This is a genomic window from Plantibacter sp. Leaf1, assembly GCF_001421315.1.
Lineage (GTDB): Bacteria > Actinomycetota > Actinomycetes > Actinomycetales > Microbacteriaceae > Plantibacter.
On sequence record NZ_LMJX01000002.1, the window covers coordinates 2,201,021 to 2,312,497 of the forward strand.

Here is a 111,477-nt window from a genome sequence, read left to right on the forward strand (position 1 = left end):
GTTCTACACGAAGACCGGTGTCGGCACCCCCGTCGCGGAGGGCAAGCCGACGGAGGTGTTCGACGGCGAGACCTACGTGCTCGAACGGGGCATCGTCGCCGACGTGGCACTCGTGCACGCCTTCCGGGCCGATCGCGAGGGCAACCTCGTCTTCCGGCACACGGCGCGGAACTTCAACCCCATCGTCGCGACCGCCGGACGCCTGACGATCGCGGAGGCGGAGGAGGTGCTCGAGGACGGCTACCTCGACCCGAACACCGTCGTCACCCCCGGCATCTACGTCCAGCGCCTCGTGACGGCGACCCCACGGGTGAAGGACATCGAACAACGGACCGTGCGACCCGCCGTCGCGACGAGCGAAGCAGCGAGGAGCTGATCATCATGTGGACGAGAGACGACATGGCCGCCATCGCGGCGACCGAACTCCACGACGGCGAGTACGTGAACCTCGGCATCGGCATCCCGACGCTCGTCGCGAACCACGTCCCGCCCGGGGTGCACGTCACCCTGCAGAGCGAGAACGGCCTGCTCGGCATGGGTCCGTTCCCGATCGAGGGCGAGGAGGACGCCGACCTCATCAACGCCGGGAAGCAGACCGTCACGCTCCTCGACGGCGGCAGCTACTTCGACTCGGCGACCTCGTTCGGCATGATCCGCGGCGGACACGTGCAGCTGGCGATCCTCGGAGCACTGCAGGTCTCCGGCGCCGGCGACCTCGCGAACTGGACCATCCCGGGCAAGCTCGTCAAGGGCATGGGCGGCGCGATGGACCTCGTCGCCGGGACGCCGCGGGTCGTCGTCGTGACCGAGCACGTCGCGAAGGACGGCAGTCCGAAGATCGTCGCGGCGTGCGACCTGCCCCTGACCGGCGTCGGCGTCGTCGACCGGATCATCAGCGACCGGGCCGTGTTCGATATCGTCGAGGGGGCGCTCGTGCTGCGAGCGTTCGCCCCCGACACGAGCGTCGACGAACTGCGCTCGCTGACGGGTGCGGAGTTCACCGTCGAGCTCGATCCGACCACCACCGGCGGCGTGCCGACCGCACCCGCCACGCCTCAGGAGGCACGCGCATGAGCACCGTCATCGTCGGGTACGCCCGCACCCCGTTCGTGAAGTTCAACGGGGCGTTCGCCGCCGTCCCCGCGACCGAGCTCGGCGCCCACGCCATCCGTGCCGCGCTGTCCCGTGCGGGTGTCGACGCCGCCGAGGTGCAGCAGGTCATCGGCGGGCAGGTCCTCCAGGGCGCCGCGGGCCAGAACCCCGCACGGCAGTCCGCCGTCGGTGCGGACATCCCCTTCACCGTTCCCGCCATCACCGTCAACGCCGTGTGCCTCTCCGGCATGGAGGCGATCGTCACGGGCACGCGCCTCATCGACGCCGGCGAGGTCGACGTCGTCGTCGCCCTCGGCCAGGAGTCCATGAGCCTCGCGCCACACGCCTGGTCGGGGTCGCGCGCCGGCAAGCGGTACGGCGCGATCGAGCTCATCGACACCCTCGACCACGACGGGTTGACCGACGCCTTCGAGCACCGGTCCATGGGGTCGTCGACCGAGGAGCGCAACGGCTCGCTCGGTATCGCGCGCGCCGAGCAGGACGCATGGGCGGCGGGGTCGCACCAGCGCTTGGCGGCCGCCGCAGACATCCAGGCCGAGGAGATCGAACCGTTCTCCGTGCCTGGCCGGAAGGGTCCGACGGTCGTGAGCGCCGATGACGGCCTCCGTGCCGACACCACCGCCAAATCGCTCGCTGGACTCCGGCCGGCGTTCGGTGGCGAAGGCACCATCACCGCGGGCAACTCCTCGCAGATCACCGACGGTGCCGCCGCGGTCGTCCTCATGAGCGAGGAGGCGGCCGCCGCCCGCGGGCTCACCCCGATCGCCCGGGTCGTCGCGCACGCGCTCGTCGCCGGTCCCGACGTGGGGCTGCACGCTCAGCCGTCCAACGCGATCCTCGCGGCCCTCGCCAAGACCTCGCTCACAGCGAAGGACCTCGCCGCGGTCGAGATCAACGAGGCGTTCGCCGCGGTGTCGGTCCACTCCACGTCGGAGCTCGGCGTGGACCCGGCGATCGTGAACGCGAACGGCGGCGCGATCGCCCTCGGTCACCCCATCGGTGCGTCCGGCACGCGGATCGTCGGTCACCTCGCCCGCCGTCTCGCGGCCGTCGGGCCGGGTGCCGTGGGTGCGGCCGGCATCTGCGGCGGTGGCGGCCAGGGTTCCGCGATCGTCCTCGAGGCCGTCTAGCCGGAGCGTGCGGCCGGCTCGGTCTCCTCAGACGGGTTCGCCGGTGACGGTGTAGCGGAGGTGGACGACCCCGGCCGCGAACCGTCGTTCGTCGACGAGTTCCAGACGCCGCCGGAGGTTGGCCGGCAGCGCATGCAGGCCGCCGCCGACGATCACCGGCGTGAGGAAGAGCTGCACCTCGTCGACGAGCCCGGCGGCCATCGCCTCCGCCGCGAGGTTGGGGCCGCCGACGCTGAGGTCGCGGTCCGACTCCGCCTTCCAGCGACGCACGGCCTCGGGGTCGAACGACCGCTCGAGGCGGGTCCTGCTCGTGGAGACCGCGTCGAGCGTCGTCGAGTAGACGACCTTGTCCGCGGCCAGCCACATCGCGGCGAAGTCGGTGATCTCGGCTGGTTCGTCCGGGAGTTCGTCCGCGGTCTCCCAGAACGTCATGATCTCGTACATGCGGCGACCGAAGAGGTAGGTGCCGATGGGCCGCGAGAGGTCGTTGACGAAGGCGTGCACCTCGGCGTCGGGCGCGCTCCAGTCGAAGCGACCCTCCTCATCGGCGAGGTAACCGTCGAGCGAGGTGATCGCCGAGTAGATGAGTCTGCCCATGAGTCCTCCGTCGCCGATGCCGGTACGCCAGAGGCTAGGCCGCCGTCACGACCGAGCACAAGGGACGGCCCGAGAGGCCGTCGCGTGTCCAGCAGAGAAAGGGTACGATAAAACGTGTTTTAGATCTCTAAAACCTCATAAATGGAGTTCCGATGCCGAAACGTGTCATACCCCCGCGGCCGGTGGTCCGCGATGGGCTCATCATTTTGGGGCAGCTCGTCAAGGAGGGTCGTCTCGGGCGGAGATGGACCCGCAACGAACTCGCCCAACGCGCCGGCATCTCCGTCGCGACGATCGCCAACATCGAGAACGGTGCATCGAGCACCGCTGTCGGCACCGTGTTCGACGTGGCCGATCTCGTCGGTGTCCCGATCTTCGGAATCGACGACCGCGTCGAACTCGCTCGCCTGCGCAGACGGGGGGAGGATCGGCTGGAGCTGCTCCCCGCCCGCGTGCGCCACGGTCGGCAGGAAGAACTGAGCGATGACTTCTGAACGCGTGTTCGTGTGGACCTGGCTACCCGGCTCCGAGGTGCCCATCGTCGCGGGCGCGGTCGAGATCAGGGGCGACACGATGCCCTTCGTCTACGCAGCGACGTATCGGAATCGTCCCGAGGCGATCAGTCTCTACGCACCGGAACTTCCCTTACGGTCCGGAACGATCGAACCGCTCCCAGGCCTCACGATCGCAGGTGCTCTGCGTGATGGCAGCCCGGACGCGTGGGGGCGAGCCGTCATCGACGACCGTCAGGCGCCTGGTGACCGCGAGCTCACCGAGATCGACTACATGTTGGCGTCAGGAAGCAACCGGTTCGGCGCGATCGACTTCCAGCAGAGTCCGACCGAGTACGTGCCTCGCGAGAGCACGGCGACGTTGGCCGAACTTCAGGAGGCGTCCGCGACGCTCCAGGCTGGCCGGAAGCTCCCTCCATCACTCGAGGACGTGCTCATCAGGGGCACCAGCATCGGCGGGGCCAGACCGAAGGCGACCATCGTCGACGACGGCGTGGCGTACATCGCGAAGTTCTCCTCCAGTTCGGACCGCGTCTTCAGCGTCGTCAACGCCGAAGGGACGGCGATGGAACTCGCTCGCCGCGCGGGCATCAGAACCTCGATGACCGAGGTCATCACGGTGGATTCCAAGGAAGTACTGCTCGTTCGAAGGTTCGACCGTGACGGCCTGAAGCGGAAGCATGTCGTGTCGGCCCTGACGATGAGTGCGCGCGACGAGTGGTCGGGGACTCGCGCGAACTACCCCGAACTCCTCGACTCACTCCGCAAGCACGGGTCGGCGACCTTCGAACCGGGTCGGGAACTGTTCGAGCGCATCGCCTTCAACATGGCGATCTCGAATTCCGACGACCATGCGCGGAATCACGCCGCGTTCTGGGACGGCGCTCATCTCACCCTCACGCCCGCGTACGATCTGGCTCCGAATGCGCGATCCGGAGACACCGCGACGCAGGCCATGGCCTACGGGCGATCAGGGGAGAAACGCTCGAACTTCGCCGAGCTCGTGAAGGCGTCGGCGATCTACGGCCTCTCCCCCGAAGATGCGCGCGCGATCATCGACCACATCATCGAGACCATCCGGGATCAGTTCGATGATGCGGCGGACCTCGCGCGGGTGCCGCTCCGAGACATCGAACTCCTCAAGAAGCACCTCTTCCTCAACCCAGGTGTTCTCCACGACTACGCACCATGAGTCGGCGAGCCACCCACCCCGACCGATCAGGCCGGCGGGATGACGAGGGTCGCGAAGGAGTCGGCCGGCAGCGTCGGGGTGATGACGTCGTCGCCGATCACGATCTGGACGGGCAGCGGTTCGGCGAGGTCGTTCTGCATCACGAGTACGACCCCGCCGTCCGGGTTGCGGAACGCGAGCAGGTTCTCGTGCCCGGTCCAACTCATCGTCCCGAGACGCTGCGCGCCCGGCTGCAGGAAGTGCCCCAGGTGCCGCATGAGGAAGTACTCGTGCGTGTACCGGAACGTGCCCTGCTCGGGGTCGACGACGACGAGCGAGTTCTGCGCCCACCCCCACCGACTGACGCCTCCCTCGGTGAGCGCCAGGTTCCAGTAGGTGTACGCCTCCGCGCCGTGCGTGAAGAAGTGGCGCATGAGCCCCCAGGTGTACCGGGCGAACCGCCAGTCGTTGCGACCATCGCCGCACTCCTGCTCGGTCTGGTACAGCGACAACTCGGGATGCGCGTGGTGCACGGCGGCGATCGCACCCTTGCCGGCCCATTGGAACCCGACCCCCTGCACCCAGGGTCCGGCTGCGGGGTCGGCGAGCACGGTCTCGATCTGCGCGTCGTGCGGTCGCTCCTCGGTGCCGAGGAACACACGCACCCCCTGCCGGTCCATCTCCGGCCCGAGCACGGCGATGAAGCGGGCGAGTCCCTCGGCCGTCCAGACGCAGCTCGGGAACACCTGTGCCGAGTTGAACTCGTTCTGCGGCATCACCATCTCCACCCGGATGCCCTCCTCGCCGTAGGCCTCGACGAATCGGGCGAAGTAGCGGGCGTAGGCCTCGAGGTACCGGTCTTCGAGAATGAACATGTCCGTCCCCTCGGCACCCAGCTGGTCGTCGCGGACGCCGTTGTCGACGTCGGACCCGTCCCAGGGGCGCGCGGCGGCGTAGTGACCGTTCGTCTTCATCCACGTCGGCGGGCTCCACGGCGACGCCCAGAGCCGCAGGTCGCCGCGGTACCGCTGTGCCGCCTGGATGAACGGCACGAGCGTCGCCCGGTCGTGGTCGATGCTGAAGTGCTCGAGCCCGAAGTCGCCGTCGACCTCGTCGTAGGAGTACCAGTCGGTGGAGAAGTCGTTGGCGCCGACGGGCATGCGGCAGAGCGAGAGGTTGAGCCCGGCGCCAGGGGTGAAGAGGTCCGACAGGATGCCTTCGCGATCCTCCTCGGACAGGAGCCCGAGCGCCGTCCAGCCGAGCTCGTTGAAGCATCCGCCGATGCCGTCGATCGTCTGCTGGGGCGAGGCGGTGTCGACGATGACGTTCGGCATGCCCGTCACCCGGCCGAAGGCGAGCGGCGGCTGCTCCTGCCAGGGCGCGTCCTGGGTGGTGACGACCCACGAGACCGCCCGCGCGTCAGTGGCCGCGGTTCCAGGGTTGGCGGGGCTGCTGCTCGTCATCGAGTGCCTTTCGACGGGGGTCCTCCGTGGACCACGACCGGTGCTCCCACCAGTATGTTGCAGAACCCGCGAAAACCGAAGAGTGTTCATCATTGGCTTGCCGTAGGCGCAGCACACTCGGGCCGAGCGCCCGTGGAACGGCTCGCGGAACCGCCCTAGGCTCGGATCATGCCCGACTCCTCCGCGCCCCGCCCGCCGCAACCCGGAGCCGAGCTCCCCGACGCCCGCGGGCGCACCGGCCTGCACCGCACCGGCCTCGACCTCACCGGCAACCCGCGGGTCCAGGTGACCGATGTCGAGCTGCTCGCCACCGCCTGGCACGTGCTCCGCCGGACCACCCTCCGGGTGCAGGACCGCTCAGGCGCCTGGTCCGTCCAACAGCGGGAGACCTATGACCGCGGCAACGGCGCCACCATCCTGCTCTACCACGGCGACTCACGGAAGGTCCTCCTCACCAGGCAGTTCCGGTACCCGGCGTACGTCAACGGCCACCCGACCGGCGAACTCATCGAGACCGCAGCCGGCCTCCTCGACGACGACGACCCCGAGACCGCCGTCGCCCGCGAGGCACTGGAGGAGACCGGGTTCGCCGTCGAGGCCGTCGAGCACGTGTTCGACGCCTTCATGAGCCCGGGCTCCGTCACCGAACGACTCCACTTCTACGCCGCGGAGTACGACCCGGCCGCCCGCTCAGGTGACTGGGGTGGGCTCGCGGAGGAGGGAGAGGAGATCGAACTCCTCGAACTCGACATCGACGATGCCGTCGCGCGGATCGGGGTCGACATCATCGACGCCAAGACGATCATGCTGCTCCAGTGGGCGAGGCTGACCGGGCCCTTCGCCGGGCCGGCCCCGCGCGTCGACCGCTGAGCAGCGGTGCCCCGGCCCCGGAGCGCCACCACCCGGTCCCTGAGCTTGTCGAAGGGCCCCGTCCCCAAACGTCACCACGCGGTCCCTGAGCCTGTCGAAGGGCAACCAACGGCTCCGCCCTTCGACAAGCTCAGGGACCGGAATGGGGACCGCCCTTCGACAAGCTCAGGGACCGAGATGGGCCCAGCGGGCCGTCAGGCCGAGCGGATGATGTCCGTGAGCACCGCGCAGCCGAAGTCCAGCGCGTCGAGCGGCACGCGCTCGTCGACCCCGTGGAACATCCCGGGGAAGTCGAAGTCCGCGGGCAGCCGGAGTGGGATGAACCCGTATCCGATGATGCCGAGGCGACTGAGCGCCTTCGCGTCGGTGCCGCCGGGGATGAGGTGCGGGAGCACGGTCGCGCCGGGGTCGTGGCGTTCGATGGCGGCCTCGATGACGGACACGAGCTCCCCGTCGTTTGGCGACTCCATCGCGATGAGTTCCAACTCGACCTCGATCTCGACCTCGGCCCCGGCGGCCTCCCGGAGACGCGCGAGGACCTCGTCGCGTTGCCCGGGCAGGAACCGTGCGTCGACCGTCGCCGTCGCGGACTCGGGGATCACGTTCTCCTTGTAGCCGCCGGAGATCATCGTGACGTTCGCCACGTTCTGCAGGCCGGCCCGGAGCCGGGAAGCGCTGGGGCCGACGAGCGCGGCGAGGTCGAACGGCGACAGCTCTGGGGCGGCACCGGTCAGTTCTCGGAGTCGCTGGAACAGGTGCGACGTCGTCTCGGTGAAGGACACCGGCCAGTCGAGCGCACCGATGCGTCCGACCGCGGCGGCGAGCTTCACGATCGCGGAGTCGCGGCTCGCGAGGGACGCGTGACCGGCAGCGCCGTGCGCCGTCAACCGCAGCCACAACACGCCCTTCTCGCCGGTGTTCAGGAGGTAGGCGCGACTGTCGGCCCGTGCTCCGAGCGCGACGCTGTACCCGCCGCCTTCGCTGATCGCGTGACCGACCCCCGCGAACTGCTCGGGGTGCTGCTCGACCATCCACTGCGAGCCGAGCACGCATCCGGCCTCCTCGTCGGCGAAGAACGCGAGGACGACGTCCCGTTCGGGTTGTTCGCCGGCGGTGACCATGCGTCGCACCGCGGCGACGATCATCGCCACCATGTTTTTCATGTCGACGGCGCCTCGGCCCCAGAGCATGCCGTCGGCGATCTCGCCGCCGAACGGGTCGACGGTCCACGCCGCAGCGTCAACGGGCACGACGTCGAGGTGTCCGTGGAGCAGCAGGCCGGGGAGGCTGCGGTCCCGGCCGGGCCAGCGGGCGATGAGGTTGGTCCGGCCCGGTTCCGCCTCGAAGCGTTCGCAGACGATCCCGACCTCACCGAGCAGGCGTTCGACGAGGTCGGCGGCGCGGGACTCGCCGACCGCGCGCCCGCCACCGTAGTTGGAGGTGTCGATCCTGATGAGGTCGCGGGTGATCGACACGACCTCCGACAGGGCGGCAGGGTCGGCGACGCGCACGTCCGGGCTCATTCCGCGGTCCGCGGGACCACGGTGAACCGGCGGTTGGCGAGCGAGGGCACTCGCGCCCGGACGTCGTCGAGTCTGGCCGGGTCGAGCTCGGCGAAGATCACGCCGGGTGCCTCGCCGGCTGACGCGATGACGACGCCCGCAGGATCGACGACGATCGAGTTGCCCGTCGCGAGCGGCCCCGTCTGGTTGGCGCTGACGACGTAGGCGGTGTTCTCGATCGCCCGGGCACGGATGAGCGTGGTCCACGTGTCCTCCTTGCCCGGGCCGACGATCCACATGGCGGGCAGGAGGATGACGTCGGCCCCCGCGTCGACCAGACGTCTGGCGCTCTCGGGGAAGCGGAGGTCGTAGCAGGTGAAGGCGCCGAAGCGGAGGCCGCCCAGCTCGAGGACGAAGGGCTCGGTGATCTCGCCGGCGGCGATGCCGTCGCTCTCGGCGTACCCGAAGGCGTCGTAGAGGTGCACCTTGCGGTACGTCGCGACGATCTCGCCCTCGGCGTCGATGGCGACGAGCGTGTTGTAGGGCAGGCCGTCCGGGTTCGCCTCGATGGTGCCGACGACGGTCGGGAGCGAGCGCGCGGCGGCTGCCGCGGCGACGCCCGTGATGAACGGCCCGTCGAGGGGTTGGGCGATCGCGGCGAGCGCGCTCGGCGGCTCGGAGGTCGCGTACCCGCTCATCTCCGGGAGCACGAGCAGCTCGGCTCCACCGGCGGCGGCTTCGCCGAGGAGTGCGACCACGCTGACGAGGTTCTCGTCGGTGTCCGTTCCGGCGGAGAACTGCCCGGATGCGATGCGCATGTGAATCCTCGTTCCGTGGTGGGGACGCCGACCGGCGGGATGGGGCCGTCCAGCCACCCTATGCCGAGATCGGTGCGGGACGCCGCCTGAACCGGAGCCTGCCCTGGCTCACGAGGATGCCGAGGACGACGATCACGCCACCGACGGGTTCGTTCCAGTGGAGGACCTCCCCGAGCACGAGGATGCCGAGCACGACCCCGACGAGCGGCGTGAGGTAGGTGACGGTCGAGGCCGCGGTCGCGCCCCAGGAGTCGACGATCATCGTCATCCAGATGTACGCGACACCGGTGCCGAGGGCGCCCAGCGCGACCATGCTGGCGACGACCGGGAGGTCGAGCGACACGGGCTGCATCGCGATGAACGGTGAGAGGACGAGCATGATGACGGCGGCGAGCGAGATCTCCATCGCTGAGATGACGACGGCGTCGTAGCTGTGGGTGCCGAGGACGAACTTGCGCAGGTAGACGAAGGCGGTGCCGTAGCAGAGGGTCGCCCCGAGGCAGGCGAGCTGCGCGGGGACGGACTGCAGGATCGCCGGGTCGCCGAGCACCCGCCAGGGACCGACGACCATGGCGACGCCGAGCGCTCCGACGAAGATCCCGAACACCTGCAAGCCGTTCAGCCGCTCCTTCGGGAGGAACAGGGCGCCGACGGCGAGCGTCATGATGGGCGTCGTCGCGTTGAGGATGCTCGAGAGCCCGGACGGCAGGAACTGCCCGGCCCAGGAGAACAGGAGGAAGGGGGCGACGCAGAGGAACACCGAGACGACCGCGAGGTGTGCCCACAGTCGTCGCTCGCGCGGCCAGCGTCGACGGGTGACGGTCATGATGATGCAGAGCGTGATGGCGCCGAGCAGCACTCGGGACAGCGCCACCTGCGACGGCGAGAGGCCGGTCAGCCCCGTCTTCATGAAGAGGAAGCTGGACCCCCAGATGAGCGCGGCGCCGAGGTAGGCGAACAGCACCCTGCGGGATCCCGATGCGACGAGCGCGGTGACGCGGGTGGTCGGTGCTGCGGCGCTCATCGTGCTCCCTCGTGTCGGACGCCCCAGCTTGGCACGAGCCGCCGACGCCCTGTGGCGCTAGCGTGGGCGGATGAGCCGTTCCCCCTCCCCCAGTTCCACCCTGGTCGCCCTCGCCGAGCACTGGGCGGCCGAGCGGCCGGCCATGCAGCCGGGGAGCCCCACCATCACGATGCTCGGGGAGGGCACCGCGAACGAGGTGGCCGCCGTGGAACTCGACGGTGGCGAGCGCGCCATCGTGAAGCTCTCACCCGCGGCGGCCGAGGGCCTCACCTACGAGCGGAAGCTCATGCACACGGAGGCCCTCGCGCTCCGCATCCTCGGCCGCGCTGATGTCCCGCAACCGGAGATCGTCCTCGCAACCGACCTCGACGGCCGCGACGCCCTCATCATGACCGAGCTCACCGGCCGCCCGGCGAACAGCACCGAGACCGTCCCACTCGCGCGCGACGTGATGGGACGGACCCTCGCCCACCTCCACGCCGCCGGTCGCACGCCGTTCCACGTGGAACCAGGCGACGACGAGGACGCAGCGCTCTCCCCCGCCACCGGGCTCGACGACGGGAACCGGTTCGGGTATCCGTTCCGCCCCGAGCTGCAGGCGACCACGGCGGGCGAGGCGTACCGGGTGCTCCTCGACGCGGTGCTCGCTGATGCCGCGCGCTTCGAGGTGGACCTGCCGGTCGACGCCGCTCGGCTCCTCGGGCTCGTCGACGAGGCACTCCCGGCGTTCGACGCCGTGACCGAGGCGACCCTCGTGCACTTCGACCTCTGGGACGGCAACCTCCTGATCATGCCCGAGCACGGCGCTGAGGCCGCCCAGCTCACCGGGGTCATCGACCACGAGCGTGCGCACTGGGCGGACCCGACCGCCGACCTCGTCTCGCTCGCCCTGTTCACCGACGTCCCCGCGACGATCGCCGACGACGCCGAGCTGCTCCGCACCTACCGGGAGGAGTCCGGCCACGAGCTCCTCGCCGACGAGTCGGCGTGGACCCGCGCCCGCCTCTGGTCGCTGTACCTCGCGTTGATCATGGTGGTGGAGGGCGTCCCCCGCGGCTACGAGGGCGACTGGTTCGTCGAGCACGACGCGACCGTCCGCACCTGGATCACCGACATCGCCGCTGCGCTCGCTTGAACCACTCGACCGCCGGACGGGCGTCCGGCTAGACTGGTCGGCTCGCCAGGCGGTGGGCGGCTCCGCACTTCGGCGCGGGGTCCGTTCGGGAGCGACCGGCTCCCCGGGGAGTGCACACCATGGGCTACATCGACGTCAGCGATCTCAGCTACACGCTGAGCGACGGACGGACCCTACTGGACGAGGTGTCGTTCCGCGTCGGCGAAGGCGCGATCGCCGCGCTCATCGGGGCGAACGGTGCCGGCAAGACGACGCTCCTCCGGATCATCCGTGGCGAACTGCAGCCCGATTCCGGCGTCGTGTCCATCGACGGCGGGCTCGGGGTCATGGACCAGTTCGTCGGGCGGGGCGACGACGATCGCACGGTGCGCGACCTCCTCGTGCAGGTCGCACCGCCGCGGGTCCGGGCGGCGGCCGAGGCGGTGGACCGCGCCGAGCTCGCGCTCATGGAGGACGACGTCGAGGCCACACAGATGGCGTACGCCACGACGCTCGCCGAGTACGCCGACGCCGGCGGCTACGACCAGGAGGTGCTCTGGGACAGCTGCAGCGAGGCCGCGCTCGGCGTCCCGTACGACCGCGCGCAGTGGCGGACGCTCGGCACGCTCTCGGGAGGCGAGCAGAAACGGCTCGTCCTCGAGGCGCTGTTCCGCGGTCCGGAACAGGTGCTGCTCCTCGACGAGCCCGACAACTCCCTCGACGTCCCGACGAAGCGTTGGCTGGAGGGCATGCTCGCCGAGACCCGCAAGACCGTCCTCCTCGTCTCCCACGACCGCGAACTCCTGGCGCAGGCCGCTACCCGGATCATCACGCTCGAGGTCGGTGCCGCGGGGAGCACGACGTGGACGCACGGCGCGAGCTTCCGCAGCTATCACGAGGCCCGCGAGGCACGGCTCGACCGGCTGGACGAGCTCCGCCGACGCTGGGACGAGGATCGCGTGAAGCTGCGCGCACTCGTCCTGCGGCTCCGCGAGCAGGCCAAGTTCAACGACTCGATGGCCTCCCGTTACCGGGCCGCGCAGACCCGACTCGCGAAGTTCGAGGAGGTCGGTCCGCCGGAGGAGCGCCCGAAGGACCAGCAGGTCACGATGCGACTGCGCGGCGCCCGCACCGGCCGACGTGCGCTCGTGTGCTCCTCGCTCGAACTCACCGGACTCATGCAGCCCTTCGACGCGGAGATCTGGTTCGGCGAGCGCATCGGCGTGCTGGGGTCGAACGGTTCGGGCAAGTCCCATTTCCTCCGGCTGCTCGCCGGCGGTGGGACCGATCCGGATCCGGGCGCGGGTCATCTGGCGGCGGCCGGTGGCACCCTCGAGCCGGTGCTGCACCACGGTGTCGCGAAGCTGGGCGCCCGCGTGCAGCCGGGGTGGTTCGCGCAGTCGCATCGGCATCCGGAGCTCCTCGGCCGGACGCTGCTCGACATCCTGCATCGGGGTGACGAGCACCGGACGGGCCTGCCGCGGGAGGCCGCGAGCCGGGTGCTCGACCGCTACGGCCTCGCCGCCGCCGCGGAGCAGTCGTTCGAGTCGCTCTCCGGTGGCCAGCAGGCACGACTGCAGATCCTGCTCCTCGAGCTGTCGGGCGCGACGCTGCTCCTCCTCGACGAACCGACCGACAACCTCGACCTCGTCTCGGCGGAGGCGCTCGAGCAGGGGTTGGAAGGGTTCGAGGGCACGGTGATCGCCGTGACCCACGATCGCTGGTTCGCGAGAGGCTTCGACCGGTTCCTCGTCTTCGGCTCCGACGGTCGCGTCCAGACCTCCGACGAGCCCGTCTGGGAGGAGACGCGGGTCGACCGCGCCCGGTAGCCGGCGACTCGTGCAGGACCCCCCTGCATGAGTCGCGGGGTTGGTCAACCCACCGTCGTCCCAGGGTGCGTTGCCTACGCTTACCAGGACGAACCGATCCCGGAGGTGATGGTCCTGCAGTACAGCATCGCCATCGGGCGCGCTTCATACGACATCGATCCTGCCGTCGACGTGCAGGAGCTCATGACCGAGATCGAATCGGCCGTCCAGGCGGGCGGCCGCTTCGTGCGGGTTCCGCTCACCTCCGACCGCACGGTCAACGTCCTCGTCAGCCCAGGCCTCCTCATCAGCGTCGAGTCGTTCGCGCATCGGGCGCTCGAGATCGTGCCGTCCCTCGAGGCCGAGCCGCTGTCGGGTCTCGACGAATACGACGAGTTCGACGAGTTCTGAGTCGGCGCGAGCCGGCGGTCAGGAGCCGAGCGTCGTGCTCGGATACTCGCCGAAGCGGTTCGTGTACGAGGCGGAGAACCGTCCGAGGTGGGCGAAGCCCCACCGCTGCGCGATCTCAGCGACGGTGGCACGACCGGGATCGGACCTGCGGAGTTCCTCCTGCACGCGGTCGAGTCGCACGCGTCGCAGGTAGTCGATCGCGGTGATGTCGTGCTCGCGGCGGAATGCCGTCTGCAGACTCCGTTGGCTCATCCCGACTGCATCGGCCACGTCCTCGGTGCGGATGGGCAGGTGCGCGTTGGCGATCATGTACTCGACGGCGGCGCGGGTCTTGCCGCCCGACGGCAGTCCGATCTCGACCGGTGCGTGCAGCGCGGTGTGCGGGAACGTCTCCAAGAGGGCGATCGCCGCAGCACGGTTCGCCTCCGCGCGGAGGAGCGCCGGGCTGGCGTCGTCGTACACGACGCTCGCGACGGTGGTGACCGAGGCCGCCCAGCGTCGGAGCTGCTCGCCGCTCGGTCGCGCCGTCGTGTCGAACAGGATCGGACCGCTCGTGCCCTCGACCTCTCCCGCGACCCGTTCCAGGAACGACCCGTCGAAGTGCATGAGGTTCTGGCGGTAGTCGGTGAAGTCGAACTCGGCGAGCCGATCGTTCGCGAACATCGCGGGCCGGCCGTACTCGAGCTTGACCGGTGCGCCGGCCAGGTCGGTCGCACCCTCCCCGGCCGTCAACCACGACACGATGTACTCGCCCTGCGTGAGCACCGTCCCGGTGACGCGACCGGCGAACTGGGTGGCGCGCAGCGTCAGCTCGTCATCGCCGATCGCCGTGTACCGGAAGGTGAAGGCGGATGCCGTGGGTTCGATGACCATCTCGCCGGCGTTGTACGCGTCGGAGAACAGGTCTCGAGCCTCATCGACATCGCGACCTGCGACCTCGGACCGCTCAGCGGGCCCACCGTGTTCGCTCATCGTTCATAGAATCTCACGCCGTTCCCGAACTGTCACCTTCAGCGAGGCGTCCGGCGGCAGAGCAGTCCACAGCTTGTCAGGCGGTCCCTTGCAGGAAGCCGTGTTCGGCCCCGAGGACACCGGTCAGCGCGGACGACGCCATCGGCGCGAAGCGTGGCAGCATCGTCGTCTCGTGCACGGCGGTCGGGCGCTCCGACCAGATCGTCAGCACCGTCAGCCCACCCTCGGCGCGAAGTGACCAGGCGACGATGTATCTCGTCAGGACGCGGACGGTATCGCCGCCGACATCGAGTGCGATGGCGGACCGGCTGAGGGACAGACCACCCGCGACGTCGGCGCCGGAGTGGGAGGTCTCGAAGACGACGTCGGTGCGGTCGAGCAGTCGCCCGACGGTGCGCGCATCGTCCAACTCGAAGAAGTCGGGCGCGCCAGGGATCGAGATCGGCATGGTCCCACCCCCAACTGGTGTGTCATGGACGCCCGACGGCCGGAGCTCGTCGTGGCGGTGTTCGATCCGCGGTCGCGGAGCCGCGTGCCTAGGCTGCGGACTCGACGCGCTTGGTGGCGCCGGCGGCAGGCTCGGGTACGACGCGCATGCCCTTCGCGCTGTTGGCCTGCTCGAGGAGCGCGGCGAGCCATTCCCGGTTGAGCTCCGGTGCACGGCTGCCGTAGAAGGAGAACTGGAGGGGGATCATCGGGTTCAGCCACAGCGACTGACGACCCGTCCCACGACCGGGGACGGCTTCAAGGTGGAAGGCGAAGCTCTCGTTGCGGCGGAACTTCGTGAAGATCACCGTCTGCAGGTGCGCGAGGAGCCGGTCTTCGATCTCGTGCGGAGTCGGAGGGGTTCCGTAGAGGAGGTTTCCCATGAGCGCGCCATCCCTTCTGTTTCGGGACCGAGGTGATTCCCGGTGCCGGGGATAACGCTAGATGTTCTAGTAATACCGCGCTCGGAACTATCCGAATTGCGCCAGGGGCATTCGGATAGCCGTCCGCCGCTCAGCCGACACCTAGCTGCCGAAGGCCCAGGCCTCGCGGTCTCCGCGCAGTCTGGCGGCGAGCGCCGTCGCCTGTTCATCGGTGAGTGAGGCGACGTAGTCGAGGATCCCGCGGGCCCGGCCGAGGCGTCCGAGGGCGCTCGGCTCGGCCAGTGGGCGTCCGGTCTCCGGGTCGTCGGGCAGCCAGTCCGGGTTGTCGGCTCGCAGGCGGAAGTAGCCGTCGGTGGCCAGTTCGACGAAGTCGAGGAGCTTCTGCGGCGCACGCGGGCCGTCGCGGGGATCGTCGAGCCAGCGGTCGAGTTCACTGACGAGGACGTCGAGGACGCGCGACTGTCCTCGCTGGTAGGTGGCGAAGTCGGGTCGGTCGATGACGAAGCGCGTGTGGACGAACTTGAGCACGGTGACGTCGTGCCAGGCCTCGGGCAGGAGCGCCACGTGACCGGAGCGCACGTTGGGCTCCTCGACGACGAGGACGGACCGTTGCAGGCGGCCGATCCAGGAGGAGACGAACGACTCGATGGCGCGCTCGGTGCGGCTCGAACCGTCGAAGGGGACGGCGAGGAGCCCTTCGACGAGTTCGGTCGCGACCCGCTGCACGGAGGCGCGGAAGTGCTCGTCGCTCGCGATCCACGGGTCGCGGGAGACGATCCGCCGTCGCAACAGTTCGAGCGAGTGGCCGGGTGCCCGGTTCCACAGCTCGTCGGCGTCGAGTGCTGCGAGGGCGCGCTGATCCCGGAGGAAGGTGCGGAACTCGACGGCGACGGCCGCCTGCTGGAGCACGCCGGCCCGGTAGAAGTCGTCGAGGTCGTGCAGGGAGTAGGCGATGTCGTCGGCCACGTCCATCACGGAGCATTCGACGGTCTGCTGCCAGGGCGTGATCGCCGTGAACGCACCGCGGGCGTCGAGCATGTCGTCGAGGTCGAGCGTGTACGCGGAGAACTTCGGTGGCGCCGTCTCCCAGCGACTCGCGGTCGAGCCGCGCGGCATCCGGGTGGGGTCCGCCGGGTCGAGGTCGGGGCGGTGGACGGTGCGGCCCCACGGGTACTTGAGCACGGCGGCGCGGGAGGCGGCGGTGAGGTTGAGGCCCTCCTTCACCGTCTCGCACACGTCGAGCGCGGAGAGGATGCGGAACGACTGCGCGTTGCCCTCGAAGCCCTCGGCGAGCCCGAGGCGCTCCCGTGCGAGGCGGTCGAGGACCTGCTCGCCGAGGTGGCCGAACGGCGGGTGGCCGAGGTCGTGGGCGCTGGCGGCTGCCTGCACGACGACGGGGTCGCAGCCGCCGAGGCGCTCGACGATCGCGGCCTGCGCCGGGTCCGTCGTCGTCAGTTGCATCGCGATGGCCCGGGCGACGGCGGTGACCTTGATCGAGTGCGTGAGCCGGTTGTGGACCACCTGGCCGACGCCGGACGGCGACACGACCTGCGTCACGGCCGACAGCCGGGCGAAGTACGGGGAGAAGCGGATCCGTTCGAGGTCGACCCGGTACTCCGGGTACTCCTCGCCGGTCGCGAACCGGTCCACAGGCTCGGGGATGAGGCGCCGTCGCCGCTGGTCGTCGTCCATCCCCTCACCCTATTGCGCACTCGATGGAAGACTGCAGGGATGCATCCGATCGATCGTCTCCGTGCCGAGGTCGCCACCCACGCGTCGAACACTTGGGCGAGGGAGCTCGGGTGGGAGCCGCTCTTCGTCGCGTCCCCCGAGGCTCGGGTGCTCATCATCAGTCAGGCGCCGGGACGGCTGGCGCAGGAGTCCGGCATCCCCTGGAACGACCCGAGTGGTGTCCTGCTCCGCTCATGGATGGGTGTGACGCCCGAGGAGTTCTACGACCCGGCGAACGTGGCGATCGTGCCGATGGACTTCTACTTCCCGGGCAAGGGGACGAGTGGCGACCTGCCGCCGCGCCGCGACTTCGCGGCTCGCTGGCATCCGCGGGTGCTCGAGCAATTGACCGAGGTGCGCCTCACGATCCTCATCGGCGCCTACGCGCAGCGCGCCTACCTCGGTCCGCGGGCCGGGCGCACCCTCACGGAGAACGTCCGGGCAGCGGAGTCGCACCTCCCGTTCTTCCCGATCGTGCACCCGTCGCCGCTCGCGCGCGGTTGGCGTACGAAGAACCCGTGGTTCCAGGAGGAGACGGTGCCGCTGCTCTCCGCGCAGGTGCGGAAGGCGCTGGCGGGGTGAGGCGGCATAGGCTGACGAGGATGCCGGGACGCCGGCGTCCGACCGACTGACGAGGGGTGAGCCGTGAGTGATGACCAGCGTGCGGGCGACGAAGAGCGGCCGACCGTGCAACCGCCGTCGGGGTCGAGCTCCGGCGAAACGCCTGCCAAGCCGGATGATGCTTCCTGGCTCACCGAGCAGGAGGGACCGGTCACCGGTCGAGCGGCCGGCATCGGGATCACCCTGCTCCTGTTCGCGCTGCTGGTGGTGAGCTGGTTCGTCCAACTGTCGTTCGCCCTGCAGGGCGAGTTCGGGCCATCCGAGGACCGACTGAGCGGTGGCGGGATGCTCGGCGGGTTCATCCTCGGCGCGGTGATCGCGATCGCTCCGCCCGTCGTCACGCTCGTCCTCCAGGCGAAGGTCCACAAGCGGACCCCTCGGTACTCGATCATCGCCGCCATCGGCGCGATCTCCGTGCTCGTCATCGCCGTGCCGGTCAACGCCGTGGTCGTGGGCCTCCAAGCCGTCAGCCTCGCGAGCGGCCGGTAGCCGGCACGCGCCCCCGCCGTCGCTTACGCTCCTCACATGTCGATCGCCAGCAGACGGAGCCTCGCGAGCGGAGCGGCGGTCGCCCTCGTCCTCGCCCTGGTCGGCTGCACTCCGACCGGCTCCCCCTCCGAGCGGGAGACGGTCATCGACCTCCTGGAGCACGATTGGCAGCACGTGCCCGGCATCGTCGCAGACGGCGATGAGCTGCGGGTGACCGCGACGGGACGGACCATCGTCGAACAGGACGGCGGTGGAGGCCAACCGAACCCGCCGGTCAATCTCGCGGGCGTGCACCTCGATGCCCCGGACGACTTCACCCTCAGGACGTCGTTCACGGACGTGACCGCGGACGCCACCCTGGCCGTCCTCGCCCGCCCGCCCATCGTCGCCGACGAGTTCCTGATCCAGCCCGCGGGGCTCACGCTCACGCTCCGCGGCGACGATCTCCGCATCGCGGTCTTCGACGGCTCCGCACCGGAGGACGTGACCGACCCTGCGCCGGTGGAGGACGAGGAGGTGACGCTCGCCGACCCCGGGGCGGAACTCTCCGTACATCGTTCCGGCGACCGACTCGAGATCGCGAGCGACGGTGAGACGCTGTCGTCGTTCCCCCTCGGCGGGGTCTTCGACTCCGGCGGACTCTGGTTGGGGTTCTCGAGCGAGGAGGGGTCCTTCACGGTCGGTTCGCTGACCGCCACGGCACCGGCCGGTGCCGCACTGGTCGCCGCAGGTCCTGCCGTGGGCGAGGCGGAACGATCTCCGGAGGGGCTGCAGGCGCTCGCCTCCCGCGCTCGACCGGGCTTCCTGATCGGCGCGGCGGCGGCACTCGGTCCGCTCGTCTCGGACGCGGCGTACGCGGAGAACCTCGTGGGGAACGTCGGCCTCATCACCCCGGAGAACGCGATGAAGCCGCAAGCACTCTCCCCCAGGCAGGGTGAGTACCACTTCGAGGAGGCCGACGCGCTCCTCGACCTCGCAGCGAAGTCCGGGATCGCGGTGCACGGCCACACCATCGCGTTCACCGAGGCGATGCCCGGCTGGATGCGCGACCTGCCCGCCGACTCCGAGTCGCAGCGTCAGGCGAGCGCCGCGGTCCTGCTCGACTACGTGCACACCGTGGTCTCGCACTTCCGCGGCCGGCTCGATTCGCTCGACGTCGTGAACGAACCGTTCGACGTCGATCAGGGCACGAGCTTGCAGGAGAACGTCTGGTACCGCGTCTTCGGGCCGTCGTATCCGGTGGTGGTCTCGACCGCGGTCTACGACGCGGACCCGGACGTCGAGCAGTTCATCAACGAGAACGGCGCCGATGTGCCGGGTCCCCGGCAGGACGCCCTGCTGCAGCTCGCCCTCGACACGAACGCGCAGGGTGGCCATATTGACGGCGTCGGCCTGCAAGCCCACGTCTACGACCTCGACACCGATGCACTCTCAGCGGAGGACCTCGCGACGACGTTCGACACCTTCGCGGATGCGGGGCTCGTCGTCCGCATCTCCGAGAACGACGTCCCGGACGACGAGGGTGAGGACGTCCAGGCGGAGCAGTACGCCACCGTCCTCGCGGCGTGCCTCGGCTCGGACGCCTGCGTGTCGTACACGAGCTGGGGCGTGGACGACGCCTACGACTGGTTCATCGACGACGACGGCGCTCTGCAGCAGGGCCACGACCTCCTGTTCGACGACGGCGAGCCGACGCCAGCCTACGACGCGCTACGGCGCTTCCTCGCGGGCTGAGGAGCGAACCGCGATCGGGCAGTATGACGGAAAGCGGCCCGACTCGGGGCAATGAACGCCGCGACGCGTGCTACTCGCCGAGCTCCCAGAGTTCGATGGGGAGCCCCTCCGGGTCGTGTAGACGGACGAACCGGCCGTAGTCCGACTCCCATTCGGTCCGACGCTCGACGTCGATCCCGGCGCCTTCCAGCTGCGCAATCAGAGCGTCCAAGCCTGTGACGCGGAGGTTGAGCATGAACGGCTGGTCGTCATCGAAGTACTCGCTCGTTGTCGAGAACGGAGCAAAGACGGTCGCGCCGGCCTCCTGCATCCAGACGGCACCTTCGCCCTCGGCGCCGGCTTCGATGCCGAGATGCTCTCGGTACCACGCCGCGCGCGCTGATGGATCACGACTGCGGAAGAACAACCCGCCGATGCCGACCACTCCCATGCAGTGAGTGTATCGATGCGCCCGCTCCACGAAGGAGTCATCAGGTGGCAGAACACACACCGTCCCGGGCTCAGAGCTCGGAGCTCATCGGGTTGGCGCTCCTCGTCCCGTTCGGCTTGTGGCTCGGGTATCGAGGCGTGAAGGGGCTGCGTCGCTCAGCCTCCCGAGCCGACGGCCAGGCGGCCGACCGCTCGTGCGGACGGCCGCCCGATCCCGCCGGGGTGGTCGGAGACGGATCGACCGATCCGTCGGGCTAGGCGCTGCGGTCGTTCGTCGCGAGCCAGCTCGTGATGGCGTCGGCGACGAGGTCGAGGTCGGATTCGAGGAGGAAGTGTCCGCCGTCGACGAGTTCGATGCGAGCGTGCGGGGCGTCGCGCGTGAACGCCGTGGCGCCGGCGGCGGCGAAGATCTCGTCGTTCCGCCCCCAGATCGCGAGCACCGGCACCTGCGAGGTGCGGAGCCACTCGTGCACCGCCGGGTACAGCTCGCGGTTGGTCGTGTAGTCGCGGAACAGCGCCAGCTGCACGTCGTCCTGGCCCGGTCGGGCGAGGAGCGCGAGGTCATGCTCCCAGGCGTCGGGGTCGACGGTCGTCGGATCCGGCACGCCGTGCGTGTACTGCCATTCGACGGCTTCCCGGCCGAGGGCGGGACGGAGTGCGTCGCGCGTCTCGGTGGTGCGTTCGGCGGCGTCGGCCCAGATCGGGTCCCAGAAGCCGGGCACGAAGCCCTCTTCGTAGGCGTTGCCGTTCTGGGAGATGACGCCGACGACGGCAGCGGGGTCGGCGAGCGCCAGACGCCAGCCGACCGGCGCGCCGTAGTCCTGGACGTAGATCGTGTACTGCGTCACGCCGATGGTCGAGAGGAACCGGCCGGTCACGCCGGCGAGGGCCGCGAAGGTGTACTCGAACTCGTCGACCGAGGGGGCGGCGGAGCGACCGAAGCCGATGTGGTCCGGAGCGATGACACGGTAGCGGTCGGCCAGTGCCGGGATGAGGTGGCGGAACATGTGGGAGCTGCTCGGGTACCCGTGCAGGAGCAGGAGCACGGGGGCGTCGGCCGGGCCGGCTTCGCGGTAGAAGACGTCGAGCCCATCGACGGAGACGGTGCGGTGGTGGACGGTGACCATTGCTAACCCCTTTAGATTGTTTTACTGGTTAGCCAGACGGTAGCATGGATTCATGGCGCCACACGGCGCGAGAACGGAGAACGATGCTTCGCGACGAGGAGCTGCTGCTGAACGTGCTGAACAGCGCGCCGGTCATCGAGGGTGCCCCGACGGACCGTCTCGAGGGTGCAGCCGGGCGAGACCTCGCGCGCAGCTGGGGTGGCACCGGGTCCGCGGACGAGGTGGCCCGCCTTCGGCGTGCGAGGCAGGCGCTCCAGGCCGTCGTCCGCGGCGAGGACGGCGGGGCGACCCGAGAGCTCGCAGGCATCCTCGGGGATGCGGTTCGGACGCCGCGCGTCACGCCCGGCGGCGTGGTCTGGGAGCTGCAGGTCCCCGAAGACGACCGCCTCGTGGCGGGCGTCGTGTTGGCGTGGTCGAGCGTCGTCGCGGAGTTCCCCGGGCGCCTTCGCCCGTGCGCGAACGACGAATGCAGCCTGTTCCTCGTCGACCACAGTCGCCCCGGAACCGCGAAGTGGTGCTCGATGGCGGTGTGCGGCAACCGGATGAAGGCACGCACCCACGCGCGACGCGCTCAGAACTGAACGCTTGACTCTGACACCGTGTGAGGAGGGAGAACTGAGACATGTTGTCCATCGGAGCGTTCGCGCAGATCGGCCAGGTGACCCACCGGATGCTCCGGCATTGGGACACCGCAGGTCTGCTCGTGCCTGCCCATGTGGATGAGTCCAGCGGCTACCGCTCGTACGATCCTTCGCAGTTGGAACGACTGCACCGGATCGTGGCGCTTCGCCATCTCGGCTTCGGTCTTGAAGACATCGCCCTGATCCTCGACCAAGGGGTGGATGCCGCGCGCATCGCCCGGTTGTTGCAGGTGCGTCGAGCCGAGGTCGAACGCGAGCACCGCATCGCGGCCGCACGACTCATCGATGTGGAACGGCGGCTCCACCTCATCGAAAGAGAGCATCACATGTCGGAGATCGAGATCATCGAGAAGCCCCTGCCCGCCGTTCGCCTGGCCGCCCGTCGTGGCGTCGTCCCCTCACAGCCGGACATCGCGGACTTCGTCGGCCCCTCGTTCGACGCGGTCGCGTCCATCATCGGCGACGAGAGCGGTTCGCTGACCACGCCGATCGCGCAATACCACGCGAGCGAGGACGGCACCGAGGTCGTCGTCGGCTACGCCTACAACGGCGCGCCCCGTGACGGTTTCGAGGTCGTCGAGCTGCCGGCCGAGAGCCTGGCGATCTGTGGCATCCACCTCGGGTCGATGGACCGCATCGCCGAGAGCTGGCAGTCCATCCACGCCGAGATCCTCGCCCGGGGCTTCGTGCCGGCGGGGCCCTGCCGCGAGCTCTACGTGCGGGCGGTGTCGGAGGATCAGTCCGACTGGGTCACCGAACTGCAGCAGCCGATCGCTGCGGCACCCGCGTCCTGACCTCGAGCGGAAGGCGGCGGGATGAGGTCGATCCCGCCGCCCCCGCTTGGTCGGGGTGGAGCTGGCCGTGCGCGCCCTCGACCGAGGTGGCCGGCCGCCGAGGATTCGGTTCAGACGCCTTGCTTGTTCCGGCGCCTCCGGCGGAGCGCCCATTCCAGTGCGCAGAGCAGGGCGGCATCGGCGACGCCGACCACAACGCCGAGGAAGGCGTTGTGGGAACTGAACCCGACGCACATCCCGACGAACATCGCCGAGGCGAGAATGAGCGGTACAGCGAGGTTGACTTCTCGTGGTTTGCGGGGAGTCGTCATGGGGAGACCCTAACGGTGCGCTCGACCACGCGCACGGAACGACCGCACGATCGGACGGCGTACGGTGTCGCCTGCCCCGGTCGCTACGGGGTCGCCTCGGTGCTGCGGGACAGCAGGACATAAGGCGCTCGTCCAGCGTGGTCGGCAACCGTCTGACGCGGCTCGAACCCGACGGCTCGCCAGAACCGGACGCCGCGCTCGTTCCGGACCTCCGGGTCGACGGTGAGCCGAGCGATGTTCCTGGCTCGCGCGCGGGAGAGCATGGCCTCGACCACCTGTCGACCGGTGCCTTGGCCTCTCGCGGAGGGCGACAGGATGAGGTCGACCCCGGCACCCTCCGCTCCGTCGGTGTGGAGCTGGACGAGTCCGACCGCGTCGTCGTCGACCAGGACGAGGAAGCACTCGACATCGGGAAGTCGTGCGCCAAGGTACTTGGCGCGGATGAGCTCGTCGGACAGCCGTCCCGGTCCTCCCCAACCATGGAAGGAAGGATCATCGAACAGATGACGCAGTGCGTCGAAATCGTCCTCGGATGTGGGTTGCAGCCTCATCGAAGACAGTCTGCCCTGGTGGCCGGTCGTCGTCTATGTCAGCGATCGATGAGGGCAGCTGGTCAGAACCCGAACGTGAGGAGCGCTGACCTGTGCCCCTCGCGCAGGGCGTCCAATGCAAGCCGCTCGTGAGCGGGCAGGTCGACCGGCAGATCGTCGAGGCGGAACCACGCCAGTTCTGCGCACTTGATCGGTTCTCGGATCAGTGGTTCACCACCCCAGACATCGCAGACGAAGAACCAGTCGACGCGCTGTTCCATCGGGTTCTCCGTACCATCGGTACGCTGCATGACCACCACAGCCGAGAGCGCCTCGAGTGCCACCTCGACGCCGAGCTCTTCCCTCGCCTCACGGATTGCGGCAGACGCCGCAGTTTCACCGAGCTCGACATGACCGGCGGCACCCGCTGACCAACAATCGTCCATGTACCCGGTGTTCTGCCGTCGCTGCAGCAGGACTGATCGATCGCGGCGCAGGAAGACATACGACGCGGGAACAATGGAGAAGTGGCTCATGAGTAGTCACACCATATGCCGCTGACCGGAGCACGAACCGTTCAGGAAGATGCCGAAGGTGTCCGAAGCCATGACCCAACGCTAGGCGTCGATACGCTCCGACGCACCGGGCAGCATCGTCGGAGCGGTCGCTCAGGTCGTGCGAGCCGGCGGAGCACTCGGTACGGCCGAGGCCAGGGCGACGGCTCGGACGACCACGGCGAGGGTCTCGCAGGCCCGGGCGGTCGACATCGACCCTGACAGGGCACTCCGGGCGAGGGCATCGCCCGCGCCGACGATGGCGCTCAACGGCGCCGGGTCGAGCGGGCCGGTGAAGGGCTCCAGCGCCTCACGACAGATCTCGAGGTACGCCTGCTCCGCCTCCGACCGGAGCGCACTCAACGTCGCCGAGCCGCTGAGTGCCGACACCACGGCCGCGAGCTCGATCCCCTCGGCGATGCAGCAGCCGATGTAGGCCTCTGCGACCAGGGCCGACACCGCGGCGAGGTCGCGCGGCGCCCGAGCGAGCGCCTCCAGCAAGGCGTCCCGCTGGTGAGCCTCGAACGCACGGTACGCCTCCGACAGCAGACCCGAACGGTCTCCGAAGTGATCGTAGGCCACCGGCTTCGTCACCCCCGCGTGCGCGGCCACCCGCGCCAGCGTCACGTCGTCCATGTCGTGCGTGCGGACGAGATCGCGGAAGGCGTCGAGCAACTGGGCGTGACGGTCATCCCAGGAGAGACGACGCCTCGAGGTCGACGCGCCGTCGGTCGTGGTGGATCCCATCCGTCGATACTACCTACCGACAGTAAGTTACTAATGGTAGGTTGATCGACAATGGAAGGACCACCCATGACGTCACCCACCACCCCAGCCACCGCCACGAGCGAAGAACCGCTGCCGCGGGTCTTCATCTTCGGGATCTCGGGCCGGGTCGGTCGGCTCCTCGCGAGCCGCCTCCGCACGCGAGGGATGACCGTCTCGGGCCTCACGAGGTCGACGCAGCAGGCCGAGGCCCTCCATGCCGACGGCGTGACGACGGTCTCGGGCGAGCTCGCTCTCGCTACCACGCAGGAGATCGCGGCGATGGTCTCGGGCTTCGACGTCGTCGTCTTCACTGCCGGCTCGAACGCCGGACACCCGGACGTGACGGACGCCATCGACGACGCCGCCCTCACCCGCGTGTCGGAGGCGCTCAGCGGCACGCAGACTCGCCTGATCCTGCTCTCCGTCCTGCCCGAAGCGTGGCGCGAGCGATCACTGAGCGACGAGGAGGAGCACTACTTCTCGGTTAAGAAGCGCGCCGAGGTGGTGCTCACCCGCGAACCGATCGACTGGGTCATCCTGCGACCATCCCTGCTGACCGACGACCCGGGTCGAGGGACGGTCGCCCTGGGGCCGGCCGAACTCCACGACGAGATCACCCGCGACGACGTGGCGGCCGTCCTCGAAGCGCTCGTCCTCGAGCCGACCATCAGCCGACGGATCCTCGAACTGAACGAAGGGCCGACCGCCGTCACCGAGGCGGTCGGCCGCGTCGCACGCTCCTACCAGGCGTAGGCCTCGGGCGCCTGGCCGCCCGGGCCGGGGAACAGCTCGTCGAGGGCGGTGAGGTCGTCCGCAGTCAAGTCGATCGACCCATGCGCGAATGTCACGAGGCGGCTTAGAGGGGTATGGAATCTAGCGGTCGCGGGTTCGGCGGTGCTCAGGCAAGGTAGTTGCCCCGAAACCGCTAGACACCACTAAAGAACTATCAATGGATGCCGCACGCACCTACTGTTGCTTTAGGCTCGTCGAAATCACCTAATGCAAAGGGGCAACATGGCGTTCAAGGGCACCATCACCGAGGGACAAGCGCCAGCGAACCCCGAGGATCTCTATATCGATTTGCCAAGACGGCGCGGTGCAGTCCCAGGCCTCTGGTCCCACCAAGTGGACCTGCTCCGCCTTTACATGGATGAGCACCAAGACACCTCCGATCTTGCGATCGAGCTGCCGACTGGGACCGGTAAGACCCTCACCGGCCTACTCCTAGCTGAGTGGGTGAGACGCCACACCGGCAAGCGCGTACTTTATGCATGCCCGACGAAACAACTCGTGAAACAAGTTCAAGCCACAGCTGACCGTGAAGGCGTCAAAGCGGTTACCCTCATCGGGTCGCACCAAAACTGGCCGATGCCGGATCAGACGGCTTTTGAGGCCGCGGAGAAAATCGCGATAGTTACGTACAGTACGATCTTCAACAGCAATCCACACGTTGAAGTATCGGACCTTATTATCTTTGACGACGCCCACGCCGGCGAACAGTATGTCGGCGAGTCCTACGCGATTGATATTAAACGCGGCAAAAATCGCACCGAGTACTTTGAGGTCCTCCAAGCCATCCGACCAGCCCTTGATGGGGTGTTCGCGAACCGGCTTGAGGAAGACTACCCAGACGCCAGCATCAACGAATCCGTTCGCCTCGTGGTGCCATCTATGACTGATGGAATGCTGGAACGACTGGACGCGACTCTGGCATCGCTAGATAAGTTCAAATTTGACCTCGCCGTTATCCGTTCAGGGCTCGCTGCTTGCCTAGCGTATGTGAGCTACGGCGGGATACTCATTCGGCCCGTCATCCCACCTACGAGCAACAATAAGATATTCGCCCGCGCCCGGCAGCGAATCTACCTGTCGGCGACGCTCGGTGTCGGCGGCGAAATAGAGCGCGCCTTCGGGCGAGAACAGATTTCTCGCCTACGCCTCCCTGACACCGCGCCGACGCCACGATCCGGCCGACGCTTCTTCGTCTTCCCCGAGCTGATGACCGGTGTTGACCCGGTCGAGGTCACTAAGCAGATCGTTGCCCGTGCTGGGAAAGCTCTCGTTCTTGGACCAGAGACTGGACGCGCCATCGAACTTGGCAAGAAACTGGCAGAGAAGGATTGGCCCGTTCTCGGCATCGATGAGGTCGCCGACGGAATGCAGCCGTTCGCTGACCTGGAGAAAGGTATCTGCGCCCTAGCGAGCCGCTATGACGGGATCGATCTCCCTGATGATGCATGCCGAGTCGTTGTCCTCGACGGCAAACCCGATCAGGACAGCCTGCAGGAGCGTTTCCTGTACGGCCGCGCAAAAGCCGGAGCCGCAATTGCTGAGCGCGTCCGAACACGTGTTGTGCAAGGTGCAGGCCGCGCCACCCGTCAACCGAACGACGCAGCCATAGTTGTCATCCTCGACCGAGGACTGACAAAGTACCTGCAGCAGCCAGAGACAATCAATGCCCTCGAACCTGATCTCCAAGCAGAAATCCAGTTCGGGAGACGGAACAGTACCGAGGTATCAGTCCAGGAGGTCCTCGGCAACGTTGACGCGTTCCTCGACCAAGGCGAAACCTGGCGTTCGGGGGCGGAGCCCCACATCGCCAAGGCACGCCGACAAGCTGTGCAGAACTTACCCGAGGGCAGCGACGCTCTTGGGAGGTCCGTGCAGTACGAAGTGGAAGCATGTGGGTTTGCGGCCACGAGCCAATGGGACAGAGCTGCCGCGAAAGCGCTGGAGGCAGCGCGAATCATCGGAAGCGGCGGGAACGCGACCCGGGGATACCGCGCTGTGTGGCTGTACCTAGCCGGCGTTTGGACTGAACTGCATGCTGCATCCGAACCGGGAGCACACGCTACCGCCGGGAGGCTGATCGGTCAGGCCGAAAATACCGCCGAAGGCACCTGGACACGCGAGATGCCGACGCTCGCAACTGTCGCTCCACATGGCCTCGCGCCAGCAGACGCGTCAGCGGTGACGAAAATCGTGAGTATTCTGAGCGCCGGAGTGAATGTCGGCAGGCACAACCGGCAAGCCGGCGAGATGCTGGCGGGCCTCAGCCAGCGAGACCCAGGAAAGTATGAGCCCGCCCTGACGGCGCTTGGCAAGCTGCTCGGCGCTGAGGCACAGAAGCCTCCTGCCAAGGGTCGATGTGATTCGACCTGGTGTTGGGAGAACCACCTGTGGTTGGCAATGGAGGCTAAGTCCGACCATGAACTTACCGGTGTGATTTCTCATAAGGAGGTCCGTCAAGCGAACGACCAACTTCAACTTCTCGCCTCCGACCGTGGCCACACCCCTCCGCCGCCTGGTAGCGCGACGATCATCATTTCTCCGAAGCCCGGCGTAGATATTGATGGTGTCAAAGGAGCACATACGGAGGTGCATCATGTGGGGCTGTTGGAGGTCGAGAGAGTTGCAAACGACACTGTGCAAGCCTGGAGCGAGATTCTCGCGGCAAAGGATGGCAGAACACCTGCCCAGCTCTCGGACCTGGTTGGCCAAACCATGGCGGGCCATGGCCTCCTGCCAACGCAGGTGAGCGAGACGCTCACATCTGACCCGGTGGCAGCTGACTAGCACCGCTAAATGTAGGGGTGTTGCGAACCTCGTCAGGCTCGCAACACCTCTCGAAACGCGTTCGCTTTCGCGTACAAACCGCTGGCAATGGGCGCCGACCTCCAGGCGGTGCCCCTGCCGTGGCCTCGATGCTGATGACGATGGTAGCTTCACCCGCAAGTGAACCAGGACACCTACCACAAAGGCGTCGTCTGCTCCTCGTGAGGCCATGACTTTCGTCATTGCTGCGACGCGTCAGCGAACGTCAACCCGAGTGCACAATTCCACCCAACGGTTCCACTCGCGAATCGCACGGCCGGCGTGATGCCCACTCCGAGCTCGGGCTCGCGAAAGGCGCTCCCGTGGCGCCCGCCGACAAACGCACCAGAACTCCAATGCATGCGAGCGGTTCGGCCTTCTCGCGTCGTTCAGCATCGATGTCTTCCACCAGCTAGCCCGCATCGCTGTGGTGCGAGTCCGGGAACGCCTAAACACCCCTTCGGATGAAGCCGCCGCGTCGCACGCTCCTACCAGGCGTAGGCCTCGGGCGCCTGGCCGCCCGGGCCAGGGAACAGCTCGTCGAGGGCGGTGAGGTCGTCCGCGCTGAGCTCGATGTCGACCGCTGCGACGGCGGACTCCAGCTGCTCGACCGTGCGCGGTCCGATGATCGGGCCGGTGACGCCAGGCTGGTGCAGGAGCCACGCGAGACCGAGCGACGCCGAGGTCCAGCCACGCTCGGCGGCGAAGCGGTCGTAGGCCTCGAGCCGGTCCTGCTGCTTGGCGCGAGCCTCCGTGATGCGGGCCTCGCCGGATCGTGCGCCCTTGTCGGACGAGCCACCGCTCAGCAGACCACCCGACAGCGGCGACCAGGGCAGGATGCCGAGGCCGTAGTGCTGCGCCGCCGGGATGACCTCGAGTTCGATGGAACGCTGCGCGAGGTTGTAGAGCGACTGCTCGCTGACGAGACCGAGGAAGTGCCGCTGCTGCGCGACCTCGTTCGCCTGCGCGATGTTCCAGGCGGCGAAGTTCGAGCTGCCCGTGTAGACGACCTCGCCGCGCGCGACGAGCACCTCCATCGCCTGCCACAGCTCCTGCCACGAGATGTGCCGGTCGATGTGGTGGAACTGGTAGAGGTCGATCCGGTCGGTCTGCAGGCGCTCGAGGGAACCGATGGCCTCCCGGCGCACCTGCCACGCCGACGCACCGCGGGCGTTCACGACGTCCGAGCCGTCGTCGTTCGGCGCGACCATCGGCGAGTGCACCTTCGTGGCGAGCACGATGTCGTCGCGCACGCCCGGCCGGGCCGCGAACCACCGACCGATGATCTCCTCCGTCGCCCCACGGCCCGCGCTGCCGCCGTAGGCGTTGGCGGTGTCGAAGAAGTTGACGCCGAGCTCGAGCGCCCGGTCCATGATCGCGAACGAGTCCTCCTCGCTCGTGCGGTCACCGAAGTTCATGGTGCCGAGCACGATCCGGGAGACCGACGTCCCCGTGCGTCCGAGGTGCGTGTACTTCATGGGTGAGCCCTTCTCGTCGTCGAACGGGGCCGCTGACCGGCACCGCGACGAGTGTCGCACCGACGCCGCGCGCCGTACACCGGCTCGACAGCCCGACCCGGACCGGCTACAGCGCTATCCGGTGTCCGACGGGTAGCGTGGGCGGATGCTCAGCCTCACCGACGTCTGGCCGCTGTTCGGCCTCGAGATCCGCACGCCCCGCCTCGTGCTGCGCCAGGTCCGCGACGAGGACCTCCCCGGCCTCGTGGACGCCGCCCTCGCCGGCATCCACGACCCGGACGTCATGCCGTTCTCCACGCCCTGGACCGACCAGCCGCGCGAGCAGCTCATGCGTGAGACCGCCAAGCACCTCTGGACGCAGCGGGCCGGCGTGGCCCCGGCGTCCTGGACGCTCAACCTCGCGATCCTCCTCGACGGCGTGCCGATCGGCCTGCAGGACGTCGGTGCCCGCGACTTCGCCGTCACCCGCTCAGTCGGCAGTGGTTCCTGGCTCACGCAGTCGCAGCAGGGCAAGGGACTCGGGGTCGAGATGCGAGCGGGCATGCTCCAGTTCGCGTTCGACCACCTCGGCGCGCACGTCGCAGTGTCCGACGCGGCCGTCTGGAACGGCGCCTCGCTCGGCGTCTCGCGTCGACTCGGCTACCGCGACAACGGTGTGCTCCGGTTCGTCGGGCGTCCGGGCGAGCTCGTCGAGTCGCAGGGTCTCCGGGTGACCCGCGAGGAGTTCGTGCGCCCCGATTGGACTGCGACGGTCACCGGTCTGGAGGCGGCACGGCCGATGCTCCTCGGCGAGGACTGATCGCCCTCCGCGAACGTCGGGGCCCTGCGGCGGGTGCATCTATCCAACAGATGTACGTTTGAAGGACTGTCGCTGATGCGACGGGCACGGTGTCCGCCGGAGCGACAGGCTCCTGGAAAGGTCACACCATGAATCGCTTCTCCGACCGCGTCGTCCTCATCACCGGCGGTGGCTCCGGCCTCGGACGTGCAGCAGCCGTCCGACTCGCAGCAGAAGGCGCCAAGCTCTCCCTCGTCGACATCTCCGAGGCCGGCCTCGCCGCGACCGTCGAGGCGGTCACCCAGGCGACCCCCGACGCCGAGATCATCACGACGATCGCCGACGTCTCGAAGGAGGAGGACGTCGACCGCTACGTCACCGAGACGACGTCGCGCTTCGGCCGCATCGACGGCTTCTTCAACAACGCCGGCATCGAGGGCAAGCAGAACCTCACCGAGGACTTCACCGCCGCCGAGTTCGACAAGGTCGTGTCCATCAACCTGCGCGGCGTCTTCCTCGGACTCGAGAAGGTGTTGAAGGTCATGCGCGAGCAGGGTTCCGGCATGGTCGTCAACACGGCGAGCGTCGGCGGCATCCGCGGCATCGGCAACCAGTCCGGCTATGCGGCTGCGAAGCACGGCGTCGTCGGTCTCACGCGCAACTCCGCGATCGAGTACGGCCAGTACGGCATCCGCATCAACGCGATCGCCCCCGGCGCGATCTGGACGCCGATGGTCGAGAACTCGATGAAGCAGCTCAACGCCGACGACCCGCGCGGCGCTGCCGAGGAGTTCATCCAGACGAACCCCACCAAGCGGTACGGCGAAGCCCCCGAGATCGCCTCGGTCGTCGCCTTCCTGCTGAGCGACGACGCGAGCTACGTCAACGCCACGGTGGTCCCGATCGACGGCGGTCAGTCCTACAAGTACTGACCGGCAGCGGTCACGATCGGGCGAGCTGCGAGCCCGACACCGGTTCGGACACCGTCGCTGCTGGTCGCCGGTCCAGATGGACCCCGGCGATCATGCAGCGGACGGAACCGCCGGCGAGCTCGATCGTCGGGACGTCCAGCGGGAGGATCCGGCAGCTGCGCTCGATGACCGCCAGCTGGTCCGCGCGGAGGCTCTGGACGGCCCGGCTCGAGATCGCCAGGAGCCGCTCCCCCGACGCCGACCGCAACTCGATCGCATTGCCCGCGAAATCGCAGACCTGCCCGTAGTCGAGGTCGACGATCGTGCGCCCGTGGGCGGTCAAGCGTTCGACGACCTGCTCCCGACGCGCGGGCGAGGCGATGAGGTCGAGTCCCACGAGCGCGAACTCGGTCGCCACGCCCATCATGACGTTGGTGTGGTAGATCGGGACCCCGTGCGGGTCGACGGCGTCGAAGACGAGCGGTTCGTAGCCGAAGTTGGTGCAGAAGCGCTCGAGCGCGATCGGATCGGCCCGGTGCGAGCGGGCGACGAACGCCACCCGCGCAGCGTGGTCGAGCACCATCGCACCGGTGCCCTCCAGGAACACCTCGTCGAGTTCGAGGCCCGAGTAGTCGATGACGTCCTGCACGCGGTACTCGCGCTTCAACATCTCGACGATGTCCCAGCGACGCTCACGACGACGGTTGACCGCGTACATCGGGTAGACGGCGAGATGCCCGCCGGCGTGTGTCGACAGCCAGTTGTTGGGGAACACGCTGTCGGGTCGGTCGGGGTCGTCGTCGTCGAAGAGGTGCACCCGCACACCCGCGGCGTCGAGCGCATGCGCGACCCGGGTGACCTCGTCGAACGCGGCGTGCGCCACCCCGACGGCCGCAGCCGAGGGGACGCCCTCCGCGACCTGGAACACGTTGTCGGCCGCGGTCAGCGGGTTCGGCGTGAAGCGATGCGGTCTGATGAGGACGACCGCCGACGGCGCCTGCACGGACATGTCGGACTCAGCCGACCGGTGAGAGCGCGCCGACGAGGCCGAACAGGTCCTTCGGGTCGTCGGGGGCCGCGACGAGGTCGATCTCCTCGAAGTACTCGCTGCCATCGACGGCGTCGTTGAGGAACCGCAGCGCCGTGAAGTCCTCGATCGCGAAGCCGACGGAGTCGAACAGGGTGATCTGCTCCCGCGAGGTGCGGCCGGGGACGGCGCCCGTGAGCACCTGCCAGAACTCGATCACCGGGAAGTCGGGGGCCATCTGCTGGATCTCGCCCTCGATGCGGGTCTGCGGCGGGAACTCGACGAACACGTCGGCGCGGTCGAGGATCGACGCCTCGAGCTCCGTCTTGCCGGGGCAGTCGCCACCGATGGCGTTGAGGTGCACACCGGGCTCGACGAGGTCGTTCGTGAGCACCGTCGCGAGGGCCTTGTCGGCCGTGCAGGTCGTGATGATGTCCGCCCCGGCCACGGCGTCCGCGGCGCTCGTCCCGATGACGACCTCGAAGCCGAGCGGCTCCAGATTGCGCGCGAACTTGTCCATCGCGAGCGGGTCGACGTCCCAGATGCGCACGGTGCTGATGCCCAGCGCGGCCCGCATGCCGAGGGCCTGGAACTCGGCCTGGCTGCCTGCGCCGATGAGCGCGTGGACGGTGGAGTCCGGTCGGGCGAGGTGCTTGGCGACCATGCCGGACGTCGCGGCGGTGCGGAGGGCCGTGAGGAGGGTCATCTCCGCGAGGAAGGTCGGGTAGCCGTTGTGCACGTCCGCGAGGACGCCGAACGCGGTCACCGTCTGGTAGCCGCGCGCCGGGTTCGAGGGGTGGCCGTTCACGTACTTGAACGCGTAGGTCTCGTGGTCGCTCGTCGGCATGAGCTCGATGACGCCGAACGGCGTGTGGCTCGCGACGCGAGGGCTCTTGTCGAACGAGGGCCAGCGACGGAAGTCAGCCTCGAGGTAGCCGATCATGCCGGCGATGATGCGCTCGGGGCCTCGGTCGGCGGTCCAGCGGACCATGTTGCGGACATCGACGAAACGCGTCATGACGTTCCCTTCCAGACGGAGTCGGGCTCGGAGCCGGCCGGAGCGGAGTGCTCCCGACTGCTTCGAGCCTAGGTTTCGTCGATCTGCACTCTCTACGCCACCTCTGCGCGATTTGTGCACAGGATATGCACAATGTGAGTAACGTCGTTGTACATTGTGTGCATGGCCGCACTCGACGATCTGGACCGACGGCTGTTGGCCGCGCTCCGAGCCGACGGCCGCGCATCGGTCGCGAGTCTGGCCAGATCGCTCGACGTCGCCAGGGCGACCGTGAACAGCCGCCTGGAACGACTCGTCTCCTCAGGCACCGTCGTCGGGTTCTCCGTCCGGGTGCGCGACGAACTCGACCCCGGCACCATCCGCGCGATCGCGTTCATCGAGGTCGAGGGCCGCACCACCGATCACGTCATCCGACAGTTGCGCGGCTTCCCCGAGATCAGCGCGCTCCACACGACCAACGGCGGCTGGGACCTCGTCGCGGAACTCCGCACCGAGACGCTGACCGACTTCGACCGCGTGCTCGGCGGGATCCGCCGCATCGAGGGCGTCGTCAACAGCGAGACGAGCCTCCTGCTGAGTTCCGTCCTGCGCTGACCCTAGAGGCGCGGGTCGATCGGCTCGGACTCCATGGCGAGGACGCCGAAGACCGCCTGGTGCACCCGCCAGGTCGGTTCGCCGGCGACGAACCGCTCCACCGCCTCCACACCGAGGGCGTACTCACGGAGCGCCATCGAACGCTTGTGTCCGATGTCCCGGTCCCGGAGCCGTGAGAGGTTCTCGGGCTCGGTGTAGTCGGGCCCGTAGATGATCCGCAGGTACTCGCGCCCGCGCACCTTGATACCGGGCTGCGCGAGCGACTTGCCGCCCCGGAGTAGGCCGGCCGTCGGCTTCACGACCATGCCCTCGCCACCCGCGCCGGTGAGCTCCTCCCACCAGGTGGTCGCAGCCTCCTCCGACGCCGGCGCTGTGAGGTCGACCTCGATCGACCGCGTCCGGCGGATGAGCTCGGGGTCGGCGTCAGCCAGCCGATCGGCGAGCGAGAGGTGCCAGGTGTGGTCGCGACCGAGGAGACTCGTCCCCGTGGACGCGAGGAGCTGGAACGGCGCGAGCTGCACCCCGTTCAGTCCGTCAGAGGGCGCCGTGTACGGCCGGTAGGCCGCGACGTACGCCTCGGCGTTCTCCGCCCGTCGACGCGTCCGGTCGAGCAGTCCGGTGACGTCGACGCCGGTCGCCGCAGCCTGCTCCAGCACGCGGACGGCCGCCGGGACCGCCGCGGTCGCCGCAGCACCGACCGAGGCGTACTGCTCGCGGATCATGCGCTCCGCCTTGATCGACCAGGGGAGCAGCTCGCTGTCGAGGAGCAGCCACGAGGCGTCGAGTTCCTCCCACAGCCCGGCGCGCTCGACGGCGGCGTCCAAGCGGGACAACAGCTGCTGTGTGGTCGCCTCGCCGAAGAACGGCCGACCGGTGCGCGTGTGGACGGTGCCGCGCCAACCGGCGGGCGCTCCGAAGGGAGCCGGGTCGCGGGTGAGCAGGACGACCGCACGGGATCCCATGTGCTTCTCCTCGCACACCACCCGGTCGAGCCCCTCCCGGCGGTACGCCTCGAACGCCTCGGCGGGGTGCTCCAGGAGGTCCTTCCGCTGCGAGGTGCTCGGTGGGCTCATCGTCGGCGGCAGGTAGACGAGGCGCCGCGGATCGATCGCATAGCGGCTCATCACCTCGAGCGCACCGGCCGCCGCGTCCTCGCGGATGCCGACCCGACCCGAGACCCGCGTCTCGATGACCTGCTTGCCGAGGACGTCGTCGATGCGCAGCAGCCCCGGGTCCCGCTGCTCGCCGGCGGGTCCGGTGGGCCGGCCGAGCGGCACGACGGGTTCGTACCAGACCTGCTCGGCGGGAACGTCGACGACCTCGCGCTCCGGCCACCGCAGCGCGCTCAGCTTGCCGCCGAAGACGACGCCGGTGTCGAGGCACATCGTGTTGTTGACCCATTCGGCCTCGAGGGTCGGCACGTGCCCGTAGAGGACGGTCGCCTTGCCCCGGTACTCCTCCGCCCACGGCAGCCGTACGGGCAGACCGTACTCGTCGGTCTCCCCCGTGGTGTCGCCGTAGAGCGCGAACGACCGCACGCGCCCGGAGGCGCGTCCGTGATACTGCTCGATCAGTCCGGCGTGCGCGACGACGAGCTTCCCGTCGTCGAGGACGAGGTGGGCGACGAGCTCTCGGCAGAACCGCTCGACCTCGTCGCGGAAGGCGGCCGGCTCTTCGGCCAGTTGCGCGAGCGACTCGGCGAGCCCGTGCGTGGTCTGCACCCGCTTGCCCTGCAGGGCGCGGACGAGCTTCGACTCGTGGTTCCCCGGCACCGCCAGCGCGTGTCCGGCGCCCACCATCCCCATGGCGAGCCGCAGCACTCCGGGGGTGTCGGGCCCGCGGTCGACGAGGTCGCCGAGGAAGATCGCCCGTCGTCCCTCGGGGTGCGCCGCGTCGACCGGACGCCCTTCGGCGTCGCGCTCGATGACGTACCCGAGCTTCGTGAGCAGCGTCTCGAGTTCACTCCGGCAGCCGTGGACGTCGCCGATCGCGTCGAACGGGCCGCGCTCCTGACGGCGGTCGTTGAGGAGCGGTTCGCGGACGAACGACGCCTCGGCGATCGCGTCGACCCCGGACAGGACGTGGACCTTCCGGAACCCCTCCTTACCGAGGTGCCGCAGCGATCGCCGCAACTGATCCTGCTGGCGGGTGATGACGGCCGACCCGAACGACCGGTCCTGACGAGCCTCGTTGCGCTCGATGCACACCCGCTCCGGGACGTCGAGCACGACGGCGACGGGCAGGACGTCGTGACTGCGCGCCAGGTCGATCAGCGACTTCCGCGAGGCGGGTTGGACGTTGGTCGCGTCGATGACAGTCAACAGTCCGGCGTCGAGACGGCGGGCTGCGACGTCGCGGAGGGCGGCGAACGCGTCGGCGCTGGCGGCCTGGTTGTTCTCGTCGTTGGACACGAGCCCGCGGAAGAAGTCGCTCGACAGGGTCTCGAACCGACCGAAGTGCTCGGCGGCGAAGGTCGATTTGCCGGAACCGCTCACACCGATGAGGACCACGAGCGACAGCTCGGGGATCGGGAGCGCCGCCGTCCGGGGCGGTTCGAGGTCGCTCATGAGATGCCCTTCCGGAAGATCGCGAGCTGCGTGGGCGAACCGAGCTGCGGGTCGACGTCGCCGACCGTGCGGTACTCGACGTCGTAGCCGTGGCGTGCGGCGAGCGCCGTGCACCAGCTCGCGAACTCCTGGCGGTCCCATTCGAAGCGGTGGTCGGGGTGCCGGAACCCGCCCGCCGGCAGCGACGGGTAGAGGGCGTTGTACTCGCGGTTCGGGGTCGTGACGATCACCGTCTCGGGAGCCGCTGCGCCGAAGATCGAGGCTTCGAGTGCGTCGAGGCGCTCGGCGTCGATGTGTTCGACGACCTCCATGAGGACGATCGCGTCGAGCCCGTGCAGCCGGGAGTCGGCGTAGGTCGCCGAGGACTGCAGCAGCTGGATGCGTTCGCGGACGCGGTCGCTCGCATCGCGGAGCCCGAGGCGTTCCGAGGCGGTCGTGAGGGCGCGGGCGGAAACATCGGTGCCGATCACGGCGGTGAACTGCGGATCCGCGATCAGGCGGGTGAGGAGGGAGCCCTCGCCGCAGCCGACGTCGGCGACCGAGCGCGCTCGGACGTCGGCGAGCGCCTGGAGCACCGCTTCGGCGCGGAGGCCGGCCAGCGCGGGGGAGCGTGTCGCGCGCGCAGCCGCGGCACCCTCCTCGCCCTCGGCTCCGTCCGCTGATGCTCCCGGGTCGAGGAGCGCCTGCGCGTCGCTGACCATCCGCGACTGGTGCGCGAGGTACCGCTTCGTGATCAGATCCCGATCGGGGTGGTCGGCCAACCATCCTTCGCCCGCGCGGAGCAGCTTGCCGACCTCGTCGTCGGACACCCAGTAGTGCTTGGCGTCGTCGAGGACGGGCAGCAGCACGTAGAGCTGGCGGAGTGCGTCCGAGAGCCGCAGGTGTCCGGTCAGTTCGAGGTCGACGTATCGCGAGTCGCCCCAGGCGGGGACCGTCGGGTCGAGTGGGATCGCCCGTTCGGTGACGTCCCAGCCGAGCGGGGTGAAGAGCCGGGTCGCCAGCTGGTCCAGGCCGCGCGACGGTACCGCCGCGACCGTGAGCGTCAGCGGGAGGGCTGCTGCGGCGAGCTCGGGGTGGGAGTCGCTGCGGCCGGTCATGGCGCTGCGGAACACCTGCCCGATCGCGACGGCGACCATGGACGACGACGCGTACGGTCGGTCGTTCACGTACTGCGAGAGCGACGCGATGTCGCCGCCGCCGAAGCGCTTCTGCCGGACGAGCGCGATCGCGTCGACCTCGAGGAGCAGCGCGATGGTGCACCGTTCGTCGGTCGCCTCCGGGTAGAACACGTGGGCGCGCCCGACGCTGAGGTCGAAGCTCTGCGCCCGCGCCGGGTGTTTGCGGACGAGATGACCGAGGTCGGCGGCCGACGGCGCGGTCGAGGTGATGGTGACGAGCACAGGTCCATCCGTCCGGTCGGCGTCGGGGTTCCGGAAAGCCTAGCGTCGGTCGTCGTGAGCGCCTCTGCCGCACCGGCCAGGGTCAGCGGGGCAGACCGGACCGCCCCCAGACGAGGAGGGCAAGGTACGCCGGGAGGGAGAGACCGAAGAACGGCAGGAGCGTCGGGAACAGGTAGCAGAGCAGGGCGAACGTCGCCACGCCGAGGAGGAGCAGCAGGGCCGTGAACGGCCGACGCGCGACGAGGGCGCCGGCCCCGACGAGCCACGCCCGGGCCGAGGCGTCGGGTTGCAGGGCCGCCGACGCGGGGAGCGCGAGCAGCAGCAGCCCGAGGGCGAGCGCCACGGGTACGGTGGCGGCGAGCAGGGCGATCGCGATCGCCGATCCCTGTTCGAGTTGTGCGGTCAGGAAGGCGACGTCGACGACGAGCATCGCGACGACGACGACGACCCCGACACCGAGTGGGAGCGACCGCCGCCAGCTCGCCGCGAACTCCCGGAAGACGCCGGTGAAGACCGCATCGTCCTCCCCGGCCAGCCAACGACGCATCGAACGACCGGCAGCGATGACGGCGGGGACGGCGGTCACCACACCGAGCGACAGGACGGCGGCGGCCAGGCCCGCGGCGGCGATGTTCATCGGGTGGACGAGTGCTCCCAGCAGCCGACCCTCCCAGCCGGTGCGCTTCACTGCCATGCCGCTCATCCTTCCAGCCTCCGTCCCGCGAAACCGTTGCCGACCGCGTCCATCCCTGGCAGCCGCGGCCGCGAGCCGTCGAGCCGCACGATCACCTGTTCCACGTCCACGAGTCCAGGCACCGTCACGACCAGCGCCCCGTCGTCCTCGGCCATCGTCGCGGCCCGCGGCACCGGCAGGCCGAAGGGGACGGGTTGCAGGACGGACACGAACCGCAGCGAGCTGGATGGCGCCGAGGTTCGACGCAGCGTGTGCTGGACCCGCTCGATCTCGAGCCCCGGTGTCGACGAGGTCGGGTTCGCCTGGACCGCCGTCGGATGCACGACGTCGACCGAATCGACGTCGTCGAGCACGGTCACAAGGAGCCCCGCGGCGCCGGCGGGCGCGAGCCGTCGGCCGTCGTCCAACAGCGCCACCGGGTTCGTGGTCTGCAGCAACCAGGTCCACGTCCGCTCGGTGTCGGCTTCGACGTCGTCGACGAGGATGAGCGCACCGTTCGGTGTCCGCACGAGGTGACGCCGGAGCCGGCGGATCCCGAGGTCCGGCGCGTACAGGGCGCCGATCTCACTGACGGTGTGCACCCAGTCATCGGCGAGCGTGACCTCGAGCATCTCGCCGACGCGGTCCTCGGCGAGCCCGGCGTGGACGTCGTAGTGCCCCTCACGTCCGTACCCGACCCCGTCGACGAGCACCCCGTTGTGGTGCTCGGTCCGCTTCCGGGAGGAGTAGCCCTCGTCGATCGCGAGGTACTCGCCGCCGCCGAGGAGGACGAACGCGCCAGCGTCGGGGTGGTGATGACCGGTGTTCAGCGTCGTCCAGCCCCGCTCGCGCCGCAGTCGGTGCGACTCCCGCCACGCCCGCCAGCCACCGCCGGGTGACGCTTTGACCGAGACGAGCGTCGCATCCGCGTCCCACGACGTCCGGCCGGCCACGAGGCCGAGATCGGGGAAGTACCTCGACGTGGGGAGCTCCTCCGGGCCGACCGACTCGACCGTGGGGTCGAACCAGAGCAGCTCCTGATAGGCCTCTGGCAGCACGCCCGGACGCACACCGCTCTGCGACGCCTCCCGCCAGAGGAGGTCGGTGGACACACGATCGGCCAACCACTGGGCCTGCGGGATCCGATACTCGGCGGCCAGCTTCCGGTACAGCGCGACCGAGTGTCCACTGCGGTGGTCGTGGCAGTCGCCGTGGTCGACGATGCGCTCGAGGTCCGGAGCGGACTGGTGAAGGCGGAACCAGAAGGTCTCCCGGAGGTGCTCGCTCCGCGGGAACCAGTCGATCCCCTCGGCGGCCCGCAGCACGTCGAGATAACTCGCCAGCCACGGCTCGCCGTAGCGCCAGTACACGACGCCCTCGTGGTTCGAGCCGTCAGCGGGCAGGAGGTCGAGGACCTCGTCGAAGTTGGCCTTCGCGCGCTCGGTCCACGCCAGCGCGTCGGGATGCTCATCGGCCAGCACGTACCCGGCGGTGGCGAGACCGGTGAAGCAGATCCAATTGTGGTTCTGCCAGTACGAGGACGACCACCAGTCGCCCTCGGTCTCCACGGCGAAGTCGAACAGGCGGGTCCCCTGCAGGATCAGGCGATCGCGGAGTCGGGTCCGCTCCCCCTCGTCGAGCGCATCGCCCGCCCAGGCGAAGGCCAGCGACAGGCCGTGGAGCAGCCAGCCGGCATCGAGGTCGTGGTCCGGCAGGTGGGCGCGACCCCAGTGCTCGAACGCCAGCGGCGGTGCGAGCCAGCGTCGCAGCTCCTCGAGGTACTGCGGCTGCCCGGTCAGCCGGTGGGCGAGCGCGAGGTTCGCGGCGGCCGGGCCGAAGAAGGTGATCGAGGCCAGCGGGTGCTCCGAGGGAAGTTCGATCCCCCGCAGCCGTTCGCACTCGTCGAGCAGGCGACGGAACTCGCGACGCCGCACGCCCGTCAGCTCGGCGCGGAGGCGGTCCTCCCGGCCATCGAGGAGCAGTGCCGGGATCACGGCAGCAGCTCCCGCTCGAGCGTCCGCCCGTCGGCCAGAGCGATGACCAGACGCCCGGCGTTGAGCCCGATCGACGCGATCGGCGACTCATCCGCCTCGGCGAAGACCGACACGAAGGTGACGCTCGGGGCCGTCGCCGTCCAGTCACCGACGGCGAGGGGCACGGTCGGGTCGTCCGACGGCCCTCTGCCCGGGGCGTCCACGAGGACGGAGGCGACGTCCGCGACATGGTGCCCGTGCAGCCGTCGCCCTGCTGGGCCGGACCAGCCGGTGCGCCAACCGTCTCCGTGCTGCACGACCTCGAACGGCACGGCTGGCCGGAAGGCAGTGGTGAAGCTGCGGGCGGAGCCGTCGGTAGTCGTCGCGCGGACGACGTCCACGAGGATCCCCGCGGCGGACTCGACCCGCCGTTCGAGCAGGACGCCGTCGATCGCCTCGTCGGAGGACGCCTGGACGAGCGTCGTGTCGGTGGCGGGGTCGACCTCCCAGCGCTCCACGCGGGCGGAGCTCTCGAGCTGGTCCGCGTCGTCCGCGCGGACGGTCGGGTGCGCGGTCGTCCTCGCGTAGTGGCCGCGCCGCAGCGCACTGCCGTAGGGCGGGACGCCGGGAGCGGGCTGCCATGCGACGCCGTCGCCGTAGAGGTACAGGGCGAGCGTGTCGAGATGCCCGTGCGAGCCGCCGTGCGGTCCGGCGTCGAGCACCGCCTGCAGGGAGCTCGCCTCGGAGCGGACGACCGCGTACCCGACGTCGGCGAAGAGCACCGAGCCGCGGTCGAGGACGTCGCCGGGGGCAGGGAGCGGTGTTCCGGAGAACCACCCGTCGAGGAGGTCCTCGAGTCCGTCGTGACGCTCGCCGATCCGCCGCCGGGCCCAGGCCTCGACGGTGTCGAGACCGGTCCCGTCCCAGAGCTGCCCGGCGAGGACGCAGATCTCCAACACTTCGAGGTGGACACCGAGTCGGTCGTAGGGGCCGTCGTGCAGCATCGGCAGTCGGCCGTCCGGTCCGGCGAAGCCGACGAGCACATCGACCATCCGGCGCAGCCGCCGGACGAGGGCGGGGTCGAGCGCCGCCTGGTCCGCTCCAGCGAAGGTGAGGAGATAGGCGCGGAGCACGAACAGGTGGTAGTAGGTGGACCCCTCCCACTCCCAGCCGTCCTGGCCGAGGGCGACGGCCGAGTGTTCGACGGCCTGCGCGATCCATCGCTCCTGATCGCCGTGCGGGGTGGGCGCGGCCAGGGCGGCGAGCGCGCGGGTGATCAGGGCACCGGCGGCGTCGAGCCAGGCGACGTAATTGCTCGTGAGGTCGTCGCGGTCGTCGACGAGCACCCGGCGGGACTCGACGATGGTGTCGAGGAGCGCGCCGAGCATCGTCGCGACGGGGGCACCCATCGTCTCCCTGGCCGCCGGCTCGTCGGCGAGCACGACGACCGCGTCGGCGATCTGCGTCGCCCAGATCGCCTCCGTCAGCGCCTGCTTGAAGAGCTTGCCCTGGAGCATCCAGCTCTCACTGTCGCGGTTCCACTCGGCCGTGATCTCGGCGCAGTAGTCGGCGAACTCGCGCACGACGGCGAGCGCCTGTGCCTGGTCGGCGGGGTCGCCGTGTCGTCGGAAGCGGCGCGCCGCCGTGCGCGCGAGTCGAGCCGCCGCCTGATGTTCGAGCACCAACCAGGCCGAGGCGTACGGCTCGCCGCGCAGTTCGCAGCCGTAGGTGCAGACGAAGGCGTCGCCGCGCGCTTCGAGCAGCTCGGTGCCGTGGGTGGGGCAGACGAAGTCGTGCCACCACCCGCCTCGCGCCCGGGTGACGGTGGTCATCGGAAGTTGGCCCCTCCGTTGATGTCGACGACCTGACCGGTCACGAAGGACGACAGCTCGGAGGCGAGGAACAGGGCGACCCCGGCGACGTCGTCGACGGTACCGGCGCGTCCGAGCGGGATGCCGGCGACGATCCCCTCCTGCGCCTTGGTGGGGGTGAAGGTGTTGTGGAACGCCGTGTCGCCGATGAACCCGGGGGCGACCGCGTTCACCGTCACGCCGGCGGGTGCGATCTCCTTGGCGAGCGCCCGGGTGAACCCGATGACGCCGGCCTTCGCCGCCGCGTACGGCACCGAGCCCGCTCCGCCGCCGTTCTCGCTGGCGAGGGACGACATGAGGATCACGCGGCCGGCACCGGAGGCGGTGAGCGCGGGGAGTGCGGCGCGGGTGACGGCGAAGCTGCTGGTGAGGTTCACATCGAGCACCTGGTGCCAGTGCTCGTCGGTCATCTCGGCGATCGTGGACCGCCCGACGAGGTGACCGGCGTTGTTGACGAGGATGTCGAGGCCGCCGAGCGCCTCGGTCGCCTGCCGCACCACCGCGTCCGCCTGGGCCGAGTCGGTCAGGTCGCCCTGGATCGCGACGGCCGTCCGACCGGCGGCGGTGAGCTCGTCCACGATCGCGGCGGCACCGTCGGCGCTCGACGCGTAGTGCACGGCGACGTCCGCTCCGCTGGCTCCGAGGGCCCGGGCGATCGCGGCTCCGATGCCGGCGCCTCCGCCGGTGACGAGGGCGCGGCGGCCGGTGAGGTCGATCTGCATGGTGATTCCTTTGCTGGTGTTCGGTCCGCTCGGGGTGAGCGGTGGGCGGGGTCGCCGACTACTTGATGCCGGCGTTCGTGAACCCCTGGATGAAGTACTTCTGGCAGAACAGGAAGAGGAGGACCATCGGGACGGTCGCCATCGTGGTGCCGGCCATCAGGTATTGCCACTGCGTCCCGTCGAGCTGCTGGAACACGGCGAGCCCGACCTGGATCACCCTGAGGTCGTCCCTCGTCGTGACGAGGAGCGGCCAGAGGAAGTTGTTCCAGCTCTCCTGGAAGGTCAGGAGCGCGACCGTCGCGATCGCCGGCTTGATGAGCGGCGTGTAGATCCGGGAGAAGATGCGGAACTCGCTGAGTCCGTCGATCCGCGCGGCCTCCGCGAGCTCCGTCGGGAGGGAGAGGTAGAACTGGCGGAACAGGAAGATCGCGGTCGCGCTCAGGCCTCCGGGGATGATGAGCGCCCACCAGGTGTTGAGCCACCCGGACCCGCCCTGGCCGAGGATGTCGTTCCCACCGAAGAGGGGCATGAACTTCACGAGCAGGAACTGCGGCACGATCTTCGTGTAGGTCGGGATCATGAGCATCGCGACGAAGCCGAGGAAGACGAGTTCGCGACCGCGGAACCGGATGCGGGCCAGCGAGTAGCCGGCCATCGCGGCGAAGATCAGCGTGATGATCGTGTGCGACGCCGAGATGATGAAGCTGTTCCGGAAGTAGGTGGCGAACGGAGCCGCCTGGAGGGCCTCGGGATAGTTGCTCCACTCCCAGACCTTGGGGAGGAACGTCGGCGGGAACTCGGCGAGTTCGGCCGGGGACTTCAACGACGTCGCGATCATCCAGATGAACGGCACCACCATGGTGAGCGCGCCGAGCGTGAGGGCCAGGTTGAGGACGAGCCGTCCGATCCATCGACGGTTCCGGCGACGTCCGGCAGGCTTCGGCACGAAGTCCTCGTGGACCCCGGTGACGAGCGACCTCGTCGTGAGCGGTTCGGCGGTCATCCCTCGTCACCCTTCGTCGCGCGACGGCCGATGACGGTCATCACGAGGAGCATCAGGAACAGCAGCACCGACTGCGCCGACGCCATGCCCATCTCGAAGTTCTGGAACGCGGAGCGGTAGACCTCGTAGGTCATCATCGTCGTGGAGTTGGCGGGTCCGCCGTCGGTCAGGACGTAGATCTGGTCGAACACTTGGAACGCTCCGATGATCGAGATGATGAGCACGAAGAAGGTGGCGGGCTTCAGCATCGGCACGGTGATCGCGAAGAACTTCCGGATCGGGCCCGCACCGTCGACCGCGGCGGCCTCGTACAGCGAGGGGTCGACGTTCTGGAGCGCCGCGATGTAGATGAGCATCTTGATGCCGATGCCCTGCCATGCGCCGACGAGGATGACGGAGGGCAGCGCCCACTCCGGGTCGGCCAGCCAGGCCTGACCCGGAATGCCGACCACCGAGAGGATCCCGTTCAGGAGACCCTGCTGCGGGTTGAAGATCCACAGCCAGACCATCGCGATGGCGACCGTGGCCGTCACTTGCGGCAGGAAGAACGCGGTCCGGAACCAGGTGCGGAGACGCAGGTTCTGGTTGAGCGCGACGGCGATGACCATCGCGATCGCCATCGAGGCGGGCACGGTCCAGAAGGTGTAGACGATCGTGTTCCACGTGGCCTGGCCGAACACCGGGTCCTGGAAGATCTCCACGTAGTTGTCGAGACCGATCCACGCGGGGGCGTCGAAGATGTCGTAGTCGGTGAAGCTCAGGGCGATCGTCGCGAGGACGGGGATCGCCGTCCAGAGGCCGATGTGGAACACGGCCGGAGCGACCATGAGCCAGCCGAACAGACCGCTCTTCCGAGCCGCACGCTTGCTGGCGGCCCGCCGCGGGATGGGTGGCGGTTGTCGGGGGTCGAGCGTCCTGGGGACGTCGGGGGTGCGCGTCGCGGTCATGATCACCGGTCCAACTTCTTCTGGAAGGCCGCAGCGAGGTCGGTGAGTGCCGCCTTCGCCGTCTTCTTGCGGAGGATCGCGTTCTCGATGGCCGGGGCGACGTCGCCGCGGAGCCCGAGCCACTTCGGAGGTCCGCCCTCACGCTTGGCGACCGAGAGGTTCTCCATCGCGAACTGCACGAGGCGGTCGTCCTGCACGTAGTCGCTCTCGAGGAGCTCGGTCAGGGCGGGCACGTTGCCGCGCTGCTGGTTGGCCGCCAGCGCCGGGCCGGGGCTCGCCAGGAACTCGACGAGTTTCTGTGCCGCCCGTTCATGAGCCGAGGTGGCGGAGACCGCCGCCATCGTCCCGCCGACGAACATGCTGGGCGAGTCGCCGGGGATGAGGAACGGTTCGAGGTCGTCCAGCACCTCCGGGTCGGCCGCCTCAGCCTGGGTCCAGACGTTGTTGTGGGCGATCGCCATCGCCGCACGGCCGTTGATGAGCGGGTTGACGGTCGCGTTGGGCGCGGAGAAGCCCGTGTCCTCGACCTTCTGGTCGTGGAAGAGGTCGACGATCCGTTGCAGCGCCTCGACTCCCTGCTCGGAGTCGAACGCCGGCGAGCTGTTGTCCTCGGAGAAGAGCGATCCGCCGTTCGAGAACAGGGCCGTCTCGAACATCTGGCGCGGTTCGATCGTCAGCATGTCGAAGCCGGTGCGCGTCAGCTTGCCCTTCGCATCGCGCTCGGTCAGCGCGTCGGCCATCTCGACGAGTTCGTCCCAGGTCCGCGGAGTGTGGTCGTAGCCGGCCTCCCGGAGGAGGTCCATCCTGGCCACGCCGAAGCGGGCGTCGAGCATGATCGGGACGCCGTACACGTCGCCGTTCCAGAGCCCGGCCTCGACGATCTCCGGCGTCATGGTCTCCCCCAGCGACTCGGCGGTGAGGCCTCCGTCGCTCAGGTTGGCCAGGACGCCGCGATCGGCGAAGGCCTCGATCCAGCCGACGCCCATCATCATCACGTCCGGCACCAGGCCGGAGACGACGCCGGTGGTCAACTTCTCGTTGAGGCGGGCGTAGTTGGTGTAGTCGACGGACACGGTCACGTCGGGGTACATCGCCGTGAACTGCGGCAACAGCTCCTCCTCGAGCAGCTTCTGCCCCGCGGAGCCCTCGAAGATCGGGGTCAGCATCGTCAGGTCGCCGCTGATGGCGTTCGGATCGGCGTCCTGCTCGGCCGCCGGGGTCGAGCACGCGCCGAGCGCCAGGGTGAGCGCGCTCGCGGTCAGCAGTCCGGTGGCGAGACGGGCCGCCTTGCGGAGGCCGGTGGTCCGCCGGTGGCGTGGCCTCATGGTCCGGGTGGTCATGCGTTGGTTCCCTTCACGGGTATCGATTCGGGGCGACGATGCCGCGAGTCCGTGACGTCGTCGTCATCGGTATCCAGGATCGGCGATGATCTTGTGTATCGATTTACCGACCATAACCACCGATCGTGGTGACGTCAACCGAGGCAGCAGCGCTCGCCCCTCGCGATCCCGGTGACCGCGCGGAAGGATCGATCTCAGCTTGGCGGCGCGAGTGCTGTATCGATACACTGGACCAGGCACCGCGGCCGGGATGCCGGTCGACGCGGAGGCATGAAAGGGGCGGTCATGGCCGACAAGGTGACGATCCAACAGGTCGCCGCAGCAGCGGGCGTCTCCACGAGCACCGTCTCGAACGTCCTCAACAGTCGTTCCGACCGCATGCAACCTGAGACCCGTGATCGGGTCTTCGCGGCCATCCGAGCACTCGACTACCGTCCCAACCGGGCAGCGCGGCAGCTGCGGACCGGCCAGACGAAGACGATCGGCCTCATCGTGCCGTCGGTGAGCAACCCGTTCTGGGGTGCGTTCGCCCGCGAGCTCGAGCAGGCGGCACTCGGCCACGGCTACAACGTCCTCCTCGGCAACAGCGAGCGCGATCCCGGGCGGGAGCTCGGCTACGTGGAGGAGCTGTGGGACAACGGCGTCCGCGACATCGTCCTCTGCACCTCGCTGCCGTCGCTCGACCACCTGGCGGCCTTCGTCGAGCGCGGCCTCAACCTCATCCTGTTCGACCGCCCCGTCCAGCCCGGCGATCCGACCCTCGTCGCGAGCATCGGGATCGACAACCACCTCGGCGGCAGCGTCGCCGCATCCCACCTGACCGATCTCGGGCATCGGAGGATCGCGTTCGTCTCCGGGTCGCAGCGTTCGGTGAACCGGACTGTCCGACACGCGGGGTTCCTCGCTGCCGTGGAGGCGGCGGGCCTCGACGCGTCCGAGTTGCCGGTGTGGGCTGGGCTCCCGGCGGGCGCCGACGAACTCGAGGCCCCCGAAGTCGGCCGACGAGCCGTGCACGAGCTGTTCAGCGCAGGTCCAGTGCCGACAGCCATCATCGCGATCAACGACATGACAGCCCTCGGGGTCTGCAAGGGCATCCGCGATCTGGGGCTCGGCATCGGCACGGACGTCTCCGTCGTCGGCTTCGACGACATCCCCCTCGCCGATCTCGTGTCGCCGTCACTGACGACTGTCCGTCAACCCATCGCCCGCATGGCCGCGTTGGCGGTCGAGCAGGTGGTCACGCGTGAGCGGACCGACGACCGGGAATCGACCCCGGCCATCCTGCTACGCCCGGAACTCGTCGTCCGCGACTCGACCGGTGCGGCACCCGCTGAGGCGGCTCGCGGCTGATCAGCCGCCGAAGAGCTTGCCGAAGAACCCCTTGCGCGGCTGCCAGCCGGCCGCGGTGAGGGCGTCGATGACGGGCTGCTTGACCTCGTCGGTGGTGAAGTCGTAGCCCATGAAGTGGCCGGTCGTCGTGCCGTCGCGGTCGGTGGACTGCGCGATCGGGGCAACGCTCCGCCCGAAGGTGAAGGTCTTCTGCGGCCCCGACTGCCAGGTGCGCTTCGTGGAGAGGCCATCCAGCCCGAGCGTCGTCTTCGAGGAGGAGGACTCCTCGTGGAACTGCCACTCGCCGTCCTCCGGGTGCAGCTCCACCCGCAGCTCGTACTCCGCACTGAACATCCCCGCACCGAGGAAGCCGAGCCAGCGCTGGTCGGCATACCGCCAGTGGGCGACCACACCGTCGGGCGTCGGGTCGTAGATGAAGGGGAGGTCTTCGCTGTTGAGGGCGAGGATCCGGGCCTGAGCATCGCGGAGGTCGAAGGTCATGGGGTGCAGTCTAGGCAGACCGACGCGCCGACGACATGGGGACAGCTCCCCTTCATCCACCTCCCCTACGCTGACCGGGTGAGCGAAACCATCCTGGCCCGGCACATCCTGACCGTCATGAGCTACAACATCCGCACCGCCGTCGCCCAACCCGGTCACGAGTGGGCGGACCGGGCTCCGCTCGTCTCGCAGGTCATCGCCCGCAACGGGCCCGACCTCCTCGGCCTGCAGGAGGTCCGTGGGAACCAACTCAGCGACCTCCTCCCCGACCTCACCGAGTACGACTGGTTCGGGCAGGGTCGCGACGGCGGCACCGCGGGCGAGTACGGGCCGGTGATCTTCCGTCGCTCACGGTTCGAACGGCTCGACGCCGGCGACTTCTGGCTCTCCGGCACCCCCGACGCGCCCGGCTCGAACACCTGGTCGTCGCTGCATGCCCGGTTCGTGACCTGGGTGCGGCTGCGGGAACGACAGACCGGGGACGAGCTGGTCTTCGCCAACACGCACCTCGATCACGAGGCCACGCCCCATGGCGACGACGTCCGGACGAAGAGCGCCGAACTCATCGCTGACCAGTTCGCCGAGGTGGACACCCCGATCCTCCTCACGGGCGACTTCAACACCCCGCGCGGATCCGCAGCGCACGTCGCGTTCGAGCGAGCCGGGTTCGTCGACCTGTCGCCGGCGGCCGAAGGCACGGACGTCGGTACCTTCCACGGGTACGGCCCGCAACGTCCCGGGAACGCGCGCATCGACTGGGTGCTCGGCCGTTCGGGCGGACCCGGCCCGCACGCCGACCTGGAGCCGATCGACACCCTCGTCGACGATCAGCCGCCGACCTCCGAGGCGAGCGATCACTTCCCGGTGGTCATCCGAGCGCAGCTCACGCGCGACGCTCAGCTCCCCGAGCTGGCGTCGGCGTCGAACCCGGGCGGCGCCGTCGGGCACGATGGAGCATGAGTCGTCTCGCGACCGAGCCGAACCACGAGGAGGATCCATGTCCGTCGTCACGCTGATCCGAGCCGAACAGCTCTCCGATGCGGCCGAATACGCCTACGCCTCGTCCATCCCGGCGAGCGCGAAGCTGCTGTTCCTGGCCGGGTCGTGCCCGTTGAACCTCGACGGCTCGACCGCGGCCGTGGGTGACGTCGCCGGGCAGGCGGCGAAGTGCGTCGAGAACCTCGTCATCGCCCTCGAGGCCGCCGGGGCGACCCTCGCCGACGTGGCGAGCACCAGGGTCCTCGTCGCCTCGACCAAGCAGTCCGACCTCGTGACGGCCTGGGAGGTCGTGCGCGCCGCCTTCGGCGATCACGACGTGCCGTCGACGCTGCTCGGTGTCACCGTCCTCGGCTACGACGACCAGCTCGTCGAGATCGAGGCGACCGCCGCGATCGCCTGACCGGTTCGGCGCCGACGCTCGTCGTCAGTGCGCCGACGCCGACGGCGCGAGCCGGAGGAGCACCAGCCCGACGATCGACGGGACGAGGGGCAGCGCCGCACCGAACACCGGGTCGACGCCCGTGAGGAGCGAGCCGCAGAGGGCACCCGCCACGAGCAGCACGATCGCACCGATGCGGATGAGGTGGTGGTCGTGGACGCCGTCGGCGAGGCTCTGCATGAGGCTCGTGAGGGTGCCGGTCACGAACGTGGTCGTCACGCCCGAGCGTTCGATGCGACGCGCGACGGCCGTCTGCCCGGCCATGGCGAGGGTGGAGAGCGCGATGAGGACGCAGACCACGGGCGTGGTGCGGTGGTCGGAGGAGACGATCCATCCGAGGAGGACGCACGACTGTGCGACCACCGCACCGCCGAGGACGAGGACGAGCCGGCGCTGCGGCGCCTCCGGCGTCGGTCGATCGGTGGTGGCGACGGGCCTCGTGAACCGGAAGGCCAGGAACGTCCCGACGGAGAACAGCAGCACCGCGACCGACGCCCCGAGGAGGACCTCGGCGAAGTCCGGGCGGCTCGTGAGGCCGGCCAGCACGAAGTTGCCGGTCATGTTGGCAGTGAAGACACCGCCGAGCTGGAGGAACGCGAAAGCGTCGGTCGCCCCGGCCGCGAACGAGAGCACGAGCGCCATCGCCGCGATCATGCCGGCCCGCGTCCGACGTCGGGCGGCCTGCAGGGTCTGATCGGTGCCGTCGGTCTCGCTCACGTGCACATCGTCCCACGCCCGCTCACCCCGGTGCGGGTGGGCGACGCGTCAGGCGAAGAGGTCGGCGAGGACCTCGAGCTGCCGCTGCTCCTGCACCGGTCCCCCACCCTCATGCCCGTTGTACGGGTAGACGGCGATGTCCTTCTGTGCACCCGCGTAGTGGTTGAACGCCGCGTACACCGTCGAGGGCGGGCACACGGCGTCGCACAGGGCGACCGAGAAGAGCGTCGGGGCGGTCGCGCGGGCCGCGAAGTTCGTCGCGTCGAAGTAGGAGAGGGTGCGGAACACCTGCTCCTCCTGGCCGCGGCGACTGATGAGGAACGTCTTCAGCTCGGCGAACGGGCTCGCGTCGGTGATCTGGAGGGCTCGACGGTAGTGCGACAGGAACGGGACGTCGACGAGCGCGCCGGCGAGGCCCTCACTGAGCCCGGCCGCGGCGAGGGCGATACCGCCGCCCTGACTGACCCCGGCGACGACGACGCGAGCCGGATCCACCTCGGGGAAGCTGCGGACCACGTCGACGGCCAGCGCGGCGTCCGTGAACACGCGGCGGTAGTAGTACGTCTCCCGGCTGTCGAGCCCGGCACTCATCTTGCCGGCGACCTGGGGTCCGCTGCCGACGGGGTCCGCGGTCGCGCCGGGCCGGTTCGCGCTGCCCTGGCCGCGGGTGTCCATCACGAACACCGCGTACCCGGCGGAGGGGTGCATCGTCCACTGGTGGGCGAACCCGCGGCCGCCGCTGTAGCCGATGTAGTGCACGACGCACGGGAGCGGGCCGCTCGCGCCCGCGGGACGGATGAACCAGCCCTTGATCGGGTCGCCGCCGAAGCCGGAGAAGGTGACGTCCTCGACGATGAGACCGGTCAGCTCAGGGTTGGAGCGCTCACGCTCCGTCGGCTGGGCGAGCGCATGCGCTTCGGCGATCGTGTCGGCCCAGAACGCGTCGAAGTCGGCGGCCTCCTCGCGGTCGGGCAGGTACTGCTGGAGCTGGGCGATGGGCAGGTCGAATTGCGCCACGGGTCACCTTCGGTTCGTGAGATCGGATACGGGAGGACGGGTCAGGAGGACGGGATCGCGGAGATGAGTCCGAGTCCCACACTGATGCGGTCGGCCACCTCGATGAGGTCCTCGGTGAGCACGTCGAGGTCGCGTTCGCGCATGAGGCTCAGGCGGCCGGAGATGGAGATCGCCGCGACCACTCTGGCGTTCGCGTCGCGGATGGGCGCCGCGATGCCGAGACGCCCCAGCGCGAGCTCCTGGTCCTCGGTGCAGACGCCGCGTTCCCGAGCCGCCGCGAGCTCGGCGACGAGCGCCGCTTGCTCGGTGATCGTGTTGGCCGTGTAGCGGGCGAGCGGTTCCGCACCGAGCAGCTCGCGGAGGCCGTCCGCATCGAGGTCGAGCAGCAGGCACTTGCCGAGGGCCGACGCGTGCAGCGGCTGCCGGAGCCCGATCATGGAGTGCGACTTGGGGGCGAGCGCGCCCTCGAAGTGACAGAGGTAGATGAGGCTGGAGCCGTCGAGGACCCCGACGTTCACACTGAGGCCGATGCGCTGCGCGAGTTCCTGCGCCGGCGCCCGGGACTCCCGGTGGACCGGGTTCTGGTTGAGCCCCTCGCTCGCCAGCGCAAGGATCGTCGCGCCGATCGCGTACGACGGGCTGTCGGCCGACTTGGACACGTACCCGAGCTCCTCGAGGGTGCCGAGGAGCCGGGCGGTCGTCGAGGTGCCCAGACCGGTCGCGCGCGCGATGTCCGAGGCCCGCAACGGCCCGGTCGTCGAGGCGCCCAGGACGGCGAGCACCGATGCCGCACGACCGATGCCCTGCTGGATCTCGCCTGCCACGGGTCCTCCACGGTGTCGCTGTCGGTTCGGGTGTCCGGCCTCGGAAGGCCGTGTTCAGCGTAGCGGTCGGGCTCGGCGCGGCCGGGTGGTGCGCCCGCTCGGCTGCTCGAACACCTTCACACTCGCGACGCTGACGTATGGCGAGCCGTTCGTGGCCGTCACGACGAGTCGGAGCGCGTCGATCCGCACGGGTTCGACGTCGTGGATCCGGTGTCGGTGCCGGTTCCCCTCGGCCTCGGCCAAGACCGTCCACGTGCCCTCCGTCCCGTCCACGGGTCGCGCCTCGAGCCGGTACGCGGCGACGAGCTCCGGCACCGCCTCGAAGCCGGTGCGGTGGTGGTGCAGGTTGATGAGGTCCGCGTCGACGTCGTCGTTGAAGACGATCCGGACGGACGCGACGTCGACGGGCTCGTCCCACCGGAGGCTGAGCACCTCGGGTTCGGCGACCAGGTCGCGGCCCTCGTCGAGCCGCTCCGAGGACCACAGGTGCGGCCCACCGTACGGGCGCTGATAGCCGTCGAGCACGCGCTCGGGACGGTACGCCGTGGTGTCCCCGCCCACGGTCAGCGCGACGCTCCGGCCCCGGAGCTTCCGGGCGTTCCAGTCGAGGATCGCCTGGTCCTGCTCCTCGGGGATGTGGTCGTCGAACACCTCGTCCGAGGCGTGCCTGGCCGTGAGGACGAGGAGCCCGTAGGGGTGGCCGTCGGTGAGGAGCAGGCTCACATCGGGGTTCGCGCGGACGACGACCACGGCGTTCTGCTCCACGTCGGGCGTCCACCCGAACCGCACGGTCGCCGGGACACCGGTCCCCGCGGCGACCTCCACCGAGCCGTCGAGGAGGTGCTCGACCGGGACGGCGTTCTGGCGCTTGCCCGCGCTCCACAGTTCGACGTGGAGGGTCGTGTCGCGCGCGGCGTCGACCAGCAGGGTGATCTGATCGAGCGTCGGAGCGACGGGTACGAGGATCGCGACGTCGCGGTCGAGGGCGAACCGTTCACCGTCGCCGAGGTGCTCCAGCGTGGAGATCCCGGCGAGCGCGCTGGAGGCGGAGACGGTCGCGCGCGGAGCCAGGTCGTCGGAGTCGTCGACGGTGACGCCGATCACCGGAGCGTCCTCGCGGAGGAGGGTGCGCTGCAGGAGCGGCAGCGCCTCACCGGCGAGCCCACGCGGGGTCAGTCCGTCGCGGGCGATGAGCGCCGCCGCCGTCCCCACCGCCTGGCCCTGGGTCGCGCAGGTCGCCATGACCCGCGTGGACCCGAACGCGACGTGCGACGCGGAGATGTTGCGACCGGCGAAGAGCAGGTTGCCGACGTCCCGTGAGTAGAGGCTGCGGAACGGGATGCCGTAGGTGCCGTTGCTGAAGCGCTGCTGGGCGCCGGCGGTCTCGGCGTAGACGCCCTCGACCGGGTGCAGGTCGATCGACCATCCGCCGAAGGCGACGGTGTCCTCGAAGTCGACCTGGTCGAGGAGGTCGTTCTGCGTGAGCGTGTGGTCGCCCAGCAGCCGACGGTACTCGCGCTTGCCCGGGATCGATCCGACCCACTCGAGCGTGAGGGTGTCCGCGTCGAATTCGCCGGAGTTCTTGATGTAGTCCCAGATCCCGAAGACGACGCTCCACAGCTCGTCGCGGATCTGCTCGTTCTCGGCGACGGTGTCGAGTTCGCCACCCCACTCGATCCACCAGTAGTTGCAACCGTTGTCGCCGGTGCGGATGATCCGGTTGGTGAGGATCGGGGTGTCGCGGATGTCGCGGGCGATGTCGGGCGCGACGAAGCGCTCGGGTCGTCCCGTGTCCTTCGTGTAGAAGAAGATCGAGCTGCCGAGGAGCTCGTCGTCCGCCACCTCGGGCGCCCAGGGTTCACCGTGCTCGGCGCGGCCCTCCCGGCCGATCCGCGAGGTCGCGCCGGCGAGGTGGCCGACGAGTCCGTCTCCGGTGCAGTCGATGAAGACCGGTGCGACGAACTCGGTCTCGATCTCGCTCCCCATCGTCCAGCCGGTGACGGACGCGATCCGCGGTCCCTCCGACGACTCCGCCCCCATCGGCTCCGCCATCGTGACGATGCGGACGTCCGTGTTGAGGTGCAGCTGCACGTTCGGCTCGGCGCGCACGAGGTCGAGGACGGTCTGGTCCCAGTAGAACGGGTTGCCCTCGGGGTTGCGGTACTGGTTCTCCAGGAAGAGCTCGCCCATGATCCCGGTCTCGCGGGCGAACCGCTGGTGGCCGTGCGCGGTCGCTCCCACGACCCACACGCGCACCTCGCTGGAGGAGTTGCCCCCGAGGACCGGACGGTTGGTGACGAGCGAGACCCGGGAACCGAGACGGGCGGCAGCGACGGCGGCGGAGACCCCCGCAAGACCTCCGCCAATGACGACGACGTCGGCGGACTGGGTGCGGTGCTGCATGGACGACACTCCTTCGTGATGCGTGATCCTGGAAGCCGTCAGATCGGTGTCGACCTGCGGCTCGCTACACGCTACCATTCAGCGGTACGAGTTTCCCATTCAGTGGGTATGCTACGTCAGCAGGTGAACTTCCAGACACCCCGACAACGATGTGAGGACCGATGGACGACAGCAGGACACAGACCGAGACCCTGGCGGAGGCCGCCGCGCACAGCGCGCAGACCCCCTATGACGACGCGGAGCGCTCGCGCCGCATGCGGAAGGTCATCTGGGCCGCGGGAGCCGGCCACTTCGTGGAGTGGTTCGACTTCGGGCTCTACGGCACCCTCGCGACCGTCATCAGCCTCAACTTCTTCGAGCAGGGCAACCCGCAGGCCGCGCTCCTGTCCGCGTTCGCCGTGTTCGGAGCCGGCTTCGTGATGCGCCCGCTCGGCGGCCTCTTCTGGGGATCGATGGGCGACCGCATCGGCCGCAAGACCGTCCTCGCGACGGTGATCCTCGTGACGTCCGGCGCGACCGTCGTCATGGGTCTCCTACCGACGTTCGACATGATCGGCCTGTGGGCGCCGATCCTGCTCGTCATCGTCCGGCTCGTCCAAGGGTTCGCCGCCGGCGGTGAGAGCTCCGGCGCCACCACGCTGCTCGCCGAGTACGCCCCGTCCAACCGGCGCGGATTCGTGACCAGCTTCATCGACGTGTTCGGGTTCGCCGCCTTCGTCGTCGGCGCAGGTCTCGTGCTCCTCTTCACCTCGACGCTCGGCACCGACGCGCTCAACGACTGGGGCTGGCGCGCCCTCTTCTTCCTCGCGCTCCCCCTCGGGCTCGCGGGGCTCTACCTCCGGAACAAGCTCGAGGACACCCCCGAGTTCCAGGCGATCCAGGCCAAGGGCGCCGTCTCGAAGTCACCGCTCCGGACGTCGTTGCGCACCTCGTGGAAGGCCCTGCTCTTCTGCGTCGGCTTCGTCGTGATCAAGGCGGTCGGCCACTGGATCCTGCAGACCTTCATGCCCTCGTACCTGCAGACCGACCTCGGCTACTCACAACCGCTCAGCTACGGCGTCACGGTCCTCGGGCTCCTCGCGATCGCGATCCTCGTGCCGTTCATGGGCCTGCTGAGCGACCGGATCGGACGGAAGCCGGTGATGATCGCGGGCTGCGTCGGGTTCCTCGTCCTGACCTACCCGACGCTGATGCTCATGAGCGCCGGCAACTTCGCCGCCGCCGCCGTCGCGATGGTCATCCTCGGCGTGTTCATGGCCGCGTACGACGGTGCATCGAGCGCGGCGATGGCGGAGCTGTTCCCGACTAGCATCCGATACGGCTCGATGGCGATCGCGTACAACCTCTCGGTCGCCGTGTTCGGCGGGATCACGCCGTACTTCGCGACGTTCCTCATCGCCTCGACCAGCAACCGCTTCGCTCCGGCGTTCTACGTGATGGCGGCGGCGCTCATCACGCTGATCGTCGTGCTGCGGGCGCGGGAGACGGCGAAGCTGCCGCTGCCGCGCTGAGCAGACCGGAACGAGCGCCGGCGTCGACCCGAGGGGTCGACGCCGGCGTTGCCGTGTGGGGACGACTCAGCGGGAGAAGTCGCGCAGGTCGAGGTCGGGATCCTCGAGGACGTCGGAGGTCTCGATGGAGTCGCGAGGTTCGTACGCCGTCGTGGACGGGCGGATGTCGTCGAGGTAGCCCTGGAGACGCGATTCGGCCTCACTGAAGTCCGGTACGGCCTGATCCCAGGCGTGCGGCACGGACAGCACGTCGTTGCCGAGACCGATCACGAGCTGAGCCGATGCGTCTTCGACATCGGAGTCGACGACGATCGGGATGGTGACCGCTTCAGCGCGGCCGCGCTTCGCGAGCTCCGCCGTCAGTTCGACCAGCAGAGCCGCGACCTCGTCGGTCGTCACAACATTCTCACCCGCGTATGTAATGCATCGCATGCATCCACCCTGCCGGATCGAGCCTGGAAGCTCAGGCCCCTTGACACCCGGCGGGGCCGGATGACTAGGCACCCTCGCGACTGAGCTTCCTCGTCCGGAAGGAGCGCCACGCTCCCGTCGACCAGAGCGCCCACACGACGAGGAGGGGTTGGAAGAGCAGCCGGATGGCGCGGGCGGCGTCGCTGTCGAGCCCGAAGGCGTCGGTCCCGCTGACGAACTGCTCGACGTTGCCGGGGAACACGGCGACGAAGAAGGCCGCCACGACCCAACCGACCACGACCCGGTGCCGTCCGAGGAGCAGGAGCGAGAGGCCGAGCAGGATCTCGACGACCCCGGACGCGAGCACGACGAGGTCGACGGGCAGCGGCAACCACTGCGGCACCTGGGCGACGAACGACTGTCGAGCGAAGGTGAGGTGGCCGACGCCGGCGAACACGAGGGCGGCCCCGAGAAGCAGGCGTGCGGCGGTGCGGACGACGCCCATCTCAGTTCGCCGCCGTCACGGCGTACTTGAAGCCGCGGTGCGAGCCGACGAAGCCGAGACGCTCGTAGAAGCGGTGGGCGTCGATCCGGGCCTCATCGGAGGTCAGCTGCACGATCGACGACCCCGTCGCGGGGGCGGCGACGTCCGTCACCCAGCGCATCATGGCCGAACCGACACCGCCGGACCGCAGCGCGGAGGAGACCCGCACCGCCTCGACGAGCAGCCGGGTCGAACCGCGTCGGGCCATGCCGGGGATACGGGTGAGCTGCATCGTCGCGATGACGGCACCGGCGGCGTCCTCGACGAGCAGGATCTCGTTCGACGGGTCGTCGATGAGGTCCGCGAGCGCGCGCTCGTAGGCGGGCAGGTCGCTCTCCTGGGCTTGGTCGCCTCGCGCGGCACTGATCGGGTCGTCGGCGAGCAACGCCATCAGGGCGTCGAGGTCGCCGAGGCCGGCCCGGCGGAGGACGAGCGTCTGCTCGCGGGTGGTCAGGGTGGCGGGGAGTTCGAGTGCGGCGATCACCACCCCAGCCTCCCACCTCCGTCGACCTCGTTGGACGAAGGCCGACCGGCACGCGTCGCCGCGATCTGCGAGAGTTGACGGGTGAACTACGACCTCAGCGCTCCCGCTCGCCGCGACATCAAAGGTCTCACGGCCGCCATCGAGTCGGCCGAGGACACCGCTTCCCTGCAAGCGCGTCTGAGCGTGCCCCGCTACGGCGTGTTCGACCTCGCCGGCCGAGCCCGTCGCTCGCCGATCATCGGCGGCCTCCTGCTGGCCGGCACGGCACTCGATCAGAACGGCAAGCCGACGAAGCCCCTGCAGGTGCTCGAGACGATCCCCGAGCTGGATCCCGTCGACCCCGACCCGGGCGCCGTCACCGCTCAGCTCGCCGAGCTCACCCACGGCGACCTCGTCACGGTGCGGTTCTCCGACGGTGCCTACGGCGACTTCGGCGTGACCGGGATCGCCGTGTGGTCCGTCCCCGGCACGACGTTCCTCGTCGGCGGTTGGCTCATCGGTGAGGCCGGCGCTCCGGCCCCTCGGGTCACCGAGCTCGTCCGCCTCGCGCCGGTCGGCGACCACCCGTGGCCGGTGCCCGCGCAGATCACCGTCGTCGGCGAGGACATCGGCATCGACTGAGCGCGCTTCGTTCGCCCAAACATGGGCGAACAAACACACACTCGCCCAAACATGGGCGAATGAACGGCGGCCGGGCATGGGCACTCCTCCCCATTCGGTGTTCGACGCGCTCGACCTACGCTCGTGATGTCCGAGCAGTCGAACGAGAGGAACATCATGACCACACGAACGATGCGCAGCAGGATCGCCCTCGCGGGGGCCGCCCTCGGCCTCGCGATCGCCGGCTCCCTGGGCGGTGTCGCGACCGCCGCACCGGCGTCCGCCGCCGGCCAGTGCGTCGACTACCAGTACTCCGTCGGCGGCGACGGCGGGTGCGTCGCCAACATCCAGACGATCCTCAACGCCTTCAAGACCGGTGGTCCCCAGCTGGAGGTCGACGGCCAGTTCGGCGAGCAGACGCGAACGGCCGTCATCGCGCTCCAGAACACCTTCGGTGTGGAGCCCGACGGGGTCGTCGGCCCCGCGACCTGGGCCCAGATGTGCACCCCGCACATGGGCCCCGGGCCGATCACGTGGTACCCGTACGAGGCTGCTCGTGCCTCCGGCTGCGACATCTGATGGGCACCGCTCCCCATGCAGCCGCTCGAGATGCTCGACCTCCGCTCGGGGCGTCCGAGCAGTCCAACGAGAGGAACATCATGACGAAGCGAACGATGCGCAGCAGGATCGCCGTCGCGGGTGCCGCCCTCGGCCTCGCGATCGCCGGCTCCCTGGGCGGTGTCGCGACCGCCGCTCCGGCGTCCGCCGCCGGTCAGTGCGTCGACTACCAGTACTCCGTCGGCGGCGACGGCGGGTGCGTCGCCAACATCCAGACGCTCCTCAACGCCTTCGGGCCCAGGATTCCCGGCGGCGTGTCCAACCTGGAGGTGGACGGCCAGTTCGGCGAGCAGACGCAGGCAGCCGTCGTCGCCTTCCAGACCTACTGGGGCATGCAGGTCGACGGCGTCGTGGGCGCCGAGACCTGGCACATCCTGTGCGCGCCGCAGATGGGTCCTGATCCGGTCGACTGGTTCCCCTACGACGCGGCTCGTGCCTCAGGCTGCAACATCTGACCGAGGCTCACACGAACGAGGACTCCCTCGCCCATGGTCGGGTGAGGGAGTCCTCGTTCGTGGCGGCTACTCCGCGTCGAGGGTGAAGAGCTGCGCCTGCTCCGGGGCGAGGAGCGGCATCGCGATCCCGACCTCGGCCAGCGCGCGGCCGGTGAGCACGACCGACCCCTCGGCCAGCCACGTCGGCGGTGCGTCCTGGATCGAGCGGGCGGGCGCGCCGAGGTCCAGCGGACGGACCCGGTAGCGACGCTCAGGATCGAGGCCCGGCACCCGGAGCGGCGCCGGGACGGCCGTCCGTGGTGCGGCGAGCGCCACCTGCGCGACGATCGCGGAGGAGCGGTCCTGGGCGATCACCCCGTGCGCCTGCAGCGCGGGGTCCGCTCCGTCCATGCGGACGACGGCACCCGTGTGCAGCAGCGGCCGGAGGCGCTGGTAGTGGCCGATCCACGCCGCGATGAGGTCGAGCTCGTCCTCGCTCGCCTCGTTGAGGTTCCACTCGATGCCCGCACTCCCGAAGAGGGCCGTGGCGAGCCGGAATGCGAGGTCCGAGGTCCGCCAGGTGGTGTGTGAGCGGGCCGCACCGAGGTGTCCACCGAGATACTCGGGCGGAATCACGAGGCCCGTGTACCGCTGGATCGACTGGCGCTCCAGCGGGTCGTTCGTGTCGCTCGTCCACACCCGTTCGACGCGCTCCAGGATGCCGAGGTCGATGCGCGCGCCCCCCGAGGCGCACGACTCGATGTCGACCCCGGGGTGCAACGCGCGCACCTCGTCGAGCAGTCGGTAGAGCGCCGCCGTCTGCCGGTGTGCCGAACCGCCGAGCAGGTCGCGGTTGTGATCCCACTTGAGGAAGGCGATGTCGTACTCGGTCAACAGTGCGTCGAGTCGGCCGAGGAGGTAGGCGAACGCGTCCGGGTGGTCGAGGTCGAGCACCCGTTGGAAGCGCCAGGTCGGGGCGTCCGGGTGCCCCAGCACCCAGTCGGGGTGGGTGCGCGCGAGCTCGGAGTCGGGGTTCACCATCTCGGGTTCGACCCACAGCCCGAAGTCCATGCCGGCACCGGTGACCGCGTCGATCAGTGGGGACAGCCCGCCGGCCCAGCGTTCCGGGTCGACGAACCAGTCGCCGAGTGCGCGTCGATCGTCGGTCCGGCCGGTGAACCAACCGTCGTCCAGCACGAACCGCTCGACCCCGACGCGCTTCGCCTGCTCGACGAGCGACAGCAGGGTGGGCAGGTCGTGGTCGAAGTACACGGCCTCCCAGGTGTTCAGCACCACGGGGCGGGGCTTCGTGATCGTGCTCCAGGAGCGGATCCAGGGGTGCAGGCGCGCGGAGACGCCGTCGAGACCCGCGTCGGAGTAGACGGCGACCGTCCACGGCGATTCGTAGCGCTCGCCAGGCGCCAGGACGACCTCACCGGGGGCGAGGAGTTCGCCGGAGCCGGTGGCCGCGGGTCCGAGCGCCGAACGCTCGGTCCAGAGCACCTGGTCGCCGCTCCAGGCGAGGTGGGTCGCCCACACCTCACCCGTGCGGAAGCCGAAGCCGGGCGCGCCGACGACGGACAGGAAGGCGGCGTCGTGCCCCGGCCGGCCGTGACGGTGCTCGCGGGTCCAGGCGCCTTGCCCGAGGCGGTGACGCTGCGGCGTGCGCTCGTGGGTCCAGAGGCCCGTGAAGTCGAGGAGCTCGGTGGCACGGTCCGGGACCGGCAGCACGACGGCGAGAGCGTCCACGGCGAGCGGTCGGTCGACCTCGGCGTCGACCTCGGCGTCGTTCCGCACCGCGTGCCGGACTCGCAGCACGCCCTGCAAGGTCAGCTCGATCGTCGAGACGACCGTCACCGCGGCGCGCTCGTCGGACGTCGTCAGGATCAGCGAGGTGTCGGTGGCCTGCTGGTCGATCAGCCGCAGCGCGAGCAGATTCGACGCATCCGGTCCGCCCGGCCGGTGCACGCCGACACCCGGGCGGCCGCTCCAACCGTCGAACACGGTGGGCAGCAGGCTGAGGCGCGGCGGGGCGTCGATGGACGACGGCGGGATCGCGGGCGTCAGGCCATCGGCGAGTGCGGTGAGGGAGGCGGCGGCGAGTTCGCCGACATCGGCTCCCCAGTGGAGGATGGTGGGCACCTCCGTGCCACGGGCGTCGACGATCAGGCTGACGCCCGCGGCACGAAGGTGATGGATCACGGTTGCATTACTCCTTGACGGGGATGGACTGCGCCTTCAGGGCGTCGATCGTCGCCGACTGGCCCTTGGTGAGGGCGTCGAGCAGGGTGCCGTTGCCGGACACCGCCTCCTTGAAGCCGTCGGACACGTCGTTGTACGTCTGCGTCATCGTCGGACCCCAGGCGAAGTCTTCGGACACCTCGGAGGAAGCCTCCGCGAAGACATCGTAGATCGGCTGGCCGCCGTAGAAGTCGACGCCCTCCTTGAGGACGGGGAGGTTCAGGCCGTCCTTCGTCGCCGGGTAGATGTTGGCGCTCTTGTTGAGCATGGTGAGCGCCTCATCGGAGGTGTTCAGCCACAGGGCGAACTTCGCAGCCTCGTAGGGGTGCTCGGAACCGGTGAAGACCGCGGTGGACGAGCCACCCCAGTTGCCGGCGGCGGAGTCGCCGGCCTTCCACTGCGGTGCCTTCGCGACGGCCCACTTACCGGCGGTGTCGGGCGCACCGGAGGCGATGGAGTTCGCACCCCAGACCGCCGAGTTCCAGGTCCACGCGGCGCTGGAGTTGTAGGCGTTGTCCCACTCGGTCGTCCAGGTCGGCACGGTCGAGACGAGGTCCTCGTCGATCAGGTCCTGCCAGTAGTCGGCGACCTGCTTGGAGGCGGGGTCGGTCAGGTCGACGGTCCAGTCGCTGCCGTCGTTCTTGAACCAGCTGCCGCCGGCCTGCCAGACGAGACCCGCGAACTGGTTGATGTCACCCTGCGAGAAGTTGGTGATGTAGGCGCCGGTGGCACGCACCTGCTTGGCGGCCTCCTTGTACTCGGCCCACGTCGTCGGGATGGCGATTCCGTTCTGCTCGAAGAGGTCGGCACGGTAGAACATGGCCATCGGGCCGGAGTCCTGCGGGACCGCGTAGACCGAGTCGGACTCGCCGAGGGAGACCTGACCCCAGGTCCAGTCGACGAAGTCGTCCTTCGCGGCCATGACCTCGTCGCACGCACCGAGGTCCATGAGGCCGTTCTGCACGCGGAAGTTCGGGAGGGCGTCGTACTCGATCTGACCGAGGTCGGGCGCGTTGCCGGCCTTCAACTGGTTGAAGAAGTTCTGGTACGTGCCGCTGTTGCCGTTCGGGCCGGTCTGGACCTTGACCTGGATGTCGGGGTTCTCCTTGTTCCAGACGTCCACGACCTCCTCGATGCCGGGGATCCAGGAGGTGAAGCTGAGGTCGACCTTGCCCTCCGCCGGGGCACAGGACGCAGCAGCACTGCCGCCGTCCGACCCGGTGGAGGAGCAGCCGCTCAGGACGACGGCCGACAGCACCGCTGCGGCGACCGCTGTTCTCTTGAGGTTCATTGCGAATCCGTTCTTCTGTGAATGGTGAGGGATGGTGTTGCTGGTGCGGGTGGTTCGGGAGGTGCTGATCGGCGGGCGGTCACTTCACGGCGCCGGCACCGAGGCCGGACCGCCAGAACCGCTGGAGCAGGAGGAAGGTGATGACGAGCGGGATGATCGACAGGAACGCGCCGACGAGGACGTACAGGCGCAGTTCGGGGATCTGATTGACCTGCGAGTTCCACGAGTAGAGCCCGAGGGTGACGGGGAACAGGGCTTCGTCGCGCAGCATGATGAGCGGCAGGAAGAAGTTGTTCCAGATGGCGACGAACTGGAAGAGGAACACGGTGACGAGCGCCGGGAACATGAGTCGCACGGAGATGGTGAAGAAGGTCCGGACCTCCCCCGCACCGTCGAGCCGAGAGGCCTCGAGCAGTTCCTCCGGCACGCTCGACGCCGCGAAGATGCGGGTGAGGTAGACGCCGAAGGGGCTGACGAGCGACGGCAGGAACACGGCCCAGAAGGTGTTCGTGAGGCCCACCTGGCTGAAGATCAGGAACAGCGGGAGGGCGAGCGCCGTGGCCGGCACGAGCACACCACCGAGCACGACGTTGAAGATCAGGTCGCGGCCCGGGAACCGGTACTTGGCGAGCGCGTAGCCGCACATCGCCGCGAACAGGGTGCCGAGGAGTGCGCCGAGCCCGGCGTACAGGACCGAGTTCAGCATCCACTTCAGGTAGACGCCGTCGCGGTAGGCGACGAGCTGTCCGACGTTCTCGAAGAGGTTGAAGTCGGCGAACCAGAGCGGGGCGGTGTTCGAGAACTGCGACGACGACTTGGTCGACGCGATGAACAGCCACCAGATGGGGATGAGGAAGTAGAGCGTGAAGACGAGCATCACGATGAGCGCGCCGGCGCGCGACAGGCGGCTCTCCTGCGGGCCGCGGCCGGTGGACAGGATGGCGGTCATTTGCCTTCCTTTCGCTGCGTGAACTTCAGGAACCCGAACGAGAGGACGAAGGTCGCCAGCGCGAGCACGACCGAGAATGCGGCTGCGAGGTTCACGTTCGGGATGGACGAGGTGGTGTAGACGGTGAGGTTCGGCGTGAAGGTGCTGCTCACGGCCGAGCTGAAGGACCGGAACACCTGCGGTTCGGCGAGGAGCTGGAGCGTGCCGATGATCGAGAAGATCGCGGTGAGGATGATCGCGGGCATCACCAGCGGGATCTTGATCGACCAGGCGATGCGGGCCTGGCCGGCGCCGTCGAGCCGCGCGGCCTCGTAGATCTCCGTCGGGATGGAGAGGAGCGAGGAGTAGATGATGAGCATGTTGTAGCCGACGAACACCCAGGTGACGACGTTCGCGATGGCCCAGAGCACGAGGTCGGCGGAGAGGAAGTCCACGTTCTGCGTGATCGCGGTGAACGGCGACAGGTTGGGCGAGTACAGGAAGCCCCACATGATGGCGGCGATGACGCCGGGGACCGCGTACGGCACGAAGAAGGCCAGGCGGAAGAACCGCTTGCCGCGGAGCAGCGGCGAGTCGAGCAGCAGGGCGAAGAGGAGCGCGAGGCCCAGCATCACGGGCACCTGGACGACACCGAACAGGAGCACCCGACCGACGGACTGCCAGAACGGTCCGTTCTGGAAGACCTGCACGTACTGGGCGAACCCGCCGAACACCTCACGGGCCTGGCCGAAGGTGCCGTCACGCTCGATCACGAGCAACGACTGGTAGACGGCGTAGCCGATCGGCACGAGGTAGAACAGGGCGAACAGGACGGCGAACGGGACGATGAAGAAGGCGATCGCCCGCTTGTGCTGCACCACCGCCTTCGGCAGTCGCGCTGCCGTCCGCCGGCGGGACGGACGTGGTGACGTCGCCCCGGCCGTCTCGATGTTGACGCTCATCGCGTGCGGTCCTCTCTGATGACGCGCACGGCGCCGGCTGGCACGCGTGCGATGGAGTCGACGGGTTCGCCGGTGACGAGCTCGTGCCCGGTCGCCGGCAGCTCGACGTCGTGCGTCGAGTGGTTGATGAGGAAGCGGTAGCTGCGGTCGTCGCCGACGCGACGGATGACCTCGAGGCCCGGCAGCTGCTCGTCGCCCTGCGGCACGGCGCCCGCGCCTGCTGCGGCGTCGCGCAGGACGTCGTCGAGGGCGTCGGCGTCGAGGTTCGTCGCGAGGTACCAGGCGTCTCCGCCGCCCGCGATGCGGTTGCGGGTGATCGCCGGTCGGCCGATCGAGGGGCCGTCGGTGAAGGTGTCGAGGACCTCGGCACCGCGGGCGCGGGTGCGCTCCGACCAGGCGGTCGCGGTCTTCCCGGAGGCGAGCGTGAGGGTCTGCCCCGGCAGGACGGGCGCGAACTCCTCCGTGTTGACGCCGAGCAGCTCGCGGAAGGCGCCCGGGTACCCGCCGGGGCGGACGCGGTCCTCTTCGTCGGCGATCCCGCTGAAGAAGGTGATCACCGCGTGGCCGCCGGCCGCGACGAAGTCGGAGACGACCGCGGCCTCGCTGTCCCGCACGAGGTAGAGATTGGGGATGACGACGAGTCGGTACGCCGAGAGGTCCGCTCCGGGACGGACGACGTCGACCGTGTGGCCGAGTCGACGCAGCGAGGCGTGGGCGGCGTGCACCTGCGAGAGGTAGTCGACCGCGTGGGTCGGGCGGCTCTCGCCGTCGGCGGCCCACCAGTTCTCCCACGAGAACATGAGCGCGACGTCGGCCTGCACGCGCGTCCCGACGATCTCGTCGAGTCGATCGAGGGTGCCGCCGAGCGCGACGACCTCCCGCCAGACGTCCGAGTCGGTGCCGGCGTGGGGCAGCAGGGCGGAGTGGAACTTCTCGGAGCCCTGCAGGGAGGCCCGCCACTGGAAGAAGCAGACGGCTTCGGCTCCCTTGGCGACGTGCGTCAGCGAGTTGCGGGTCATCTCGCCAGGCGCCTTGGCGAGGTTCTGCGGCTGCCAGTTGACGGCACCGGTCGACTGCTCCATGAGCAGCCAGGAGCCGCCGCCGGCCAGCCCGCGCGTGAGGTCGCTCGCGAAGGAGAGCTCCGCGGTCGGGTCGGCGAGCCGGTTGTCGAGGTAGTGGTCGTTCGCGACGACGTCCATCTCGGGGGCCCACTGCCAGTAGTCCATGTTCCGGATGTGCGCGGTGACCATGAAGTTGGTGGTGACCGGCACGGTGCTGTGGCGACGCAGGACCTCGAGCTCGGCCCGGTAGTAGTCGAGCAGCTCGTCGGAGGAGAAGCGGTGGAAGTCGACGACCTGGCTGGGGTTGCGGCTCGACAGGGTGAGACGCGGCGGCAGGATCTCCGCGAAGTCGCTGTACTGCTGGCTCCAGAACGAGGTGCCCCAGCCGGTGTTCAGGCGTTCGATCGTGCCGTAGCGGGCGCGGAGCCAGCCGCGGAACGCTTCGGCGGACTCGTCGTCGTAGCAGAGCGCGTTGTGGCAGCCGAGCTCGTTGGAGACGTGCCAGAGCTCGACGGCCGGGTGGGCGCCGTACCGCTCGGCGACCCGCTCGACCAGTTCCAGGGCGTACCGGCGGAAGACCGCGGACGACGGGCACCAGGCCTGGCGGCCGCCGGGGAAGCGCGTCGTGCCATCCTCGGTCTCGGGGAGGATCTCGGGGTGGCGGAAGGTGAGCCACGGGGGTGCTGAGGCGGTGCCGGTTCCGAGGTTGACCCGGATGCCCGCCGCGTGGAGCAGGTCGAGGATCTCGTCGAGGCCGGAGAACTCGAACTCGCCCGGGCGCGGCTCGAGGTGCGACCACCCGAAGATGTTGAGGGCGACGAGGTCGACGCCGGCTTCCTGCATGAGGGCGACGTCTTCGCGCCAGACGGACCGGTCCCACTGCTCGGGGTTGTAGTCGCAGCCGTAGGCGATGCCGTCGTGGCTGAACGTGGGGGTGGAGCTCATGGTGCCTTCCGCGATCTGTGAACGTGCACAGATCGAAGAGCGACAACTCCACGTTGAGAGTCTGTGAACGTACACAGAGTACGGTCGGATTTCAGAATCTGTCAACACGACGAGCGCCGTGGCGCGTTCGGCGCGGCGCTAGGGTGGAGCCGTGACCCCTCCGCCGACTCGACGCAAACGGGCCACCGTGCACGATGTCGCCGTCGAGGCCGGCGTCTCGCGCGGCACTGTCAGCCGGGTCGTCAACGGCGAGCGGTACGTCTCGGCCGAGGCCCGCGAGGCGATCGAGGCCGCGATCGAGAAGGTCGGGTACGTGCCCAACACGGCCGCTCGGAACCTCGTCATGCAGCGCACGCAGGCCGTCGGGTTCGTCGTGCACGAGCCCCACAGTCTCTTCGTCGACGATCCCAACATCGGCAACATCCTGCTCGGCGCGAACGAGGCCCTCTCGCAGGCGGACCACCAGCTCGTCTGCCTGGTCGTCGACTCGGAACGCGACACCGACCGCATCACCCGGTACCTCTCCGGCGGCTTCGTCGACGGGGTCATCATGGTCTCCGCGCGCGAGAACGACCCGATCACCCGGGTGATCGAACGCCTCGGGCTCCCGGCGACGTTCGTCGGCCACCCGCCCGACCTCCGCGAACTCCCGTTCGTCGGGATCGACAACCGTGCCGCGTCTGCCGACATCACCCGCGAGCTGATCGGTGCCGGCCGGGGGCGTATCGGCATGATCGCGGCGGCGCTCGACCGCGACTCCGGCTCAGACCGACTCGCCGGATTCCGTGACGCGCTCGGCGACCGGTTCGACGAGCGGCTCGTCGTCGAGGTCCCGTTCTACTCCCACCAGGACGGCTTCTCCGGCATGACCGAGCTCCTCGCACGAGTACCGGAGATCGACGGCCTCTTCGCGGCGTCCGACGCGGTCGCAGCAGGTGCCCTCGAGGCGTTGCGCGCCGCCGGTCGGCGGGTCCCTGAGGACGTGTCGGTCGTCGGCTTCGACGACTCGGCCTGGGCCCTGCGCTGCCACCCGCCGCTCACGACCGTCCATCAGCCGGCAGCGGCCGTCGGTCAGCGCGCGGCCGAGGTGCTGCTCGCGCAGTTGCGGGGCGAGACCATCTCGCCCACCGGCTCGTTCGTCCCGACGTCGATCGTGCGTCGCGGGAGCGTTTGAACCCGTCAGCGGTAGCAGCCCTCATCGGAGATCAGCACCATGTACTCCCGGGCCCCCTCGGTGTACGCCTGCACACCGAGGGCGTCGTCGAAGCTCTGCAGGTCGATCGCATCGGCCGACTCCGAGAGGTCGAAGCTGATCCAGGTCGGCTCGTCGGTGCCACCGAGGTAGACCGGCCAGCCTTCGTCGGCGAAGTAGTCGGCGATCGTCTGCTCGCTCGACTCGCTCGTGCCCGGAGCGACCTCGAACGTCTTCATCGAGCGCGCGAAGGAGACCTCGCTGCCGTCCGAAGCAGCTGAAGAGCACGCCAACTCATCCCATTCGCCCTCTTCACTGATGATCGTGTTGAACGGGATGAGGGAGGAGGCCACGGTGAGCGTGGCGTTCGCCTGGGCACGAGCTTCTGCAGGCGAGGGCATCGACTCGTCGATGAACCCGTCCTCGAGGAGGTCTTCACCGGTGAATCCTCGAGCGTTCAGCTCGGCTTCGACGGCCGCCGCGAATGGAGCGGCGCCGGCGATCATCATCGCGAGCGGTGCCGCGTAGCCGACGAGCTGCAGCACGACCGCCACGATGATCACGGTCACCAGGCCTCCACCGAGCGGAGGTCGATTCGTCGACGGCGGCGAGTGTTGGATCACGGAGTGCCCTTTCGTCCGGGCCCGGTTCACGCGGTTGCTCCCGGAGCAGGCAACCGCGTCGTGCTGCAGATGGCGACACGACGGATCGCGTACCATCCGGGCGACACTGCATGATCTCAGATGTCACCGCGACCGATGAACGACCCCGCGCCATCATGTCGGACGGACCGACCCACACGGATCCCCCAGCAGGGCACGCCTAACGTTGGTCTGATGATCGGCTCGGGAATCACACGGCGCCTCCGCGCCACGCTCGCCGCGGTCACCGTGGCGGCCGCGGCGATCGGTCTGTCGGGATGCTCACCCGAGCAGATCGAGCAGCGCTCCGACGACGCGTCGATCCAGGCGCAACTCGACTACGTGCACGCGCACTGGAACGCCTACAACGACGCCGAGTTCGGCGCGCTTCCGGACTCCGACTGCGTCAACTTCGCCAGTCAGTCACTCATCGCTCGCGGGTGGCAGATGGACGATGGCTGGTCGTTCGACACCGACGCCGACGGCGACCACGAGTATTCGGACGCGTGGGTGAGCTCGACACTGTTCGAGCGCTATCTCCGGGCCCACCCCGAACGTGCGACGGAACTCGCCGCCACCGACCTCAGCGCGTTGCAGCTCGGCGACATCGTCCAGTTCGATTGGGATGACTCCGGCGACGAGGATCACACCGGCATCGTGACGAGGATCGTCGGTGATGGTGCCGACCGGCAGGTGTACTTCGCCGGCCACACGCTCGACAGCCACTACCGTTCTGTGACGAACGCGATCACCGAGACCTATCCGGGCGCGCGAGTCACCTACTGGCACCTCGCAGCACCCGCGAGCTGAGCAGCCACTCGCGCATCCCCTTCATTCGCCCATTGTTGGGCGAATGAGCACTCGGTCGCCCAAACATGGGCGAATGAACGTGGTGGAGCGAGTCAGAGCAGGAGTGTCGGGCGCCGGACGGCGGCCCGCTTCGCCTCGTCGAAGGTGTCGACGTGCAGCCATTCGGGCGGGCTGGGCGCCACGATGAGGACGTCGTACCCGGTGCCCTGCGCCTCCACGTAGGCGAGACGACATTCGGGCGATGACGGGTCGGCGTCGTTCGAGATCCGCCACTGGCGGGTTCCGATCGGGACGACATGATGACGCTCGGCCGAGTCCTCGACACGTGGGAACGGCGACTCGAGCGACACTGCTGGAGCATGCTTCGTAACCATGCCCTCAGGCTAGGTGTCCCGGTGGAAGGCGACTGCAGGCTTGACTTCCCAGGTTCGCGGCGACGCGCCGATGGCGGGCCTGCCCTCAGCGGCTCGGGCGGCGCACGGTCTCGAGGCCCAGCAGCACGAGGGCGAGCACGATCGGCCCGTAGACGAAGACGTCGGTGAGCGTCAGCGACTCCCCGAGGAGCAGCACCGCGACGAGCACCAGCAGCACCGGTTCCAGGTAGCTGAGCAGCCCGAAGACGCCGAACGACAGCAGGCGGCTCGCGACGAGGTAGAGCACGAGGGCGACGCCGCCGATCACGCCGAGCAGGAGGATCCCCCACCCCAGCTGCGGGTGCGCGGCCAGCACATCGAGCGACGACGGCTGCAGGGCGAGCACGACCGCGACGGGCACCAGGACGAGCAGCTCGAAGCAGAACGCGCCGATGGAGTCGAGCCCGGCCCGGCGACGGATCGCGAAGTACACCGGGTAGCCGAGCGCGACGGCGACGGTCGCCCACGAGAGTCCGCCGGCGACCACGATCGCCGCAGTGACCCCGACGGCCGCAGCGGCCACCGCGGCGATGCGCAGTGGGGCGAGGCGTTCCCGGTGCAGGACGACGCCGACCACGACCATCGCCAGCGGCATCAGCAGGTACCCGAGCGCGAGCTCGAGTCCGTGACCGGTCTGCGGTGCCCACCCGAACAACCACAGCTGCACCGACAGCAGGAGCCCGTCGAGCACGATCACCAGGACGAGGAGCGGGCGACGAGCGAGACGGAGCGCGATGTCGCGGACGTCCCGCCACCAGCCGAACACCCCGACGAGCGCGGCGAGCACCGGCACCGTGGCGATCACCCGCCAGGCGAAGATCTCGTTCGCCTCGAACGGCTCCAGCAGCGGCGGCAGGAAGAACAGCGCCGCGAACAGGAACGAGGCGACGACGGAGACGAGGACCCCGCGAGGCGTCGTCTCGCGGTGCTCAGGGGGAAGGGCGGCCGTCACGGGTCCTCACCCTATCGTCGGCCGCGCGCCGGGGATCCGGCGGCGGCACCGACAGCCGTCACCAGTCGTGGACGGTACCGTCCGTCAGCCGGTTCACCGGGAGGTACGCCTTCGTGTACTCGAACGCCGCGGCCGCCTCCTCGTCGAGTTCGACGCCGAGGCCGGGCTGCTCGCCGGGGTGGAGGAAGCCATCGTCGAAGGTGAACGACGTCCGGAACACCTCGAGGGTCTGCTCGTTGTGCGGCATGTACTCCTGGATCCCGAAGTTGTGGATCGCGAGGTCGAGGTGCAGGGCCGCGGCCATCCCGATGGGTGAGATGTCGGTGGGGCCGTGGATGCCGGACCGGATCCCGTAGATCGCCGCGAAGTCGAGCAGCTTCTTCATCGCCGTGATGCCGCCGGTGTGCGTCACCGCCGAACGCACGTAGTCGATGAGGCGCTCGGTGATGAGGGTCTGGTAGTCGTACACCGAGTTGAAGACCTCACCGATCGCCAACGGCGTGGTCGAGTGCTGGCGGACGAGTCGCAGGGCGGTCTGGTCCTCCCCCGGGGTGCAGTCCTCGAGCCAGAAGAGCTTGTACGGCTCGATGTCCTTCGCGAACCGTGCGGCCTCGATCGGCGACATGCGGTGGTGTCCGTCGTGCAGGATCCGGAGGCCCGTCCCGAAGTCCTCGCGGATCCGCTCGAACACGCCCGGCATGTGCGCGAGGTACCCGGCGGTGTCCCAGGACTCCTCGGTGGGCGCCGTCGCCGCCGAGCCGTCGGACGCACGCTTCGCCGGCTCGTAGTCGTAGCGGACACCCGGACCTGAGGCGGACACCCCGTAGACCTGCCCGAGGCCCGGGACGCCGGTCTGCACGCGCACGGCGGTGAAGCCGAGCTCCTGGTAGCCGGTGATCGCGTTCGCGAGCGCCTGATAGTCCGTGCCGGAGGCGTGGGCGTACGCCCGGATGCCCGACCGGCTCGCCCCGCCGAGCAACTGGTACAGCGGCACGCCGGCCTTCTTCGCCTTGATGTCCCAGAGGGCCATGTCGACCGCCGCGATGGCCGCCATCGTGACCGGCCCACGACGCCAGTACGGCCCGCGGTACAGGTACTGCCAGGTGTCCTCGATGCGGTCCTCGTCGCGCCCGATCAGCATCGACGCGACGTGGTCGCCGAGATACGACGCGACGGCGAGCTCGCGCCCGTTGAGGGTCGCGTCGCCCCAGCCGACCACCCCGTCACTGGTGGTGATCTTCAGGGTGACGAAGTTCCGGCCGGGACTCGTGACGATGACGTCAGCGCGTTCGATGCTCATGGGGTTCCTTTCGAGGAGGTCGAGGCGGCTCAGATGGCGTCGCGCGGGTCGGTGAGGTCCCGACCGGCGACCTCCGGCATCCAGATGGACGCGATCAGCGCGCAGAGGGTGAAGACGCCGAGCATGATGATGATCGGGATGAAGGAGCCGGTGGCGGCGGACACCCACGCGGCGGCGATGACGGGGCCGGCGCCGGTCGCGACGATCGCCGCGATCTCCCGGGCCATCGCCGTGTAGGTGTAGCGGTTCCGAGCACCGAAGAGTTCCGGCAGGGTCAGGTTCTCGAGCGACGCGAAGCTCATCACGGCCAGGTTGTGCAGGACGACGTAGCCGACGAACACGAGGGCGGTCTCCTTGCTGTGGATCATGAGCATGGTCGGGACGATGACGATGAGCGCGATGATCGCCCACACCATGTACATGCGCTTCCGTCCGTAGCGGTCACCGAGCCAGCCGGAGAGCGGCACGGTGATGAAGGCGACGAGCGAGGAGACGATGACGGCGTTCACGCCGATCGACCGGTCGAGCAGCAGGACGACGGTGATGTAGCTGATGAGGTACGTCTGCACGAGTCCCGAGTTGCCCGCCTGTCCGAAGCGCAGGAGGAGCGCGATGGCGAACGCCTTGATCGGCTTGCGGTTCATCGCCTCGAGGGTACGGAGGTTGCCGGTCTCGGTCGCGAGGGCGATCGTCTCCTGCTTGGTGAGCGCCTTGCCGTCGACGACGTCGTCACGCTCCTCGAAGACCGGGCTCTCCTTGAGGTTGAAGCGGACCCAGACCGCGAACAGCATGATCACGACGCTGCCGATGAAGGGGATGCGCCAGGCCCAGGCGATGACCTCGTCCTCGCTGTACGCGAGGAGCAGGCCGGCCCACAGTGCCGAGGCGAGGAGGGTGCCGCAGTTGGTCCCGAGTGCGACGAGCGAGGCGATGATGCCGCGTCGCTTCGCCGGAGCGTATTCGGCGAGCATGACGCCGGCACCCGAGATCTCCGCGCCCGCTCCGAAGCCCTGCGCGATCCGCAGGAGCACCAGCAGGATCGGCGCGAGGAGCCCCACCTGCGAGTAGGTGGGCAGGAAGCCGATGAGCGTCGTCGACAGCCCCATGAGCAGGATCGTGTAGAAGAGGACCTTCGTCCGGCCGGTCTTGTCACCGAGCCGGGCGAAGAAGAAGGCACCGACCGGGCGGGCGACGTAGCCGACACCGTAGGTCGCCATCGCGGCGACGACGGCCATGGCCGGGTCCTCGTTGGAGAAGAAGAGGTCGGCGAACACGAGCGCGGCGGCCAGCGAGTAGAGCTGGTAGTCCATGAACTCGAGCGCGGTGCCGAGCCAGCCGGAGATGGCCGCCCGGACGAGGTCGCGGACGGAACGGTTCGCGGTCGGGTCGCCGGTGGCGACTGCTGATTTCGGGTCTGACATGAGGTACTCCTTCGGACCTACGGGATGAAGCGGGAGTGGAGGTGGAGCGGTGGGGTGCGACTCAGAAGGCGAGGAGCACCTTCGCGGAACGGGAGGAGTCGCGGGCGACGGCGAACGCGTCGACCGCCTCCTCGGCGGGGAGGACGTGGGTCACGACACGGTCGAGGAGGTCGCTCTCGGCGAGGAAGGCGATCGCCTCGTCGATCTCGGTCGAGAACCGGAACGCACCGCGGATGGTGAGTTCCTTGGCGAGCATCGGCGCGAGGTTGATCGGACTGGCGGCGTCGGGGAGCATGCCGACCTGGACGATCGTTCCGGCTCGCTTCGCCGCGCGGACCGCCTGGGTGAGGGCGACGGGCGCACCGGAGCATTCGAAGACGACGTCGGCGGACTCGTCGGCGACGGGGTCGCGTCCCACGAGGAGGAGCGTCTCCGCCCCGACCGTGGCGGCGCGGTGGAGGGCCTCCTCCCGCATGTCGCTCGCCGTGACCGCGGTCGCTCCGGCACGCACGGCGGCGGCGATCACGAGCAGGCCGATGGGGCCGGCACCGAGGACGAGGACCCGGGCGCCGCGGAGGTCCCCGGCGAGTCCGACCGCGTGCATGGCCACGGCCAGGGGTTCGGCGAGCGCCGCGCGCTGGAGCGGGAGCGCTTCGGGCAGGACGCGCAGCATCGACCGTTCGACGATCAGGTACTCCGCTGCGCCACCCTGTCGGTGCGGGTCCGCTGCGGCGCTGCCGAGGTAGTCGCCGCCCGGTCGCAGGTGTGGGCGGTCCTCGAGCCCGGGCAGGCTGGGGCCGTAGCGGGCGGGGTGCACGGTGACCCGGGTGCCGGGGGCGAGCTGACCGGACGGGTCCGCGTCGACCTCGGCGGAGAGTTCGTGGCCGGGCGTGAGGGGTTCGCGGATGACGTACTCGCCGTTCGCGCCGTGGAAGTAGTAGTGCAGGTCGGATCCGCAGATGCCGACGTACCGCACCCGGAGGCGGACCTCGCCGTCGCGGGGTTCCGGGGTGTCGGTGTCCTCCCAGCGGATGTCCTCTGCGCCGTGGATCGCGAGCGTCTTCATCGGAGGGCTCCTGTCGTGGTGGTCGGTCGGGCCGTGGCGGCGACGCTGTCCTGGATCGCCGCGTCGACGCCGTGTCGCGCGATGGTGTCGATCAGCTCGCCGACCCGGGCGATGAACGCCGGTCGCTCGGCGAGCTCCTGTCCGAAGAGGTGGAGGCCGGCGATGACCCGGTGGGCGAGCTGCGCGCCGTCCGTCGAGGCGTCCGCGAGGCGGGCGAGTTCCTCGCGGGCCGGGTCGACCATGGCCCGCGCGTGCGGACCGGGGTCGAACCCGGGCATCGGGGCGATGCAGGACAGGTAGGCCGCGACGGTGAGCGCGATGAGATGCGGTGTCGATCCGCTGTCGAGGCTGCGGAGGGCGGGCTCCGGGATGCGCTGGCGGAGTTTCACCGAGCCGTCGGTGCCGACCTGCGCGGTGCGGTGCCCGAGGGCGTGGTTCGCCCATCGTTCGAAGAGCTGCGCTTCGTAGGTGTCCACGTCGACTCCGGCGGGGAATCGCACCGAGGGTTCGTATTCGTGGTGGAGGATCGACCGCGCAGCCGATTCCACGTCGGGCATGGCGATCGCCTCGGAGATCGTGGCCGCCCCGCGGAGCGCGCCGAGGTAGGCGATGAGGGAGTGCGTCCCGTTCAGCAGCCGCACCTTCATCTGCTCGTACGCGCCGACCTCGTCGGTGAACACCGCCCCGCCGGCCTCCCAGGCGGGGCGTGCGGCGGCGAAGCGGTCCTCGATCGCCCACATGGTGAACGGTTCGGCGGAGACGGGCGATTCGTCACGGACGCCGAGGCGCGCCGATACGAGGTCGCGCAGCTGGGCGGTCGTGGCGGGCACGATGCGGTCGACCATGCTGGAGGGGAAGGCGACGGCACTGTCGAGGTAGGCGAGCGCCTCCGCACCCTCCGAGCCGGGCAGTTCGCCGAGGAAGGTCCGGACGAGCGCCTCGGTGCGGGCCCCGTTCTCGCTGAGGTTGTCGCAGCTGAGGATCGTCACGGGGGCACCGTTTCCGGATGCGCGCCGCTGCAGTCCGCGCGCGAGCTGGCCGATGGTGGTCCGGGGTGCACCGCCGCGCAGGTCGGCGGCGATGAGCGGGTCCGAGAGGTCCAGTAGGCCCGTCGACGGTGAGGTGCTGTACCCGTGCTCCGTCACGGTCAGCGTCACGACCCGGATGCGCTCGTCGGCGAGACCGGCGACGACACGTTGGGGGTCCGCTGCGGCGACGAAGACGTCGGTGTGCACGGCGGGCACGGTGATGGCCGTCCCGCTGGGCGAGATCTCGGCGACGGCGTAGCGGAGGTCCTGCGCCTGCATGGCGTCGACGACCGTGCGGGAGCGTGAGGCGACACCGATGATGCCCCAGTCGTCACCACCGGCACGCAATGCTGCAGCCGTGTACACGGCCTGGTGGGCCCGATGGAAGTTGCCGAGGCCGAGGTGCAGGACACCGGCTGCGGAGGGTACGGGGTGTCCGGGCTGCGGGGCGGAACCGGCACCGAGTCGCCCGATCGGGCCCGTCATCGCGTAGCCTCGGGGCGCTGCAGCATCGGCTGGCGGAGATCCGCATCGATCGTCATGAAAGCGATTCTGATTGGTTTGTACAAAGTTTGTCAAGTAGTTTCATGGCGCGGGCATGCCGCATCATGAGTAGACCAGACCCCGCGAAGGATCAACCGTGACCGCCACCCTGACCGATGTCGCCCGTCACGCCGGCGTCTCCATCGCCACCGCATCGCGGGCCTTCGGCGAACCGGACCGACTCGCCGACGCGACGCTGGAACGGGTCCTGAGCGCGGCGGCGGACCTCGGGTACGCCAACCCCAACGGCGCGACGACGGAGAAGACCTTCGGCGTCATCGTCCCCGACGTCGCGAGCCCCGTGTACGCGACACTCCTGAAGGGTGTCCACGCCCAGGCCTGGCAGGGACGCCACCGCCCGGTGTTGTTCGACACCGATGAGGACCTGCATCGGGAGCACGAACAGCTCGAACTGGCGCGGAAGCTCAACGGGATGCTCCTCTGCTCCCCCCGCCTCCCCGACGACGAGATCCGCGCGCTCGTGGGCGACACCCCCGTCGTGGTGGTCAACCGCATCATCGAGGGTCTGCCGTACGTGGTGATGGACACGGAGAGCGGTCCCCGGCAGGCGGTCGAGCACCTGGCAGCCCTCGGACACCGGCACATCGCCTACGCCGCCGGCCCCGAACACTCCTGGGCGGATCTGCGTCGTGGGGACGCCGTCGCCGCGGCGTGCGCCGTCCTCGACATCGAGTTCACCCGCCTGGGTCACCAGGCGGCGTCGATCCAGGGCGGCCTGGCCGCAGCGGCGACGATCGTCGCGAGCGGTGCGACCGCGGTCGTCGCCTACAACGACCTCGTCGCCCTCGGCATCGAATCCGGCGTCAGGACCCTGGGCAAGCGGTGCCCGGAAGACCTCAGCATCATCGGCACGGACGACATCGAGATGGCCTCGATCCGTCAGCCCGGGCTCACGACCGTCCGACTCGCCATCAACCGTTGCGGATCACTCGCGGTCGAGGTCCTCGTGCGCGCCATGGCCGGTGCCGCCCCGCGGTCGGTCGCGAGTCTGGATTCGCAGCTCATCGTCCGCGAGTCGACGGCGCCACCGCGACGGTCCTGACCCGCCGGCATCACGCCAGGCGTTCGCGCCCACCCCAGCGGTGGAGTCGTCCGACGGCGAGACCCGCCACGAGCGCGCAGGCCGCCAGGAGCCCCCACATCACCGCGAGCGGTGCCGGTGGCGGCGTCTGCGAGAGGATCGCGTCGAGCGTGCCGACGATCCACGTCGAGGGGAGGACGCGGAAGATCCCAGCGGCCCACTCGGGGAGGACCGAGAGCGGGAAGAGCGCCCCGGACGTCACGAGGGCGAGCATCGGCAGCAGGTACGCCAGCTGCATCGCGACATCCGGGTTCGACAGCCGGGTGGCGAGCAGGTATCCGAGCCCGAGCAGCATGGCACCGCCGAACAGGACCGTGACCGCGACGGCCACGAGGTCGCCGAGCGGACGCTCCGGCGACGTCCAGGCCGCGAGGGCGACGATCACGACCGTCTGCCCCACGACCACGCCGAGGCGGATCGGCAGGTGCCCGAGCAGGTACGCGTCATGACGCGCCGGCGTCGTCGACAGGGCGCGCAGCAGGCTGGTACCGCGATGCCGGACGAGCGGGACCGTGGTGAGCATGAATGCGACCGCCATGAGCCCGGTCGTCGCCACCAGGGGCAGGCCGCGCTCGAGTACCCCGGCCGGGGCTCCACCGGCTCCCGCCACGATGACGTCGACGCCCCAGAGCAACCCGATCAAGCCGAGGAAGCTGGCCACGAGGATGATGGCCGAGCTCGGGTCCCGGAGGAGGTCGCGCGCGTGGGCCGTGGTGAAGCTCCGAAGCTGCGACCGGAACGTCTGCATCGTGCTCGTGCTCACCGCTCGTGCGCCCGCTCGCCCTCGGCCGAGGATCGCGGGCGGTTCGCGAGGTCGATGAAGAGGTCCTCCAGCGAGCCGTGCGCGACGCGGAACCCCCGCGGCCGGAGGCCGGTGGAGAAGGTGAGTCTGCGGAGGACGGCGTCGGGATCGTCGGTCACGACCTCGACGAGGCTGAGCGCGCCCTTCGCCGTCACGGTGATCGCACCGGGGATGTCGTGGGATTGCAACTCGGCGACCGTGGTCGCATCGGGGATCTCGAACGTCACGGTCGCCGTGGAGGCGTGCTCCCGGACCAGTGTCTCCGGCTCCCCCATGGCGGCGATCGACCCGTCCACGAGCACCGCGATCCGGTCGCAGACCTGCGTGGCCTCGTCCATGTGATGCGTCGACAGCAGGATCGTGGTGCCACGTTCCTGCTGGCGCCGGATGATGGACCACAGGTTGCGGCGAGCCTGTGGGTCGAGTCCGGCGGAGGGTTCGTCGAGCACCACGATCTCGGGGTCGCCGATCAGGGCGATGGCGATGAGCAGGCGCCGCTCCTGCCCGCCGGAGAGGTGCTTCACCCGCCCCCGGCGGGCGTCGCCGAGCTCGAGTTCGTCCAGGACGTCCTCGGGCGGGCGGACGCGGGCGTGGAACGAGGCGAAGAGCTCGAGCGTCTCCGCGACGGTCAGCGTCGGGAACAGCGTGGCGGCCTGCGGCTGCACCGCCAGGCGCTCCGTCACGAAGCGGCGGTCGCTCGCGGGGTCGTGGTCGAGCACCCGGACGGTTCCGGCGCTGGGTCGCCGGAGTCCGACGATGGTCTCCAGCGTGGTGGTCTTCCCGGCACCGTTCGGCCCCAGGAGTCCGAACACCTCGCCCTCCCGGACGCTCAGGGAGACGTCGCGCAGGACGGTCCGGTCTCCATAGTGCTTGCTGAGCCGATCGACGGTGATGACGGCTCTGGCGTGGTCGTTCATCGTCGTCCTCCAGACGGCGGGGCATCGTGTTCGCCCGGGAAGAAGATCTCCTCGATCGGGCGCGCGAGGAGGGCGGAGACACGGAACGCCAGGGGCAGCGACGGGTCGTAGCGGCCGGTCTCGAGGGCGTTCACGGTCTGCCGGGAGACCCCGAGGGCCTCCGCGAACTGCACCTGGGTCCATCCGCGTTCGGTGCGCAACGCACGGACGTCGTTCTTCATCGGTTCGCCCGGAACGAGAGGACGCCGATGCTGACGCCCCAGACCGCCATCCCGCCGATGAACACCCACCACTCGGGCTGATCCACGACGATCGCCGCGGTCGAGAGGAACACGATCACGAGGCTGATCAGCATCGCCGCGCCGAACCCGATCGCGAGGCTCAGGAGCAGGAGTCCGCGTTGCAGCTCGTCGACACGGCCGACGTGGCGGATCAGCGCGACCGCGATCCAGACCACGGGGACGAGTGGGACGAGCGCGACGACCACGCCTGCGGCGGAGCCCGGTTCGGTCCGGACGAGCTCCGGCAGGAAGAGGAAGGTCACGAGGAAGCCGACGGCCCCGGCCGCGATCTCCCACAGGTACCGCAGGGACGCTCGTCGCTCCTGCGGGGTCGATCCCCGATCGGTGTTCGCTCTCATGCTGTGACCTCGCTTCGTGTGTCGGATGTGTCGGATGTCTCTGTCGTGCCCGGCCGGCGTTCGGACTGATCCCACTCGAACCGCCGGACGGCGAGCGCCCCGGCGGCGACGGTGACGACGGCCATGAGCCCCCACAGCGCCGGCACGGGCAGGAAGGGTTCGGCCCCGGTCAGGGAGGCGCTGGTGGCGGCCACGAACCAGGTGGTCGGCAGGCAGTTCATGACGACCTGCACCACGGTGGGCAGGATGACCTGCGGGAGCAGCCCACCCGAGGCGAAGACGAGTCCGAGGGTCGCCATCACCATCGTCTGCTGGGTCGCCTCGGCGTTCCGCGATCGGGCGGCGAACGCCAGCGCGACGGCGAACAGCATGGTCGTCCCGAGGAGGAAGGACGTCCCGAGGGTCAGCAGGTCGAGGCCGTCGATGTACCGGCGCCACACCGCGATCCCGGCGGTCAGGAGCAGGACGCCGACCGCGACGAACGCGCGGAGCGGGAGCTGCGCGAGCAGGAAGGTCGAGCGCCGGAGCGGTGTCGTCCCGAGCAGGCGGAGGAGTCCGCGCTCCCGCATCGCGACGAGGGGAACGGTCGTCCCGATGAACGCGACGCTGGCGACCCCGACGAGGACCACGATCCCGAGGTTCGCCTGCAGGGGGTCGAGCTCGACGTCGCCCTCGTCGTCCACCACGGTCACGGCGTCGGCGCGGACGCCTGCGTCGCGAAGGCCCAACCAGATCGGATCCCAGGCGGCCTGGTCGGACGCGTCGAGGACGACCAGCGCCCGACCATCGACGACCGTCACGACGGTGTTCCGCTCGGGTGCGTCCTCGGCGACCACGCGGACGCCGGCCCGTTCGAGGGCGGACGCGATGCGGGGGTCCGCAGCATCCACGGAGGCGACCGGAGCGGGACCGAGCACGACGAACGCCAGCCACATCGACACGTAGATCACGAGGATGATGCCCGTCATGAACCACATCGACACCCCGGTCAGGGGATTCCTGAGCACGTCGCGGGCACTGATCGCGGCGAGCCGCCGGAAGGCTTCGCGGCCGTGACCTTCGCGTCCGCCGGTCGCGGGCCTCACCGGGGCACCTCAACGGCGAGGACCGGAGTGACAAGGAAACCTGACATGCGTCAAGTGTGCTTGTCACTTTCGAAGGTGTCAAGTCCCCTTTGCATCCGGTGAGGCGGCACACTGAGACCATGCTGAACCGACTGGGCCTCCTCCGCATGACCGGCCGCGACCCCGGCGAGGGGCACCGGGTGGCGAGCCCGTTGGAGCTGCTCTTCGATCTCGTCTTCGTCGTGGCCGTCTCGCAGGCCTCGCAGAACCTCCACCACGGGATCGTCGAGGGCCACGCGGCGGAGACGACCGTCTCCTACGCGATGATCTTCTTCGCCATCTGGTGGGCGTGGATGAACTTCACCTGGTTCGCCTCCGCGTTCGACACCGACGACTGGCTCTACCGACTGACGACCATCGTCCAGATGGCGGGTGTCCTCGTGCTCGCGGCGGGCGTGCAGGACGCCATGGTGGAAGGTGATTGGGCGATCATCACCGTCGGCTACGTCATCATGCGCCTCGCGATGGTGGCGCAGTGGCTCCGGCTCGCGCTGTCCGACCCGGAGCAGCGGGCGGTCGCCCTCCGGTTCGCCATCGGCATCAGCCTGGTGCAGGTGCTCTGGGTGGCACGCCTGGCCCTGCCGGTCGAGGGGCAGTTCTGGACCTTCTGGCCCGCGATGCTCCTCGAGGTACTGGTGCCCGTGTGGGCCGAGCGTGTCCACCGCACGCCGTGGCATCCCCACCACGTCGCGGAACGGTACGGCCTCTTCACCCTGATCCTGCTCGGTGAGAGCCTGCTCGGTTCAGCGAACGCCATCATCGACGCTGCCAACGCCGACCGCCGCATCGACGGCCTCGTCGGCCTCGCCGTCGCCGGGATCGTCCTCGCCGCTGGCATGTGGTGGATGTACTTCAGTCGCGAGCAGGCGGATCGACTGACGTCAGCACGGCAGGGCTTCACCTTCGGGTACGCTCACTACTTCGTCTTCGCCGCCGCCGGCGCCGTCTCGGCGGGGATCGAGGTGGAGCTCGACCTCCTGACCGAGGCCGGTGAGCAACTCACCGCCACCGACGCCTCGTTCTCGCTCACGGTGCCGGTCACCGTGTTCATGGTCGCGGTGTGGTTCGTCCTCCTCCGCGGGCGGATCTCCACCGGAGCCTCCGCACTGTTCCTCGTCGCTGCGGCGGTCGTCCTCGCGTCGGCAGCACTCCCGGTCGTGACCGTGCTCGGGACGGCCACGGCGGTCGGCATCGCGGTCGTCGTCCTCGAGGTACAGCGCGTCCGCGAACGACGGGAGCCCGCGGGCTGAGCGACCCCGGACACGACGAAGGCCCCCGATTCCTCGGGGGCCTTCGTGTCACATCCACTGGTGGGAGGGTTCATGAAATCCGCGATCCCAGTCGGGAATAGGGTTCGCAGAAGGGGGTTTTTTGGCGCTTTCCACGCTAAGCCCCGGGTCGTGTGCTCATGCTGCCATGAACGTTGCCTTCACGCAGGAACGTGTTGCTGCGCGCACAGTGTCCGGTAGAGCTCGCATCTGTCGAGGAGCTCGTCGTGCGCACCGACGTCCACGATGCGTCCGTGCTCCATCACGATGATCTTGTCGAAGTCGCGTACCTCCGCCAGACGGTGGGAGGCCATAACGATGGTCTTCGCCTGCGCACGCTCCCGCAGCAGCGACGACAGTCCCTCGGCGGAGATGGCGTCAAGGCTCGATGTCGGTTCGTCAAGGAGCAGCATCTCTCGGTCAGAGAGCAACGCTCGGGCAACACCCAGCCGCTGCCGCTCACCTCCTGAGAGGTTGCTACCTGACACTGCGACAGGTCGGTCGAGGACTTCCCCGCCTATGCTGGCGAACAGCCCCACGTCCGCCAACGTCTGCAAGAGCGCACTGTCCGGAAGGCCGCGGTGCTCGATGTCGAGATTGTCTCGAACGGTTCCTCCCACCGGCGGCGAGTTCTGCGGCACCCACGCCATACGAGCTCGGTAATCGCCGAGCGGGCCGTCGTGAGCCGGCACTCCACGCATCCGTATGGTGCCACTGCTGGGTTCGTAGAACCTCTCGAGAAGAGCGAACACGGTGGACTTCCCAGACCCGGACGGGCCCACGAGAGCGACGTGCTCACCGTCACGGATCGTGACATCGAGCGGCCCGATGCGAGTCGCCGACCCGGCCGACGCTTGCGGATACTCCAAAGTAACGCTCTCGAGTTCGACGAGCACCTCACCCGCGCACCCCAAGTCGGCGCGAGTGCCATCCGACAGGAGATCGCTCTCTTGCGGCGCGGAGACGATTTCATCGACGCGGTCTATCGCCGCAAGTCCCGTCTGAATGCTCACGAACGTCGAACCGACCTGAGAGACCGGTCCGACCATCATCATGAGGTACATCATGAACGCGATCAGCCCTCCGAGTGACAGGCTGCCCTCAGCGACTCGGACGCCACCGAGAGCAAGCGTGACGATGAGGAGTGCTTGGGTGGCGAGGGTCATGACCGGTTGCATGTATGCACCCAACCGCGCCACCTTGATTGCGTTCGTCCTGACGTCACTAGCGTCGGCTGCGATGAGGGCAAGCTGCTGTCCGCCCACTCCGTAGGCTCGGATCAGCGGCAGCGCAGTCAGCGTGCGTTCGAAGCTGCCTGCGAGCGTCGCGGTCGCCGCCTGAGTTCTCCCGGACGCTGAGCGCACCAGTCGCCCCATGACGGTGGACAGCACCGTAGCAACAACGGTGATCACCAACGACAGAGCGAACAGAATCGGGTCGATGGTGGCCATGAGGACGGCCGCGACCGCGAAGGTGACGACCGCAGCGAGGAGTTTGAATACACCCGTCGTCAGAACGGATGATGAGGCGGCGGTGTCGGAGATCATTCGAGAGAGGAACTCACCCTGTGGCACCCGCTGCACGCGACTCATTGGCAACGAAACGATGCGTGCCGACACGCGTGTCCGCAGTTCGAGGATGAGGTCGTGTGCGGTGCGAGCAAGAGCATACGACTCCACCCCGGCGAGTAGCGCCTGAGCGACAACCACCGTAGTCAGGATCAGCACCGCAGGAAGCGGCACTGACCCGGAAGTCAAGGCATCGAACATCTGTTGCAGCAGCAACGGTTGGGCAAGCCCCAGCCCCGCCCCCACGAGGGACAGCGCCACCAGTCCTCCGAGTCGCCAACGATGGCGTCGGATGAAGTCTCGGAGGGTGTTGCTTCGGATCATCGCTGGGTGTTCCTGGTCGCGACCACTGCGGCGATGAAAACTGTGGCGGTGAAAAGGAGACCCATACCCACAAACGTGAGAGCGATGTCGCCCCATGGAATGGCGCCGACAGCGGTGGCCATCTTCGTCGGGTCTTGCGCGAGATATCGCCATGCAATGAAGGCGAACGCGCCGGCAAGCAGCAGACCGCTGGACACGATGAGAACGAGGGCTTCTGAGAGCAGTGTGCCTATCGTCCGAGCGCGGGATATCCCGAGCAGGCTCAGGAGTCGGAACTCGCCCCGGCGATTCATGACGGACGCGGTGAGGCCTTGGATCATGGCGACGATGGCGAGACCATAGATGGTGCCGAACAAGGCGATGTTTCCGGTGGCGGCGTTGCTCTGGCGAAGCTCGACACGCGTCTGGATGAACTCGTCTTTCGTCATCGTCGGGGCGAGGTCGTCGACGCGCGCGATGATGTCGGAGACGGCGGCGGAGTCCGCACTCACGAATACACGGATGTCCCACACCTCCGGGTCCAGGGTCTGCAGCATCTCCCAGTCGACGAGGAGTCCGGTGTAGATCCGGGAGGTGATGACGGCGGCGACGGTGAGGGTGGCCGTGGTTCCGCTCGGTGCCTCGACCGTGACGGTGTCTCCGACCTTGTCGCTCTCCCGTGTGGAGACGACGGCCGCGCCACCGGCGCTGTCGAAGTCGCCTGTTGTCATGTCCGTCTCGAAGACGTCCTGGTAAGCGTCGAGGTCTACGAAGTTGAAAACGGTGAGGAAGGTGCCGTCCGCGCGCCCCTGTTCGATGAGCCGGGTAGTTGCTGCGGAACGTACCACCGCGTTCACGCCCTGCATATTCCCGATGTCGCCGGTGACGGTGTCGGCATCCTTGACGGATGACGGCTCGACGATGAGGTCAGCATCCAGCTTGGAGTGATAGTCATCCTGCATGGTCGCCTGGTCAGGCCCTGCACCGATGGCGAACCCGCCCATGACGCCCATCAGGATGAGCAGCGGGAGGACGTTGGATGCGAACCGTTGCGAGTCGCGGGAGGCGCGCTGCGCGACGAGGACACCCGAGCCGCCGATCAGGGGCCTGAGGAGCCAGCCCAACGCTCGCGCGACCACCGGAACGAGGACTGGTGCAAGTGCGCCGAGGGGGAAGATGATCAGCAGCGGGACGATGATTGAGGCGACAGGGTTCTCGCTCCCGGTGTCCGGCATGAAAATGAGGAATGCGGCGAGCCCGACGACGGACGCGGCTGCGATGACGATACGAATCGCGCTCATCTTCTTGCCCTGTGTGCCCGTCGCAGACGCCTCGAGAGCGGCGAGAACATCGTTGGTCTGCTTGGAGCGAAGGCTCAACCACGCGGCGACCATAGAGCAGAGGATCATCCCTCCCGCGACCAGGGCCAGGGTGAGGATCGGGACACCGAAATCCACCCGCAGGGTCTTCCCGAACACGCCCACGGCCTGGAGCAGGAGATAGAAGGGGTGGGCGAGCAGCCCACCGATGAGGACACTTGGGATCACGACCAACGTGGCGAAGACGAACGCCTCACCGGTAACCATCACGCGAACGCGCAACACACTCGCTCCTGCGAGACGAAGCTGGCCGAGTTCTCTGCGCCGCAAGGCGAGCATGTTCCGGAAGCCCAAGTAGACCAGCACGAGTGCGATCACCACCGTGGTGAAGCACATGACCTGCAGGATGCCCTGCGATGCGCTGACAGCAGCCCGAACGACGCGGGCATCGAACTCCGACATCGAATCGATCCGGACCGCCTCCCCGCTTGCAAGGCCGGTGAACAAGACCATCTCCGCAGTCGCGACGACCGTGGCGATACTGAGAAGGATGGCGACCCCGACATACGCCGCTCGATGGCGACGCACGAACGCCAGAGAGACGGGCAGCTGCTGAGCCACAGTCATCGCGCGGCGCTCTCCAGACCCGTCATGCGAGAGCTGACGGCCTCCGCAGTCGGGGCGTCCATCGTGTCCACGAGTCGCCCGTCGACAAGGAACAGGACCCGGTCGGCGTATGCAGCGATCTGGGGATCATGAGTGACCATGACTACAGCAGTGCCGACGTCCCGGAACCGACGAAGCTGGTCCATCACCAGGAAACCGCTCTTGCGGTCCAGCGCTCCAGTCGGTTCATCGGCGAAGATCACGCGCCTGGTCTGAGCGAGGGCGCGTGCGATGGCCACGCGTTGCTGCTGCCCACCGGAAAGCTCTGCCGGGTACGACTTGACCTTCTCAGAGAGCCCAACGTTGGCCAGGGCATTCACGGCCTGCTCACGCGGTATCGCCGCTCCCCCGAAGAGGGAGGGCAGTGTGACGTTCTGCAACGCTGTCAGAGCATCGATGAGATTGAAGCTCTGAAAAATGAAACCGAACTCGTCACGTCGGAGAAGATCGAGCTGACGTTGCTTCGCGGTGGTCAGTTCCGTGGCGTCGAAGGTGACGGATCCCGCTGACGCACGGATGAGACCGGCGAGGCAGTAGAGGAGGGTGGACTTCCCGGAGCCAGACGGGCCCATGATGGCGGTGAACGAACCAGGCTCGAATGCGCAGCTGACACCGTCAAGCGCGAGCGTCTCCACCCGCCCGTTCGAGAACGTGTGCCCGAGTCCGGTTGCTGTGAGCATGTGCTGCCCTTTCGTAGAAGAAGGGTGGGACGCGCGTCGCCGCGCGCCCCACACGTCCGTGTATCAGTTCGGTCCGCAGGAGATGCTGATACCGCTGTTGTCGCCGTCACACCACATGCTGATGCCGGATCCGAAGACACCGACCTCAGGCCCGGACTCGTTCGACAGGCCCTGCAAAGAAAGCAATGCGCTCATTGTGTTCACCTCCTTCCATGTCATCGTCAAGTGGTCTGGGAAGAGTCACCGGGAACCAGTCGTCCGGGTTCTCTTCGAATAAGGCGAGGAGCGCGCCGACGTAGCCGGCAGCTCCCGTGGAGTAGTCCGCGGAGAGGTGGTATCCGTTGTCTCCGAGCATCACCAGCGCGTCAGGGTCGCTCCCACGGAAGAGGAAGTTCTCGGCGGTGAAGGACATCAACCGGACCCGTTCGCTGCCCCCATAAGAGAGCGGAGCGGACAGGAGCGCGCAGGCGATGCCAGCAGTCCCCCGAAACAGGCCGCCGTTCATGCTGATGATGCCGTCGACCGTCTGAGCGAGTCGTGCGATCTCGTCCCGGTAGTGGGTCGGCGCGCACTGTGCGAGAGCGAACGCGATCCCCGCAGCACCCTCCGACAGGTAGCCGTAGGAGACACGCGAGTAGTCCACTCGAAGGGTCCCGTTGTCCGCTTCGGTGAGCTGCTGCAGCTCGCGCTGGAAGCAGAGGTGCATCAGGTGATCCCAGGAGGCGTCCCCGGTGACTTCCGCGAGCTGGCGGCAGACCATTCCGACACCCGACCACCCGTCGAACAACCCGATGGTGTTACCGGTTTCCGAGTGAGGGCTACGGAGGTCCCCTCCGCCTGTGACACGGGCGGCGAGCAACGAGGCGTATCGGTCGCGCATGTCGCGAGCGGAGTCTGTGTCCGCGAAGGTAGCATCGCACAGAGCGAGGATCGTGCCTGCCAAGCCACTCCGCACGGATAGGTCAAGTCCGGGGTCGGCGCTTACCTCTCCAGCCGCGAGGATCACTTCGGCGCTTGCAGTGTCGCCGAGCTGGGCGAGTGCGGCCGCGATGCCCACGGTTCCGCGGAGGAGACCGTGAAACGGAATGTCGCCCACTTCTCGAAGGCGCGCGCTCAACCATCTGTGGTCCTGCGTGACGTCGCGGCCGGCTCTTGCGAGCATGAGGATCACGCCTGCGGCTCCCGTCTCGATGTTCAGTAAGGCGCCGGCTCCGTCTGCGAACTGTGTCGCGTCCCCCGGGAATCGGCGGGGTCCGTCACGTCGGGTTCCTTCGATGCCGTTGCACACCTGCTCCAAGACTTGTCTCCCTGGAGTGAGAGCAAGGCCTGTGGCGTGGCGGTACGGGTGCGACGTTGCCATCGCGTCCGGGGGCACAGCGTCGACCAAGGTGTTGACGAGGTCCGCGACGTCTTCCGGGAATTGCTCCGCAACCTTCTGTGCCCGGTAGGTCAGCACGGAAGGGTCGAACGCCCCGGCCAGCGACGGCCAGAACAAGTGCAGGACAACGGCAGCGAGCGCGTACCTGTCGCGGTCACGGTTCGAAGTCTGCGCGTGGGGTATGAAGCCCGGGGTGCCGATACTGCCGACCGCCGAGGCATCCATCTCACGGGCGGCTTCGAGGTCGATGAGTCGGACACGATCGCCGTCGACCAGGATGTTCTTCGGCTGCAGGTCGAGAATGCTCCAGCCTGCATCATGAATCTGATCGACCGCGGTGATCACCTGCCGGGCGAGTGGCAGAGCTCGCGCAGCGTAGTCGGCGAGGACAGTCTCCTCCGTGCTGAACGGATAGTTGCTGGCTGCCCAGGATTGGAGCGTGAGCCCGGGAATGTACTCCTCGACGAGAAACTCATGGTCGCCGACAACCCGGTACTCGATGGCGTTGACGACGGCGCCCACGCTGGCGAGCTGCTTCAGAGCCCGGTGTTCACTCCGCAGCCGCGAGGTCGCGTCGGCGGAGTCCGAGCTGTACGCCGACCATCGCCGCGCCTCCTTCAAGACCACCTGACTTGATCCGGCGTCAGCAAGGTACACACCGCCGGCATTGCTGAAATGCAAGCTGGAGCGCACGACGTACGGATGCAGAAGTTCTTCCAACACCCCCGGCGTCGGACTGAGTCGCTCCTCGACAAGTTCACGGATCAGGGCCGGGGGATCAACGAAGCTCGGCAGCGTGAAGACGGCGGCGCGACTGTCGTGAACTTTCTCTCCGTCTGGGCTCTGAATGGCGTAGCCCGCCGAACCGTCCGCATGCTCGAAGCGGTCCAGGAAGAAGGCGCCGTAACGGAAGTAGACGGGACTCTCGCCGAACTTCACATCCGACAGAATGTATGGGCCGTCGAATCCGCGAAGAGCCTCATCGAACAGTGGCAGGAGTTCGCAAAATTCTTCATCGGTGCGGGGGAAGACAGTGATGAACTTGCCTGCCGACCCACGGTTGGCGTACTTCATGCTGGTTCGGCGCAGTTCGGTCTCGTCAGAGAGGTACTTGAAGGGGACACCACGCTCGACGCAGATGTCGCCGACGATGCGAAGCGCGTCTCGCGCCTGCTCCGGGCGAGTGCTGACGTGTACCTTCCACCCCTGGCGCGGGAGAACGCTACCATCGTCCGGGTGAAGCGTCGCCCATGGGCCGAACTTCGAGAGCGACCAGGTGGGGGGCGCGGGGTGTGAGAAGTGGCGACCCGATGCAGCGGTGGTCGACTGTTCGTAGTACGCCTCGCCGGGCGTGTAGTGCTGCAACCGCAGCATGGAGTGATTGCGGTACATCAGGCCTCACGTGGCTGACTGGTCCGAGCGACCCGCACCGGCTTTGTCGCTGAGGCCCCGAGCGCTGACGATGCCTGACATCGGCTGTCTGTCATGGCATCTCCTTCCGCTGCGTTCCTGGCTGACTCCTCCTGGTGGGTGGCGCCTGGCGTCCATCGAACCTCAGCCCTGGGCACCCGCACGATGAGTCCTGCCCTACTCTTCGAGGTAGGGCTGGCTATACCTTTCGGTGCCGCTGGCGATGCCCGGCGTGGGGGATCCCTAGGCTGGACCCATGACGACGGCGGGTCACGTGTGGAAGGCGATGAGGTTGCCCCCGTGGCGCTTCGTTCTCAGCCGCTGGCCGTGGCGGGCACTCATCTACCTGATGCTGAGTGTGCTCGTTGGAGCAGCTCTCGTCCCGCTTGTGATTCTAACATTCCTGCTGTTGCCATTCTGGGGTCTCGTCCTCGGATCCATGGAGCGCCGACGCACACGCCTCCTCGGGTTCCCCGTGCAGATGAGCGACCACGCCGCGGTCGATGCCAGCGAGCGTCACCACTGGATCAACATCCGCCTCACAGAACGTGCGACGTGGCGCGAGGCACTGGCGCTCATCTGGGACCTTGTCTGCGCTCTCCTCGCACTCATCGTGCTGTTTTTCGAGACCATCACACTTCTGGCGCTCGGCATGGTCGCTGCCGCCGGTATCACCGGACCCACACCGACCCAGTTCTTCGGAGACGCCGAAGGGGTCATGACCCCCACAAACTGGTGGCCAGTCGCGCTCATCACCCTCGTCGTGCTGATCCTGTTCGGCTACATCAACGCGTGTCTCGCAACTGGTCAAGCATGTGTGTTGCGACTCCTGTGCGGGCCGAAAGCACGCGGCGTCGACGCGAACATCCAGCGTCTCATCAACTCGCGCCGTGCTCTCGCCGAGTCGTCAGACGCGGAGCGCCGTCGCATCGAACGGGACCTGCACGACGGCGTACAGCAAGAACTCATCGCACTCGGCGCACGACTGGGGATGATCGGCCTCGAAGTGGACGAGCTCGCCGCGAGAGGCACTGACACCACTCAGCTATTGCGAGCGGTCGACGAAGCCCAGGTTCAGGCGGAGCATGCGATGACGACCCTCCGTGACACGGTCCGCGGGATCCACCCTTCAGTACTCACCGATTACGGACTCCGCGCGGCCCTCGAGGAGCTCGCTGAGCGCAGCGACATTCGAGTGACCGTCGAAGGGAACCCCAGCGTTCACCTCCCCGCCGCACACGAGACCACCGTCTACTATCTGGTCGCAGAGGCCCTCACGAACATCGCCAAGCACGCATCCGCCTCCTCTGCCGTGGTCGCCACCGGCACCGATGGCAAGACGTTCATCGTCACCGTGACCGACAACGGAACAGGCGGTGCCGACAAACGGAACGGAACCGGACTACGAGGACTCACCGAACGTGCAGAGGCTCTCAACGGTCATCTGAAAGTCACAAGCCCCGCCGGCGGACCCACCGTCCTGCGAATGGACCTCCCCCTACCCGAAGATGGACCTCCCCCGACCCGAAGAAGGGAACGCCTTGCATGCGAATACTGATCGCTGAGGACTCAGCGCTACTGCGTGAAGCACTCATCGCTCTGCTCGAGCGGCTGGGCCACACGGTGGTGGGCGCCGCCGAGACGGCACCCCAGCTGGAGGAAGCGTACGCGCGACTGGACAGTGCTCCCGACATCATCATCACCGACGTCCGCATGCCACCCGCGAACAAGGACGACGGCCTGCAGGCCGCCCTTCGCATCCGGGAGCAGCACCCGCACCAGCCGATCCTCGTCCTTTCGCAGTACCTCGCGGACATGAACGCCCGCCGTCTCCTCACACTGCCCGAAGGTGCCGTCGGGTATCTGCTCAAGGACCGCATTAACCGGGTGCGTGACTTCGCCGGCGCACTGCAGAACATCGCCAGCGGGGGGACGACTATCGACCCTCATGTGGTCCAGCACCTCCTCAGCAGCGCACACCCCGGCCCGTTGGATACGCTCACGCCACGGGAGACCGAAGTCCTCATTCTCATGGCGGACGGCCAATCAAACGCCGCCATCGCCGAGAAGCTCGTGCTCAGCGACCCCGCGGTCGGTAAGCACGTCGGACGCATCTTCCAGAAGCTCGGCCTGAGCCCCGTAGATGAGAACCGGCGTGTGAAAGCAGTGCTCACGTACCTGCAGGCATCACGTACCCCCTGATCTCCCCGACAGCGCCGCAGAAAAGCACGATGTTCCTGGAAAGACTCACGCTCCAGAACTTTCAGAGCTCTGGCCCCGACCCGGAGTCCATCCGCTTTGATGAGCGGCTCACCGCACTGCTCGGAGGAAACGCCACCGGCAAGACCGCCGCAAGCCAAGCGCTCCTTCGCCTGTTCAGTGTCGCCACCGGACAGCCCCTCACGGGGCTATTCGTCGTGGACACAGAACGCGGCGAGCGCGGATCCGCGATCACGAACCACGCTGAGGCCCGAAAATGAAGCGGCGGTTGCCTCGATTTTCACCGAGGCAACCGCCGAACTCGAATTTCATGAACTGATTCGCGTTTTTACGTGAACCGCACTGGTGCGCGAGGCGGGACTTGAACCCGCACGCCCTTTCGAGCACTGGCACCTGAAGCCAGCGCGTCTGCCAATTCCGCCACTCGCGCAAGACACCAGACGTCACCGCTCTCGCGGCAACTTATCGAGGATAGCACGCGGAACCCACGGCGGAGAACACCGGAGATCCGCGCCACAGCGGGACGAAACCGCCACGAGGCTCCTCCACAGGGCCCGATCCCGGTCTGCCGAGCGGGTGAACACCTGGCGCCGGCACCGGCGTCGATTGGCCTCCTGTACAGCCAAACCGTCTAACATTGCCAGGACACCGACACGAATCGAGAGACCGTGGGCATTCTGGACAACTTCGAGAAGGGACTCGAACGCGCCGTCAACGGCGCCTTCGCGAAGACCTTCAAGTCCGGACTCCAGCCGGTCGAGATCACGAGCGCCCTCCGACGCGAGCTCGACACCAAGGCCGCCGTCGTCTCCCGCGACCGCATCCTCGTGCCCAACAAGTTCACCGTCCGCATGTCCCCCACCGACTTCGAGCGCATGGACGCCATCGGGCCCTCGCTCATCGACGAGCTCGGTTCGCTCGTCCAGAAGCACGCGAAGAGCCAGGGGTACTCCTTCCCCGGTGCCGTGACGATCCGGCTGTCCGGTGACCGCTCCCTGCCCGACGGCCTCGTCCAGATCGACAGCGTCAACCTCAAGGGCTCCGTCACCTGGGCACCCGTGCTCGACATCGGGGGCAAGCGCTACCCGATCACGCAGGCCCGCACCGTGATCGGCCGTGGCACCGAGGCCGACATCACCATCCCCGACACGGGCACGTCGCGGAAGCACGTCGAGATCCTCTGGGACGGCAACGCCGGACAGGCGCGCGACCTCGGCTCGACGAACGGCTCGAAGCTCAACGGCCAGCCCTTCCGCCAGGCGGCACTCTCCCCCGATGCCGTCATCGAGATCGGCCGCACCCGGATCGTGTTCCGGGTCGTGGCCCAGGCCGCCGGATCGGACCGCCGGATGAGCGACGCGACCCGGCGTCACGACGTGTCGTCCTTCAGCGACTCGTGGGGAGACGGCGCGTGAGCGAACTGACCCTGCTGGTCCTCCGCATCGGCTTCCTGCTCCTGCTCTGGACGTTCGTCTTCGGCATCGTCTACGCCCTCCGCACCGACCTCTTCGGTCCGCGCACCCGCAAGCCGCAACCGCAGTCGTCCAACGGTGCGCCGGCCACGCCACCGCAGCCGATGCGGGCGGCGACCGCGCCGGCTCCCAGCCGACCGGCGCCGAGCGGCTCGAACGGCACGCCAGCGCGCGCGACGGTCGACAACACGTCCCGTCTCGTCATCGTCTCCGGTCCGAAGCAGGGCACCGAGTTGCCCCTCGGCCGCGAGCCGATCACCATCGGCCGCTCGGCCGACTCGGGGCTCATCATCCGCGACGACTACACCTCGACCCATCACGCACGGCTCATGCTCTGGAACGACGAGTGGATGGTCCAGGACCTGGATTCCACCAACGGCACCTTCCTCGCCGGCAAGCGCGTGAGCGTCCCGACGCAGATCCCGCTCGACACCCCCGTCAAGGTCGGCCAGACCAGTTTCGAGCTGCGGCGGTAACCCGGTGACGACCAGCGGCGCCGGCGCGGCGCTCTCCCATGTGGGTAAAGTGCGCTCAAACAACCAGGACTCCGGGTATTCCGGGCGTCACCTGTTCGTCGTCGCCGACGGCATGGGTGGCCACGCCGGAGGCGACGTCGCCTCCGCGTTGGCACTGAACCGCATCATCGAAGCAGACGAGCCGTATCCCTCGTCGGAGGCGGCCGAGGCGACGCTGCAGGCGGCCATCCTCGCTGCGAACTCCATCCTCGGCGAGACGGTCTCGAAGCACCGGGAACTCACGGGCATGGGCACCACGGTGTCCGCCCTCGCGGTCATCGGCAACGAGGTCGCCATCGCCCACATCGGCGACTCCCGCATCTACCTGTTCCGTGAGGGCGAGCTCAGCCAGATCACGGTCGACCACACCTTCGTCCAGCGCCTCGTCGACTCCGGCCGGATCACGGCGGAGGAGGCGATGGTGCACCCGCGTCGATCGGTGCTCATGCGCGTCCTCGGCGACGTCGACGCCTCGCCCGAGATCGACACGATGACGCTCGGCACGCAGCCGGGCGACCGCTGGATCCTCTGCTCCGACGGCCTCTCCGGCGTCGTCGACGAGCCGCACATCGCGGCCACGCTGACGGAGGAGTTGTCGGCGCAGCGGACCGCCGAGAAGCTCGTCCGACAGAGCCTCGACCGCGGCGCACCCGACAACGTGACCGTCGTCGTCGTCGACATCGTCGACCAGCCGGTCGGGGACGCCGATCCCGTCGTCGTCGGTTCCGCATCGAAGCCCGTCGCCTTCGCGCTCACCCCCTCGGTGAAGAAGCCGTCGCTCATCCCGAACAGCTGGCTGCACCCGGGGCGGGTCACCTCGCTCGGCAACTCCCACTTCGAGCCGGCGTCGGAGGACTACCTCGACGAGCTGATCGAGGAGGACGAGCGCCGTGCGCGGCGCCGCCGCATCACCTGGCTCGTCGGACTCATCGTCGTCATCGTCGCGATCGTCGGCGGTGTCGTGCTCGGCTACGCCTGGACCCAGACGCGCTACTTCGTCGGTGGCGACACCGACACGGTCGTCATCTACCAGGGCATCCAGCAGGACGTCGGGCCCATCCAGCTGTCGAGCGTCAAGGAGGACACGGGCATCCCCCTCGGTTCGCTCTCCGACTTCGACCGCCAGGCGGTCGACCAGACCATCAGCGCGTCCTCGTTCTCCGAGGCCCTCGACATCGTGAAACGTCTGCGGGTGACCGATGACCAGTGACGTCGCAGCCCCGATCCAGGCCGACACCGGCGTCATCAAGACGATGCGCCGGCTCCGGCTCCCGAAGAAGCTCCGCAACCTCGAGCTGGCACTCCTCATCTTCGCCTTCGCGATCAACGCGGTCGCCGTCATGCTCGTGCAGCTCGGCGCGCTGGGTCATCTCGACTTCGCCCTCATCACCTTCGGCTCCGGGCTGTCGCTGCTCGTCCTCGCGTTCCACATCGTGCTCCGCTACACCGCGGCGGAGGCCGACCCGTTCCTCCTGCCGATCGCCACCGTCCTCGGCGGGATCGGCATCGCGGAGATCTACCGGATCGACATCGCCCTCGGCGACGCCGGCTGGGAGAGCGCGGCCGTCCGCCAGATGGTGTGGAGCGCGATCGCCATCGGCGGGGCCATCGCGGTCGTCCTCATCATCCGGAACCACCGCATCCTCTTCAAGTACACCTACGTCGCCGGCCTCTTCGCGTTCGTCCTCCTCCTGCTGCCGCTGCTGCCGGGCATCGGCCGCGAGGTCAACGGAGCGCGCGTGTGGATCGGGATCGGCGACGCGGTCACGTTCCAGCCCGGTGAGATCGCGAAGATCGCCCTCGCCGTCTTCTTCGCCGGCTACCTCGTCCGCACCCGCGACAGCCTGTCGATGGTCGGCAAGAAGTTCCTCGGTGTCCAGTTCCCCCGGCTGCGCGACCTCGGCCCGATCCTCGTGGTCTGGGCGATGGCGATGGGCGTGATCGTCTTCCAGCGCGACCTCGGAACGGGTCTGCTCTACTTCGGCATGTTCCTCGTCATGCTGTACGTCGCGACGAGCCGAGCCAGCTGGATCATCATCGGCCTCACCATGTTCTTCGCCGGGGCGTTCATCGCCGGCCAGACGCTGTCCTACGTCGCCGGTCGGTTCCACAACTGGTGGGACGCCTTCAACCCCGAGGTCTTCGACCGCGACGGCGGCAGCTACCAGCTCGTCCAGGGCATCTTCGGCCTCGCCCACGGCGGCCTGCTCGGTACCGGTCTCGGCCAGGGCATGCCGGAGATCACGCCGGTCCCGCAGAGCGACTACATCATCGCCAGCCTCGGTGAGGAGCTCGGTCTCGCCGGTCTGTTCGCCATCTTCGCGCTCTACCTGCTGCTCGTCTCCCGCGGATTCCGGGTCGGCTACGCGGGCACCGACGACTTCGGCAAGCTGCTCTCGATCGGCCTGGCGTTCACGGTCGCCCTGCAGGTCTTCGTCGTCGTCGGCGGCGTGACGCGCATCATCCCGCTCACCGGTCTCACGACGCCGTTCCTGGCCGCCGGTGGATCGTCGCTCGTCGCGAACTGGATCATCATCGCCGTACTGCTGCGTATCTCCGACACGGTCCGAACCCAACCCAAGGCGGTGGTCTCATGAATCGTGAACTCAAGCGGGTGAGCATCGTCGTCCTGGCGATGTTCCTGGCCCTGTTCGGGTCGACGACCATCATCCAGATGTTCCAGGCCGACACCCTCAACGCGGACGGCCGCAACACGCGCACGCTGTACGACAGCTACCGCACGGAACGCGGCCCCATCCTCCTGACGGACGGCACCGCGATCGCCTCGTCGGTCGCGAGCGACGACGAGTACAAGTACCAGCGGGTCTACGCGAACGGGCCGCTGTACGCGCCAGTCACCGGCTACTTCTCGCCGACGCAGGGGTCCTCCGGACTTGAGCTCGCGACAAACGACTACCTGAGTGGCACGTCGAACTCCCAGTTCCTCGACTCCATCAACCGGCTCATCTCCGGGCAGGCTCCCAAGGGTGCCGCCGTCGAGGTCACGCTCGACCCCGTCGTGCAGCAGGCCGCGTTCGACGCCCTCGGCGACCAGGAGGGCGCGATTGTCGCGATCGAACCGAAGACCGGCAAGATCCTCGCGTCGGTGTCGAGCCCCGGCTACGACCCGAACGTGCTCGCGAGCCACGACAACGCGGCCGTCCTCGACGCCTATCGCGCCCTCGACGACGACGACCGTCAGCCCCTGCTGAACAAGGGTGTCGACGGCGACCTCGATCCGCCCGGGTCCACGTTCAAGCTCGTCACCGCGGCGGCCGCGTTCGCCTCCGGCCAGTACACGCCGGAGTCGGAGTTCCCGAACCCGTCGACGTACACCCTCCCCGGCACGAGCACCGTGATCCGCAACTCGGAGGGCGGCAGCTGCGGCGGTGGGGCGACCGTCTCCATCGCGACGGCCGTCCAGCTCAGCTGCAACATCCCGCTGGCGGAGCTCGGTGTCGAGCTCGGGTACGAGAAGATCCGCGACATGGCGCAGAGCTTCGGCTTCAACATGGACGTGAACATCACGGGCACCGGCCTCAACCCCATGCCGATGCAGCCGAGCACGTTCCCCAACGCGCTCAGCGACGACCAGACCGCCATGGCCGCCTTCGGGCAGTACACGGTCCGGGCCTCGGCGCTCCAGATGGCCATGGTCTCCGCGGGTATCGCGAACGGCGGTGTCGTCTGCAACCCGCAGCTCGTGAACCGCGTCGTGAACCCGGATCTGAGCGTGCTGAAGGAGTTCGAACCGGCGCAGTTGTCGCAGCCGATCACGAGCGAGGTGGCCAAGGAGATCACGGACATCATGGTCCAGGGCGTCCAGAGCGGTGCTGCGACTAATGCAAGAATAGATGGGGTCGATGTGGCTGGAAAGACAGGCACGGCACAGAACGGATCTGACGATCCGTACACGCTGTGGTTCACCGGTTTCGCGCCCGCGGACGACCCCAAGGTCGCCGTGGCGGTCGTTGTTGAAGATGGCGGTGGACTCGGACAGGACGGTTACGGCAACCTCGTGGCCGCGCCGATCGCGAAGAAAGTACTAGAGGCGGTGCTGAATAAATGAGACCGACAGCCGGGCTGACCTTCGGGGGTCGCTACGAACTGCAATCTCGTATTGCGATCGGTGGAATGGGCGAGGTGTGGCAGGCCACTGACCTCGTCATCGGCCGCACCATCGCCATCAAGATCCTCAAGGACGAGTACATGGGGGACCCCGGGTTCCTCGAGCGCTTCCGTGCCGAGGCACGGCACGCCGCCCTGGTGAACCACGAGGGCATCGCCAACGTCTTCGACTACGGCGAGGAGGACGGCAGCGCCTTCCTCGTCATGGAGCTCGTCCCCGGCGAGGCGCTCTCGACGGTGCTCGAGCGCGAGCGTGTGCTCCCCACCGACAAGGTGCTCGACATCGTCGCGCAGACCTCGTCGGCACTGCAGGCTGCGCACGCCGCCGGTCTCGTCCACCGTGACATCAAGCCGGGCAACCTGCTCATCACGCCCGACGGCCGCGTCAAGATCACCGACTTCGGCATCGCCCGCATCGCCGACCAGGTGCCGCTCACCGCGACCGGGCAGGTCATGGGCACGGTCCAGTACCTCTCGCCGGAGCAGGCGAGCGGGCACCCGGCGTCGCCGTCGACCGACATCTACTCGCTCGGCATCGTCGCGTACGAGTGCCTGGCCGGACGCCGTCCGTTCACGGGCGAGTCGCAGGTCGCCATCGCGATGGCCCAGATCAACGAGGCCCCGCCGGAGCTCCCGGTCACGATCGCCGAGCCGGTCCGCCGTTTCGTCATGTCGATGATCGCCAAGAACCCGGTCGATCGCCCCGCGTCCTCCGCGCACGTCGCCCGGGCCGCCCAGGCGCTCCGCCGCGGAGACCTCAACGCCGCGGCCGCAGCAGTCCCGATGATCCTCGGTGGAGCCGGCGAAGCCGCGACCACCGTGATGGACCAGACGCGCCGCATGCCGGCCGCCGACGACGCCACCACGCAGCTGCTGTCGGCCGCAGAGACCGAGCAGTTCGAGGACGACGCAGCGGTCGAAGGCGAGAAGAAGAAGCGCAGCAAGTGGACCTGGCCGCTCATCGGTCTCGTCGCGCTCCTCGTCATCGTGCTGGTGGGTTCGCTCATCGCCGTGTTCGCGAACCAGGGGAACGATGCCGGCGGGACCACGCCGACGGCCACCGCCAGCTCCGCCCCCCCGACGAAGACCAAGACCCCGACGCCGACACCCACCCCGACGCCGACGATCTTCCCGATCAACCTCAGCGACCTCCAGGGTCGGTCCTTCGAAGAGCTCAACACGATCTTCAGTGCACCGCCCTACAACTTCAGCGTCTCGAAGAACGTCGGCAACCCGGCGACGACTCCGGAGCAGGTCGACACCGTCTACGACGTGAACCCAACGGGGAATGTCAAGACGGGTTCGGCCATCACGCTGACCGTCTACGACGAGGTCGCCGTCATCGACCCGCCGACCGAGGCGCCGAAGCTCGACCAGTCCTCCCTCGACGACGGCTCGCTCGTCATCCCGAAGGACGCCACCTCGACCACGATCAAGGTCGACTGGCTCGCGCTGCAGAACGCCTGCCCGACCGGTGCTGACTTCCTGGGCTACACCGTCGCCGTCTCCGGTGGGTACTTCCAGAACAACTCCTCCGGGCAGTTCGACGCGAACACCACCACCGGCACCATCACGGTCGACGCCGTGGGGCAGCTGACCGTGTCGTACGCGGTCCGATGCAGCACCGGCACCTCGTCCGGATCGCCGTCGTCGACCCCGGTCAACGTCATCAAGGAACAGTAGGCCGATGCCTCCGCGAGTGCTCTCAGGGTCATCCCTGAGAGCGCTCGAAGGGCGCGCGAGTAAGCTGTTAGTGTTTGTCCTCCAAGCGAATTCAGGGGTGGTACGTGGCTGACGATCAACGCCTGCTCGCAGGTCGATACGTCGTCGGCGACCTCATCGGTCGCGGAGGCATGTCCAACGTCTTCCGCGGTGTCGACACCAAGCTCGGGCGCACCGTCGCCATCAAAGTCCTCAAGTCGACGCTCGCCACCGACCCCGCCTTCCGGTCCCGCTTCCGCCAGGAGGCACAGGCAGCGTCGCGCATGGCGCACCCCACGATCGTCCGCGTGTACGACGCCGGCGAGGAGCGCGTGAAGGACGGCTCCGGCCACGATCTGATCGAGCCCTTCATCGTCATGGAGTACGTCGAAGGGCGGATGCTCAAGGACCTCATCGCCGAGGGCCCGGTCGCAGCGGACGAGGCGGTGCGGATCGCGCACAGCATCCTCACCGCGCTCGAGTACTCGCATCGCGCCGGTGTCGTCCACCGCGACATCAAACCGGGCAACGTCATGATCACGACGGCCGGCGACGTCAAGGTCACCGACTTCGGCATCGCGCGCGCCGTCTCCGACTCGTCGACCACCGTCGCTCAGACCACCGCCATCCTCGGCACCGCCGCCTACTTCTCCCCGGAGCAGGCCAAGGGCGAGACGGTCGACGCTCGGACCGACCTGTACTCGACCGGTGTCGTCCTCTTCGAGATGCTGACGGGCAAGGCACCGTTCCGTGGAGACACCGCGGTCGCCGTCGCGTACCAGCACGTCAGCGAGCGTCCGGTGAAGCCGAGCTCCATCAACCCGAAGGTGTCTCCCGCCCTCGACCAGGTGGTGCTGCGCGGGCTCGCGAAGGATCGCTTCGAGCGGTATCAGAGCGCGGTCGAGTTCCGCGAGGACCTCGACGAGGCCGGCGCCGGCCATGTGCCCGTCCGTCGGGACGACCACGACTCGCTGTTCGGGCCATCGCCCACGGCCGCCTCGAGCACCGAACAGGCGATCCGCCAGCTCACCTCCGACGACACCGTTACACGCACCCAGCGCAGGCCACCGGTCGTGTGGATCTGGGCTGCGGTCGCCGGTATCGCGGTCATCCTCTTCTCGCTGGTCTTCTGGGTCGTGCAACTGCCGCCGGCCACGAGCATCTCCACCGACTCCCGCGAGGTCCCCGATCTCGTCGATGCCACGTGGGAGAGCGCCAACAGCACGATCGAGCAGCTCGAGCTGGTGCCCACGAAGTTCGACGAGGCCAGTAGCGACTACGAGGCCGGGCACGTGATCCGCACCGATCCGCCGAGCGGTACGACGGTCACAAAGAACACGCAGATCAAGGTCTACGTCTCCACCGGCCGTGTGCAGGTCGAGATCCCGGACGTCACCAACCAGTCGTCCGAGGCCGCCTGGGCCGCCATCGCCGCCGCAGGGCTCACCCAGGGCTCCGTGACGCGCGAGAACTCGCCGACCGTGCCCGCAGGTGTGGTGCTCCGGATGGATCCCGCAGCGGGGACCTCGGTCGATCAGGGTTCCGCGGTGAACCTCGTCGTGTCGAGCGGAAACGTGACGCTGACGGACGTCGTCGGCCAGCCGCTCGTCGATGCGACCAACTACCTGCAGGACTCGACCAGGCAGTTCGTCGTGCAGCCTCAGGCGGACGCGACGTGCAAGGCGGTCACCGGCGACCCGGTGAAGGCGATGTCACCCGGCCCCGGAGACGTCCCGCAGAAGTCCGTCATCACCCTGACGTACTGCACCGGCCCGTAGGCCGCCCCGGCACCTGAGCCACCTGCCCGTCCCTGAGCTGCACCCCCGGCACCTGAGCCGCACCCCGCGGTCCCTGAGCTTGTCGAAGGGCCCGTCCCTCAGCGAACCCCGGCCCCTGAGTCCCGGTCCCTGAGAGAACCCCCGGTCCCTGAGCCTGTCGAAGGGCCGTAGCCCGGCAACCGGCCTCAGCCCTCAGCGAACCCCGGTCCCTGAGCTTGTCGAAGGGCCTCGCTGCATGAGTGGGCTGAGTCCCGCCGACCGCTGTCTGGCGCCCTGCAGCCCGGCTGTCTCGAGCCAGTTCGCCAGGAGGCGATAGCCTCCCTCGGACAGCACGGACTCCGGGTGGAACTGGACGCCGTGGATGGGCGCCTCGCGGTGCCGGAGGCCCATGATGACGCCGCCGACCGTCCGGCTGGTGACCTCGAGGTCGTCGGGGACGGTGTCGTCGACGACGGCGAGGGAGTGGTAGCGAGTGGCGCTGAAAGGGTGGGGGACGCCCTCGTAGAGCATGCTGCCGTCGTGTTCGATCGACGAGGTCTGGCCGTGCATGAGTTGCTCGGCGGTGCCGACCGTTGCCCCGAACGCTTCGGCGATCGCCTGGTGCCCGAGGCACACGCCCAGGAGCGGGGTGCCGGTGGTGTGCGCGGCCAGTACGGCGGCGACGGAGATGCCGGCGTCCGAGGGACGTCCTGGTCCGGGTGAGACGAGAACACCGTCAGCCTCGCGGATGCGGTCCTCGAGGTCGTCGACGTCGATGCCGTCGTTCCGCACCACGGTGGTCTCAGCACCCAGTTGCTCGACGTATCCGATCAGCGTGTAGACGAAGCTGTCGTAGTTGTCGATGACCAGGATGCGGGTCATTCCTCGCCGACGGTCACGTTCTGATCGACGATGAACGAGTCCACGTAGGGGAAGACCCAGGTGAAGAGCGCGGCGACCACGGCCACGAACAGCACGATGAGGATGATGATCCTCAGCCACACGGGTCCGGGGAGGACCCTCCAGAGTGCGCCGTACATCGTCAGCCTCCTGCAGCCGCGACGGACGCGGCGATCTCGGCGGGCGGTCCGGCGGACAGCGGCTGCCAGGACTCGTACACCGCGTAAGCGATACTGCGTTCCGCCGTCGAGTAGAGCGGGTTGCAGGTGGTCAGGGTGAGGATGCGCTGCGTGGGCGCGACGCCGTCCAACTGGGGAACCGGGTTCAACACCTCGACCTGGGTGGGCAGGACGTAGGTGATGTTCCGGAACACGTAGGTGTAGTAGCCGTCGGCCGTCTGCACGTAGACCCGGTCGCCGATCTGCAGGTCGCTGATCAGCGTCATCGCGCCACCGTAGGCCTTGCGGTGTCCGGCCACCACGAAGTTGCCGACCTCACCCGGCATCTGCGTGCTGGGGTAGTGGCCGACGCCGAGGTCGAAGCTGTTGAGCACGGTCGCCGTGTCGACGCCCTCGGCGACGACGCGACGGTAGTCCGCTCCGTACCGGGGCACGTAGAGCACGGCGAAGGGATCGCCGGGGGCCGGGCGGGCCGTCACCGGCGGTTCTCCGTAGTTGGGGGTGCCGCTCGCGTCGACGGTCGGCTCCGGAGCGGGCTCGGTCTCGGCGTTCGCGATCCACTGCTGTGACTGGCTGGATGCGGCGTTCGCCTGGCTGCCGGCCATGATCATGTCGTTCCACCAGAGCTGCCAAGCCAGGAACAGCAGGACGACCATGCCTGCGGTGATGAGGAGCTCTCCCGCGACGCCGAAGACGCTGACGCGGTGCTTCGCCGGGGCACGGCGCTCGGAGGCGCGTGCGCTCGCTCGCGAGGGAAGGTCGTCTGTCACCCATGGATTCTACCCAGAAGAACCTCCGTTCGGCTGATCCTCAAGGCAGCGATTGAGCCGAACAGGTAGAATGTCGGCATGGCACGCACGAAGGCACGCACCAAACCGTCCCGCGAACCCGAGCAGCGCAGCGGCGAGCCCGCTCCGAACGCCGTCTGGTTCAAGCCGGTCATGTTCGGGTTCATGCTCCTCGGCCTCGCCTGGATCGTCGTCTACTACCTGAGCGGCACGCTGCTGCCGGTGCAGTCCCTCGGGCCGTGGAACATCCTCGTCGGCTTCGGCATCGCCTTCATCGGGTTCCTCATGACCACCAGGTGGCGCTAGCCCCATCCCAACACTTCGTGCACAGCGGGTCGTCCTTCGGACGGCCCGCTGTTTCGTGTGCGGAGCGCCCCGGGCGGCCGAGTTCTCCACAGGAATGTGAAGAACTTCCCAGTTATCCACACCGTGCTGTGGAGAACTCCTGAGGCCCCCGGAAACACGGGGAATGACAACCGTGTAATTATCCCCAGTGTTCATAACTCTGTGGATAACTCCCGCAACCTTCAACGTCGGCTGCATGGTTGAGCCTTCACGGGCCTCGCGAACGCGAACGCTACGGCAGCCCGATCGACGGACGCGGAACGAGTGCGGCCCGGATCGCCGCTGAGGCCAGGCCGCCGAGCCGAACCAGGTCACCGAGCTGGACCCGGTCACCGAGCCGAACCCGGTCACCGAGCCTGTCGAGGTGCGTCAGACCAGCGCGGGGACCAGGCTCGCGCCGACCAGCAGGACACTGACGGCGCCGATGAGGATCACCTGGAGGGGCTGCTGCGCACGCTTTCGGGTATTGACGAGGATGAGGCCGATGAGCGCGCCACCGACGAGACCGCCCAGGTGAGCCTGCCAGGCGATGTTCACGCCCGGGATGAACCCGATCACGAGGTTGATGCCGAGGAGCACCAGGAGTCCGCGGGTGTCCGCCCCCATCCGTCGTTGGATGACGAGGAAGGCGCCGAGCAGGCCGAAGATCGCTCCGGACGCACCGACGACGGGGGTCTGCGGAGCGGAGAGGAACAGGACGCCGAGCGAGCCGGCGAACCCGGCGACGAGGTACAGCGCGAGGAACCGCCAGTGTCCGAGCATGGTCTCGAGGATCCGGCCGAAGATCCAGAGCGTGTACATGTTCAGCAGGATGTGGAAGATGAAGCCCTGCGAGTGAACGAACACCGCGGTGAGCATCCGCCAGGGCTGGAACGCTCCGTAGGCGGGATCCGAGTACACGCCGGCGTACAGCAACGCGTTCGTGACGCCGAGCCCGGGGATCCATTGCAGGAGGAACACGAACGCCGTGACGGCGATGATCGCGTAGGTGACGATCGGGGAGGAGTTGCTGATCCTCGCGCCGATCCGGTTGCGCGGAGCACTCTGGCGTTGCGCCTTCATGTCCTCAGGGCAGATGAAACCGACTGCCCCGGGCGTCTGGCATTCGCCGCAGATCGTCCGACCACAGCGCTGGCAGAGCACGAAGCTCTGACGATCTGGGTGGCGATAGCAGACGTTGGCCGACGGATCCCGGGGCAGGGTCACGGTCTGTCCTCCGAGTCGGGTCTACGCCTCGGAAATGGTGACGCTCTGCAGCACGACCGGCTCGATCGGCTTGTCGCCGGCACCGGTCGGGACCGCCTGGATGGCGTCGACCACGGCGCGGGAGTCGGCGTCGGCGACCTCACCGAAGATGGTGTGCTTGCCCTGGAGCCACTGCGTCGGAACGGTGGTGATGAAGAACTGCGAGCCGTTGGTGCCTTCGACGGCACCGGTGATCGCGTTGCGGCGCTTGCCGGCGTTCGCCATGGCGAGGATGTAGGGCTCGTCGAAGGTGAGCTCCGGGTGGATCTCGTCGTCGAAGTTGTAGCCCGGGCCGCCGGTGCCGGTGCCGAGCGGGTCGCCGCCCTGGATCATGAAGGCCGGGATGATGCGGTGGAAGATGAGGTCGCTGTACAGCGCGTCGTTCCGGGTCTGGCCCGTCTTCGAGTCCGTCCACTCGCGCCCGCCGGTCGCCAGGTCGGTGAAGTTCTTGACCGTCTTGGGAGCGTGGTCTCCGAAGAGGTTGACCTTGATCTCACCGTGGTTGGTGTGCAACGTGGCGACTGCGGTGTGCTTTGACATACAGACAATTCTTGCACAAGGGTTCGGGACTCTCGGATGGTATCCAGGGGTCTAAGTGGCAAGATGGAGGTTACGTTGTTGCCGCGATCATTGGAGATGACCACATGAGCCTGTCACGCAAGCGCCGGAAAGAGCTCAAGAAGCTCAAGGGTTCCGCTGCCGACCTCTGGGACTCCCAGCAGGATGTTCTCAACCACGCCAACGAAGTCGCTCGTGAGGTGAGCCGTCAGCTCGGGAACTTCTCGAAGGAGCAGGTGGCGCCTGTCGTCCGCGATACCTACGAGCACCGCGTCGTCCCCACGGTCGACCGCGGCATCAAGTACTCGCGGAACGCCGTCGACGGCGTGAAGCACGGCATCTCTCACGGCGTCGTCCCCGCTGTCGGTGGCGTCGTCGGTACGGTGCTGAGCATCGGCGACATCGCGAAGGACACGCGCGTGCAGTCTGCGCTGCGTCGCCTCCACGTCCCCGAGCAGGTGCTGCCCGCCAAGAAGGGTGCCGGCGCCGGTACCGTCATCGCGATCGGCCTGGGCGTCCTCGCCGCAGCCGGTGTCGCGTACGCCGTCTGGCAGACGTTCCGTGCCGACGACGAGCTCTGGGTCTCCGACGAGGAGCCCGCGGCTTCCTGAGTCCGCTTCGCACGACGCAGCCCCTCACCGGTTCCGACCGGGGAGGGGCTTCGTGTTGTTCGGGCAGCGTGTGCTGAGGCCGGTTCGCTCAGATGAGGCCGGCGAAGCGTCGACCGACGTCGACGAGGCTGACGCGGTCGAGCGAGCCGACCTCCTCGAGCGGGTACCAGGCGGCGTAGTCGGTGCTGCCGTCGGCCTCGTAGGTCAGGGTGCCGCCGCTGAGGTGCGCCCGGTAGACGATCCGGAGGGTGTGGAGTGGCCCGGTGGCCGTCGCGCTGAGGCGACGCTCCGCGGGCACGACCTGCGAGTCGACGCCGATCAGCTCGTCGAGCTCCGCGTGGTAGCCGGTCTCCTCGAACACCTCACGCACGGCCGCGTCCGCCGGGTCCTCGCCGGGGTCGATCCCGCCGCCTGGAAGGGTCCACCCGCTGTGGCCGCTCTCGTTCCAGTGGGAGAGCAGCATGCCCCGTTCGTCGACGATGACGGCGTATGCAGCGACGCGGATGTCCATGCGGCCAGCTTAACCGCCGTCGCTTGGGGCTTCGCTACTTGTCCGGGTCTGGCGGACTCCTTTCGCACGGTGGTGATAACCTCGCCTTTCCGCTCGGGGCGGCGGGGATACGGGGGCAGGGAATGACTGCAGAAGAGCTGTTCGCGGACGAGCACAGCGAGTATCCACGTCAGGCACGTTCATTCGTCCACGTCGGGGGCGGGGTTGCCGCACTGGTCGCGGGAGGTGCTGCGGTTGTCGCGCTCCTGTGGTTACTGGTCGGTTCATTCCAGGGCACGTTCTTCGATGTGTCGACCTGCGGCTACGCGGCGACACGATCCACATGCCAGGACGAGCTGCGGGAGCGCGTCCGCACCACACTGCACATACCGTTGAGCGACGACGTCCGCGTTGCTCAGTTGCACAAGCACGGTTTCCCGGACCCGATCTACGAGGCGAGCCTCATCTTCCCGTCCGCTCGAGAGGCGGCTGCTCAGGGATACAACATCGAGGAGTCATTCTCGGATGGCACCGTGTCGGTCAAGGTGAGCTCGCGCCTCTGAGTTGTCGCACGGACCTCGACGCGGGTCAGCACCGACGCCCTGCTACCGTCGAGTCTCCGGCGGGGGCCGGTGAGACGGGGGCACCATGCAGGCAACGAGGCGACGACGCGCTTGGACGGCGGCTGTCCTCATCGCTGCGGCCGTGGTGCTGGACGTCTCGCTGCATCTCTACCCGCTTCGGCTCTTGATCCTGGATTTCGGACGCGCCGAGGGCGCCGCCGTTCCGTCCACCGAGGCCATGCGGTTCCCGGGTGGCACCACTCTCATGAGCGTGCGGAGCGAATGCGCCAGCGGCGGGTGCTGGTCGCTCTTCACGGTGCGACCCCCGGCAGGATCCGATCGAGCGGCGTTCGAGGACACTTACCTCATCGATCGCGGCCGACTGGACGGCACCCTCTGGGATCCACGGCCGATCACCGTGTCGGCGGAAGAGTTCGGCGACGATGTGTGGGTCGTGCGCGGCGACTACTGGACCGATTGGTCGTGGCGCCCGAGTGAGTGACAAATCGTAGACGGCGATGAACCGGGGCGCGTGAGCTGCTTGCAGGAACAAGAACAGCCCCCGTCGTCTGACGGAGGCTGCTTCTCGATTGTGGAGCCTGGGAGAATCGAACTCCCGACATCCTGCTTGCAAAGCAGGCGCTCTACCAACTGAGCTAAGGCCCCGAACAGATCCGGATGCGAGATCCTGATCCATCGAGTGTGTTGCGTGTCGTGCAGGGTGGGGCTACCAGGACTTGAACCTGGGACCTCTTCGTTATCAGCGAAGCGCTCTAACCGCCTGAGCTATAGCCCCGTTTTGAACCTTGATGAGACTACCCGATTCCCAGCGCAACGCATAATCGAGCCGCGCTGGGACCGGAGCAAGGTCAGTTGTTGGTGAACCCGACGAGGAGACCACCCGTGATCTTCACGCTGAGGTTGTAGAGCCCGGCGAGCAGAGCACCCATCAGCGTGATGACGATCAGGTTGAGCAGCGCCACGATGCCGGCGAAGGCCATGACCTGCGGCAGGTTGACGTACTGGAGGATGTTGTTCCCGGGGCCGGCGATGTCCGTGAAGAGCCCGCCCACCTTCGTGAAGACACCCGTGGTGTTGAGCACGGTGTACACCAGGAAGAAGAAGACCACGATGACCACGGCGACCGCGATCGCCGCCAGGAACGACAGCTTCACCGCCGACCAGAAGTCGATGTACACCAGCTTGAGGCGCACCTGCTTGGTGCTGGTGCGTTTGGTCGACTTCTTGGCCAACTTCTCTGCGACGCTACTGCTCATCTACTTCTTCCTTCATCGCCGGAGTCTCGTCCGGCACGGATGCTTCGGGTTCTGCACCCTCCAGAGCCGCTGCGTCTGCAACCGTCTCCGGAACATCCTGGGTCTCAAGGTTTCGGTCACTGTTCTTGGCCAGCGCGATGATTCGGTCGCTCTCCGCGAAACGTGCGAAGACGACGCCCATCGTGTCGCGCCCCTTCGCTGGAACTTCGGCCACGGCAGACCTTACCACCTTGCCACTGGCAAGAACCACAAGGACCTCGTCGCCCTCATCCACGATCAGGGCGCCGGCGAGCGTGCCTCGATCGTCGTTCAGCTTGGCCACCTTGATGCCCAGACCACCGCGGTTCTGACCGCGGTACTGGTCGATGTTGGTCCGCTTGGCGAACCCGCCTTCGGTGACGACGAAGACGAACGCCTCCCGTTCCTCACCCTCGAGCGACGGCAGGACCGAGGCGGACAGCAGCTTGTCCTCGTCGCGGAAGTGCATCCCGATGACGCCGCTGGTGGCGCGTCCCATCGGCCGCAGCGTCTCGTCGCTCGCCGTGAAGCGGATCGACATGCCCTTGCGGGAGACGAGCAGGATGTCGCTGTCGTTCTCCACGAGGAGGGCGGAGGTGAGCTCGTCGCCCTCGCGCAGGTTGATCGCGATGATGCCGCCGGAGCGGTTCGTGTCGTACTCCGACAGGGCCGTCTTCTTGACGAGACCGTCGTGCGTCGCGAGGACGAGGTAGGTGGCAGCCTCGTAGTCGCGGATGTCGAGGATCTCCGCGATCTCCTCGTCCGGCTGCATGGCGAGCAGGTTCGCGACGTGCTGGCCCTTCGCGTCGCGGCCGGCCTCCTGCAGCTCGTACGCCTTGGCCCGGTACACACGACCCTTGGTGGTGAAGAAGAGGAGCCAGTGGTGCGTCGTCGTGACGAAGAAATGGTCGACCACGTCGTCCGCGCGCAGCTGGGCACCCTTCACGCCCTTGCCGCCGCGGTGCTGCTGACGGTAGTTGTCGCTCCGCGTCCGCTTGATGTATCCGCCGCGGGTGACGGTGATGACCATCTCCTCCTCGGGGATGAGGTCTTCCATGTTCATGTCGCCGTCGAAGCCGAACATGATCTCGGTGCGGCGGTCGTCACCGTACCGGTCGACGATCGCGGTGAGCTCCTCGCTGACGATCTGCCGCTGGCGCTCGGGCTTCGCGAGGATGTCCTTGAGGTCAGCGATCTGCGCCTCGATCTCGGCGGCCTCGTCGATGATCTTCTGACGTTCCAGCGCTGCGAGACGACGCAGCTGCATGTCGAGGATGGCGCTGGCCTGGAGCTCGTCGATCTCGAGGAGATCCATCAGGCCGGTCCGCGCCTCGTCGGCCGACGGCGAACGACGGATGAGGGCGATGACCTCGTCCAAGGCGTCGAGCGCCTTGAGGTATCCACGGAGGATGTGCGCGCGCTCCTCCTTCTTCCGCAGGCGGAACACCGTTCGACGGACGATGACCTCGACCTGGTGGGTGACCCAGTTGGTGATGAAGCCGTCGAGCGGCAGGGTGCGCGGGATGCCGTCGACGATCGCGAGCATGTTCGCACCGAAGTTGTCCTGCAGCGGCGTGTGCTTGTAGAGGTTGTTGAGGACGACCTTCGCGACCGCGTCGCGCTTGAGCACGATCACGAGCCGCTGGCCGGTGCGGCCGGAGGTCTCGTCACGGATGTCGGCGACACCGCCGAGGCGACCCTCCTTGACGAGGTCGGCGATCTTCAGCGCCAGGTTGTCGGGGTTCACCTGGTACGGCAGCTCGGTGACGACCAGGCAGGTACGACCCTGGATCTCCTCGACGTTCACGACGGCGCGCATCGTGATGGAGCCGCGGCCCGTCCGATACGCGTCCTGGATGCCCTTGATGCCGAGGATCTGGGCACCGGTGGGGAAGTCCGGTCCCTTGATGCGCTGCATGAGCGCCTCGAGGAGCTCCTCACGGCTGGCGTCGGGGTTCGACAGGTGCCACAGGGCGCCGTCGGCGACCTCGCGCAGGTTGTGCGGCGGGATGTTGGTGGCCATGCCGACCGCGATACCGACGGAACCGTTGACGAGCAGGTTCGGGAACCGCGCCGGCAGGACGACCGGCTCCTGCGATTCGCCGTCGTAGTTCGGCTGGAAGTCGACGGTCTCCTCGTCGATGTCGCGCACCATCTCCATCGCGAGCGGCGCCATCTTCGTCTCGGTGTACCGAGGGGCCGCAGCGCCGTCGTTACCGGGCGAACCGAAGTTGCCCTGGCCGAGCGCGAGCGGGTAGCGGAGGCTCCACGGCTGGACGAGACGCACCAGGGCGTCGTAGATCGCGGTGTCGCCGTGGGGGTGGAACTGGCCCATGACGTCGCCGACCACGCGCGCGCACTTGGAGAAGGAGCGGTCGGGACGGTATCCGCCGTCGTACATCGCGTAGATGACCCGGCGGTGGACGGGCTTCAGGCCGTCGCGGACGTCCGGAAGCGCACGGCCGACGATGACACTCATCGCGTAGTCGAGGTAGCTGCGCTGCATCTCGAGCTGGAGGTCGACCTGGTCGATGCGGCCGTGTACGCCGTGGTCCTCGTCGGGGACCACTACCTCGTCGTTGGTTTCGTCTGCCATGTTCTCTACGTTCTCTCGATCCTCGAGCGGTTCGAGTGTTGATCAGTGTCGTTGCGCGGTGACAGGGTTCTGGTCCCGGTCCCTGAGCCCGCCGGAGGGCGGTCCCTGAGCCTGTCGAAGGGTCTAGATGTCGAGGAAGCGGACGTCTTTCGCGTTCTTCTGGATGAAGGTACGGCGGGACTCGACGTCCTCACCCATGAGGGTGGAGAAGATCTCATCGGCAGCCGCGGCGTCGTCGAGCGTGACCTGGAGGAGCGTCCGCGTCTGCGGGTCCATCGTGGTCTCCCACAGCTCCTTGTAGTTCATCTCGCCG

110 protein-coding genes and 3 tRNA genes (2 of these 113 only partly in view) are annotated in these 111,477 nt (G+C 68.4%); 45 read left to right on the forward strand and 68 right to left on the reverse strand.

All coding sequences use genetic code 11. The features are described 5' to 3' along the window. The 3 genes in view from ASE44_RS12610 to ASE44_RS12620 are tightly spaced (at most 5 nt apart) and all read left to right on the forward strand, a layout consistent with a single transcriptional unit that may run on beyond the window. On the forward strand, positions 1–376 hold the 3' portion of the coding sequence (locus ASE44_RS12610) for a CoA transferase subunit A (protein ID WP_056780310.1). Its footprint begins 350 nt before the window's first position; the window shows 376 of its 726 coding nt (coding positions 351–726); its start codon lies off the left edge, out of view; it ends in the stop codon at positions 374–376. A 5-nt stretch (positions 377–381) separates the two neighbouring features. Continuing rightward, positions 382–1,074, forward strand: coding sequence for a CoA transferase subunit B (locus ASE44_RS12615; protein ID WP_056780312.1), 693 nt, complete (start codon positions 382–384; stop codon positions 1,072–1,074). Then, positions 1,071–2,243: an acetyl-CoA C-acyltransferase gene (locus tag ASE44_RS12620; RefSeq protein WP_056780314.1), complete on the forward strand. Its 1,173-nt coding sequence runs from the start codon at positions 1,071–1,073 to the stop codon at positions 2,241–2,243. The genes ASE44_RS12615 and ASE44_RS12620 overlap by 4 nt, the downstream gene beginning before the upstream one ends. Positions 2,244–2,270: 27 nt before the next feature. Here the strand turns inward: ASE44_RS12620 and ASE44_RS12625 are convergent, their stop codons facing one another. Further along, the gene (locus tag ASE44_RS12625) at positions 2,271–2,840 is read right to left on the reverse strand and encodes a dihydrofolate reductase family protein (protein ID WP_056780318.1); all 570 of its coding nucleotides are present in this window, start codon (positions 2,838–2,840) and stop codon (positions 2,271–2,273) included. A 152-nt stretch (positions 2,841–2,992) separates the two neighbouring features. Here ASE44_RS12625 and ASE44_RS12630 point away from each other — a divergent pair, with 152 nt between their 5' ends. Both ASE44_RS12630 and ASE44_RS12635 read left to right on the forward strand, forming a co-directional pair. After that, on the forward strand, positions 2,993–3,334 hold the full coding sequence (locus ASE44_RS12630) for a helix-turn-helix transcriptional regulator (RefSeq protein WP_056010021.1): 342 nt from the start codon (positions 2,993–2,995) through the stop codon (positions 3,332–3,334). Then, positions 3,324–4,544 (forward strand): type II toxin-antitoxin system HipA family toxin, encoded by a 1,221-nt coding sequence (locus ASE44_RS12635; RefSeq protein WP_056780321.1) that lies wholly within the window; start codon positions 3,324–3,326, stop codon positions 4,542–4,544. Before ASE44_RS12630 ends, ASE44_RS12635 begins: the two co-directional genes overlap by 11 nt. 26 nt (positions 4,545–4,570) lie before the next feature. On the opposite strand, the gene ASE44_RS12640 is transcribed toward ASE44_RS12635, so the two are convergent. Next, entirely contained in the window at positions 4,571–5,986 is a 1,416-nt protein-coding gene (locus ASE44_RS12640; protein WP_056780323.1) for a glycoside hydrolase family 30 beta sandwich domain-containing protein, read from the reverse strand. Between the two features lie 168 nt (positions 5,987–6,154). Between ASE44_RS12640 and ASE44_RS12645 the strand changes: the two genes are divergently transcribed. Beyond that, positions 6,155–6,856: an NUDIX domain-containing protein gene (locus tag ASE44_RS12645; RefSeq protein ID WP_056780325.1), complete on the forward strand. Its 702-nt coding sequence runs from the start codon at positions 6,155–6,157 to the stop codon at positions 6,854–6,856. Positions 6,857–7,050: 194 nt separating this feature from the next. Here the strand turns inward: ASE44_RS12645 and ASE44_RS12650 are convergent, their stop codons facing one another. Genes ASE44_RS12650 through ASE44_RS12660 form a run of 3 tightly spaced genes read right to left on the reverse strand, consistent with a single transcriptional unit; the run spans position 7,051 to position 10,200 of the window. Further along, entirely contained in the window at positions 7,051–8,379 is a 1,329-nt protein-coding gene (locus ASE44_RS12650; RefSeq protein ID WP_056010029.1) for a M20/M25/M40 family metallo-hydrolase, read from the reverse strand. Beyond that, positions 8,376–9,176 (reverse strand): carbon-nitrogen hydrolase family protein, encoded by an 801-nt coding sequence (locus tag ASE44_RS12655; protein ID WP_056010031.1) that lies wholly within the window; start codon positions 9,174–9,176, stop codon positions 8,376–8,378. The genes ASE44_RS12650 and ASE44_RS12655 overlap by 4 nt, the downstream gene beginning before the upstream one ends. 58 nt (positions 9,177–9,234) lie before the next feature. After that, a complete protein-coding gene (locus tag ASE44_RS12660; RefSeq protein WP_082455995.1) occupies positions 9,235–10,200 on the reverse strand; it encodes a DMT family transporter in 966 nt (321 codons plus the stop codon). Positions 10,201–10,270: 70 nt separating this feature from the next. Here ASE44_RS12660 and ASE44_RS12665 point away from each other — a divergent pair, with 70 nt between their 5' ends. The 3 genes from ASE44_RS12665 (at position 10,271) to ASE44_RS12675 (ending at position 13,533) form a co-directional block, all read left to right on the forward strand. Next, positions 10,271–11,335: a phosphotransferase family protein gene (locus ASE44_RS12665; RefSeq protein ID WP_056780327.1), complete on the forward strand. Its 1,065-nt coding sequence runs from the start codon at positions 10,271–10,273 to the stop codon at positions 11,333–11,335. 119 nt (positions 11,336–11,454) lie between these two features. Then, on the forward strand, positions 11,455–13,143 hold the full coding sequence (locus tag ASE44_RS12670) for an ABC-F family ATP-binding cassette domain-containing protein (protein WP_056780330.1): 1,689 nt from the start codon (positions 11,455–11,457) through the stop codon (positions 13,141–13,143). 27 nt (positions 13,144–13,170) lie between these two features. Continuing rightward, positions 13,171–13,533 (forward strand): hypothetical protein, encoded by a 363-nt coding sequence (locus ASE44_RS12675; protein WP_157579935.1) that lies wholly within the window; start codon positions 13,171–13,173, stop codon positions 13,531–13,533. Positions 13,534–13,551: 18 nt separating this feature from the next. Here the strand turns inward: ASE44_RS12675 and ASE44_RS12680 are convergent, their stop codons facing one another. From ASE44_RS12680 to ASE44_RS12695, 4 genes are all read right to left on the reverse strand, one after another. Further along, entirely contained in the window at positions 13,552–14,505 is a 954-nt protein-coding gene (locus ASE44_RS12680) for a helix-turn-helix transcriptional regulator (protein WP_056780336.1), read from the reverse strand. 76 nt (positions 14,506–14,581) lie between these two features. Next, the gene (locus ASE44_RS12685; RefSeq protein WP_056010040.1) at positions 14,582–14,953 is read right to left on the reverse strand and encodes a hypothetical protein; all 372 of its coding nucleotides are present in this window, start codon (positions 14,951–14,953) and stop codon (positions 14,582–14,584) included. A gap of 88 nt (positions 14,954–15,041) precedes the next feature. Beyond that, on the reverse strand, positions 15,042–15,374 hold the full coding sequence (locus tag ASE44_RS12690; protein WP_056010042.1) for a hypothetical protein: 333 nt from the start codon (positions 15,372–15,374) through the stop codon (positions 15,042–15,044). Between the two features lie 141 nt (positions 15,375–15,515). Then, the gene (locus tag ASE44_RS12695; protein ID WP_056780338.1) at positions 15,516–17,066 is read right to left on the reverse strand and encodes a deoxyguanosinetriphosphate triphosphohydrolase family protein; all 1,551 of its coding nucleotides are present in this window, start codon (positions 17,064–17,066) and stop codon (positions 15,516–15,518) included. 39 nt (positions 17,067–17,105) lie between these two features. Here ASE44_RS12695 and ASE44_RS12700 point away from each other — a divergent pair, with 39 nt between their 5' ends. From ASE44_RS12700 to ASE44_RS12710, 3 genes are all read left to right on the forward strand, one after another. Then, positions 17,106–17,687, forward strand: a complete 582-nt coding sequence (locus tag ASE44_RS12700; protein WP_056780343.1) for a uracil-DNA glycosylase family protein — start codon at positions 17,106–17,108, stop codon at positions 17,685–17,687. A 63-nt stretch (positions 17,688–17,750) separates the two neighbouring features. Continuing rightward, a complete protein-coding gene (locus ASE44_RS12705; RefSeq protein WP_056780346.1) occupies positions 17,751–18,215 on the forward strand; it encodes a hypothetical protein in 465 nt (154 codons plus the stop codon). A gap of 36 nt (positions 18,216–18,251) precedes the next feature. After that, positions 18,252–19,949, forward strand: coding sequence for an endo-1,4-beta-xylanase (locus ASE44_RS12710; RefSeq protein WP_056780349.1), 1,698 nt, complete (start codon positions 18,252–18,254; stop codon positions 19,947–19,949). Between the two features lie 70 nt (positions 19,950–20,019). Here ASE44_RS12710 and ASE44_RS12715 read toward each other — a convergent pair whose 3' ends face one another. After that, positions 20,020–20,379, reverse strand: coding sequence for a VOC family protein (locus ASE44_RS12715; protein ID WP_056010052.1), 360 nt, complete (start codon positions 20,377–20,379; stop codon positions 20,020–20,022). A gap of 44 nt (positions 20,380–20,423) precedes the next feature. On the opposite strand from ASE44_RS12715, the gene ASE44_RS12720 reads away from it, so the two are divergent. Next, positions 20,424–20,636 (forward strand): hypothetical protein, encoded by a 213-nt coding sequence (locus tag ASE44_RS12720; RefSeq protein ID WP_056010053.1) that lies wholly within the window; start codon positions 20,424–20,426, stop codon positions 20,634–20,636. On the opposite strand, the gene ASE44_RS12725 is transcribed toward ASE44_RS12720, so the two are convergent. Further along, positions 20,633–21,505 (reverse strand): alpha/beta fold hydrolase, encoded by an 873-nt coding sequence (locus ASE44_RS12725; protein ID WP_056010055.1) that lies wholly within the window; start codon positions 21,503–21,505, stop codon positions 20,633–20,635. The genes ASE44_RS12720 and ASE44_RS12725 overlap by 4 nt on opposite strands. Positions 21,506–21,588: 83 nt before the next feature. Between ASE44_RS12725 and ASE44_RS12730 the strand changes: the two genes are divergently transcribed. Together ASE44_RS12730 and ASE44_RS12735 are read left to right on the forward strand one after the other, a co-directional pair. Continuing rightward, a complete protein-coding gene (locus ASE44_RS12730) occupies positions 21,589–22,086 on the forward strand; it encodes a CGNR zinc finger domain-containing protein (protein ID WP_056780354.1) in 498 nt (165 codons plus the stop codon). 41 nt (positions 22,087–22,127) lie between these two features. Then, complete coding sequence (locus tag ASE44_RS12735) at positions 22,128–22,940, forward strand: MerR family transcriptional regulator (RefSeq protein WP_056780357.1); 813 nt, start codon at positions 22,128–22,130, stop codon at positions 22,938–22,940. Between the two features lie 110 nt (positions 22,941–23,050). On the opposite strand, the gene ASE44_RS18575 is transcribed toward ASE44_RS12735, so the two are convergent. The 4 genes from ASE44_RS18575 to ASE44_RS12750 all read right to left on the reverse strand — a co-directional run bounded on the left by ASE44_RS18575 (position 23,051) and on the right by ASE44_RS12750 (position 25,082). After that, complete coding sequence (locus tag ASE44_RS18575) at positions 23,051–23,251, reverse strand: hypothetical protein (RefSeq protein WP_056780359.1); 201 nt, start codon at positions 23,249–23,251, stop codon at positions 23,051–23,053. A gap of 83 nt (positions 23,252–23,334) precedes the next feature. Then, a complete protein-coding gene (locus ASE44_RS12740; RefSeq protein WP_056780363.1) occupies positions 23,335–23,802 on the reverse strand; it encodes a GNAT family N-acetyltransferase in 468 nt (155 codons plus the stop codon). A gap of 62 nt (positions 23,803–23,864) precedes the next feature. After that, positions 23,865–24,317, reverse strand: a complete 453-nt coding sequence (locus ASE44_RS12745) for an NUDIX domain-containing protein (RefSeq protein ID WP_056780365.1) — start codon at positions 24,315–24,317, stop codon at positions 23,865–23,867. A 132-nt stretch (positions 24,318–24,449) separates the two neighbouring features. Next, positions 24,450–25,082, reverse strand: a complete 633-nt coding sequence (locus tag ASE44_RS12750; RefSeq protein WP_056780370.1) for a TetR/AcrR family transcriptional regulator — start codon at positions 25,080–25,082, stop codon at positions 24,450–24,452. 66 nt (positions 25,083–25,148) lie between these two features. On the opposite strand from ASE44_RS12750, the gene ASE44_RS12755 reads away from it, so the two are divergent. Continuing rightward, positions 25,149–25,856 carry an NAD(P)H-binding protein gene (locus ASE44_RS12755; protein ID WP_056780372.1) on the forward strand — a complete coding sequence of 236 codons (708 nt, stop codon included), beginning with the start codon at positions 25,149–25,151 and terminating at the stop codon, positions 25,854–25,856. 261 nt (positions 25,857–26,117) lie between these two features. Then, positions 26,118–28,679, forward strand: a complete 2,562-nt coding sequence (locus ASE44_RS18230) for a DEAD/DEAH box helicase family protein (RefSeq protein WP_082456081.1) — start codon at positions 26,118–26,120, stop codon at positions 28,677–28,679. 506 nt (positions 28,680–29,185) lie between these two features. On the opposite strand, the gene ASE44_RS12765 is transcribed toward ASE44_RS18230, so the two are convergent. Beyond that, on the reverse strand, positions 29,186–30,175 hold the full coding sequence (locus ASE44_RS12765) for an aldo/keto reductase (RefSeq protein WP_056780378.1): 990 nt from the start codon (positions 30,173–30,175) through the stop codon (positions 29,186–29,188). A gap of 145 nt (positions 30,176–30,320) precedes the next feature. On the opposite strand from ASE44_RS12765, the gene ASE44_RS12770 reads away from it, so the two are divergent. Both ASE44_RS12770 and ASE44_RS12775 read left to right on the forward strand, forming a co-directional pair. Next, positions 30,321–30,974 (forward strand): GNAT family N-acetyltransferase, encoded by a 654-nt coding sequence (locus tag ASE44_RS12770; RefSeq protein WP_056780381.1) that lies wholly within the window; start codon positions 30,321–30,323, stop codon positions 30,972–30,974. Positions 30,975–31,102: 128 nt separating this feature from the next. Continuing rightward, positions 31,103–31,885, forward strand: coding sequence for a glucose 1-dehydrogenase (locus ASE44_RS12775; RefSeq protein ID WP_056010071.1), 783 nt, complete (start codon positions 31,103–31,105; stop codon positions 31,883–31,885). Between the two features lie 10 nt (positions 31,886–31,895). Here ASE44_RS12775 and ctlX read toward each other — a convergent pair whose 3' ends face one another. Together ctlX and ASE44_RS12785 are read right to left on the reverse strand one after the other, a co-directional pair. Then, entirely contained in the window at positions 31,896–32,873 is a 978-nt protein-coding gene (ctlX, locus tag ASE44_RS12780; RefSeq protein ID WP_056780384.1) for a citrulline utilization hydrolase CtlX, read from the reverse strand. A gap of 7 nt (positions 32,874–32,880) precedes the next feature. Next, positions 32,881–33,909, reverse strand: a complete 1,029-nt coding sequence (locus ASE44_RS12785) for an ornithine cyclodeaminase (RefSeq protein WP_056010075.1) — start codon at positions 33,907–33,909, stop codon at positions 32,881–32,883. Between the two features lie 162 nt (positions 33,910–34,071). Here ASE44_RS12785 and ASE44_RS12790 point away from each other — a divergent pair, with 162 nt between their 5' ends. Further along, the gene (locus ASE44_RS12790) at positions 34,072–34,503 is read left to right on the forward strand and encodes an Lrp/AsnC family transcriptional regulator (protein ID WP_056010076.1); all 432 of its coding nucleotides are present in this window, start codon (positions 34,072–34,074) and stop codon (positions 34,501–34,503) included. A gap of 2 nt (positions 34,504–34,505) precedes the next feature. On the opposite strand, the gene ASE44_RS12795 is transcribed toward ASE44_RS12790, so the two are convergent. From ASE44_RS12795 to ASE44_RS12835, 9 genes are all read right to left on the reverse strand, one after another. After that, a complete protein-coding gene (locus ASE44_RS12795) occupies positions 34,506–37,070 on the reverse strand; it encodes a polynucleotide kinase-phosphatase (RefSeq protein ID WP_056780386.1) in 2,565 nt (854 codons plus the stop codon). Next, positions 37,067–38,470, reverse strand: coding sequence for a 3' terminal RNA ribose 2'-O-methyltransferase Hen1 (locus ASE44_RS12800; protein WP_056780389.1), 1,404 nt, complete (start codon positions 38,468–38,470; stop codon positions 37,067–37,069). Before ASE44_RS12800 ends, ASE44_RS12795 begins: the two co-directional genes overlap by 4 nt. A gap of 82 nt (positions 38,471–38,552) precedes the next feature. After that, the gene (locus ASE44_RS12805) at positions 38,553–39,164 is read right to left on the reverse strand and encodes a DUF624 domain-containing protein (RefSeq protein WP_056010081.1); all 612 of its coding nucleotides are present in this window, start codon (positions 39,162–39,164) and stop codon (positions 38,553–38,555) included. A gap of 5 nt (positions 39,165–39,169) precedes the next feature. Then, complete coding sequence (locus ASE44_RS12810; protein WP_056010083.1) at positions 39,170–41,137, reverse strand: heparinase II/III family protein; 1,968 nt, start codon at positions 41,135–41,137, stop codon at positions 39,170–39,172. After that, on the reverse strand, positions 41,134–42,948 hold the full coding sequence (locus ASE44_RS12815; protein ID WP_056780392.1) for a heparinase II/III family protein: 1,815 nt from the start codon (positions 42,946–42,948) through the stop codon (positions 41,134–41,136). The genes ASE44_RS12810 and ASE44_RS12815 overlap by 4 nt, the downstream gene beginning before the upstream one ends. Then, positions 42,945–43,709, reverse strand: coding sequence for a 3-oxoacyl-ACP reductase FabG (gene fabG, locus ASE44_RS12820; protein ID WP_056010087.1), 765 nt, complete (start codon positions 43,707–43,709; stop codon positions 42,945–42,947). The genes ASE44_RS12815 and fabG overlap by 4 nt, the downstream gene beginning before the upstream one ends. A 58-nt stretch (positions 43,710–43,767) precedes the next feature. Beyond that, positions 43,768–44,712: a carbohydrate ABC transporter permease gene (locus ASE44_RS12825; protein WP_082455997.1), complete on the reverse strand. Its 945-nt coding sequence runs from the start codon at positions 44,710–44,712 to the stop codon at positions 43,768–43,770. Further along, positions 44,709–45,659: a carbohydrate ABC transporter permease gene (locus ASE44_RS12830; protein WP_079706135.1), complete on the reverse strand. Its 951-nt coding sequence runs from the start codon at positions 45,657–45,659 to the stop codon at positions 44,709–44,711. The genes ASE44_RS12825 and ASE44_RS12830 overlap by 4 nt, the downstream gene beginning before the upstream one ends. A gap of 2 nt (positions 45,660–45,661) precedes the next feature. Further along, complete coding sequence (locus ASE44_RS12835) at positions 45,662–46,999, reverse strand: extracellular solute-binding protein (protein WP_056780397.1); 1,338 nt, start codon at positions 46,997–46,999, stop codon at positions 45,662–45,664. Between the two features lie 285 nt (positions 47,000–47,284). Between ASE44_RS12835 and ASE44_RS12840 the strand changes: the two genes are divergently transcribed. Then, entirely contained in the window at positions 47,285–48,349 is a 1,065-nt protein-coding gene (locus ASE44_RS12840) for a LacI family DNA-binding transcriptional regulator (protein WP_056780400.1), read from the forward strand. Here ASE44_RS12840 and ASE44_RS12845 read toward each other — a convergent pair whose 3' ends face one another. Further along, a complete protein-coding gene (locus ASE44_RS12845; RefSeq protein WP_056780404.1) occupies positions 48,350–48,829 on the reverse strand; it encodes a hypothetical protein in 480 nt (159 codons plus the stop codon). A 78-nt stretch (positions 48,830–48,907) separates the two neighbouring features. On the opposite strand from ASE44_RS12845, the gene ASE44_RS12850 reads away from it, so the two are divergent. Together ASE44_RS12850 and ASE44_RS12855 are read left to right on the forward strand one after the other, a co-directional pair. Further along, entirely contained in the window at positions 48,908–49,789 is an 882-nt protein-coding gene (locus tag ASE44_RS12850) for an endonuclease/exonuclease/phosphatase family protein (protein WP_056780407.1), read from the forward strand. A gap of 37 nt (positions 49,790–49,826) precedes the next feature. After that, entirely contained in the window at positions 49,827–50,228 is a 402-nt protein-coding gene (locus tag ASE44_RS12855; RefSeq protein ID WP_056780409.1) for a RidA family protein, read from the forward strand. A gap of 24 nt (positions 50,229–50,252) precedes the next feature. Here the strand turns inward: ASE44_RS12855 and ASE44_RS12860 are convergent, their stop codons facing one another. From ASE44_RS12860 to ASE44_RS12875, 4 genes are read right to left on the reverse strand one after another with little or no spacing between them, the layout of a single operon-like run. Continuing rightward, positions 50,253–50,984 carry a YoaK family protein gene (locus ASE44_RS12860; protein WP_056780412.1) on the reverse strand — a complete coding sequence of 244 codons (732 nt, stop codon included), beginning with the start codon at positions 50,982–50,984 and terminating at the stop codon, positions 50,253–50,255. A gap of 48 nt (positions 50,985–51,032) precedes the next feature. Further along, entirely contained in the window at positions 51,033–52,001 is a 969-nt protein-coding gene (locus ASE44_RS12865) for an acetylxylan esterase (RefSeq protein ID WP_056780416.1), read from the reverse strand. Between the two features lie 41 nt (positions 52,002–52,042). Then, positions 52,043–52,825, reverse strand: coding sequence for an IclR family transcriptional regulator (locus ASE44_RS12870; RefSeq protein WP_056780419.1), 783 nt, complete (start codon positions 52,823–52,825; stop codon positions 52,043–52,045). Positions 52,826–52,879: 54 nt separating this feature from the next. Beyond that, positions 52,880–55,306 carry an FAD-dependent oxidoreductase gene (locus ASE44_RS12875; protein ID WP_327078817.1) on the reverse strand — a complete coding sequence of 809 codons (2,427 nt, stop codon included), beginning with the start codon at positions 55,304–55,306 and terminating at the stop codon, positions 52,880–52,882. Between the two features lie 83 nt (positions 55,307–55,389). On the opposite strand from ASE44_RS12875, the gene ASE44_RS12880 reads away from it, so the two are divergent. Next, a complete protein-coding gene (locus tag ASE44_RS12880) occupies positions 55,390–56,739 on the forward strand; it encodes an MFS transporter (RefSeq protein WP_082455998.1) in 1,350 nt (449 codons plus the stop codon). A gap of 66 nt (positions 56,740–56,805) precedes the next feature. Here ASE44_RS12880 and ASE44_RS12885 read toward each other — a convergent pair whose 3' ends face one another. The 3 genes from ASE44_RS12885 to ASE44_RS12895 all read right to left on the reverse strand — a co-directional run bounded on the left by ASE44_RS12885 (position 56,806) and on the right by ASE44_RS12895 (position 58,178). Then, positions 56,806–57,138, reverse strand: coding sequence for a hypothetical protein (locus ASE44_RS12885; RefSeq protein WP_157579937.1), 333 nt, complete (start codon positions 57,136–57,138; stop codon positions 56,806–56,808). A gap of 97 nt (positions 57,139–57,235) precedes the next feature. Then, positions 57,236–57,655: a hypothetical protein gene (locus ASE44_RS12890; RefSeq protein ID WP_056010113.1), complete on the reverse strand. Its 420-nt coding sequence runs from the start codon at positions 57,653–57,655 to the stop codon at positions 57,236–57,238. Position 57,656: 1 nt separating this feature from the next. Continuing rightward, positions 57,657–58,178, reverse strand: a complete 522-nt coding sequence (locus ASE44_RS12895; RefSeq protein WP_056781202.1) for a GNAT family N-acetyltransferase — start codon at positions 58,176–58,178, stop codon at positions 57,657–57,659. 81 nt (positions 58,179–58,259) lie between these two features. Here ASE44_RS12895 and ASE44_RS12900 point away from each other — a divergent pair, with 81 nt between their 5' ends. The 3 genes from ASE44_RS12900 to ASE44_RS12910 all read left to right on the forward strand — a co-directional run bounded on the left by ASE44_RS12900 (position 58,260) and on the right by ASE44_RS12910 (position 59,851). Then, on the forward strand, positions 58,260–58,799 hold the full coding sequence (locus tag ASE44_RS12900) for a hypothetical protein (protein ID WP_056010116.1): 540 nt from the start codon (positions 58,260–58,262) through the stop codon (positions 58,797–58,799). 156 nt (positions 58,800–58,955) lie between these two features. After that, on the forward strand, positions 58,956–59,357 hold the full coding sequence (locus ASE44_RS12905) for a peptidoglycan-binding protein (RefSeq protein WP_162235753.1): 402 nt from the start codon (positions 58,956–58,958) through the stop codon (positions 59,355–59,357). Positions 59,358–59,437: 80 nt separating this feature from the next. Beyond that, positions 59,438–59,851 (forward strand): peptidoglycan-binding protein, encoded by a 414-nt coding sequence (locus ASE44_RS12910; RefSeq protein ID WP_056780425.1) that lies wholly within the window; start codon positions 59,438–59,440, stop codon positions 59,849–59,851. 66 nt (positions 59,852–59,917) lie between these two features. On the opposite strand, the gene ASE44_RS12915 is transcribed toward ASE44_RS12910, so the two are convergent. The 5 genes from ASE44_RS12915 to ASE44_RS12935 all read right to left on the reverse strand — a co-directional run bounded on the left by ASE44_RS12915 (position 59,918) and on the right by ASE44_RS12935 (position 67,258). Continuing rightward, positions 59,918–62,032 carry an alpha-galactosidase gene (locus ASE44_RS12915; protein ID WP_056780428.1) on the reverse strand — a complete coding sequence of 705 codons (2,115 nt, stop codon included), beginning with the start codon at positions 62,030–62,032 and terminating at the stop codon, positions 59,918–59,920. 7 nt (positions 62,033–62,039) lie between these two features. Continuing rightward, positions 62,040–63,362: an ABC transporter substrate-binding protein gene (locus tag ASE44_RS12920; RefSeq protein ID WP_056780431.1), complete on the reverse strand. Its 1,323-nt coding sequence runs from the start codon at positions 63,360–63,362 to the stop codon at positions 62,040–62,042. Between the two features lie 79 nt (positions 63,363–63,441). After that, positions 63,442–64,311 carry a carbohydrate ABC transporter permease gene (locus ASE44_RS12925; RefSeq protein ID WP_082456000.1) on the reverse strand — a complete coding sequence of 290 codons (870 nt, stop codon included), beginning with the start codon at positions 64,309–64,311 and terminating at the stop codon, positions 63,442–63,444. After that, complete coding sequence (locus tag ASE44_RS12930; protein ID WP_056780434.1) at positions 64,308–65,252, reverse strand: carbohydrate ABC transporter permease; 945 nt, start codon at positions 65,250–65,252, stop codon at positions 64,308–64,310. The genes ASE44_RS12925 and ASE44_RS12930 overlap by 4 nt, the downstream gene beginning before the upstream one ends. After that, positions 65,249–67,258 carry a beta-galactosidase gene (locus ASE44_RS12935; RefSeq protein WP_056780436.1) on the reverse strand — a complete coding sequence of 670 codons (2,010 nt, stop codon included), beginning with the start codon at positions 67,256–67,258 and terminating at the stop codon, positions 65,249–65,251. The genes ASE44_RS12930 and ASE44_RS12935 overlap by 4 nt, the downstream gene beginning before the upstream one ends. Before the next feature lie 151 nt (positions 67,259–67,409). On the opposite strand from ASE44_RS12935, the gene ASE44_RS12940 reads away from it, so the two are divergent. Beyond that, entirely contained in the window at positions 67,410–68,432 is a 1,023-nt protein-coding gene (locus ASE44_RS12940) for a LacI family DNA-binding transcriptional regulator (RefSeq protein ID WP_056010135.1), read from the forward strand. A gap of 5 nt (positions 68,433–68,437) precedes the next feature. Here ASE44_RS12940 and ASE44_RS12945 read toward each other — a convergent pair whose 3' ends face one another. Then, positions 68,438–69,019 carry a hypothetical protein gene (locus tag ASE44_RS12945; RefSeq protein ID WP_056780439.1) on the reverse strand — a complete coding sequence of 194 codons (582 nt, stop codon included), beginning with the start codon at positions 69,017–69,019 and terminating at the stop codon, positions 68,438–68,440. Between the two features lie 267 nt (positions 69,020–69,286). Here ASE44_RS12945 and ASE44_RS12950 point away from each other — a divergent pair, with 267 nt between their 5' ends. Further along, positions 69,287–69,901 (forward strand): amidase domain-containing protein, encoded by a 615-nt coding sequence (locus ASE44_RS12950; RefSeq protein ID WP_056780444.1) that lies wholly within the window; start codon positions 69,287–69,289, stop codon positions 69,899–69,901. Positions 69,902–69,993: 92 nt separating this feature from the next. Here the strand turns inward: ASE44_RS12950 and ASE44_RS12955 are convergent, their stop codons facing one another. The 6 genes from ASE44_RS12955 to ASE44_RS12980 form a co-directional block, all read right to left on the reverse strand. Then, the gene (locus ASE44_RS12955) at positions 69,994–70,275 is read right to left on the reverse strand and encodes a hypothetical protein (protein WP_157579939.1); all 282 of its coding nucleotides are present in this window, start codon (positions 70,273–70,275) and stop codon (positions 69,994–69,996) included. 85 nt (positions 70,276–70,360) lie between these two features. After that, positions 70,361–71,266 carry an EamA family transporter RarD gene (rarD, locus tag ASE44_RS12960; protein ID WP_056780447.1) on the reverse strand — a complete coding sequence of 302 codons (906 nt, stop codon included), beginning with the start codon at positions 71,264–71,266 and terminating at the stop codon, positions 70,361–70,363. A 58-nt stretch (positions 71,267–71,324) separates the two neighbouring features. Next, positions 71,325–72,566 (reverse strand): D-mannonate dehydratase ManD, encoded by a 1,242-nt coding sequence (gene manD, locus ASE44_RS12965; protein WP_056780450.1) that lies wholly within the window; start codon positions 72,564–72,566, stop codon positions 71,325–71,327. A gap of 29 nt (positions 72,567–72,595) precedes the next feature. Continuing rightward, the gene (locus ASE44_RS12970; RefSeq protein WP_056780452.1) at positions 72,596–73,987 is read right to left on the reverse strand and encodes an MFS transporter; all 1,392 of its coding nucleotides are present in this window, start codon (positions 73,985–73,987) and stop codon (positions 72,596–72,598) included. 61 nt (positions 73,988–74,048) lie between these two features. Next, positions 74,049–75,053: an L-idonate 5-dehydrogenase gene (locus ASE44_RS12975; RefSeq protein ID WP_056780455.1), complete on the reverse strand. Its 1,005-nt coding sequence runs from the start codon at positions 75,051–75,053 to the stop codon at positions 74,049–74,051. Beyond that, positions 75,050–76,567, reverse strand: a complete 1,518-nt coding sequence (locus tag ASE44_RS12980; RefSeq protein ID WP_056780457.1) for a mannitol dehydrogenase family protein — start codon at positions 76,565–76,567, stop codon at positions 75,050–75,052. The genes ASE44_RS12975 and ASE44_RS12980 overlap by 4 nt, the downstream gene beginning before the upstream one ends. 154 nt (positions 76,568–76,721) lie before the next feature. Here ASE44_RS12980 and ASE44_RS12985 point away from each other — a divergent pair, with 154 nt between their 5' ends. Then, entirely contained in the window at positions 76,722–77,687 is a 966-nt protein-coding gene (locus tag ASE44_RS12985) for a LacI family DNA-binding transcriptional regulator (protein ID WP_056780459.1), read from the forward strand. A 10-nt stretch (positions 77,688–77,697) separates the two neighbouring features. On the opposite strand, the gene ASE44_RS12990 is transcribed toward ASE44_RS12985, so the two are convergent. The 5 genes from ASE44_RS12990 to ASE44_RS13010 are packed head-to-tail and all read right to left on the reverse strand — an operon-like array spanning position 77,698 to position 81,170. Next, the gene (locus tag ASE44_RS12990) at positions 77,698–78,489 is read right to left on the reverse strand and encodes an ABC transporter permease (protein WP_056780462.1); all 792 of its coding nucleotides are present in this window, start codon (positions 78,487–78,489) and stop codon (positions 77,698–77,700) included. After that, a complete protein-coding gene (locus tag ASE44_RS12995; protein WP_056010153.1) occupies positions 78,486–79,445 on the reverse strand; it encodes an ABC transporter ATP-binding protein in 960 nt (319 codons plus the stop codon). The genes ASE44_RS12990 and ASE44_RS12995 overlap by 4 nt, the downstream gene beginning before the upstream one ends. Then, complete coding sequence (locus tag ASE44_RS13000; protein ID WP_056010156.1) at positions 79,442–79,666, reverse strand: helix-turn-helix transcriptional regulator; 225 nt, start codon at positions 79,664–79,666, stop codon at positions 79,442–79,444. The genes ASE44_RS12995 and ASE44_RS13000 overlap by 4 nt, the downstream gene beginning before the upstream one ends. Beyond that, positions 79,663–80,085: a hypothetical protein gene (locus tag ASE44_RS13005; RefSeq protein ID WP_056780465.1), complete on the reverse strand. Its 423-nt coding sequence runs from the start codon at positions 80,083–80,085 to the stop codon at positions 79,663–79,665. The genes ASE44_RS13000 and ASE44_RS13005 overlap by 4 nt, the downstream gene beginning before the upstream one ends. Next, the gene (locus ASE44_RS13010; protein ID WP_056780467.1) at positions 80,082–81,170 is read right to left on the reverse strand and encodes an ABC transporter permease; all 1,089 of its coding nucleotides are present in this window, start codon (positions 81,168–81,170) and stop codon (positions 80,082–80,084) included. The genes ASE44_RS13005 and ASE44_RS13010 overlap by 4 nt, the downstream gene beginning before the upstream one ends. A gap of 119 nt (positions 81,171–81,289) precedes the next feature. On the opposite strand from ASE44_RS13010, the gene ASE44_RS13015 reads away from it, so the two are divergent. Further along, a complete protein-coding gene (locus ASE44_RS13015) occupies positions 81,290–82,459 on the forward strand; it encodes a low temperature requirement protein A (RefSeq protein ID WP_235522604.1) in 1,170 nt (389 codons plus the stop codon). A gap of 179 nt (positions 82,460–82,638) precedes the next feature. On the opposite strand, the gene ASE44_RS13020 is transcribed toward ASE44_RS13015, so the two are convergent. From ASE44_RS13020 to lanKC, 4 genes are all read right to left on the reverse strand, one after another. Next, positions 82,639–84,306, reverse strand: coding sequence for an ABC transporter ATP-binding protein (locus tag ASE44_RS13020; RefSeq protein ID WP_056780469.1), 1,668 nt, complete (start codon positions 84,304–84,306; stop codon positions 82,639–82,641). 59 nt (positions 84,307–84,365) lie between these two features. Beyond that, complete coding sequence (locus ASE44_RS13025) at positions 84,366–86,294, reverse strand: ABC transporter permease (protein WP_056780473.1); 1,929 nt, start codon at positions 86,292–86,294, stop codon at positions 84,366–84,368. Continuing rightward, positions 86,291–87,013, reverse strand: a complete 723-nt coding sequence (locus ASE44_RS13030) for an ABC transporter ATP-binding protein (RefSeq protein WP_056780476.1) — start codon at positions 87,011–87,013, stop codon at positions 86,291–86,293. The genes ASE44_RS13025 and ASE44_RS13030 overlap by 4 nt, the downstream gene beginning before the upstream one ends. 145 nt (positions 87,014–87,158) lie before the next feature. Then, positions 87,159–89,765 (reverse strand): class III lanthionine synthetase LanKC, encoded by a 2,607-nt coding sequence (lanKC, locus tag ASE44_RS13035; RefSeq protein ID WP_162235754.1) that lies wholly within the window; start codon positions 89,763–89,765, stop codon positions 87,159–87,161. A gap of 292 nt (positions 89,766–90,057) precedes the next feature. Between lanKC and ASE44_RS13040 the strand changes: the two genes are divergently transcribed. Genes ASE44_RS13040 through ASE44_RS18235 form a run of 3 tightly spaced genes read left to right on the forward strand, consistent with a single transcriptional unit; the run spans position 90,058 to position 92,281 of the window. Next, complete coding sequence (locus ASE44_RS13040) at positions 90,058–91,359, forward strand: sensor histidine kinase (RefSeq protein ID WP_082456003.1); 1,302 nt, start codon at positions 90,058–90,060, stop codon at positions 91,357–91,359. Continuing rightward, positions 91,347–92,003 carry a response regulator transcription factor gene (locus ASE44_RS13045; protein ID WP_056780485.1) on the forward strand — a complete coding sequence of 219 codons (657 nt, stop codon included), beginning with the start codon at positions 91,347–91,349 and terminating at the stop codon, positions 92,001–92,003. The genes ASE44_RS13040 and ASE44_RS13045 overlap by 13 nt, the downstream gene beginning before the upstream one ends. Positions 92,004–92,032: 29 nt before the next feature. Next, entirely contained in the window at positions 92,033–92,281 is a 249-nt protein-coding gene (locus ASE44_RS18235) for a hypothetical protein (RefSeq protein WP_082456004.1), read from the forward strand. Positions 92,282–92,364: 83 nt separating this feature from the next. On the opposite strand, the gene ASE44_RS13050 is transcribed toward ASE44_RS18235, so the two are convergent. Beyond that, positions 92,365–92,451, reverse strand: a tRNA-Leu gene (locus ASE44_RS13050). 238 nt (positions 92,452–92,689) lie between these two features. Here ASE44_RS13050 and ASE44_RS13055 point away from each other — a divergent pair. The 7 genes from ASE44_RS13055 (at position 92,690) to pknB (ending at position 101,615) form a co-directional block, all read left to right on the forward strand. Then, positions 92,690–93,436 (forward strand): DUF3662 and FHA domain-containing protein, encoded by a 747-nt coding sequence (locus ASE44_RS13055; protein ID WP_056010176.1) that lies wholly within the window; start codon positions 92,690–92,692, stop codon positions 93,434–93,436. Further along, on the forward strand, positions 93,433–93,969 hold the full coding sequence (locus ASE44_RS13060; RefSeq protein ID WP_056780487.1) for an FHA domain-containing protein: 537 nt from the start codon (positions 93,433–93,435) through the stop codon (positions 93,967–93,969). The genes ASE44_RS13055 and ASE44_RS13060 overlap by 4 nt, the downstream gene beginning before the upstream one ends. Before the next feature lie 4 nt (positions 93,970–93,973). Beyond that, a complete protein-coding gene (locus tag ASE44_RS13065; RefSeq protein WP_056780490.1) occupies positions 93,974–95,218 on the forward strand; it encodes a Stp1/IreP family PP2C-type Ser/Thr phosphatase in 1,245 nt (414 codons plus the stop codon). Next, positions 95,208–96,605 carry an FtsW/RodA/SpoVE family cell cycle protein gene (locus tag ASE44_RS13070; RefSeq protein ID WP_056780493.1) on the forward strand — a complete coding sequence of 466 codons (1,398 nt, stop codon included), beginning with the start codon at positions 95,208–95,210 and terminating at the stop codon, positions 96,603–96,605. Before ASE44_RS13065 ends, ASE44_RS13070 begins: the two co-directional genes overlap by 11 nt. Beyond that, positions 96,602–98,077: a penicillin-binding protein 2 gene (locus ASE44_RS13075; protein WP_056010184.1), complete on the forward strand. Its 1,476-nt coding sequence runs from the start codon at positions 96,602–96,604 to the stop codon at positions 98,075–98,077. Before ASE44_RS13070 ends, ASE44_RS13075 begins: the two co-directional genes overlap by 4 nt. Next, positions 98,074–99,819, forward strand: a complete 1,746-nt coding sequence (locus ASE44_RS13080; RefSeq protein ID WP_056780494.1) for a protein kinase — start codon at positions 98,074–98,076, stop codon at positions 99,817–99,819. Before ASE44_RS13075 ends, ASE44_RS13080 begins: the two co-directional genes overlap by 4 nt. 104 nt (positions 99,820–99,923) lie before the next feature. Then, the gene (gene pknB / locus ASE44_RS13085; protein ID WP_056780497.1) at positions 99,924–101,615 is read left to right on the forward strand and encodes a Stk1 family PASTA domain-containing Ser/Thr kinase; all 1,692 of its coding nucleotides are present in this window, start codon (positions 99,924–99,926) and stop codon (positions 101,613–101,615) included. A 192-nt stretch (positions 101,616–101,807) separates the two neighbouring features. Here the strand turns inward: pknB and ASE44_RS13090 are convergent, their stop codons facing one another. The 3 genes from ASE44_RS13090 to ASE44_RS13095 are packed head-to-tail and all read right to left on the reverse strand — an operon-like array spanning position 101,808 to position 103,443. Further along, positions 101,808–102,476 carry an aminodeoxychorismate/anthranilate synthase component II gene (locus tag ASE44_RS13090; RefSeq protein ID WP_056780499.1) on the reverse strand — a complete coding sequence of 223 codons (669 nt, stop codon included), beginning with the start codon at positions 102,474–102,476 and terminating at the stop codon, positions 101,808–101,810. Continuing rightward, complete coding sequence (locus tag ASE44_RS18855) at positions 102,473–102,634, reverse strand: hypothetical protein (RefSeq protein WP_164488336.1); 162 nt, start codon at positions 102,632–102,634, stop codon at positions 102,473–102,475. Before ASE44_RS18855 ends, ASE44_RS13090 begins: the two co-directional genes overlap by 4 nt. Positions 102,635–102,636: 2 nt before the next feature. Further along, positions 102,637–103,443: a class E sortase gene (locus ASE44_RS13095; protein ID WP_157579941.1), complete on the reverse strand. Its 807-nt coding sequence runs from the start codon at positions 103,441–103,443 to the stop codon at positions 102,637–102,639. A gap of 78 nt (positions 103,444–103,521) precedes the next feature. Between ASE44_RS13095 and ASE44_RS13100 the strand changes: the two genes are divergently transcribed. Beyond that, on the forward strand, positions 103,522–103,767 hold the full coding sequence (locus ASE44_RS13100) for a cell division protein CrgA (RefSeq protein ID WP_056010191.1): 246 nt from the start codon (positions 103,522–103,524) through the stop codon (positions 103,765–103,767). A gap of 408 nt (positions 103,768–104,175) precedes the next feature. Here the strand turns inward: ASE44_RS13100 and ASE44_RS13105 are convergent, their stop codons facing one another. Together ASE44_RS13105 and ASE44_RS13110 are read right to left on the reverse strand one after the other, a co-directional pair. Further along, on the reverse strand, positions 104,176–104,868 hold the full coding sequence (locus ASE44_RS13105; protein ID WP_235522605.1) for a rhomboid family intramembrane serine protease: 693 nt from the start codon (positions 104,866–104,868) through the stop codon (positions 104,176–104,178). A 165-nt stretch (positions 104,869–105,033) separates the two neighbouring features. Next, positions 105,034–105,591, reverse strand: coding sequence for a peptidylprolyl isomerase (locus ASE44_RS13110; protein ID WP_056010195.1), 558 nt, complete (start codon positions 105,589–105,591; stop codon positions 105,034–105,036). 104 nt (positions 105,592–105,695) lie between these two features. Between ASE44_RS13110 and ASE44_RS13115 the strand changes: the two genes are divergently transcribed. Next, a complete protein-coding gene (locus ASE44_RS13115; protein ID WP_056010197.1) occupies positions 105,696–106,220 on the forward strand; it encodes a hypothetical protein in 525 nt (174 codons plus the stop codon). Between the two features lie 88 nt (positions 106,221–106,308). Here the strand turns inward: ASE44_RS13115 and ASE44_RS13120 are convergent, their stop codons facing one another. Further along, positions 106,309–106,731, reverse strand: a complete 423-nt coding sequence (locus tag ASE44_RS13120; protein WP_056780506.1) for an NUDIX hydrolase — start codon at positions 106,729–106,731, stop codon at positions 106,309–106,311. Between the two features lie 122 nt (positions 106,732–106,853). Here ASE44_RS13120 and ASE44_RS13125 point away from each other — a divergent pair, with 122 nt between their 5' ends. Beyond that, positions 106,854–107,273 (forward strand): hypothetical protein, encoded by a 420-nt coding sequence (locus ASE44_RS13125; protein WP_056780507.1) that lies wholly within the window; start codon positions 106,854–106,856, stop codon positions 107,271–107,273. An 85-nt stretch (positions 107,274–107,358) separates the two neighbouring features. Then, the gene (locus tag ASE44_RS13130; protein WP_157579943.1) at positions 107,359–107,775 is read left to right on the forward strand and encodes a hypothetical protein; all 417 of its coding nucleotides are present in this window, start codon (positions 107,359–107,361) and stop codon (positions 107,773–107,775) included. A 91-nt stretch (positions 107,776–107,866) separates the two neighbouring features. Here the strand turns inward: ASE44_RS13130 and ASE44_RS13135 are convergent. From ASE44_RS13135 to gyrB, 5 genes are all read right to left on the reverse strand, one after another. Beyond that, positions 107,867–107,939 (reverse strand) — tRNA-Ala (locus ASE44_RS13135). A gap of 56 nt (positions 107,940–107,995) precedes the next feature. Beyond that, positions 107,996–108,069: transfer RNA gene (locus ASE44_RS13140), tRNA-Ile, on the reverse strand. Between the two features lie 73 nt (positions 108,070–108,142). Continuing rightward, positions 108,143–108,550 (reverse strand): DUF3566 domain-containing protein, encoded by a 408-nt coding sequence (locus ASE44_RS13145; RefSeq protein ID WP_056010202.1) that lies wholly within the window; start codon positions 108,548–108,550, stop codon positions 108,143–108,145. Continuing rightward, complete coding sequence (gene gyrA / locus ASE44_RS13150) at positions 108,540–111,164, reverse strand: DNA gyrase subunit A (protein WP_056010204.1); 2,625 nt, start codon at positions 111,162–111,164, stop codon at positions 108,540–108,542. Before gyrA ends, ASE44_RS13145 begins: the two co-directional genes overlap by 11 nt. Before the next feature lie 123 nt (positions 111,165–111,287). Continuing rightward, positions 111,288–111,477, reverse strand: partial view of a DNA topoisomerase (ATP-hydrolyzing) subunit B gene (gene gyrB, locus ASE44_RS13155; protein ID WP_056010206.1) — the end only. 1,820 nt of this gene lie beyond the right edge of the window; only the last 190 of its 2,010 coding nucleotides appear in the window; its start codon lies off the right edge, out of view — the gene reads right to left on this strand; it ends in the stop codon at positions 111,288–111,290.

Bases quoted from the DNA above. Each gene is read 5' to 3' on its own strand.
- ASE44_RS13015 (WP_235522604.1), top strand. From the start codon at position 81,290: ATGCTGAACCGACTGGGCCTCCTCCGCATGACCGGCCGCGACCCCGGC.
- lanKC (WP_162235754.1), bottom strand. From the start codon at position 89,765: ATGCTGCGGTTGCAGCACTACACGCCCGGCGAGGCGTACTACGAACAG.
- ASE44_RS12640 (WP_056780323.1), bottom strand. From the start codon at position 5,986: ATGACGAGCAGCAGCCCCGCCAACCCTGGAACCGCGGCCACTGACGCG.
- ASE44_RS13005 (WP_056780465.1), bottom strand. From the start codon at position 80,085: ATGAGAGCGAACACCGATCGGGGATCGACCCCGCAGGAGCGACGAGCG.
- ASE44_RS12930 (WP_056780434.1), bottom strand. From the start codon at position 65,252: ATGAGCGTCAACATCGAGACGGCCGGGGCGACGTCACCACGTCCGTCC.
- ASE44_RS12665 (WP_056780327.1), top strand. From the start codon at position 10,271: ATGAGCCGTTCCCCCTCCCCCAGTTCCACCCTGGTCGCCCTCGCCGAG.
- ASE44_RS12660 (WP_082455995.1), bottom strand. From the start codon at position 10,200: ATGAGCGCCGCAGCACCGACCACCCGCGTCACCGCGCTCGTCGCATCG.
- ASE44_RS12700 (WP_056780343.1), top strand. From the start codon at position 17,106: ATGCATCCGATCGATCGTCTCCGTGCCGAGGTCGCCACCCACGCGTCG.
- ASE44_RS12805 (WP_056010081.1), bottom strand. From the start codon at position 39,164: ATGGCAGTGAAGCGCACCGGCTGGGAGGGTCGGCTGCTGGGAGCACTC.
- ASE44_RS12910 (WP_056780425.1), top strand. From the start codon at position 59,438: ATGACGAAGCGAACGATGCGCAGCAGGATCGCCGTCGCGGGTGCCGCC.
- ASE44_RS12950 (WP_056780444.1), top strand. From the start codon at position 69,287: ATGATCGGCTCGGGAATCACACGGCGCCTCCGCGCCACGCTCGCCGCG.
- ASE44_RS13090 (WP_056780499.1), bottom strand. From the start codon at position 102,476: ATGACCCGCATCCTGGTCATCGACAACTACGACAGCTTCGTCTACACG.
- ASE44_RS12625 (WP_056780318.1), bottom strand. From the start codon at position 2,840: ATGGGCAGACTCATCTACTCGGCGATCACCTCGCTCGACGGTTACCTC.
- ASE44_RS18230 (WP_082456081.1), top strand. From the start codon at position 26,118: ATGGCGTTCAAGGGCACCATCACCGAGGGACAAGCGCCAGCGAACCCC.
- ASE44_RS12830 (WP_079706135.1), bottom strand. From the start codon at position 45,659: ATGACCGCGACGCGCACCCCCGACGTCCCCAGGACGCTCGACCCCCGA.
- ASE44_RS12890 (WP_056010113.1), bottom strand. From the start codon at position 57,655: ATGGGCGTCGTCCGCACCGCCGCACGCCTGCTTCTCGGGGCCGCCCTC.
- ASE44_RS12825 (WP_082455997.1), bottom strand. From the start codon at position 44,712: ATGACCGCCGAACCGCTCACGACGAGGTCGCTCGTCACCGGGGTCCAC.
- ASE44_RS12995 (WP_056010153.1), bottom strand. From the start codon at position 79,445: ATGAACGACCACGCCAGAGCCGTCATCACCGTCGATCGGCTCAGCAAG.
- ctlX (WP_056780384.1), bottom strand. From the start codon at position 32,873: ATGTCCGTGCAGGCGCCGTCGGCGGTCGTCCTCATCAGACCGCATCGC.
- ASE44_RS12855 (WP_056780409.1), top strand. From the start codon at position 49,827: ATGTCCGTCGTCACGCTGATCCGAGCCGAACAGCTCTCCGATGCGGCC.
- ASE44_RS12980 (WP_056780457.1), bottom strand. From the start codon at position 76,567: ATGACGGGCCCGATCGGGCGACTCGGTGCCGGTTCCGCCCCGCAGCCC.
- ASE44_RS12880 (WP_082455998.1), top strand. From the start codon at position 55,390: ATGGACGACAGCAGGACACAGACCGAGACCCTGGCGGAGGCCGCCGCG.
- ASE44_RS12710 (WP_056780349.1), top strand. From the start codon at position 18,252: ATGTCGATCGCCAGCAGACGGAGCCTCGCGAGCGGAGCGGCGGTCGCC.
- ASE44_RS12785 (WP_056010075.1), bottom strand. From the start codon at position 33,909: ATGACGCGTTTCGTCGATGTCCGCAACATGGTCCGCTGGACCGCCGAC.
- ASE44_RS12735 (WP_056780357.1), top strand. From the start codon at position 22,128: ATGTTGTCCATCGGAGCGTTCGCGCAGATCGGCCAGGTGACCCACCGG.
- ASE44_RS12750 (WP_056780370.1), bottom strand. From the start codon at position 25,082: ATGGGATCCACCACGACCGACGGCGCGTCGACCTCGAGGCGTCGTCTC.
- ASE44_RS12920 (WP_056780431.1), bottom strand. From the start codon at position 63,362: ATGAACCTCAAGAGAACAGCGGTCGCCGCAGCGGTGCTGTCGGCCGTC.
- ASE44_RS13115 (WP_056010197.1), top strand. From the start codon at position 105,696: ATGAGCCTGTCACGCAAGCGCCGGAAAGAGCTCAAGAAGCTCAAGGGT.
- ASE44_RS12675 (WP_157579935.1), top strand. From the start codon at position 13,171: ATGAGTCGCGGGGTTGGTCAACCCACCGTCGTCCCAGGGTGCGTTGCC.
- ASE44_RS12795 (WP_056780386.1), bottom strand. From the start codon at position 37,070: ATGAGCGACCTCGAACCGCCCCGGACGGCGGCGCTCCCGATCCCCGAG.
- manD (WP_056780450.1), bottom strand. From the start codon at position 72,566: ATGAGCATCGAACGCGCTGACGTCATCGTCACGAGTCCCGGCCGGAAC.
- ASE44_RS12905 (WP_162235753.1), top strand. From the start codon at position 58,956: ATGACCACACGAACGATGCGCAGCAGGATCGCCCTCGCGGGGGCCGCC.
- ASE44_RS12695 (WP_056780338.1), bottom strand. From the start codon at position 17,066: ATGGACGACGACCAGCGGCGACGGCGCCTCATCCCCGAGCCTGTGGAC.
- ASE44_RS12775 (WP_056010071.1), top strand. From the start codon at position 31,103: ATGAATCGCTTCTCCGACCGCGTCGTCCTCATCACCGGCGGTGGCTCC.
- ASE44_RS13075 (WP_056010184.1), top strand. From the start codon at position 96,602: ATGAATCGTGAACTCAAGCGGGTGAGCATCGTCGTCCTGGCGATGTTC.
- ASE44_RS12685 (WP_056010040.1), bottom strand. From the start codon at position 14,953: ATGCCGATCTCGATCCCTGGCGCGCCCGACTTCTTCGAGTTGGACGAT.
- ASE44_RS12655 (WP_056010031.1), bottom strand. From the start codon at position 9,176: ATGCGCATCGCATCCGGGCAGTTCTCCGCCGGAACGGACACCGACGAG.
- ASE44_RS12745 (WP_056780365.1), bottom strand. From the start codon at position 24,317: ATGAGCCACTTCTCCATTGTTCCCGCGTCGTATGTCTTCCTGCGCCGC.
- ASE44_RS12630 (WP_056010021.1), top strand. From the start codon at position 2,993: ATGCCGAAACGTGTCATACCCCCGCGGCCGGTGGTCCGCGATGGGCTC.
- ASE44_RS18575 (WP_056780359.1), bottom strand. From the start codon at position 23,251: ATGACGACTCCCCGCAAACCACGAGAAGTCAACCTCGCTGTACCGCTC.
- gyrA (WP_056010204.1), bottom strand. From the start codon at position 111,164: ATGGCAGACGAAACCAACGACGAGGTAGTGGTCCCCGACGAGGACCAC.
- ASE44_RS13000 (WP_056010156.1), bottom strand. From the start codon at position 79,666: ATGAAGAACGACGTCCGTGCGTTGCGCACCGAACGCGGATGGACCCAG.
- ASE44_RS12955 (WP_157579939.1), bottom strand. From the start codon at position 70,275: ATGGTTACGAAGCATGCTCCAGCAGTGTCGCTCGAGTCGCCGTTCCCA.
- ASE44_RS12670 (WP_056780330.1), top strand. From the start codon at position 11,455: ATGGGCTACATCGACGTCAGCGATCTCAGCTACACGCTGAGCGACGGA.
- ASE44_RS12755 (WP_056780372.1), top strand. From the start codon at position 25,149: ATGACGTCACCCACCACCCCAGCCACCGCCACGAGCGAAGAACCGCTG.
- ASE44_RS12840 (WP_056780400.1), top strand. From the start codon at position 47,285: ATGGCCGACAAGGTGACGATCCAACAGGTCGCCGCAGCAGCGGGCGTC.
- ASE44_RS12645 (WP_056780325.1), top strand. From the start codon at position 6,155: ATGCCCGACTCCTCCGCGCCCCGCCCGCCGCAACCCGGAGCCGAGCTC.
- ASE44_RS13145 (WP_056010202.1), bottom strand. From the start codon at position 108,550: ATGAGCAGTAGCGTCGCAGAGAAGTTGGCCAAGAAGTCGACCAAACGC.
- ASE44_RS13070 (WP_056780493.1), top strand. From the start codon at position 95,208: ATGACCAGTGACGTCGCAGCCCCGATCCAGGCCGACACCGGCGTCATC.
- fabG (WP_056010087.1), bottom strand. From the start codon at position 43,709: ATGCAGATCGACCTCACCGGCCGCCGCGCCCTCGTCACCGGCGGAGGC.
- ASE44_RS12650 (WP_056010029.1), bottom strand. From the start codon at position 8,379: ATGAGCCCGGACGTGCGCGTCGCCGACCCTGCCGCCCTGTCGGAGGTC.
- ASE44_RS12845 (WP_056780404.1), bottom strand. From the start codon at position 48,829: ATGACCTTCGACCTCCGCGATGCTCAGGCCCGGATCCTCGCCCTCAAC.
- ASE44_RS13080 (WP_056780494.1), top strand. From the start codon at position 98,074: ATGAGACCGACAGCCGGGCTGACCTTCGGGGGTCGCTACGAACTGCAA.
- ASE44_RS12935 (WP_056780436.1), bottom strand. From the start codon at position 67,258: ATGAGCTCCACCCCCACGTTCAGCCACGACGGCATCGCCTACGGCTGC.
- ASE44_RS12925 (WP_082456000.1), bottom strand. From the start codon at position 64,311: ATGACCGCCATCCTGTCCACCGGCCGCGGCCCGCAGGAGAGCCGCCTG.
- ASE44_RS13100 (WP_056010191.1), top strand. From the start codon at position 103,522: ATGGCACGCACGAAGGCACGCACCAAACCGTCCCGCGAACCCGAGCAG.
- ASE44_RS13105 (WP_235522605.1), bottom strand. From the start codon at position 104,868: ATGAAGGCGCAACGCCAGAGTGCTCCGCGCAACCGGATCGGCGCGAGG.
- ASE44_RS13120 (WP_056780506.1), bottom strand. From the start codon at position 106,731: ATGGACATCCGCGTCGCTGCATACGCCGTCATCGTCGACGAACGGGGC.
- ASE44_RS13045 (WP_056780485.1), top strand. From the start codon at position 91,347: ATGCGAATACTGATCGCTGAGGACTCAGCGCTACTGCGTGAAGCACTC.
- ASE44_RS12620 (WP_056780314.1), top strand. From the start codon at position 1,071: ATGAGCACCGTCATCGTCGGGTACGCCCGCACCCCGTTCGTGAAGTTC.
- ASE44_RS12615 (WP_056780312.1), top strand. From the start codon at position 382: ATGTGGACGAGAGACGACATGGCCGCCATCGCGGCGACCGAACTCCAC.
- ASE44_RS13130 (WP_157579943.1), top strand. From the start codon at position 107,359: ATGCAGGCAACGAGGCGACGACGCGCTTGGACGGCGGCTGTCCTCATC.
- ASE44_RS12715 (WP_056010052.1), bottom strand. From the start codon at position 20,379: ATGGGAGTGGTCGGCATCGGCGGGTTGTTCTTCCGCAGTCGTGATCCA.
- ASE44_RS12770 (WP_056780381.1), top strand. From the start codon at position 30,321: ATGCTCAGCCTCACCGACGTCTGGCCGCTGTTCGGCCTCGAGATCCGC.
- ASE44_RS12680 (WP_056780336.1), bottom strand. From the start codon at position 14,505: ATGAGCGAACACGGTGGGCCCGCTGAGCGGTCCGAGGTCGCAGGTCGC.
- ASE44_RS13125 (WP_056780507.1), top strand. From the start codon at position 106,854: ATGACTGCAGAAGAGCTGTTCGCGGACGAGCACAGCGAGTATCCACGT.
- ASE44_RS18855 (WP_164488336.1), bottom strand. From the start codon at position 102,634: ATGTACGGCGCACTCTGGAGGGTCCTCCCCGGACCCGTGTGGCTGAGG.
- ASE44_RS12725 (WP_056010055.1), bottom strand. From the start codon at position 21,505: ATGGTCACCGTCCACCACCGCACCGTCTCCGTCGATGGGCTCGACGTC.
- ASE44_RS12765 (WP_056780378.1), bottom strand. From the start codon at position 30,175: ATGAAGTACACGCACCTCGGACGCACGGGGACGTCGGTCTCCCGGATC.
- ASE44_RS12975 (WP_056780455.1), bottom strand. From the start codon at position 75,053: ATGAAGACGCTCGCGATCCACGGCGCAGAGGACATCCGCTGGGAGGAC.
- ASE44_RS12740 (WP_056780363.1), bottom strand. From the start codon at position 23,802: ATGAGGCTGCAACCCACATCCGAGGACGATTTCGACGCACTGCGTCAT.
- ASE44_RS12815 (WP_056780392.1), bottom strand. From the start codon at position 42,948: ATGACCACCGTCACCCGGGCGCGAGGCGGGTGGTGGCACGACTTCGTC.
- ASE44_RS13025 (WP_056780473.1), bottom strand. From the start codon at position 86,294: ATGACTGTGGCTCAGCAGCTGCCCGTCTCTCTGGCGTTCGTGCGTCGC.
- ASE44_RS13110 (WP_056010195.1), bottom strand. From the start codon at position 105,591: ATGTCAAAGCACACCGCAGTCGCCACGTTGCACACCAACCACGGTGAG.
- ASE44_RS18235 (WP_082456004.1), top strand. From the start codon at position 92,033: ATGTTCCTGGAAAGACTCACGCTCCAGAACTTTCAGAGCTCTGGCCCC.
- ASE44_RS12690 (WP_056010042.1), bottom strand. From the start codon at position 15,374: ATGGGAAACCTCCTCTACGGAACCCCTCCGACTCCGCACGAGATCGAA.
- ASE44_RS12875 (WP_327078817.1), bottom strand. From the start codon at position 55,306: ATGGTAGCGTGTAGCGAGCCGCAGGTCGACACCGATCTGACGGCTTCC.
- ASE44_RS12635 (WP_056780321.1), top strand. From the start codon at position 3,324: ATGACTTCTGAACGCGTGTTCGTGTGGACCTGGCTACCCGGCTCCGAG.
- ASE44_RS12835 (WP_056780397.1), bottom strand. From the start codon at position 46,999: ATGACCACCCGGACCATGAGGCCACGCCACCGGCGGACCACCGGCCTC.
- ASE44_RS13040 (WP_082456003.1), top strand. From the start codon at position 90,058: ATGACGACGGCGGGTCACGTGTGGAAGGCGATGAGGTTGCCCCCGTGG.
- ASE44_RS12970 (WP_056780452.1), bottom strand. From the start codon at position 73,987: ATGTCAGACCCGAAATCAGCAGTCGCCACCGGCGACCCGACCGCGAAC.
- ASE44_RS12730 (WP_056780354.1), top strand. From the start codon at position 21,589: ATGCTTCGCGACGAGGAGCTGCTGCTGAACGTGCTGAACAGCGCGCCG.
- ASE44_RS13030 (WP_056780476.1), bottom strand. From the start codon at position 87,013: ATGCTCACAGCAACCGGACTCGGGCACACGTTCTCGAACGGGCGGGTG.
- ASE44_RS12790 (WP_056010076.1), top strand. From the start codon at position 34,072: ATGGCCGCACTCGACGATCTGGACCGACGGCTGTTGGCCGCGCTCCGA.